Annotated in this window: 102 protein-coding genes, 4 tRNA genes, 1 pseudogene and 1 riboswitch (1 of these 108 only partly in view); of the genes and pseudogenes, 35 read left to right on the top strand and 72 right to left on the bottom strand. The window is 60.2% G+C overall.

Going from position 1 to position 115,343, the window contains the following annotated elements:
• The 5 genes in view from HMPREF3155_RS03095 to HMPREF3155_RS03075 are tightly spaced (at most 11 nt apart) and all read left to right on the top strand, a layout consistent with a single transcriptional unit that may run on beyond the window.
• Window positions 1-175, top strand: partial view of a hypothetical protein gene (locus HMPREF3155_RS03095; protein WP_235590995.1) — the 3' portion only. 164 nt of this gene lie to the left of the window's left edge; only the last 175 of its 339 coding nucleotides appear in the window; its start codon lies beyond the left edge, outside the window; its stop codon occupies window positions 173-175.
• An 11-nt stretch (window positions 176-186) separates the two neighbouring features.
• Window positions 187-381, top strand: a complete 195-nt coding sequence (locus HMPREF3155_RS03090; RefSeq protein WP_061920486.1) for a DUF2273 domain-containing protein — start codon at window positions 187-189, stop codon at window positions 379-381.
• Window positions 381-1,217: an Asp23/Gls24 family envelope stress response protein gene (locus tag HMPREF3155_RS03085; protein ID WP_061920483.1), complete on the top strand. Its 837-nt coding sequence runs from the start codon at window positions 381-383 to the stop codon at window positions 1,215-1,217. The genes HMPREF3155_RS03090 and HMPREF3155_RS03085 overlap by 1 nt, the downstream gene beginning before the upstream one ends.
• Entirely contained in the window at window positions 1,210-1,785 is a 576-nt protein-coding gene (locus HMPREF3155_RS03080; RefSeq protein ID WP_061920482.1) for a DUF6286 domain-containing protein, read from the top strand. Before HMPREF3155_RS03085 ends, HMPREF3155_RS03080 begins: the two co-directional genes overlap by 8 nt.
• A complete protein-coding gene (locus tag HMPREF3155_RS03075; RefSeq protein ID WP_070432547.1) occupies window positions 1,778-2,344 on the top strand; it encodes an Asp23/Gls24 family envelope stress response protein in 567 nt (188 codons plus the stop codon). The genes HMPREF3155_RS03080 and HMPREF3155_RS03075 overlap by 8 nt, the downstream gene beginning before the upstream one ends.
• Here the strand turns inward: HMPREF3155_RS03075 and HMPREF3155_RS03070 are convergent.
• From HMPREF3155_RS03070 to rpsL, 5 genes are all read right to left on the bottom strand, one after another.
• On the bottom strand, window positions 2,341-3,057 hold the full coding sequence (locus HMPREF3155_RS03070) for a hypothetical protein (RefSeq protein WP_070432546.1): 717 nt from the start codon (window positions 3,055-3,057) through the stop codon (window positions 2,341-2,343). The two genes, HMPREF3155_RS03075 and HMPREF3155_RS03070, sit on opposite strands and share 4 nt — an antisense overlap.
• Before the next feature lie 112 nt (window positions 3,058-3,169).
• Window positions 3,170-4,360 (bottom strand): elongation factor Tu, encoded by a 1,191-nt coding sequence (gene tuf / locus HMPREF3155_RS03065; RefSeq protein ID WP_061920476.1) that lies wholly within the window; start codon window positions 4,358-4,360, stop codon window positions 3,170-3,172.
• Between the two features lie 418 nt (window positions 4,361-4,778).
• Complete coding sequence (fusA, locus tag HMPREF3155_RS03060; protein WP_062042304.1) at window positions 4,779-6,908, bottom strand: elongation factor G; 2,130 nt, start codon at window positions 6,906-6,908, stop codon at window positions 4,779-4,781.
• Between the two features lie 348 nt (window positions 6,909-7,256).
• Window positions 7,257-7,724, bottom strand: a complete 468-nt coding sequence (gene rpsG, locus HMPREF3155_RS03055) for a 30S ribosomal protein S7 (RefSeq protein WP_042529270.1) — start codon at window positions 7,722-7,724, stop codon at window positions 7,257-7,259.
• A 6-nt stretch (window positions 7,725-7,730) separates the two neighbouring features.
• Entirely contained in the window at window positions 7,731-8,102 is a 372-nt protein-coding gene (gene rpsL / locus HMPREF3155_RS03050; RefSeq protein ID WP_046646811.1) for a 30S ribosomal protein S12, read from the bottom strand.
• A 672-nt stretch (window positions 8,103-8,774) separates the two neighbouring features.
• On the opposite strand from rpsL, the gene HMPREF3155_RS03045 reads away from it, so the two are divergent.
• Window positions 8,775-10,568, top strand: coding sequence for a ribonucleoside triphosphate reductase (locus HMPREF3155_RS03045; protein WP_070432545.1), 1,794 nt, complete (start codon window positions 8,775-8,777; stop codon window positions 10,566-10,568).
• Window positions 10,525-11,265, top strand: a complete 741-nt coding sequence (locus HMPREF3155_RS03040) for an anaerobic ribonucleoside-triphosphate reductase activating protein (protein WP_210385633.1) — start codon at window positions 10,525-10,527, stop codon at window positions 11,263-11,265. The genes HMPREF3155_RS03045 and HMPREF3155_RS03040 overlap by 44 nt, the downstream gene beginning before the upstream one ends.
• Here HMPREF3155_RS03040 and HMPREF3155_RS03035 read toward each other — a convergent pair.
• From HMPREF3155_RS03035 to HMPREF3155_RS02975, 13 genes are all read right to left on the bottom strand, one after another.
• Complete coding sequence (locus tag HMPREF3155_RS03035) at window positions 11,246-11,797, bottom strand: nucleoside/nucleotide kinase family protein (RefSeq protein ID WP_070432543.1); 552 nt, start codon at window positions 11,795-11,797, stop codon at window positions 11,246-11,248. The genes HMPREF3155_RS03040 and HMPREF3155_RS03035 overlap by 20 nt on opposite strands.
• A 19-nt stretch (window positions 11,798-11,816) precedes the next feature.
• On the bottom strand, window positions 11,817-12,587 hold the full coding sequence (locus HMPREF3155_RS03030) for an energy-coupling factor transporter transmembrane component T family protein (RefSeq protein ID WP_070432542.1): 771 nt from the start codon (window positions 12,585-12,587) through the stop codon (window positions 11,817-11,819).
• Window positions 12,580-13,992 carry an ABC transporter ATP-binding protein gene (locus HMPREF3155_RS03025; RefSeq protein ID WP_070432541.1) on the bottom strand — a complete coding sequence of 471 codons (1,413 nt, stop codon included), beginning with the start codon at window positions 13,990-13,992 and terminating at the stop codon, window positions 12,580-12,582. The genes HMPREF3155_RS03030 and HMPREF3155_RS03025 overlap by 8 nt, the downstream gene beginning before the upstream one ends.
• A 15-nt stretch (window positions 13,993-14,007) precedes the next feature.
• Window positions 14,008-14,631: an ECF transporter S component gene (locus tag HMPREF3155_RS03020; RefSeq protein ID WP_062042319.1), complete on the bottom strand. Its 624-nt coding sequence runs from the start codon at window positions 14,629-14,631 to the stop codon at window positions 14,008-14,010.
• Window positions 14,620-14,717, bottom strand: a riboswitch (TPP riboswitch). Its footprint overlaps the gene before it by 12 nt.
• A gap of 189 nt (window positions 14,718-14,906) precedes the next feature.
• A complete protein-coding gene (locus tag HMPREF3155_RS03015) occupies window positions 14,907-18,899 on the bottom strand; it encodes a DNA-directed RNA polymerase subunit beta' (RefSeq protein WP_070432540.1) in 3,993 nt (1,330 codons plus the stop codon).
• Between the two features lie 136 nt (window positions 18,900-19,035).
• Window positions 19,036-22,530: a DNA-directed RNA polymerase subunit beta gene (locus tag HMPREF3155_RS03010; protein ID WP_061920458.1), complete on the bottom strand. Its 3,495-nt coding sequence runs from the start codon at window positions 22,528-22,530 to the stop codon at window positions 19,036-19,038.
• Window positions 22,531-22,758: 228 nt separating this feature from the next.
• A complete protein-coding gene (locus HMPREF3155_RS03005; RefSeq protein WP_070432539.1) occupies window positions 22,759-23,715 on the bottom strand; it encodes a cell envelope lipid trafficking protein PgfA in 957 nt (318 codons plus the stop codon).
• Window positions 23,716-23,843: 128 nt separating this feature from the next.
• Window positions 23,844-24,230, bottom strand: a complete 387-nt coding sequence (gene rplL / locus HMPREF3155_RS03000) for a 50S ribosomal protein L7/L12 (protein ID WP_070432568.1) — start codon at window positions 24,228-24,230, stop codon at window positions 23,844-23,846.
• A 79-nt stretch (window positions 24,231-24,309) separates the two neighbouring features.
• Window positions 24,310-24,831 (bottom strand): 50S ribosomal protein L10, encoded by a 522-nt coding sequence (gene rplJ / locus HMPREF3155_RS02995; RefSeq protein ID WP_070432538.1) that lies wholly within the window; start codon window positions 24,829-24,831, stop codon window positions 24,310-24,312.
• Between the two features lie 318 nt (window positions 24,832-25,149).
• Complete coding sequence (locus tag HMPREF3155_RS02990) at window positions 25,150-25,944, bottom strand: ABC transporter ATP-binding protein (protein ID WP_061920452.1); 795 nt, start codon at window positions 25,942-25,944, stop codon at window positions 25,150-25,152.
• 6 nt (window positions 25,945-25,950) lie between these two features.
• Window positions 25,951-27,003: a FecCD family ABC transporter permease gene (locus HMPREF3155_RS02985; protein WP_062035923.1), complete on the bottom strand. Its 1,053-nt coding sequence runs from the start codon at window positions 27,001-27,003 to the stop codon at window positions 25,951-25,953.
• Window positions 27,000-28,067: a FecCD family ABC transporter permease gene (locus HMPREF3155_RS02980; protein WP_083281229.1), complete on the bottom strand. Its 1,068-nt coding sequence runs from the start codon at window positions 28,065-28,067 to the stop codon at window positions 27,000-27,002. Before HMPREF3155_RS02980 ends, HMPREF3155_RS02985 begins: the two co-directional genes overlap by 4 nt.
• Window positions 28,068-29,012, bottom strand: coding sequence for an ABC transporter substrate-binding protein (locus HMPREF3155_RS02975; protein ID WP_070432537.1), 945 nt, complete (start codon window positions 29,010-29,012; stop codon window positions 28,068-28,070). It lies immediately after the preceding gene.
• A gap of 121 nt (window positions 29,013-29,133) precedes the next feature.
• On the opposite strand from HMPREF3155_RS02975, the gene HMPREF3155_RS02970 reads away from it, so the two are divergent.
• Both HMPREF3155_RS02970 and HMPREF3155_RS02965 read left to right on the top strand, forming a co-directional pair.
• Complete coding sequence (locus HMPREF3155_RS02970) at window positions 29,134-29,928, top strand: siderophore-interacting protein (RefSeq protein WP_062042334.1); 795 nt, start codon at window positions 29,134-29,136, stop codon at window positions 29,926-29,928.
• A 72-nt stretch (window positions 29,929-30,000) separates the two neighbouring features.
• Window positions 30,001-31,044, top strand: coding sequence for a cryptochrome/photolyase family protein (locus tag HMPREF3155_RS02965; protein WP_083281228.1), 1,044 nt, complete (start codon window positions 30,001-30,003; stop codon window positions 31,042-31,044).
• A gap of 377 nt (window positions 31,045-31,421) precedes the next feature.
• Here HMPREF3155_RS02965 and rplA read toward each other — a convergent pair whose 3' ends face one another.
• The 9 genes from rplA to HMPREF3155_RS02920 form a co-directional block, all read right to left on the bottom strand.
• Window positions 31,422-32,126 (bottom strand): 50S ribosomal protein L1, encoded by a 705-nt coding sequence (gene rplA / locus HMPREF3155_RS02960; protein ID WP_061920443.1) that lies wholly within the window; start codon window positions 32,124-32,126, stop codon window positions 31,422-31,424.
• 103 nt (window positions 32,127-32,229) lie between these two features.
• The gene (gene rplK / locus HMPREF3155_RS02955) at window positions 32,230-32,673 is read right to left on the bottom strand and encodes a 50S ribosomal protein L11 (protein WP_061920442.1); all 444 of its coding nucleotides are present in this window, start codon (window positions 32,671-32,673) and stop codon (window positions 32,230-32,232) included.
• 210 nt (window positions 32,674-32,883) lie between these two features.
• On the bottom strand, window positions 32,884-33,735 hold the full coding sequence (nusG, locus tag HMPREF3155_RS02950; RefSeq protein ID WP_061920441.1) for a transcription termination/antitermination protein NusG: 852 nt from the start codon (window positions 33,733-33,735) through the stop codon (window positions 32,884-32,886).
• Between the two features lie 195 nt (window positions 33,736-33,930).
• On the bottom strand, window positions 33,931-34,263 hold the full coding sequence (gene secE, locus HMPREF3155_RS02945) for a preprotein translocase subunit SecE (RefSeq protein ID WP_062035935.1): 333 nt from the start codon (window positions 34,261-34,263) through the stop codon (window positions 33,931-33,933).
• Window positions 34,264-34,288: 25 nt separating this feature from the next.
• Window positions 34,289-34,364: transfer RNA gene (locus HMPREF3155_RS02940), tRNA-Trp, on the bottom strand.
• A gap of 129 nt (window positions 34,365-34,493) precedes the next feature.
• Window positions 34,494-34,565: transfer RNA gene (locus HMPREF3155_RS02935), tRNA-Met, on the bottom strand.
• A 30-nt stretch (window positions 34,566-34,595) separates the two neighbouring features.
• Window positions 34,596-34,671, bottom strand: a tRNA-Thr gene (locus HMPREF3155_RS02930).
• Window positions 34,672-34,922: 251 nt separating this feature from the next.
• Window positions 34,923-35,004, bottom strand: a tRNA-Tyr gene (locus tag HMPREF3155_RS02925).
• Between the two features lie 86 nt (window positions 35,005-35,090).
• Window positions 35,091-36,095 (bottom strand): polyprenyl synthetase family protein, encoded by a 1,005-nt coding sequence (locus HMPREF3155_RS02920; protein ID WP_070432535.1) that lies wholly within the window; start codon window positions 36,093-36,095, stop codon window positions 35,091-35,093.
• A gap of 99 nt (window positions 36,096-36,194) precedes the next feature.
• Between HMPREF3155_RS02920 and HMPREF3155_RS02915 the strand changes: the two genes are divergently transcribed.
• Window positions 36,195-37,454 carry a geranylgeranyl reductase family protein gene (locus HMPREF3155_RS02915; protein ID WP_070432534.1) on the top strand — a complete coding sequence of 420 codons (1,260 nt, stop codon included), beginning with the start codon at window positions 36,195-36,197 and terminating at the stop codon, window positions 37,452-37,454.
• Window positions 37,455-37,557: 103 nt separating this feature from the next.
• On the opposite strand, the gene HMPREF3155_RS02910 is transcribed toward HMPREF3155_RS02915, so the two are convergent.
• From HMPREF3155_RS02910 to HMPREF3155_RS02880, 7 genes are all read right to left on the bottom strand, one after another.
• On the bottom strand, window positions 37,558-38,250 hold the full coding sequence (locus tag HMPREF3155_RS02910; protein WP_061920436.1) for a demethylmenaquinone methyltransferase: 693 nt from the start codon (window positions 38,248-38,250) through the stop codon (window positions 37,558-37,560).
• A gap of 11 nt (window positions 38,251-38,261) precedes the next feature.
• Window positions 38,262-39,458 (bottom strand): glycosyltransferase family 4 protein, encoded by a 1,197-nt coding sequence (locus HMPREF3155_RS02905; RefSeq protein WP_061920433.1) that lies wholly within the window; start codon window positions 39,456-39,458, stop codon window positions 38,262-38,264.
• A gap of 23 nt (window positions 39,459-39,481) precedes the next feature.
• Window positions 39,482-39,976 (bottom strand): DUF3592 domain-containing protein, encoded by a 495-nt coding sequence (locus HMPREF3155_RS02900; protein ID WP_371326265.1) that lies wholly within the window; start codon window positions 39,974-39,976, stop codon window positions 39,482-39,484.
• Between the two features lie 45 nt (window positions 39,977-40,021).
• Window positions 40,022-41,647, bottom strand: coding sequence for a 2-succinyl-5-enolpyruvyl-6-hydroxy-3-cyclohexene-1-carboxylic-acid synthase (menD, locus tag HMPREF3155_RS02895; protein ID WP_070432533.1), 1,626 nt, complete (start codon window positions 41,645-41,647; stop codon window positions 40,022-40,024).
• A 33-nt stretch (window positions 41,648-41,680) separates the two neighbouring features.
• On the bottom strand, window positions 41,681-42,358 hold the full coding sequence (locus HMPREF3155_RS02890) for a hypothetical protein (RefSeq protein ID WP_062035946.1): 678 nt from the start codon (window positions 42,356-42,358) through the stop codon (window positions 41,681-41,683).
• Between the two features lie 60 nt (window positions 42,359-42,418).
• Entirely contained in the window at window positions 42,419-44,839 is a 2,421-nt protein-coding gene (locus HMPREF3155_RS02885) for an excinuclease ABC subunit UvrA (protein ID WP_371326200.1), read from the bottom strand.
• Between the two features lie 155 nt (window positions 44,840-44,994).
• A complete protein-coding gene (locus tag HMPREF3155_RS02880) occupies window positions 44,995-46,014 on the bottom strand; it encodes an o-succinylbenzoate synthase (RefSeq protein ID WP_061920425.1) in 1,020 nt (339 codons plus the stop codon).
• Window positions 46,015-46,090: 76 nt separating this feature from the next.
• Here HMPREF3155_RS02880 and HMPREF3155_RS02875 point away from each other — a divergent pair, with 76 nt between their 5' ends.
• The 8 genes from HMPREF3155_RS02875 to menE all read left to right on the top strand — a co-directional run bounded on the left by HMPREF3155_RS02875 (window position 46,091) and on the right by menE (window position 53,072).
• Window positions 46,091-46,552, top strand: coding sequence for a DIP1984 family protein (locus tag HMPREF3155_RS02875; RefSeq protein ID WP_061920423.1), 462 nt, complete (start codon window positions 46,091-46,093; stop codon window positions 46,550-46,552).
• Window positions 46,553-46,850: 298 nt separating this feature from the next.
• Window positions 46,851-47,819 (top strand): 1,4-dihydroxy-2-naphthoyl-CoA synthase, encoded by a 969-nt coding sequence (locus tag HMPREF3155_RS02870; protein WP_070432566.1) that lies wholly within the window; start codon window positions 46,851-46,853, stop codon window positions 47,817-47,819.
• Between the two features lie 34 nt (window positions 47,820-47,853).
• Complete coding sequence (locus HMPREF3155_RS12995) at window positions 47,854-48,003, top strand: hypothetical protein (RefSeq protein ID WP_168162301.1); 150 nt, start codon at window positions 47,854-47,856, stop codon at window positions 48,001-48,003.
• 362 nt (window positions 48,004-48,365) lie between these two features.
• Window positions 48,366-49,532, top strand: coding sequence for a metal ABC transporter substrate-binding protein (locus HMPREF3155_RS02865; RefSeq protein WP_061920421.1), 1,167 nt, complete (start codon window positions 48,366-48,368; stop codon window positions 49,530-49,532).
• 6 nt (window positions 49,533-49,538) lie between these two features.
• The gene (locus tag HMPREF3155_RS02860; RefSeq protein WP_023020501.1) at window positions 49,539-50,225 is read left to right on the top strand and encodes a metal ABC transporter ATP-binding protein; all 687 of its coding nucleotides are present in this window, start codon (window positions 49,539-49,541) and stop codon (window positions 50,223-50,225) included.
• On the top strand, window positions 50,222-51,055 hold the full coding sequence (locus HMPREF3155_RS02855; RefSeq protein ID WP_235590994.1) for a metal ABC transporter permease: 834 nt from the start codon (window positions 50,222-50,224) through the stop codon (window positions 51,053-51,055). The genes HMPREF3155_RS02860 and HMPREF3155_RS02855 overlap by 4 nt, the downstream gene beginning before the upstream one ends.
• The gene (locus HMPREF3155_RS02850; RefSeq protein WP_049062513.1) at window positions 51,055-51,882 is read left to right on the top strand and encodes a metal ABC transporter permease; all 828 of its coding nucleotides are present in this window, start codon (window positions 51,055-51,057) and stop codon (window positions 51,880-51,882) included. The genes HMPREF3155_RS02855 and HMPREF3155_RS02850 overlap by 1 nt, the downstream gene beginning before the upstream one ends.
• Window positions 51,883-51,938: 56 nt before the next feature.
• On the top strand, window positions 51,939-53,072 hold the full coding sequence (menE, locus tag HMPREF3155_RS02845; protein WP_070432531.1) for an o-succinylbenzoate--CoA ligase: 1,134 nt from the start codon (window positions 51,939-51,941) through the stop codon (window positions 53,070-53,072).
• On the opposite strand, the gene HMPREF3155_RS02840 is transcribed toward menE, so the two are convergent.
• Window positions 53,073-53,744, bottom strand: coding sequence for a metal-dependent transcriptional regulator (locus HMPREF3155_RS02840; RefSeq protein ID WP_070432565.1), 672 nt, complete (start codon window positions 53,742-53,744; stop codon window positions 53,073-53,075). It abuts the gene before it with no gap.
• Window positions 53,745-53,960: 216 nt separating this feature from the next.
• Between HMPREF3155_RS02840 and HMPREF3155_RS02835 the strand changes: the two genes are divergently transcribed.
• Both HMPREF3155_RS02835 and HMPREF3155_RS02825 read left to right on the top strand, forming a co-directional pair.
• Window positions 53,961-54,851 (top strand): 1,4-dihydroxy-2-naphthoate polyprenyltransferase, encoded by an 891-nt coding sequence (locus tag HMPREF3155_RS02835; protein WP_070432530.1) that lies wholly within the window; start codon window positions 53,961-53,963, stop codon window positions 54,849-54,851.
• A gap of 576 nt (window positions 54,852-55,427) precedes the next feature.
• The gene (locus HMPREF3155_RS02825) at window positions 55,428-56,657 is read left to right on the top strand and encodes an MFS transporter (RefSeq protein WP_049146071.1); all 1,230 of its coding nucleotides are present in this window, start codon (window positions 55,428-55,430) and stop codon (window positions 56,655-56,657) included.
• Between the two features lie 17 nt (window positions 56,658-56,674).
• Here HMPREF3155_RS02825 and HMPREF3155_RS02820 read toward each other — a convergent pair whose 3' ends face one another.
• Window positions 56,675-57,004, bottom strand: coding sequence for a DUF4229 domain-containing protein (locus tag HMPREF3155_RS02820; RefSeq protein ID WP_061920409.1), 330 nt, complete (start codon window positions 57,002-57,004; stop codon window positions 56,675-56,677).
• A 41-nt stretch (window positions 57,005-57,045) separates the two neighbouring features.
• Here HMPREF3155_RS02820 and HMPREF3155_RS02815 point away from each other — a divergent pair, with 41 nt between their 5' ends.
• The gene (locus HMPREF3155_RS02815; RefSeq protein ID WP_070432528.1) at window positions 57,046-57,330 is read left to right on the top strand and encodes a hypothetical protein; all 285 of its coding nucleotides are present in this window, start codon (window positions 57,046-57,048) and stop codon (window positions 57,328-57,330) included.
• Between the two features lie 161 nt (window positions 57,331-57,491).
• On the opposite strand, the gene HMPREF3155_RS02810 is transcribed toward HMPREF3155_RS02815, so the two are convergent.
• The 8 genes from HMPREF3155_RS02810 to HMPREF3155_RS13220 form a co-directional block, all read right to left on the bottom strand.
• Window positions 57,492-57,749: a helix-turn-helix domain-containing protein gene (locus HMPREF3155_RS02810; protein WP_061920405.1), complete on the bottom strand. Its 258-nt coding sequence runs from the start codon at window positions 57,747-57,749 to the stop codon at window positions 57,492-57,494.
• Complete coding sequence (ccsB, locus tag HMPREF3155_RS02805) at window positions 57,749-58,780, bottom strand: c-type cytochrome biogenesis protein CcsB (RefSeq protein ID WP_070432527.1); 1,032 nt, start codon at window positions 58,778-58,780, stop codon at window positions 57,749-57,751. The genes HMPREF3155_RS02810 and ccsB overlap by 1 nt, the downstream gene beginning before the upstream one ends.
• An 82-nt stretch (window positions 58,781-58,862) precedes the next feature.
• Window positions 58,863-60,506, bottom strand: coding sequence for a cytochrome c biogenesis protein ResB (locus tag HMPREF3155_RS02800; RefSeq protein ID WP_070432526.1), 1,644 nt, complete (start codon window positions 60,504-60,506; stop codon window positions 58,863-58,865).
• A 16-nt stretch (window positions 60,507-60,522) separates the two neighbouring features.
• Window positions 60,523-61,323, bottom strand: coding sequence for a cytochrome c biogenesis CcdA family protein (locus HMPREF3155_RS02795; RefSeq protein WP_070432525.1), 801 nt, complete (start codon window positions 61,321-61,323; stop codon window positions 60,523-60,525).
• A gap of 42 nt (window positions 61,324-61,365) precedes the next feature.
• Window positions 61,366-61,932 carry a TlpA disulfide reductase family protein gene (locus HMPREF3155_RS02790; protein WP_070432564.1) on the bottom strand — a complete coding sequence of 189 codons (567 nt, stop codon included), beginning with the start codon at window positions 61,930-61,932 and terminating at the stop codon, window positions 61,366-61,368.
• Between the two features lie 46 nt (window positions 61,933-61,978).
• Window positions 61,979-62,587, bottom strand: coding sequence for a histidine phosphatase family protein (locus HMPREF3155_RS02785; protein ID WP_061920396.1), 609 nt, complete (start codon window positions 62,585-62,587; stop codon window positions 61,979-61,981).
• A 32-nt stretch (window positions 62,588-62,619) separates the two neighbouring features.
• Complete coding sequence (hemL, locus tag HMPREF3155_RS02780) at window positions 62,620-63,942, bottom strand: glutamate-1-semialdehyde 2,1-aminomutase (RefSeq protein ID WP_070432524.1); 1,323 nt, start codon at window positions 63,940-63,942, stop codon at window positions 62,620-62,622.
• 585 nt (window positions 63,943-64,527) lie between these two features.
• Window positions 64,528-64,659: a hypothetical protein gene (locus tag HMPREF3155_RS13220; protein WP_268751111.1), complete on the bottom strand. Its 132-nt coding sequence runs from the start codon at window positions 64,657-64,659 to the stop codon at window positions 64,528-64,530.
• 248 nt (window positions 64,660-64,907) lie between these two features.
• Here HMPREF3155_RS13220 and HMPREF3155_RS02775 point away from each other — a divergent pair, with 248 nt between their 5' ends.
• Window positions 64,908-65,747: an NAD(P)-dependent oxidoreductase gene (locus HMPREF3155_RS02775; RefSeq protein WP_070432523.1), complete on the top strand. Its 840-nt coding sequence runs from the start codon at window positions 64,908-64,910 to the stop codon at window positions 65,745-65,747.
• 6 nt (window positions 65,748-65,753) lie between these two features.
• Here the strand turns inward: HMPREF3155_RS02775 and HMPREF3155_RS02770 are convergent, their stop codons facing one another.
• Entirely contained in the window at window positions 65,754-66,371 is a 618-nt protein-coding gene (locus HMPREF3155_RS02770; protein ID WP_049063784.1) for a Fic/DOC family protein, read from the bottom strand.
• 10 nt (window positions 66,372-66,381) lie between these two features.
• A complete protein-coding gene (locus HMPREF3155_RS02765; RefSeq protein ID WP_049063782.1) occupies window positions 66,382-66,591 on the bottom strand; it encodes a hypothetical protein in 210 nt (69 codons plus the stop codon).
• A 107-nt stretch (window positions 66,592-66,698) separates the two neighbouring features.
• On the opposite strand from HMPREF3155_RS02765, the gene HMPREF3155_RS02760 reads away from it, so the two are divergent.
• From HMPREF3155_RS02760 to HMPREF3155_RS02740, 5 genes are all read left to right on the top strand, one after another.
• Window positions 66,699-67,274: an ABC transporter ATP-binding protein gene (locus tag HMPREF3155_RS02760; RefSeq protein ID WP_061920381.1), complete on the top strand. Its 576-nt coding sequence runs from the start codon at window positions 66,699-66,701 to the stop codon at window positions 67,272-67,274.
• Window positions 67,274-68,320 carry an ABC transporter permease gene (locus tag HMPREF3155_RS02755; RefSeq protein ID WP_246815642.1) on the top strand — a complete coding sequence of 349 codons (1,047 nt, stop codon included), beginning with the start codon at window positions 67,274-67,276 and terminating at the stop codon, window positions 68,318-68,320. Before HMPREF3155_RS02760 ends, HMPREF3155_RS02755 begins: the two co-directional genes overlap by 1 nt.
• Window positions 68,321-68,440: 120 nt before the next feature.
• Window positions 68,441-69,946: an ABC-F family ATP-binding cassette domain-containing protein gene (locus HMPREF3155_RS02750; protein WP_061920378.1), complete on the top strand. Its 1,506-nt coding sequence runs from the start codon at window positions 68,441-68,443 to the stop codon at window positions 69,944-69,946.
• A 90-nt stretch (window positions 69,947-70,036) separates the two neighbouring features.
• Window positions 70,037-70,405 (top strand): GntR family transcriptional regulator, encoded by a 369-nt coding sequence (locus tag HMPREF3155_RS02745; RefSeq protein WP_061920376.1) that lies wholly within the window; start codon window positions 70,037-70,039, stop codon window positions 70,403-70,405.
• On the top strand, window positions 70,402-71,520 hold the full coding sequence (locus HMPREF3155_RS02740; RefSeq protein WP_061920374.1) for a DUF5808 domain-containing protein: 1,119 nt from the start codon (window positions 70,402-70,404) through the stop codon (window positions 71,518-71,520). The genes HMPREF3155_RS02745 and HMPREF3155_RS02740 overlap by 4 nt, the downstream gene beginning before the upstream one ends.
• Before the next feature lie 17 nt (window positions 71,521-71,537).
• Here the strand turns inward: HMPREF3155_RS02740 and HMPREF3155_RS02735 are convergent.
• The 10 genes and pseudogenes from HMPREF3155_RS02735 to HMPREF3155_RS02690 all read right to left on the bottom strand — a co-directional run bounded on the left by HMPREF3155_RS02735 (window position 71,538) and on the right by HMPREF3155_RS02690 (window position 81,615).
• Window positions 71,538-72,030: pseudogene (locus HMPREF3155_RS02735) on the bottom strand (type 1 glutamine amidotransferase domain-containing protein).
• A 48-nt stretch (window positions 72,031-72,078) separates the two neighbouring features.
• Entirely contained in the window at window positions 72,079-73,470 is a 1,392-nt protein-coding gene (locus tag HMPREF3155_RS02730; protein WP_061920370.1) for a protoporphyrinogen oxidase, read from the bottom strand.
• Complete coding sequence (hemE, locus tag HMPREF3155_RS02725) at window positions 73,470-74,510, bottom strand: uroporphyrinogen decarboxylase (RefSeq protein WP_070432522.1); 1,041 nt, start codon at window positions 74,508-74,510, stop codon at window positions 73,470-73,472. Before hemE ends, HMPREF3155_RS02730 begins: the two co-directional genes overlap by 1 nt.
• Before the next feature lie 66 nt (window positions 74,511-74,576).
• Window positions 74,577-75,128, bottom strand: a complete 552-nt coding sequence (locus HMPREF3155_RS02720) for a hypothetical protein (RefSeq protein WP_061920366.1) — start codon at window positions 75,126-75,128, stop codon at window positions 74,577-74,579.
• Entirely contained in the window at window positions 75,125-75,940 is an 816-nt protein-coding gene (locus HMPREF3155_RS02715; protein ID WP_235590992.1) for an MFS transporter, read from the bottom strand. Before HMPREF3155_RS02715 ends, HMPREF3155_RS02720 begins: the two co-directional genes overlap by 4 nt.
• A gap of 64 nt (window positions 75,941-76,004) precedes the next feature.
• Window positions 76,005-76,982 carry a porphobilinogen synthase gene (gene hemB, locus HMPREF3155_RS02710; RefSeq protein WP_061920364.1) on the bottom strand — a complete coding sequence of 326 codons (978 nt, stop codon included), beginning with the start codon at window positions 76,980-76,982 and terminating at the stop codon, window positions 76,005-76,007.
• Between the two features lie 99 nt (window positions 76,983-77,081).
• Window positions 77,082-78,761: a bifunctional uroporphyrinogen-III C-methyltransferase/uroporphyrinogen-III synthase gene (locus tag HMPREF3155_RS02705; protein WP_061920362.1), complete on the bottom strand. Its 1,680-nt coding sequence runs from the start codon at window positions 78,759-78,761 to the stop codon at window positions 77,082-77,084.
• A gap of 215 nt (window positions 78,762-78,976) precedes the next feature.
• Entirely contained in the window at window positions 78,977-79,864 is an 888-nt protein-coding gene (hemC, locus tag HMPREF3155_RS02700) for a hydroxymethylbilane synthase (protein ID WP_061920360.1), read from the bottom strand.
• Window positions 79,865-79,881: 17 nt separating this feature from the next.
• Window positions 79,882-81,249, bottom strand: a complete 1,368-nt coding sequence (locus tag HMPREF3155_RS02695) for a glutamyl-tRNA reductase (RefSeq protein ID WP_061920358.1) — start codon at window positions 81,247-81,249, stop codon at window positions 79,882-79,884.
• 114 nt (window positions 81,250-81,363) lie between these two features.
• Window positions 81,364-81,615 (bottom strand): glutaredoxin family protein, encoded by a 252-nt coding sequence (locus HMPREF3155_RS02690; protein WP_061920356.1) that lies wholly within the window; start codon window positions 81,613-81,615, stop codon window positions 81,364-81,366.
• 138 nt (window positions 81,616-81,753) lie between these two features.
• Here HMPREF3155_RS02690 and HMPREF3155_RS02685 point away from each other — a divergent pair, with 138 nt between their 5' ends.
• Window positions 81,754-82,770 (top strand): HAD-IB family hydrolase, encoded by a 1,017-nt coding sequence (locus HMPREF3155_RS02685; protein ID WP_061920387.1) that lies wholly within the window; start codon window positions 81,754-81,756, stop codon window positions 82,768-82,770.
• A gap of 55 nt (window positions 82,771-82,825) precedes the next feature.
• Here the strand turns inward: HMPREF3155_RS02685 and HMPREF3155_RS12530 are convergent, their stop codons facing one another.
• The 5 genes from HMPREF3155_RS12530 to HMPREF3155_RS02665 form a co-directional block, all read right to left on the bottom strand.
• Window positions 82,826-82,927 carry a 30S ribosomal protein bS22 gene (locus HMPREF3155_RS12530; protein WP_003855542.1) on the bottom strand — a complete coding sequence of 34 codons (102 nt, stop codon included), beginning with the start codon at window positions 82,925-82,927 and terminating at the stop codon, window positions 82,826-82,828.
• Window positions 82,928-83,171: 244 nt separating this feature from the next.
• Entirely contained in the window at window positions 83,172-83,360 is a 189-nt protein-coding gene (locus HMPREF3155_RS02680; protein WP_005527601.1) for a helix-turn-helix domain-containing protein, read from the bottom strand.
• 236 nt (window positions 83,361-83,596) lie between these two features.
• On the bottom strand, window positions 83,597-84,388 hold the full coding sequence (gene proC, locus HMPREF3155_RS02675; protein ID WP_061920354.1) for a pyrroline-5-carboxylate reductase: 792 nt from the start codon (window positions 84,386-84,388) through the stop codon (window positions 83,597-83,599).
• A 153-nt stretch (window positions 84,389-84,541) separates the two neighbouring features.
• The gene (locus HMPREF3155_RS02670; RefSeq protein ID WP_061920352.1) at window positions 84,542-85,333 is read right to left on the bottom strand and encodes a Yip1 family protein; all 792 of its coding nucleotides are present in this window, start codon (window positions 85,331-85,333) and stop codon (window positions 84,542-84,544) included.
• A 9-nt stretch (window positions 85,334-85,342) separates the two neighbouring features.
• Window positions 85,343-86,272 carry a Ppx/GppA family phosphatase gene (locus tag HMPREF3155_RS02665; RefSeq protein ID WP_082778541.1) on the bottom strand — a complete coding sequence of 310 codons (930 nt, stop codon included), beginning with the start codon at window positions 86,270-86,272 and terminating at the stop codon, window positions 85,343-85,345.
• A 33-nt stretch (window positions 86,273-86,305) separates the two neighbouring features.
• Between HMPREF3155_RS02665 and HMPREF3155_RS02660 the strand changes: the two genes are divergently transcribed.
• Complete coding sequence (locus tag HMPREF3155_RS02660; protein ID WP_070432521.1) at window positions 86,306-87,229, top strand: DUF3109 family protein; 924 nt, start codon at window positions 86,306-86,308, stop codon at window positions 87,227-87,229.
• Between the two features lie 8 nt (window positions 87,230-87,237).
• On the opposite strand, the gene HMPREF3155_RS02655 is transcribed toward HMPREF3155_RS02660, so the two are convergent.
• The 3 genes from HMPREF3155_RS02655 to HMPREF3155_RS02645 all read right to left on the bottom strand — a co-directional run bounded on the left by HMPREF3155_RS02655 (window position 87,238) and on the right by HMPREF3155_RS02645 (window position 90,022).
• Window positions 87,238-87,936: a response regulator transcription factor gene (locus HMPREF3155_RS02655; protein WP_061920346.1), complete on the bottom strand. Its 699-nt coding sequence runs from the start codon at window positions 87,934-87,936 to the stop codon at window positions 87,238-87,240.
• A complete protein-coding gene (locus HMPREF3155_RS02650; protein ID WP_070432520.1) occupies window positions 87,933-89,195 on the bottom strand; it encodes a sensor histidine kinase in 1,263 nt (420 codons plus the stop codon). Before HMPREF3155_RS02650 ends, HMPREF3155_RS02655 begins: the two co-directional genes overlap by 4 nt.
• Window positions 89,196-89,275: 80 nt before the next feature.
• Window positions 89,276-90,022 carry a phosphoglyceromutase gene (locus tag HMPREF3155_RS02645; protein WP_061920385.1) on the bottom strand — a complete coding sequence of 249 codons (747 nt, stop codon included), beginning with the start codon at window positions 90,020-90,022 and terminating at the stop codon, window positions 89,276-89,278.
• A 146-nt stretch (window positions 90,023-90,168) separates the two neighbouring features.
• Between HMPREF3155_RS02645 and HMPREF3155_RS02640 the strand changes: the two genes are divergently transcribed.
• On the top strand, window positions 90,169-91,209 hold the full coding sequence (locus HMPREF3155_RS02640; protein ID WP_061920342.1) for a hypothetical protein: 1,041 nt from the start codon (window positions 90,169-90,171) through the stop codon (window positions 91,207-91,209).
• Here HMPREF3155_RS02640 and HMPREF3155_RS02635 read toward each other — a convergent pair.
• From HMPREF3155_RS02635 to mshA, 5 genes are all read right to left on the bottom strand, one after another.
• Entirely contained in the window at window positions 91,206-92,396 is a 1,191-nt protein-coding gene (locus HMPREF3155_RS02635; protein WP_141741015.1) for an ABC-2 family transporter permease, read from the bottom strand. The genes HMPREF3155_RS02640 and HMPREF3155_RS02635 overlap by 4 nt on opposite strands.
• 286 nt (window positions 92,397-92,682) lie before the next feature.
• Complete coding sequence (locus HMPREF3155_RS02630) at window positions 92,683-93,363, bottom strand: ATP-binding cassette domain-containing protein (RefSeq protein ID WP_061920338.1); 681 nt, start codon at window positions 93,361-93,363, stop codon at window positions 92,683-92,685.
• 69 nt (window positions 93,364-93,432) lie between these two features.
• Window positions 93,433-94,089 carry a response regulator gene (locus HMPREF3155_RS02625; RefSeq protein ID WP_061920336.1) on the bottom strand — a complete coding sequence of 219 codons (657 nt, stop codon included), beginning with the start codon at window positions 94,087-94,089 and terminating at the stop codon, window positions 93,433-93,435.
• Window positions 94,089-95,222 carry a sensor histidine kinase gene (locus HMPREF3155_RS02620; RefSeq protein WP_083281225.1) on the bottom strand — a complete coding sequence of 378 codons (1,134 nt, stop codon included), beginning with the start codon at window positions 95,220-95,222 and terminating at the stop codon, window positions 94,089-94,091. Before HMPREF3155_RS02620 ends, HMPREF3155_RS02625 begins: the two co-directional genes overlap by 1 nt.
• Before the next feature lie 20 nt (window positions 95,223-95,242).
• A complete protein-coding gene (gene mshA, locus HMPREF3155_RS02615) occupies window positions 95,243-96,508 on the bottom strand; it encodes a D-inositol-3-phosphate glycosyltransferase (protein ID WP_070432561.1) in 1,266 nt (421 codons plus the stop codon).
• Window positions 96,509-96,590: 82 nt separating this feature from the next.
• Here mshA and HMPREF3155_RS02610 point away from each other — a divergent pair, with 82 nt between their 5' ends.
• A complete protein-coding gene (locus HMPREF3155_RS02610) occupies window positions 96,591-98,309 on the top strand; it encodes a long-chain-fatty-acid--CoA ligase (RefSeq protein ID WP_070432518.1) in 1,719 nt (572 codons plus the stop codon).
• Between the two features lie 187 nt (window positions 98,310-98,496).
• Here HMPREF3155_RS02610 and HMPREF3155_RS02605 read toward each other — a convergent pair whose 3' ends face one another.
• Complete coding sequence (locus HMPREF3155_RS02605) at window positions 98,497-98,991, bottom strand: glycosyl-4,4'-diaponeurosporenoate acyltransferase CrtO family protein (protein WP_062036051.1); 495 nt, start codon at window positions 98,989-98,991, stop codon at window positions 98,497-98,499.
• Between the two features lie 200 nt (window positions 98,992-99,191).
• Between HMPREF3155_RS02605 and HMPREF3155_RS02600 the strand changes: the two genes are divergently transcribed.
• The 4 genes from HMPREF3155_RS02600 (at window position 99,192) to HMPREF3155_RS12990 (ending at window position 113,362) form a co-directional block, all read left to right on the top strand.
• Window positions 99,192-100,922, top strand: a complete 1,731-nt coding sequence (locus tag HMPREF3155_RS02600; protein WP_070432517.1) for a long-chain-fatty-acid--CoA ligase — start codon at window positions 99,192-99,194, stop codon at window positions 100,920-100,922.
• Between the two features lie 43 nt (window positions 100,923-100,965).
• Window positions 100,966-102,504 (top strand): AMP-binding protein, encoded by a 1,539-nt coding sequence (locus tag HMPREF3155_RS02595; protein ID WP_070432516.1) that lies wholly within the window; start codon window positions 100,966-100,968, stop codon window positions 102,502-102,504.
• Window positions 102,505-102,691: 187 nt separating this feature from the next.
• Window positions 102,692-111,793 carry a type I polyketide synthase gene (locus HMPREF3155_RS02590; protein ID WP_070432515.1) on the top strand — a complete coding sequence of 3,034 codons (9,102 nt, stop codon included), beginning with the start codon at window positions 102,692-102,694 and terminating at the stop codon, window positions 111,791-111,793.
• Between the two features lie 291 nt (window positions 111,794-112,084).
• On the top strand, window positions 112,085-113,362 hold the full coding sequence (locus HMPREF3155_RS12990) for a Fic family protein (RefSeq protein ID WP_062036059.1): 1,278 nt from the start codon (window positions 112,085-112,087) through the stop codon (window positions 113,360-113,362).
• A 136-nt stretch (window positions 113,363-113,498) separates the two neighbouring features.
• Here the strand turns inward: HMPREF3155_RS12990 and HMPREF3155_RS02580 are convergent, their stop codons facing one another.
• On the bottom strand, window positions 113,499-114,659 hold the full coding sequence (locus tag HMPREF3155_RS02580) for an RtcB family protein (protein WP_061920324.1): 1,161 nt from the start codon (window positions 114,657-114,659) through the stop codon (window positions 113,499-113,501).
• 475 nt (window positions 114,660-115,134) lie between these two features.
• Window positions 115,135-115,343, bottom strand: a 209-nt coding sequence (locus HMPREF3155_RS13115; protein ID WP_168166288.1) for a hypothetical protein, incomplete at its 5' end; no start/stop codon positions are given.

The following is a 115,343-nucleotide window of genomic DNA, read 5'->3' as shown; positions in this document are numbered from 1 at the left end:
GAGTCCGCGCGACGATAGCCATATCGAGGTACACCTTGTAATCGACGTCGCGAAGCGCATTCCGGTTGCCACAATCGCGGACGCCGCCCGCACCGCGGCGCTCGAGGCCTGCCCGGGACTGCAACGCGTTGATGTCGTCGTGGCTGATGCTTTAAGCAGCGCACTGGAAGATTAAGAAGGAAAATTATGAAGAACTACTCCACGCTGGGCATTGTTGCCGGTCTGGTTTTGGCCTTTTTCATCCACCTTGGCCTGTGGCCCACGGTGTTGGCCATCCTGCTTGCCGCCATCGGTGGTGTTGTAGGTGCGCACTTCGACGGCCGTATCGACCTCACCGCCGTGTGGTATGGAATTATCGGCAAGGATAAAGGGCAGGGATAATGCCATCTGCCACGCCACAACAGCGCACTGATGGCACCTTGCGGTTTACGCACAAGGCTCTCGAACACATTGTCACTAGCGCCATCGCTTCCGTCCCCGGGACCGAAGCCATCGACGCCAAGCTCGCCGGCTTAGCTGGGCGCGCATTTCCGCGCCTGCTTATCCAGAGCGATCCTGCTTCCGAGGTGCTAGCGGTGGATGCCTCGATCGCGGTGACCTGGCCGAGTCCTGTCACAGACGTAGCGAAGTCGACCCGCAAAGCCATCGAGGAATGGGTTGCGGCCTATACCGGCTACCGCACCACCCGCGTCAACGTCACCGTTGCCGCAGCAGTACCGGGCGAGCGCGTGTCAGGCCCTGCCGTCGACGCGCGACAAACGCCACGGGCAATCACTCCGCGGTCACTTCCGGAGCGCCAGCTTAAACCGATAACCACCAACCATACGGTGCCAATACGCAATATAGATGCGCCTGCCCCGCAACCGGTGCGCTCTATCGACGCTGACAGCGCTCCGCTTCAGGTCGCGTCCGTACGCGCCCCGGAGCCAACTAGGCTTTTGCAGGTAACGGCGCCCACGCCTAACCACGTCCGCCCTGTCACCGCTCCCAATCCCGTCGCCGTACGCAGCGTGGCCGCTCCTCGGCCGCTGCAGCCGCGTCCGGTAAGTGCTCCCCGCCCGGTTGCGCTGCGCACAGTCCGCGTACCCGAGCCAGCACCTGTCCGCCAGGCCTCACTGCAAGGTACCGCGCCGGTTCGGCATGTTGTAGCGCCCCGTCCACAGCCACTGCGCGAAATCACAATCAACCCTATGTACAGAGGGGGCCAGGATGTCTAAGAAAGATGCTCTCCCGCAGGGCTTTGGCCAAAGGCCGGCGGCATCCCCTGCAGCCCGTAAATGGGCCGTTGTCCTCGGAATCGTTTGCTTGGGCGCCGCAGCTTTTCTCGGAAGGGAAACGTGGGCTGTCAGCACTAAAGCCAATTCCTGGCTGCAGCCTTTCATCGACGTGATGTCACAGGACGCGGTCGAAACCTGGATGCTGATAGGCGGCGGCATCGCTATTGCCATTGGCCTTATCTTGCTCATTGCGGTGTTCAAACCACGCAAAAAGACACATACCAGGCTCTCCTCCGACACCGCCTCGATGTGGCTGCGCTCGGTAGACATCGCGCGCGTAGCCTCAGCCGCTGCGCGCCGCGTGCCCGGCGTCAGTGCTGCCCGTAGCCGCGCAGTAATCAGCAAGAAGAAGATCGGCGTCGATATCACCGTCAACGGCGACACTGAGGACAATCTGTTGGTCAGCCGCGTGGAAGAGGCTGTATCGCAAGCCCTTTCCTCGTTGGAGCGCGCCCCACAGCTAAAAGTAAAGGCAGAAAATCTCCCGGAGGTCGATAATCATGTCTAAGGGCTTGGCAGCATTCGACCGTTTCTTGTTATTCCTCATCGCCGTAGTCCTCATTGCGCTAGGGCTTTGGCCGATCCTCATCCATTTTGAGGTTCCCTTCGCCACTTCCCTGGCACGCTGGGTTGATCACGACGCTTGGGCAGCACTGCCTAGCGCTAATTGGTGGCCGGTAGCGCTGGGTGCAGCCACCATGCTCCTAGCGGTAGCCGGCATCTGGCTCATCGTGGCGAACTTGCGCCACCGGCGCTTCAACAACGTCGCATCCGATTCTTCGAATGATGAAGGCGCCATTTCCACCAATATGCAAGCTATTGCTGGTGCCGTGGCCAAAAGCTTTGATGCTCTCGACGGAGTCGAGAAGGTTCACCGGTTGGTGGCCTATGACCGTGCGCGGCCGACCTTGCAATACAAGATAGAAGCCAGCGCGGATATGCCACTAGATGAGCTAACCAAGGCTGTCGAAACCAGCGAGAAGGACTTCCGCTCAGCTTTTCCCGACGCCAATCTAGATACCGTGTACAAGCTGCACTTTAGCCAGGTTAAGGCACTGAAGGACTAGTCAATGTAGCCATCGGCGGCATCAGGGGCGGATTCAGCGAGGAGTACCTCGGTGACCGCCCCAAATTCATGCGTAACCCCACGTGACAGCGATACTTGCAAAGGCTTCCCGGGGCTACACTGCAGAATCTGCTTCCAGGAATAGTCAGCACGTTGCAGGCAGCGCCGTGCAATTTTAAATGCATGTAAGCCGTGGTCCAAAAGGATGGTTTCCAGCTCGGTGCGGATAAGCCACGCCCGCTCCCCTACGTTGCGCCTTTTCAACCCGCTGAGCTGGCGTGAATCTTGCTTTAGGCGGGTAATTGACTCCACTACGCCATAGCGATGTTCGATGGACTCCGAGTCCTTGATAACAAGAGGTCGACCAGGCCCCACTGGCCGAACAGCCGAGTACTGCCACGCCACCGGCTGCCGCGGACCATCATCGCTGGTACGGCGAATGACCACATTTGCCTCGTCAATAGTCACGCGCTCACGCTGGGTGACGAGTAGCCACAATCCTTCCTCCACGCGGCCGTCGCCAAGCGGCAGTGTCGGTGGATGCAACCGCGCCATTTGCTCCAACGCACGAACCATATCCGCGTCGTCAGCACCCCATCCGAGGCCTTGGTTGGCCAGCATTGCAAACAGCGTGCCCAAGGGCAGCTCCGGCTGACCTTCCCACGCAGCTTTCAGAGCCTGCAGGGTGCGGTCGATGCGTGTGGGATCAAGCATGGCTCATAGCTTAACTGGCGCGGGAGCAAGACACGCAAAAAGCCACCGCCTTCCCGGAAAGGGAAAGCGGTGGCTTTAAAGGGCGTTACTTTAAACGCTCAAGCAAATGCTCTTACTTGATGATCTTGGTAACGCGGCCAGCGCCGACGGTGCGGGAGCCCTCGCGGATAGCGAAGCGCAGGCCCTCGTCCATAGCGACCGGCTGGATCAGCTCGACAGACATCTCGACGTTGTCGCCAGGCATAACCATCTCGGTGCCCTCAGGCAGCTTGATGACGCCGGTAACGTCGGTGGTGCGGAAGTAGAACTGCGGACGGTAGTTGTCCATGAACGGGGTGTGGCGGCCGCCCTCTTCCTTCTTCAGGACGTAGACGGAACCCTCGAACTGGGTGTGAGGGGTGTAAGCGCCCGGCTTGATAACAACCTGGCCACGCTCAACCTCTTCACGCTTGGTACCACGCAGAAGCAGGCCACAGTTGTCGCCAGCCTCGGTGTAGTCCATCATCTTGCGGAACATCTCGATACCGGTAACGGTGGTGGAGATGGACTTCTCCTGGATACCGATGATCTCAACGTCCTCGTTGACGTTCAGGGAGCCACGCTCAACACGGCCGGTAACAACGGTACCGCGGCCGGTGATGGTGAAGATGTCCTCGATAGGCATCAGGAACGGCTTGTCCAGCTCGCGCTCCGGATCCGGGATGGAGTCATCGCAAGCCTGCATGAGGTCGACAACAGCCTGTACCCACTTCTCGTCGCCCTCAAGAGCCTTCAGAGCGGAGATGTGAACGATCGGAGCTTCCTCGTCGTAGTCCTGCTCAGCGAGCAGCTCGCGGATCTCCATCTCGACGAGCTCGATGATTTCCTCGTCGTCAACCATGTCGCACTTGTTCAGTGCAACGAGGATGTAAGGAACGCCAACCTGGCGAGCCAGAAGAACGTGCTCGCGGGTCTGCGGCATCGGGCCATCGGTTGCAGCAACAACCAGGATAGCGCCGTCCATCTGAGCAGCACCGGTAATCATGTTCTTGATGTAGTCGGCGTGGCCCGGAGCGTCAACGTGTGCGTAGTGGCGCTTCGGGGTGGAGTACTCAACGTGGGAGATGTTGATGGTAATACCGCGCTCCTTCTCCTCAGGAGCCTTATCGATCATGTCGAATGCGAAAGCGGTGTTCTCCTCAGGGTACTGGTCAGCCAGAACCTTGGTGATCGCTGCGGTGGTGGTGGTCTTGCCGTGGTCGACGTGTCCGATGGTGCCGATGTTAACATGCGGCTTCGTACGCTCGAACTTCTCCTTTGCCACTGTTTGTCCTCCTGGACTCTATGGCGGCTGCATAGGCAGCCACGTGGTTGGTTAATGTCATTGGCACTTGGAACGAAAACTCCGAAGCGCTAATGACGCTTTCTTTACGTGCCAGTTACACGATCCTAGATTTATGCCGCAGTTTTTTCAAACCGCCTAAATAGGAGGTAACCCCGCGCATGTTGTGCGGTCGTTGACCCTCGACAAGAATCTGATAACGGATCCTGGGAGGGTAACGGCCGGCTCAACCAACACTTTTTGCAAGTGCAAGTTCAGCCAACCGCTACCCAACCAGTTGCCTCACGCGGGAGAAAAGCTGCAAGCTCTTGCCCCGCCCCGCAACTGGAATCTACTGGCAAAGACTACCAGCCGTATGCGGGGCTGAAGCGTGAGGGGGTGGCGATTGCCTTAAGGCTAGTTAGGCCTTGTTGCCGGTGCGCTCTTCGATGATCTCGGTTGCAACGGAGGAAGGAACCTCAGCGTAGGAATCGAAGACCATGGTGAAGTTTGCGCGGCCAGCGGTGGAAGAACGCAGGTCGCCGATGTAACCGAACATCTCGGACAGCGGAACCTTTGCCTTGACAACCTTTGCGCCGGAGCGGTCTTCCATAGCGAAGACCTGGCCACGACGGGAGCTGATGTCACCGTTAACGGTGCCCATGTACTCCTCAGGGGTAACAACCTCAACGGCCATGACCGGCTCAAGAAGGACTGGCTTTGCCTTAGCAACAGCTTCCTTCAGAACCTGGGAGCCAGCGAGCTTGAAGGCCATCTCGGAGGAGTCGACGTCGTGGTAAGCGCCGTCCTCGAGGGTTGCCTTGATGTTAACCAGCGGGAAGCCAGCGAGGTAGCCGTACTGCATTGCGTCCTGGATACCAGCGTCGACGGAAGGGATGTACTCCTTCGGAACGCGGCCACCGGTGACGGCGTTCTCGAACTTGTAGGTTGCGGACTCGCCCTCCTCCAGCGTCTCTGGGTCCGGGTTGTAAGGCTCGATGGTGACGATGACCTTTGCGAACTGACCAGAACCACCGGTCTGCTTCTTGTGGGTGTAGTCCAGGGACTGAACCGTCTTGCGGATGGTCTCGCGGTAAGCAACCTGTGGGTTACCGATGTTTGCCTCGACCTTGAACTCGCGCTTCATACGGTCAACCAGAACGTCGAGGTGGAGCTCGCCCATGCCGCCGATAACGGTCTGGCCGGTCTCTTCGTCGAGCTCGACGGTGAAGGTTGGGTCCTCAGCAGCGAGCTTCTGGATAGCGGTACCCAGCTTCTCCTGGTCAGCCTTGGTCTTTGGCTCGATGGAAACCTTGATAACCGGCTCCGGGAAGTCCATGGACTCGAGGATGATTGGGTTGTCCTTGTCGCACAGGGTGTCGCCCGTGGTGGTTTCCTTCAGGCCGATAACTGCGTAGATGTTACCTGCGTCAGCCTGCTCAACAGGGTTTTCCTTGTTGGCGTGCATCTGGAACAGCTTACCGATGCGCTCCTTCTTACCCTTGGTGGAGTTGAGCACCTCGGTACCTGGGAAGACCTGGCCGGAGTAAACGCGAACGAAGTTCAGCTGGCCGAAGAACGGGTGTGCAGCAATCTTGAAGGACAGTGCGGAGAACGGGGAGGAAACAGCCGGCTTGCGGGTAACCTGCTCGTCCTCGTTACCAACAGCGTGGCCAATGACCTCACCGACGTCCAGCGGGCTCGGAAGGAAGTCAACGACCGCGTCGAGCAGCGGCTGAACGCCCTTGTTGCGGTAAGCGGTACCACACAGAACCGGGTAGATCTCGGAGTTGATGGTCATCTTGCGGATTGCTGCCTTGATCTCGTCAAGGGTCAGCTCCTCGCCGCCGAAGTACTTCTCCATGAGCTCTTCGTCAGACTCAGCAACAGCCTCGAGCAGCTTCTCGCGGTACTCTTCAGCCTTCTCCTGCAGGTCAGCAGGGATCTCCTCGATGGTCGGTTCAGCACCGGTCTCGACCTTGCCGCGCCAAGTGATGGCACGCATGTTCAGCAGGTCAACAACACCGTCGAAGTCGTCCTCAGCGCCGATTGGCAGCTGCAGAACCAGTGGCTTAGCGCCGAGGCGATCGATGATGGTCTGAACGGTGAAGTAGAAGTCAGCGCCCAGCTTGTCCATCTTGTTGACGAAGCAGATACGCGGAACGTCATACTTAGCAGCCTGACGCCACACCTGCTCGGACTGTGGCTCAACGCCTTCCTTGCCGTCGAAGACAGCAACAGCGCCATCCAGGACACGCAGGGAACGCTCGACCTCAACGGTGAAGTCAACGTGACCCGGGGTGTCGATGATGTTGATCTGGTTGTTGTCCCAGAAACAGGTAACAGCAGCGGAGGTAATGGTGATACCGCGCTCCTTCTCCTGCTCCATCCAGTCAGTGGTGGATGCGCCATCGTGCGTCTCGCCGACCTTACGGTTAATACCGGTGTAGAAGAGAATACGCTCGGTGGTGGTGGTCTTACCAGCATCGATGTGAGCCATGATGCCGATGTTGCGGACCTTGTGAAGGTCCTTAAGCACTTCTTGTGCCACGGTTTTACCCCAACTTATTTATCGTGGACGCTTCGCGCCGGTTCCCCGCTTTCAAAGCGAGGTTCCAGCACCAATCCGTCCGCATGGATAGGTCTTTATTAATTTTGCCACGTCTCGGCCGTCTTAGCAGCCGCAGGGCTACTAAAACTTCCAGCGGTGCACCTTAATACACCTTTATGTAGCCCGCCTCCCCAAGCTAGCCGTCTGCCCACAAGGAGAAGACACCAGCTTAGAAAAATGGCCCGAGCAACGATATGAAGTTATGTTTGCAGTTTCAACCGCAGAAAGCGGGTGGAACTGTTCAGCAAAACTATTACGTTGCTCGGACCATAGGCATACGCTGGAAAATTACCAGCGGTAGTGTGCGAAGGCGCGGTTTGCCTCAGCCATCTTGTGGGTATCTTCACGACGCTTCACGGAAGCACCAAGACCGTTGGATGCATCCAGGATCTCGTTAGCGAGACGCTCGATCATGGTGTTCTCACGACGCTGGCGGGTGAAAGTCACCAACCAACGCAGAGCGAGGGTGTTAGCGCGAGCCGGCTTAACCTCAACTGGCACCTGGTAGGTAGCACCACCGACACGGCGGGAGCGAACCTCGAGGTCCGGGCGGATGTTGCCCAGAGCCTTCTCCAGGGTGCCGACTGGGTCGGTACCGGTCTTCTCACGGCAAGCCTCGAGTGCACCGTAGACGATGCGCTCTGCGGTGGACTTCTTGCCATCGAGGAGGATCTTGTTCACGAGCATGGTGACCTGCTCGGAGTTGTATACCGGGTCCTTAACTACAGGACGCTTCGGAGCAGCATTCTTACGCATTGTTGATTACTGTCCCTTCTTTGCACCGTAGCGGGAACGAGCCTGCTTGCGGTCCTTAACGCCCTGGGTATCCAGTGCGCCACGGATAATCTTGTAACGAACACCCGGGAGGTCCTTAACACGACCGCCGCGGACGAGCACCATGGAGTGCTCCTGCAGGTTGTGGCCCTCGCCTGGGATGTACGCGGAAACCTCGATACCGGAGGTCAGGCGAACACGAGCGACCTTACGCAGTGCAGAGTTCGGCTTCTTCGGGGTGGTGGTGTAAACGCGGGTGCAAACGCCACGACGCTGAGGGGAGCCCTTCAGCGCTGCGGTTGCGACCTTGGAGCGCTTATCATGGCGGCCCTTACGGACCAGCTGCTGAATAGTTGGCATAAATCTAGTCTTTCTGTATGACTTCGGCTGAACTGACCGATGCTGCCCAAACACGCAAAAATAGGGGCTCTTTTCCGGGGCCCTTCCGCATGTCCAGAACATCAATCAGCCATTCAAGCCGATTAATCGATCAGACTTTTCGCCCCACATGAAGGCGAAACCTCTTCGAACAATAGCAGCGACACGCAAAACATCCAAATTCCACCTACCTGGCGATTTATCCAATCGTCGCAGGCAGGAATAACGCAAGGCTTTACAACGCCACACCCCACCCGAGCCCGCCTGTGACAAATTCCCCGGAACTTTGATCCCCACCCAAAATCGGGCATTAGGCGAGGCCTATAGGGACAACAATCACATCCACTAAATAGGCACACGCCCCGTCGGCGTTTCAACATTCGAACCACTATATATAGAAACGATAAACCCATTAGTGCGAATATCTTGTGTTTTAGTTGCTCGCCCCGGCAGAAATTACAGCTATGTTATTTCGTGTCGCCCGGCGCTGCGTGGTGGCTTTTTGGCATCCCGGCTTGCCGCAAGTCCTCCCACATGACTGCAGTTGCCACCTAATTCCCCCACATGCACGCCTGGGCGTGCCATCAGAGCTGGAAAGGCAGCGAGCTTTTCGCTGTACCAGCGCTCCATTTTCATAACGAAGGGAAGAACTACATGGGTTCACGGACCATTAACGTCGCAGATTCCATCGAAGAGTACTTGGGCCGGCGCGATTGGCGCATCAACGCCAATGCCAATCAGGATTTCTCGCTAGGAGGGTTGATTCTTAACAACGCTGGCAAAGTAACCGCTAATTACTGGCTAGATGAGGTCTTTACGCCAGCCGCGGGAAGTGCACACCGAGCCGGTGATATTCACATCCATGATCTAGACATGCTCAGCGGCTATTGCGCTGGCTGGTCACTGCGCCGAGTTCTAGAAGAGGGATTCGGTGGCGTTCCAGGCACTATCTCTTCAGCACCACCGAAGCACTTTTCCTCCGCGTGCGGACAGATCGTCAACTTCCTGGGCACTCTGCAAAACGAGTGGGCAGGCGCGCAGGCCTTCTCCAGCTTCGATACCTACATGGCGCCTTTCGTGCGGCTGGATAGCCTCAGCTACGGCCAGGTGCTCCAGCACATGCAGGAGTTCATCTTCAACTTGAACGTGCCTTCCCGCTGGGGCACGCAGACGCCATTTACAAACCTCACTTTCGATTGGCACTGCCCTGCCGACTTACGCGACCAGGTACCGCTCATCGGCGGCGAGCCCGTCGACTTCTGTTACGGCGACTTGGAGGCGGAGATGGTCATCATCAACCGTGCCTTCATCGAGGTGATGTCCGCCGGCGACGCGGACGGTAGGCCTTTCACCTTTCCTATCCCCACCTACAACATCACCCCGGACTTCGATTGGGACAGCGAGAACGCCGAGGCGTTGTTTAGTATGACCGCGAAGTACGGGCTGCCCTACTTCCAGAACTTCCTCAACTCTGATCTAGACCCAGGCATGATTCGTTCCATGTGCTGCCGGCTGCAGCTGGACCTGCGCGAGCTATTAAAGCGCGGCAATGGCTTGTTCGGCTCGGCCGAGTTGACCGGCTCCATCGGCGTGGTCACGCTCAACTGCGCACGCCTGGGCTACCTCTACCGCGGCGACGAGGAGGCGCTATTGGCGCGCGTCGCAGAGCTGGTAGATCTCGGCGTCGACACGCTCGAGCGCCGCCGCGCCTTTGTTAACGAGTGCTTGGACAAAGGTCTTTTCCCCTATACCAAGCGTTGGCTACCCAGCTTGGATAACCACTTCTCCACCATCGGGGTCAACGGCTGCAACGAGATGATCCGCAACTTCACTTCCAATGCCTACGATCTCACCGATACGCGCGGCCACGCACAGGTTCTGCGTCTGCTCGAGCGGGTTCGCGCACTGCTTGTCGACGCCCAGGAGAAGACCGGGCACCTTTATAACCTCGAGGCTTCACCCGCCGAGGGCGCTACGTACCGCTTCGCCCGCGAAGATCTGAAGCGTTATCCAGACATACTGCATGCCGGCACCGCAGAAGAACCGTATTACACCAATTCCTCGCAACTGCCCGTCGCGCACACTCCCGATCCTTTCACCGCACTTGCAGCCCAAGAGGACCTGCAGACCCAATACACCGGCGGAACGGTGCTGCATCTCTACATGGGTTCGGCGATGTCGACCGGCAAGGCTTGTGCGACCCTGGTGCGCCGCTCGCTGGAAAAATTCCGCCTGCCCTATGTCACCATAACGCCGACTTTCTCCATTTGTAGCTCCCACGGATACATATCCGGCGAGCATCCGCACTGCCCCGACTGCGGCTCCACCACCGAGATGTGGACGCGCGTGATGGGCTATTTCCGGCCAGTCTCTAGCTTCAACACGGGCAAGAAGGGAGAGTTCCATGAGCGCCAGTACTTCGACGAGAGGCTTGCGGCCAGCGTCTAAGACTGCACCTTCGTTGCAAGAGCCGAAGCTAAATTCCAGAACGCAGCTGCCGATTGGCGGGCTTATCCCCTTCTCGGCTTCGGATTGGCCGGACCACCTGACCATGACGTTATTCCTCAACGGCTGCCCGCTGCGCTGCAGCTACTGCCATAACCCGCAGCTGCAGGCCTTTGGGCCGGGAAACTATAGCTGGCAGGACGCGTTTTCCTTGCTATCCAAGCGCCGTGGGCTTCTCGACGGCGTAGTCTTTTCCGGCGGCGAGCCACTTTCCGCGCCCGGGCTGCCGCAAGCGATAGCCGAAGCCCACGCGGCTGGCTTTAAGGTTGGTCTCCACACGAGCGGATACCTGCCGAGCAGGTTGGAAAAGCTCGTGGATAACCCCCTGACGCGGCCAGAATGGATAGGCATCGATGTCAAGGCCTTGCCAGATGATCTGCCACAGGTCACCGGCTGCAGCCGCGCCCAAGCGCAGCGGATGTGGGAGTCCTTTTATCTGTTGGCAGAAAACGCCCGGGCAGGGCGGCTAAAACTACAGGCCCGCACCACTTTGTGGCCCGGCTCCTGCATAGAGGCACGGCTTCCCGAGCTGGAAGAACGCGTTGCACAACAAGGACTTAAGCTCGTGCGCCAGTGGGCACACGACGTCGACAAGCACGGCGTCTACCGCGGGGCGGAAGCTACTGCCAAACCCACGTAAATTCGGCGTCGGTGGCGTGCTCGGAGAAGTAAACCTTCTCCTGTGCCTCCCAGGTCTCGAACCACTCTGCGTAGTCCGGATCTCGCTCGATGGCTCGCTCATAGCGCTTTTCGCGCGGGCCGTCGAGGCCCACCGTAATCACGGTGCCGCGCTCCTGAGCGGCGGCGATATTTTCTGGGGTAACCGCACCGACTCCCTCCACGATAAGGTCATCGCGCGCGTCCAAACTCGCCCACTCACCGGGCGCATTGGCTTCCCAATCCCAGCGCCAGTAGCCAGGATTGGCCCCGCGCAGCACCTGTTCGGCAACCATCTGGGAGCCCTGCTCAAGGCCGTGCCAACCGGGATAGAACTCGTCCAGGTGCACCACACGCCAGCCTGCTCTATCGGCGAGGGCGGCGCAGGCCCACGTCTTGCCAGCACCCGATGGCCCATCGATGAGCACCGTCACCGGCTTGAAGGGTTTCTTGCGCGTCGCGGCAGCCTTGATGACATCCTCGATGAGGCGGTCGAGCTGACTGTCGAAGTCCATGCTTCGTGGCCCTTTCGTCTTATAGACCGAAGAATCTCCAGGAATCTGTAACTACCGACGCTACCACCGGCACTGCTGCCAAAAGTGAACCGGCTAACATGATGAGCCAATCTTTCCTGCTCACACGCGACTCGCGCGCCCACGTGCGTGACGGCGAGTACAGCGGAGTACGTCCAAAGCCGCGGGCCTCCATCGCCGTGGCCAGCTTGCCGCCGCGACGTAGCGCCACTACCAAAAGGCCGAAGGACATCGTAAGCAAATGCTTAACCTTGCCGCGATCCCCCAATCCCCGCGCCCTCCGGGCACGAGCCATGGAATCCCAGTCGTCTCGAAACAGCGTCGCCATACGCACACCGGCGACCGCGCCAATAACAAAACGCGAAGGCAGGCGAAGGTTCTGCGCCAGGGCGTCGCCTAAGCGTGTGGGATCAATGTCGCGCGCGAGAACAATCATTGGCAGCGCTACCGCGAGCACACGCAGCATCATCGCCACCGAAAGGCGCACCGAGTTCTCCGAAACCACGATGAGCCAAAGCCGGAAGTAAACCTCCCCGCCCTCGGCGCCATACAGCAACATCGACACGCCAGACAGTGCGGCGAGGATAAACAGGAACCATCCGCTCCTTATGAGCTTTCCCCAGCTGACTCCACACAGCGGCGCAAATACGAAGGTGATGACCAAAGAAACCGCGGCGGAGACCCAATCCACCGAGAGAAACAACGGCAAGGTCAGCGCCAGCATAAGGTAAACCCGCGTCAATGGGTTTACGCCGGACAAGATATTAGGCACGTGGCACCTCCACGCGGTGGTCACCGAGAGCCGCGATGAAGAGGGGATCGTGGGTTACCGAGGCAATGGTCACTCCCTCATCGCTTAACTCGCGCAGCATCCACACCAGTTCCGCGAAGGTCTGCGGATCCTGGCCAAACGTCGGCTCATCAAGCAACAGCACCGCCGGCGCGCTGACCAATGCTGTGGCCACCGAAAGGCGCCGTTTCTCTCCGCCCGAAAGGGTGAAGGGATTGGCGCCAAGCAGCTGCCCCAAACGCAGGCGCTCTACTAGTTCCGCGATGCGCTTTTCTGGGATCTCCTCGCCCATCACTCGGGGTCCCACGCGCAGTTCATCGGCAACGCTGCGCGCAACGAATTGATGTTCTGGGTTCTGAAACACGTACCCAATGCGATGCGCGAGCTCCCGCGACTTCCACGTTGCCGGGTCTCCTTTAAGGCCGCGGCGCACGTGCTCGGCGACGCCCACCTCACCCGACGTATACGGCAACAGCCCGGCCATGGTTTCCAGCCAGGTGGTCTTGCCAGCACCATTAGGGCCAGTCACCACGGTCGAAGCTCCCGTAGGAAGCTCAAAGGTACGCGGCGGACCAAAACGAGTCAGCAGGTCCTTCGACCACATTGCTGGTTCAAGGCTGGATACGTCTTGTTGAACGCGAGCCTGTGGCAGCGTGGGCATCGCCTGGGCGCGTGCTTCCAGCACCTCGCCCATGGAAGCGTCAAGCGCAACCTGCCCGTCCTCGATGAGTAGTCCGCGTTGCAGCAGGTGACGCCATCTATCTGGCTGGTGCTCAACCACGATGAGCGTGGCGCCGGTGCGCTCTACTAGCTGGGTTACTGCGCGGACCACCGAATCGGCTCCCTCTGGGTCGAGGTTCGCCGTGGGCTCGTCCAACAAGATAAGTCCTGCGCCCATCGCCATCACGCCCGCCAAAGCCAAGCGTTGCTTCTGGCCACCGGAAAGCCGAGCGGTGGGATAGTCACGTGGAAGGTCAAGACCCACCAGCTCCAAGGCTTGGTCGACGCGGCGCCAAATCTCAGAGCGTTCGAGGCCAAGGTTCTCGCAGCCGAAAGCAACGTCGTCGCCCACTCGCGAGGAAATTACTTGGGAATCAGGATCCTGCAGGACCAGCCCCACTGGCATGCCTTCGCCAGGCCACTCACCATTGCCCGCGGTACCAGCTCCGAAGAGCTGGATCTCTCCTACCTGCTCGCCTTCCTCGTCGCCGCCGAGCACTCCGGCAAGAGCCGCCAAGAGCGTGGACTTGCCAGAACCGGAGTCACCGCACAGCAGAATTCGGTCGCCGGGCTCGACGTGGAAAGCAACATCCCGCAGCGCCGGCTCTGCGCGCCCGGCATGGGTCCAGCCGAAGCCTTCTACGCGGATGCCTGTTCCAGAAACCATTCTTGAAAGTGCTTCTTAAGACTCGCGGCCTGCAGCAAAGCGGTCGAGCGCACCAGTGGCCGCGAGCGCCTTGACCGTGAAGTAGCCCAGCACACCGGCGAGGATTGCGCCGGAAAGGCAGGTGCACACCAAGTAGATGATGTTGTATTCAACGGAACGGGCTAGGTGGCCGGCAGTGAAGAGCTCCAAAGTCCATGCACCGACGCCGGCGGCTAGGCCAGCGATGGTGGCAACAAGCAGGTTAAAAGAACGGTAGGCAAAGATGGCGAAGACAATCTCCACGCCGATGCCCTGGGCGATGCCAGAGAGCAAGGTTGCCGCGCCCCACTGGGAGCCAAGAGCGGCGGAGACGCAGGCAGCGAGCAGCTCCACGAAGAGCGCCGCACCCGGCTTGCGGATGATGAGCCCACCGAGCACGCCTCCCAGCAACCAGATGCCAGAGGCCAAACCGCCCAGGCCAGGGGTAAAGGCATCGAGAGCCTCGTAGCCGGCATAACCCGCGGTGTTCCAGAACAAGAAAATCAGGCCACACGCCACGGACAAAACCGCGGCCACGACGATGTCGACGACGCGCCAGCGGCGGTTAGGCTTTCCAGCCGTGTGTGCAGAGCGTGCCGAAGATGCAGGTGTAGTAGACATTTTCCTCCCTCGCGCCGGTATTACCCGGATCAGGTGCAACGGTTCCCCATATGTGGGGGTCTCAGCCTTCTCCCGCGCAAACTGCTGCGTTTGTTGTTCCTGAGTTTCGGTCTAAGGAGGGAGAAAGCACCCGTGTTCGCTGTGTAATTAGATGACTTCGTCAATTTGGACCCACTAATGCTAGCAAAAGTAAAAGGCCCCATGCCTAAAAGCATGGAGCCTCTCAAAGCCGCAGCGTTATACCCAGAAAGCTGGGACATCGCGCGGGGGTGGACTTAGAACGTGAAGTCCTCATCCAGCGGGACGGATGCGCCGGTGAACTCACCAAATCCATCGTCGCCGTAGATGGAATCGCCGTAAGTCGGGATCGAGTACGCAGCGTTGCGTGCGGCCTCGGTCGGCTTAACGGAGATGTTGCGGTAACGCGAGATACCGGTACCAGCAGGGATGAGCTTACCGATGATGACGTTCTCCTTCAGGCCAATGAGCTGATCGGAGCGCTTGTTAATAGCGGCGTCGGTAAGCACGCGCGTGGTCTCCTGGAAGGAGGCCGCGGACAGCCAGGACTCGGTAGCCAGCGATGCCTTGGTGATACCCATGATCTCGGAGCGCAGCTGAGCTGGCTCGCCGCCCTCGGCAACCTGTGCGGCGTTGACCTGCTTGGCCTCAGAGAGGTCAACCAGAACGCCCGGCAGGTAGTCGGTGGAGCCGGAGTCAATGACGGTACCGCGACGCAGCATCTGGCGGATGATGATCTCGATGTGCTTGTCGTGGATGGCAACACCCTGGGTACGGTAAACGGCCTGCACCTCGTCGATGAGGTGCTTCTCGACGCCGCGGCGACCGAGGACCTCGAGGACGTCGTGCGGATCAGCCGCACCACGCATCAGGCGCTCGCCGGTGGTGACGTGGTCACCGTCGCGCAGGGAACGCTCGATCATTGCGTCCGGGTTGGACTCCATCGGGCGGCGGACCTGTGCCAGGCCCTGGCGCTTCGACAGCTTCTCGTAGACGACGTTGTCGGAACCGTCATCCGGAGTGATGGTCAGGGTCCAGAAGTTGCCCTCATCGGACAGGGACACGGTGCCGTCAACGGATGCGATCGGCGCACGGTTCTTCGGATTACGTGCTTCGAACAGCTCCTGCACACGTGGCAGACCGCCGGTAATGTCGCCACCGACACCACCCTGGTGGAACGTACGCATGGTCAGCTGGGTACCCGGCTCACCAATGGACTGTGCAGCCACGATGCCGACTGCCTCGCCGATGTCGACAAGCTGGCCGGAGGCCATGGACTTGCCGTAGCACTTCGCACAAACGCCGGCTGGGGTCTGGCAGGTAAGGACGGAGCGAACCTTGACCTCGGCGATGCCGGCAGCCAGGATCTTCTCGGTCAGTTCCTCGGTCAGGTCAGAGCCTGCCTCTGCAACGACGGTGCCATCTTCAGCCTTCACATCGGACGCGACAACGCGGCCGGATGCGGAAGTCTCCCACAGCTCGTGTTGAACCAGCTTGTCGCCGGCCCACTCGCCCAGCGGAACGCGGACGCCCTGGCGGGTGCCACAGTCCTCTTCACGGACGATGACGTCCTGTGCCACGTCAACGAGACGACGGGTGAGGTAGCCGGAGTCCGCGGTACGCAGTGCGGTATCGGCTAGGCCCTTACGGGAACCGTGCGAGTTGTTGAAGTACTCCAAGACCGACAGACCCTCACGGAAGGAGGTCTTAATCGGACGGGTGATGTAGTCACCCTTGGAGTTCACGACCATGCCCTTCATGCCGGCCAGGGTCCAGATCTGACGCATGTTACCCGCTGCACCAGACTTAACGATCATCGGAATCGGGTTGTCATCCGGGTAGAGATCCTCGACTGCCTTACCAACGGTGTCGGTAGCGTCCTTCCAGAGCTCAACCAGGCGGTCGTAACGCTCACGCTCGGTCAGCGCACCCTGCTCCCAGTACTTGCGCTCGATGCGCTGTGCTTCCTTCTCGTAAGACTCGAGAACCTCGGTCTTGTTCGGAAGGACCAGAACGTCGTCCATGGTGATGGTCACGCCAGAGCGGGTTGCCCAGTAGAAACCGGCATCCTTCATCTTGTCCAGAACCTGGGCAACGGTGATCATCGGGTACTTAGCAGCGAGGTCGTTAATGACGTCACCGAGCAGTACGGAGTTCTTGGCGCCGCCCTTACGGACCATGACGCCCTCGAGGTACGGGTAGTTCCACGGCAGCAAGTCGTTGAACATGATGCGGCCAAGGGTGGTCTGCGCCATCCAAGCCTGGCCCTTCTGCCAACCATCAGGGAACTGCTCAGCCTCGATCTCAGCCGGCGGACGCAGGTGGGAGATGCGGACCTTGATTGGTGCCTGCAGGCCCAGAACGCCGCGGTCGCGAGCCATGATGGCCTCGGCGTAGGAGGAGTAAACACCGGTTGCGGGGCCGTTTTCGGTCGCCTCGGTGTAGCGGCCCTCGCCGCCGATCTCGCCCTCTGCCTTGTCCATGGTCAGGTAGTAAAGACCGGTGACCATATCCAGACGCGGCATAGCCAGCGGCTTACCGGATGCCGGGGAAAGAATGTTGTTGGAAGCGAGCATGAGGACACGAGCCTCAGCCTGTGCCTCTGCGGACAGCGGCAGGTGAACTGCCATCTGGTCACCGTCGAAGTCAGCGTTGAACGCCTCGCAAGCCAGCGGGTGCAGCTGAATTGCCTTACCCTCGACCAGCTTCGGCTCGAAGGCCTGGATACCCAGACGGTGCAGCGTAGGTGCACGGTTGAGCATAACCGGGTGCTCGGAAATAGCCTCTTCCAGAACGTCCCAAACCTCAGGGCGCTGGCGCTCAACCATGCGCTTTGCAGACTTGATGTTCTGTGCGTAGTCGTTTTCGACCAAGCGCTTCATGACGAAAGGCTTGAACAGCTCGAGAGCCATCAGCTTCGGCAAACCACACTCGTGGAGCTTCAGCTGCGGGCCGACGATAATAACGGAACGGCCGGAGTAGTCAACACGCTTACCCAGCAGGTTCTGACGGAAACGGCCCTGCTTGCCCTTGAGCAAGTCAGACAGAGACTTCAGCGGACGGTTGCCAGGTCCGGTGACCGGGCGGCCGCGACGGCCGTTGTCGAAGAGCGCGTCAACAGACTCCTGCAGCATGCGCTTCTCGTTGTTAACGATGATCTCAGGAGCGCCGAGATCGATCATGCGCTTCAGGCGGTTGTTGCGGTTGATAACGCGGCGGTACAGGTCGTTCAGGTCGGAGGTGGCAAAACGGCCACCGTCGAGCTGAACCATCGGGCGCAGCTCCGGCGGGATAACCGGGATCGCGTCCAGGACCATGCCTGCCGGGTCGTTACCGGAGCGCAGGAAGGCTGCTACGACCTTCAGACGCTTCAGCGCGCGCATCTTCTTCTGGCCCTTGCCATTGTTGATGACTTCGCGCAGCTCTTCGGCCTCAGCCTCGAGATCGAAGTTACGGATAAGGGTCTGGATAGCCTCAGCACCCATGCCGCCGGTGAAGTAATCCTCGTAGCGATCAACGAGCTCTTCGTAGATGGTCTCGTCGATGATCATCTGCTTCGGAGCCAGCTTCAGGAAGGTGTTCCAGATTTCATCCAGTCGTGCGACCTCGCGCTCGCCGCGCTCACGGATGTGCTGCATCTCCTTGTCAGCAGCGTTCTGGACCTTGCGGCGTGCGTCAGCCTTTGCGCCAGCAGCCTCCAGCTCAGCCAGATCCTGCTCGAGTTTGGCAGCGCGCTCTGCGATCTCAGACTCGGTGTCTTCCTCGACGTCCTTCTTCTCCAGAAGCATCTCTGCTTCAAGGGTGGACTGGTCGTTGTGGCGAGCCTCTTCATCAACAGAGGTGATGATGTTGGCTGCGAAGTAGATGATGCGCTCCAGGTCCTTCGGAGCAAGGTCCAGAAGGTAACCCAGGCGGGAAGGAACGCCCTTGAAGTACCAGATGTGGGTTACCGGAGCAGCCAGCTCGATGTGGCCCATGCGCTCACGGCGAACCTTGGACTTGGTGACCTCGACGCCGCAGCGCTCACAGATGATGCCCTTGTAGCGAACACGCTTGTACTTACCGCAAGCGCACTCCCAGTCACGGGTTGGGCCGAAGATGCGCTCGCAGAACAGGCCGTCCTTTTCCGGCTTCAGGGTGCGGTAGTTGATGGTCTCAGGCTTTTTAACCTCGCCCTTGGACCAACGGCGAATGTCATCGGCAGTGGCCAGACCGATGCGGAGCTCGTCGAAGAGATTTACGTCAAACACGTAATGTCTCCCTTTCATCCCCACGCGAGTGTGGGGAACGTTGATGGCTTTAAAAAATTCTCAAATAGTGTGCCCTGCTGGTAGCTCGGGGGCCACCAGCCAGGACCGTAAGCTCTCACGCTTGAGCTCAAGCGTGCTATGCGATGTCGGCGTCAGCGCGCTCGTCGCGCGAAAGGTTAATACCCAGCGACGGGCTATCCATGTCGTCATCGTCAGAGCCAGACAGCTCCATCGGCGTGCCGTCGGTGGAGAGAACCTCCACGTTCAGACACAGCGACTGCAGCTCCTTGAGGAGGACCTTGAAGGACTCCGGGATACCTGGATCCGGGATGTTGTCGCCCTTCACGATTGCCTCGTAGACCTTCACACGGCCGACGACGTCGTCAGACTTGATGGTCAGCAGCTCCTGCAGGGTGTAGGCAGCGCCATAAGCCTGCATTGCCCACACCTCCATCTCGCCGAAGCGCTGGCCACCGAACTGCGCCTTACCACCCAACGGCTGCTGGGTAATCATGGAGTAAGGGCCGGTGGAACGAGCGTGAATCTTTTCGTCGACCAGGTGGTGCAGCTTGAGCATGTACATGTAGCCGACGGAAACCGGGTACTTGTACGGCTCGCCAGAACGGCCGTCGAAAAGCTGTGCCTTGCCGTGCTCGTCAACCATGACGTCACCGTCGCGGTTCGGGCGGGAGGAAGCCAGCAGGCGGCCGATCTCCTCGTTGGAAGCACCGTCGAATACCGGGGTTGCGGTCAGGGAACCAGCCGGGACGTCGTAAAGCTCTTCCGGCAGGGTCTTGAGCAGCTCAGCGTTAGCTGGGTCATCAACGTCGACCTTCCAGCCGGCGTGTGCCAGCCAGCCAAGGTGGACCTCGAGGACCTGGCCGATGTTCATACGACGCGGAACACCGTGGGTGTTCAAGATGACGTCGACAGGCGTGCCGTCAGCCATGAATGGCATGTCCTCTGGCGGCAGGATCTTGCCCACGACACCCTTGTTGCCGTGACGGCCAGCGAGCTTATCGCCATCCTGGATCTTGCGCTTCTGAGCGACGTAAACGCGGATCATCTCGTTGACGCCCGGTGCCAGATCGTCGTCGTCTTCGCGAGAGAAGCGAGCAACGCCAATGACCTTGCCGTTCTCACCGTGAGGAACCTTCATGGAGGTATCGCGAACCTCACGTGCCTTCTCACCGAAGATGGCGCGCAGCAAGCGCTCCTCCGGGGTCAGCTCGGTCTCACCCTTCGGGGTGACCTTACCGACGAGAATGTCGCCTGCGCGAACATCAGCACCAATGCGAACGATGCCTCGCTCATCCAGGTCGCGCAGAACATCGTCAGAGACGTTCGGGATCTCGCGGGTGATTTCCTCGGCACCCAGCTTGGTATCGCGAGCATCGATCTCGTGCTCCTCGATGTGGATGGAGGTCAGAACATCGTCCTCGACGATGCGCTGGTTCAGGATGATTGCATCCTCGTAGTTGTGGCCTTCCCAAGGCATGAAGGCAACCAACAGGTTGCGGCCCAGGGACATCTCGCCGTTGTGGGTACCCGGGCCGTCAGCCAGAACCTGGCCGGCCTCTACGCGCTGGCCCAGCTCGACGAGCGGGGTTTGGTTGTAGTTGGTGCCCTGGTTGGTGCGCTCAAACTTACGCAACATGTAGGTGTCACGCTGGCCCTCGTCATCCATGATGGTGATGAGATCAGCGGTGACGTTTTCTACAACGCCAGCCTTCGGGGTGATGATGAGGTCGCCGGCGTCGTATGCAGCGCGCTGCTCCATACCGGTACCAACGAAAGGTGCCTCGGAGCGCACCAGCGGCACTGCCTGGCGCTGCATGTTAGCGCCCATCAGCGCACGGTTAGCATCGTCGTGCTCCAAGAACGGAATCATGGCGGTTGCCACGGAAACCATCTGGCGTGGGGAAACGTCAACGTAGTCGACGCCGGAAGCGTCGGTAACTCCGATGTCGCCGTCCTTCAGGCGGACCTCGATACGGGTGCCGACGATGGTGCCGTCAGCTTCCTTCTCGATTTCCGCCTGCGCAATTGCGAACTTATCTTCCTCATCAGCGGTGAGGTACTCGACCTCGTCGGTGACCTTGCCGTCAACAACCTTGCGGTACGGGGTCTCGATGAAGCCGAAAGCATTGACGCGAGCGTAGGAGGCCAGGGAGCCAATCAGACCAATGTTCGGGCCCTCCGGAGTCTCAATCGGGCACATACGGCCGTAGTGAGAAGCGTGTACGTCTCGGACCTCAATGCCGGCGCGCTCGCGGGACAGACCGCCTGGGCCCAGCGCAGACAGACGGCGCTTGTGGGTCAGACCAGACAGGGAGTTGTTGTGGTCCATGAACTGGGACAGCTGCGAGGTACCGAAGAACTCGCGGATAGCAGCAGAAACCGGACGCACGTTGATAAGGGAGGTCGGAGTGATGGACTCCGCATCCTGAGTAGTCATGCGCTCACGAACGACGCGCTCCATGCGGGACAGGCCAACGCGGACCTGGTTCTGGATGAGCTCGCCGACGGTACGCAGACGACGGTTACCAAAGTGGTCGATGTCGTCAGTGTGGATGGCGATGGTCTCGCCGTTCGGAGCGGTCATCTCACGCTCACCTACGTGCAGGCGTACCAGGTACTCGAGGGTGACAGCGATGTCTTCCTCGGTCAGGGTCATCAGACCATCGTGGTCACCGCCCAGACCCAGCTTGCGGTTGACCTTGTAACGGCCCACCTTTGCGAGGTCGTAGCGCTTTGCACGGAAGAAGGAGTTATCCAGCAGGGACTGCGCGAGCTCGCGGGTTGGCTGCTCGCCCGGACGCTGCTTGCGGTAGATCTCCAACAAAGCCTCGTCAGTGTTTGCCACACCATCGGACTCGAGGGTGGACATCATCAGCTCGGAGAAGCCGAAGCGCTCGCGGATCTGCTCCTCGGACCAACCAAGGGCCTTGAGCAGAACGGTTACTGGCTGGCGACGCTTACGGTCGATGCGGACGCCGACGGTATCGCGCTTGTCGACGTCGAATTCCAGCCATGCACCACGGGAAGGAATCACCTTCACGGAGTGCAGTGGACGCTCGGTGGACTTATCGATGGTCTGATCGAAGTAGACGCCCGGGGAGCGAACGAGCTGGGAAACGACGACACGCTCGGTACCGTTAACGATGAACGTACCCTTGTCCGTCATCATCGGGAAGTCGCCGATAAAGACGGTCTGAGACTTGATCTCCTGGGTGTCGTTGTTGATGAACTCTGCGGTCACGTACAGCGGCGCGGAGTAGTTGATGTCCTTTTCCTTGCACTCGTCGACGGTGTTTTTCACCGGCTCGAAGCGAGGCTCCGACAGGGACAGGGACATGTTGCCCGAGTAGTCCTGAATCGGAGACAGTTCCTCAAGGATGTCCTCGAGGCCGCTGGTGACGCGAGCCTCGGGACCGCGCTCAGCCTGCTCGCGCTCGCGCCACTCTGGCGAGCCGATCAGCCATGCGAAGGAATCGAGTTGTAGATCGAGGAGGCCCGGGACGGCGATAGGCTCGTTGATTTTCGCGAACGAGTATCGCTTCGGGGCTCCAGGGATATTGGCCACTGACTTGGTCTGGCGGGAGACTGCCAAGATGGGTCCTTCCAGCACCTCACGCGGATTGCCTCCCCGCCCTGGCCGACGAGGTGCAAAACCGCTGGTAAATTTAGCATTCGGTCTGCTGTGGATTATCTGGGTTCAGAATGCACAAAATCACCTTGTCAAGTCGGTTTTGCCATCACCTACTTGAAAGGCTAAATGTGCACCGAAGATCCAGATTCCAGCGCAACGATATAGCTTATAGGAAAACTCCCACCGTGTAAAGACGAAATCAGCATGTTACTTACGGCGGCGCTTTTGGAAGGCACCCAATGCCCCAGCCAAACCGATGAGAGTCAGCACCGCGCCTAGGCCCAAGACGGCCCAGCGAACCATGGTGGCAAAGGCGGGCTTTGGGAATTCCGCGGCTTGTGCGAGGAAGGCGGCACGGTCCTCGTCAGAGGTCTTGCCCTCGAACATGAATTGGGTTTCGCGGCCGGCACCACTGCGGTCGCCCCAATAGTCATCAATAGCCACGTCCATTCCTACCACCATGCCGGTTACCTGATCGACGTAGAAGTCGCGTGTCGCCTTGTGGAATAGGTACCCCTGCTCGGTCGAATCATCTTCATTGTGCAAGGTGGTAGTGGTCTGCCCTGGGTACAAGGTCGCAAGATTAGTCGGCTCAACTTCTTGATGGAAGCGATAGACGGTGCGCCCCTCGATTTCCATCTCCTCCTCGAAGACGGCATCGGCAGCCTTGCGCAGATAGGGGTCAAAGACTGGGTACGTAGTCTGCTCGGTTGCTGCCGGGAACTTTAACCACACACCATCGACGGTGACCTGCGCGGTAGGGCTGCCCAGGGTGTGGGTAAGGGAGGCGTCGCCAAGCGCGTCACCGCTCAGGCGGTCCATGGGGTAGCTCCACACGCGCGCCATGGAAAGATCCTCCACCTTGCCGCTATCGCCGCGCATGGCCGACTCACCGATGCGGAGCGTGGTCTGCTCTTTATCTGAAGGATCTTGAATGTCCATGTTGAGCTGATAAGTCATTGGCCCCTCGTAAGGACTCGTACCCTCCCCTGTCACTACCTGCGACTTGGCGGAATCGTCGTGCAGGGTCCAGGTGGTGTGCTGCAAATCCAAAGGCATGCGCGGTTCGAAGCTCAAGGACTTCGGCGCCGCGATACCTGCAGCCATTAGCGCAACGCCGAGGCCTAGAAGCAGGACAGAAAAGATTCGGGACTTGGGCAGCATGGTGGAATATTCTACAGGTCGCGGGCGCGGAGACTGGAATCTGCACGCGGGGCGGGACGGACAAACACCTCCAAAACGGGAACAACCCCGTCTCCCAGCGGGGAAACGGGGTTGTAAGCCAAGTAAAATTACTTGAGCTCGACAGAAGCGCCAGCCTCTTCCAGCTTAGCCTTAGCAGCCTCAGCATCGTCCTTGGAAGCACCCTCGAGGATAGCCTTCGGTGCGCCCTCAACGAGCTCCTTAGCTTCCTTCAGGCCCAGGCCGGAGACGATCTCGCGGACAGCCTTGATGACGCCGATCTTCTTTGCGCCAGCGTCGGTCAGAACGACGTCGAACTCGTCCTTCTCTTCCTCAGCAGCGGCACCAGCAGCCGGTGCGCCTGCAGCTGCAACTGCAACCGGAGCAGCAGCCTCAACGTCGAAGACCTCTTCGAATTCCTTAACGAACTCGGAGAGCTCAATGAGGGTCATTTCCTTGAAAGCTTCAATGAGCTCGTCCTTGGTGAGCTTAGCCATGATGGCCATCCTTTCTTTTGGGCTGCCATGCAACCCAGATTGTGTTTGTGTTGATTTTTATGCGCCTTGATTGGCGACTTTAAGCCTCGGCAGACTTCTTGTCCTGCAGGGCCGCAGCGGTGCGGACCATCTTGGTAGCAGGAGCGTTGAATGCAGCCGCAGCCTTTGCCATAGAACCCTTCATAGCGCCGGCAAGCTTTGCGAGAGTGGTCTCGCGGTTGTCCAGCTCGGCGATGGCAGCAACCTGCTCTGCGGACAGAGCGTTGCCATCCATGTAGCCGCCCTTGACGACGAATGCCTTGTTGTCTTCAGCGAACTTCTTGATGACCTTAGCGGCATCCACTGCCTCGCCCTTGATGAACGCAATTGCGGTCGGGCCAGTCAGCTTATCGTCAAGACCTTCGATGCCAGCCTCGTTAGCGGCGATCTTGAAGAGGGTGTTCTTGGCGACGGAGTACTCAACGTCAAAGCCCAGGTTGTTACGCAGCTCCTGGAGCTGAGAAACGGTCAGGCCGCGGTACTCGGTCAGCACGATAGACTCAGCGCCAGCGAGCTTCTCCTTGAGCTCCGCGAGATCTGCGGTGTTCTTCGGGTTTGCCATGTTCTACTTCGCCTCCTTTCGAAACATCTCTGTGATTTTCCGTCGAGACATCTTCAATAAAAAATGCCCCGTGCAAGAGCACAGGGCGCGCAGCATAAGAGAATGCCGCGATTAATCGCAAAGTGTCTCCTGCGTGGGCCGTCCCCTAGGATGAGGAACCTTCGATCCGGACTCCCGGATGACCGACGGTCTTCGGTGAACTTTGACTCGACCTTTCAGGCCGTTCAAACTTCGCTAGGAACTATACAAGCCACGCTAGCCAACTCCAAATCGCGGCTCTCGGGGCTTCCTTCTCCCTGTTTCACCCAACGAGAATTCTTAGTCCCTGAGCACCCCGCGCGGAACGATGACGGGGGCGTCGCTTCGCGGGTCATCCCAGATCTCGACGTCGATGCCATAGGCGGCTGCCAGCACTTCTTTCGTCAACGCCTGCTGGGGAGTTCCCTGCGCGATGACCTCGCCGTTGTTCATGACCACCATGGTGTCGGAGTACTGGCCGGCCAGCATGAGATCGTGCAGCACAACGACCACCGTTTTCCCGGCGTCGGCCTGTTTGCGCACGAGCTCCAAAACGCTCATGGCGTGGGCTGGGTCGAGGAAGGTTGTGGGTTCGTCGAGAAGCAGCACTGGCGTGTCCTGCGCCAGAGCAAGCGCCAGCCACACCCGTTGGCGTTGGCCACCCGAGAGCGCCGCGATATCACGGTCGATGAAGTCCGTAATGCCCGTCTCCACGCAGGCCTGCGCGATGATGTCGCGGTCCTTCGCAGACAGTCCCCGACCGCGGCCCAGGTGCGGGTAGCGCCCGCGCGCTACAAGCTCGCCCACCCGCAGCCCGTCCGGCGCCGTCGGCTGCTGTGGAAGAAGCGCCACGTGGGTAGCTGCTTCTTTCGGGCTCATGCCATGTACGTCTAGCTCGCCGATATGCACGCTCCCCTGCCGCGGGCGAAGAATTTTAGACAAGGTCTTCAGCAACGTGGACTTGCCGCAGCCATTAGGCCCAATGAGCGTGGTGATTTCACCCGGGTGGGCCACCAAGTCAACGCCGGACAGGATGTCGTCCCCGTCCTTATAGCCGGCATGGATACCGGTGGCCGTAATTTCTCTGTCTTTCACTAGCTTTTATCCTCTCCTCCGTGCGGCATTCCACACCAAGATGACCAGGGCACATCCTCCGATGATGGAGGAGACTGCACCCACTGGAGCGTCCATTGGCAACGCTCCAGCAATCACAGCGCACGCACTCAACAAGGCGGCGCCAGCAGCGCAAGAAACCAACGGCACAGGCGTGGGCGTCCGGGCAACAATGCGCCCCACATGCGGGGCGAGAAGCGCGATGAAACCAATGGGGCCGGCCACGGATACAGTCACCGCGCAGATTCCCGTAGCAGCGACCAGCAGGAACGCGCGTGTTCGCGTGATGTTAACTCCGAGGGAAAGGGCCGAGAGATCATCATGCGCAAGAAGTGGCAGCTCCCTGGCACACCACAGACCAAGCACCACGAAAGGAGTCAACCCCACGAGAAGAGGAGCAATGACCTCCATCCGCACGAAGCCCGTGGTTCCCGCCAGCCACAGCTGCGATTGCGCCGCGCGAAGGAGCTCGGCGGCGCGCAAAAGATACGCCACCAGCGCTTGAAACAGCAGCGAGAGCGCGATTCCGACGATAACGATGCGGTTGCTCGTGCCGATTCCCCCAAGCGCTACCAGCAGGATGGCTGCTAGCACGGCACCCAGCAACGCGAGCCCGGCCCGCCACCAGAACATGGAGAGCCCTTCGGCAAGCACAGGCCGGGAGAGCACCGTTCCGAGGACCACCATGACGGACGCACCACCAGTCACGCCAAGGATATCGGGAGAGGCCAGCGGATTGCGCGACATCGACTGCGTCCACGACCCCGCCAGTCCGAGCGCGGCACCCACGATGAGCGTCGCTAGCGCTACCGGCATGCGCAGGTCCCACACAACGCGAATTTCGCTGCGGCTTCCCCCGCCGTTGAGAATCTCCAGGACCTGCCCCGGGCTCAAGGCCACAGGGCCCTGCCCTAGCATGAGGACATAGGAGCTTGCGGCGACCACAACAAAGAAGCAGGTCGCTGCCCATATCCATGTCCGGCGCTGCCGCTCTTGGGAACGCAGATGCTTAACGACGTCCCCCTTCTGCAACCCCCTCATAGCTCGTGCTCCCCACGGTGTACGGCCCAGATGAGAAATGGTGCGCCCACAAAGGCCAAGACGATGGACATCTCCAGCTCGGAGGGACCCACGATGAGGCGGCCCAGAATATCCGCAACGAGTACGGAGCAGCCACCGAGTAAGGCGGCTGGCGCAACCATCGCGGTAACTTCTGGCCCCGTGAACCGGCGCAGCAGATGGGGGATGGCAAAACCAACGAAGGCAATGGGCCCCGTCGCCGCGGTAGCGCATCCTGCTAGCACAACGATGCTCAAGGCAGCACCGCGCCGCGTCAGCGTGGGCGAGCCGCCTAGTGCCACCGAGGATTCCTCCCCCATGGCTAAAAGGTCGAGCGGGCGCGCCACTCGTGCGGCGCTGATAAGCCCGATTAGCAACCCAACACCTGCAATGGCGACATCCTCTGGGCCGCGCCCAAACGTGGAGCCGATGGTCCACCGGCGCATGCTGTCGAGAACATCCGTGGAGTACAGGCCGATCAACATGGCGCTAGAGCTCAAGGCAGCAGCAACGCCTGCGCCGACCAAGACCAGCGTCAAAGGATCCTGAAACCTGCGGGACACACCCAGCACTAATGCCGTGGCCAAGCCAGCGCCGAGGAGGGCGAGCGCTGTCCGCATCCCGGTTGAGGTGGCGATCCCTAGTGTTGTCCCGAGGGCAACAAGGAACGAGGCTCCCGCAGTAATACCAATGAAGCCCGGATCGGCCAAGGGGTTCCTAGTCCAAGACTGAGCGATAACACCCGATACCGCGATGGCAGCTCCCGCGAAGTAGGCCACGAACGTGCGGGGGATGCGTAAATCCCACACGATATTCTCGATATCTGCCTCGCCCCCGTGGAGGAGGGCAGCGAACAGATCCGGAAACGGGATAGTCCTTGACCCCACTACCAGCGAGCACAGCAAAAGGAGGAGGGTCGACACAACTAGGGCCGTGGTGAGCAGTGCGCGGCTTCTTCCCCGCGAATCCAATGCGGCTGCTTCACCGCCGTGGCGCGCACCCGCAGCACCGTGGATAGCATCAGCCTTCCTCGGTAGTGCGAGCATTTAGAGCTTCTCTTCGAACTTGTCGACGGCCCACGGGATCGTCAGCGGGTTCGGAATGCTCATCGCATTGCCGGTGTCCGTGTCCAGGTAGCGAACGCGGCCATCCTTGACCACGTCGAGGCCTTGGAACGTGGAATCCTTCTTGATTTCATCGACCGCGCCGTTGTAGTCCAAGACGAACAGGTAGTCCACGTTGTTGAGCTGGGAGTAGTTTTCCGGGGCATAGTCCACGAAGAAGCTGGAACCATCACCCTGCAATTCCTGCGGAATCTCAAAACCGAGGTTCTCAATGAACTGGCCGCGGCCGTCCTCTGCTGTGTAGAGGCCCAGCTTCCCCTCATAGGGCATGACGATGGCTGCTCGCTTGCCCTGCAGCTCCGGGTGGGAGTCCTTGAACTGCTCGAAGGCGTCCTCCGCCTGGTCAATAAGCTTCTCCCCCTCCTCTTCCTTGTCCACGGCAGAGGCGATGGTCTTGACTTGTTCCTCCCAGGGAATCTGCCAGTCTTCGAAACCTTCGGGCTTCACGGTCAGCGGGGCGATATCCTCGAGGGATTTCTTCGCTTCCTGGTCCACAGCTTGGTTCACGGCGATGATCTGTGTGGGATCCGAGGCAGTGACCTGCTCAAGTACCTCTGCCGTGAAACCGGAAGCGGTGTTATAGATCACCTCGGGCTGGGCATCTCCCAGAAGCTCCTTCGCCCATGGGCCAACGCCGGAGCCATCACCGTCGCCTTGCGCACCCCATGGCGCTACGGCAACCGGAGTGATTCCGAGTGCCAGCACGGTATCGGCATCACCCAGCCCTAGGCTGGCAACGCGCACCTCCTCAGCGCTGTCCGCACCCGTACTGTCCTCGCCACTTCCGCGCGAGCACCCTGTCAGAGCAATCGCTGCCACTGAGACAATAGCGAGCACGCCTTTTGCGCGCCGGCTGATAGCAACCATGAAAACCTTTCCTTCAACGGGAACGAGCACGCAAGCATTCGCACCCCTAAATTATTTGAGGCTAGCCTAACCTGTACGTTATGATGGTTTCAAATTTGGCCTCTACCTAGGATCAATTCCCTTGACGAATCACCGCTTATTGCCCGTTACCCTCACCGGGAACACCCGCCTCAAGCCGCGGCTGCACCGTTTAACTTTTCACTCGCCGGCTTTTAGTGACTACCCCCTAGCCGGGCCTGACGAGTATTTTGGGCTCCTCATGCCCCAAGACGGGCAGAAGTTCTCCCCTCTCCCAGTCGAAGATGCCAATGTTCGTGCTGCCGTCAACGGATTGCCCGACGGCATACGCCCAGCATTGCGCTGGTACACAATTCGCAAGCTCAACCAAGAAGCGTGCACCATCGATGTCGACGTTGTGACCCATGGCGATAATGGCCCGGGCTCACGCTGGATCCTCAATGCCCACCCCGGGGATACCGCCGGAATATATACCGGGCAAGTGCGGTGGCAAGCGCCTAAGAAGTCACAACTATTGCTCGCAGATGCCTCTGCCCTTCCGGCGCTGTGGCACATCCTCGAGCACTACGAAGCCTTGTCACCGGAAACCTTGGGTGCAGTCGACGTCGTTGCCATGATCGCAGACGACGCTGAAGTTGAAGACGGCTTTGAGGAAACGTGGCGCGACAAGGTTCGCTCACTCGCCATGATCACCGCCCCGCACGAGGAACACAGCACGCGCGCTAGCCAGCTTCTTGGATCCCGATTCTCCGCGGATACAGCGCCGGATTCGGTGTGGGTGTCAGGCGAAGGAGACCTGGCCAAAGCAGTGCGCTCGATAGCCGTGCATGACTGGGGTGTACCGCGCGAAGACGTTATCTGGTCCGTGTACTGGATGAAAGGCAAGCCGCGGCCTTAATTCCTTCGCACGCATCTACGCTACATGGCAATCTCTCTGCCCGCTCACCGTGCATCCGTATGCTGGGATACCATGACCACCCTTGTTTGGTTTCGCGATGACCTGCACCTTTGCGATAACCCCGCACTCACCTGGGCTGCTTCCCGGGGCGAGGTTGTTGCCTGCGTCCTCGACGAGCCTGCCTATCCAGGCTCGCGCCCGCTCGGAAGTGCGGCGGCGTGGTGGCGCGAGCGCTCCCTGGCACAATTGCGCACCCGTCTCGCCGAGCATGACATTCCACTGTTGCGCCTAGACGCTGATGCCCGCACGGCCATTCCCCGCCTTGCCCACCAGATTGGCCCAGATGCGGTGCTCTGGAACCGCCGCTATCACGTGCGGGATGTCGACGCAGCAGTAAAAGAGTCCCTCACCTCGTCCGGCATCGCTACTCACTCCTTTGCCGGCCACCTCCTCGTTGAGCCCACCGCCATCAAGCCTTATAAAGGCTACACTCCCTTCGCCCGCGCAGCACGCCAGCACCTTGATGACCATCCTCTCGGAGATCCCGTGCCCACCCCTGCGCTTAGTGGCCCAGGCGCGCAGGCCTTTGCCGAGCTTTCCGAGCCCTTCCCCGATGAAGCCCCGCTCCCTTGGCAACAGCGTCTCGCGGACTACTGGGACCCCGGCGGAATCGACACCTCCGGAAAGGACCCGCGCCCGCATCCCCTGCCGGAACTAGAAGCCTGGCGCACGGGCGAGACCGGCATTCCGCTTGTCGACGCCGGAATGCGCGAGCTCTGGCACACCGGCTACATGCATAACCGCGTGCGCATGGTGGTGGGCTCCTTTTTGACGAAGAACCTCGGCATCCACTGGCGCCACGGCGAAGAGTGGTTCTGGGACACGCTTGTCGACGCCGATCCTGCTTCCAATCCCTTCAATTGGCAATGGGTCGCTGGCTGCGGCGATGACGCCTCGCCGTTCTTCCGCATCTTCAACCCGCAGCTGCAAGCCAGCAAGTTCGATCCCGACGGCACCTACGTGCGCCAGTGGGCACCACCGCTTAGCCCACCGCCCATCGTGGACCTCAAGCAGTCGCGGCAAGCCGCCTTGGACGCATACCAGGAAATCTGCTAGGCCCGCCGCGTGTTCTAACACGGTCATGCAAGACGGCCGGCGAGGCAACAGGAAAACATCGAGGGCCCCAGCCTTACGGCCGGGGCCCTCGATGTCTCTCTATACGCTTTGGATATCGCTGCGGGGTCTCAAGCCGCTGCGCCCTGCAAAGCTCAGGGTGTTCTCTCTATCTCTCATGCGCCTCTCTCAAACGCACAACATAAGTATGGGGCATGGAACTTGCGAGACAATGAATTCAACCTGCAAGTCCCCTGTGCGTTCCTGCCAATTTCCTGAAATTTAGAAAACGGCAAGAAGGCAAAAGAATGCCCCAACCGCGACGCGGTCGGGGCGAACCATCAGCGGCGCTTAAAGCGAACCACTAACAGAAGCAGAAATTACTCTGCGTAGTTCTTCTGAACAGAAGCGTCAACCGGGATGCCAGGACCGGAGGTCGTGGAGATGGTTACCTTCTTGACGTACTGGCCCTTAGCGGAGGATGGCTTCAGACGCAGGATCTCGTCGTAGAGAGCGCCGTAGTTCTCAGCCAGCTTCTCAGCGTCGAAGGAAGCCTTGCCCAGGATTGCGTGCAGGTTGGAAGCCTTGTCAACACGGAAGGAGATCTTGCCGCCCTTGACGTCGGAGATAGCCTTCGCAACGTCAGCGGTGACGGTGCCGGTCTTCGGGTTCGGCATCAGACCACGTGGGCCGAGGACACGTGCAACGCGGCCGACCTTAGCCATCTGGTCCGGGGTAGCGATTGCAACGTCGAAGTCGATGTTGCCCTCGTTGATAGCGGAGATCAGCTCGTCGGTGCCGACGATGTCAGCGCCTGCAGCCTTAGCTGCCTCAGCCTTCTCGCCCTCTGCGAAGACAGCTACGCGAACGTCCTTACCGGTGCCGTTAGGCAGGGAAACGGTGCCGCGAACCAGCTGGTCAGCCTTGCGTGGGTCAACGCCCAGGCGGAAGACGACGTCGACAGTAGCGTCGAAGTTCTTGGAGGAGGTCTCCTTAGCGAGCTTTGCAGCCTCGAGCGGAGAGTACTGACGGGACTTGTCGACGAGCTCAGCAGCCGCCTTGTAAGCCTTAGAGTTGGTGCTCATTTAAGCAATTCCTTTTCTTGGATTGGTGTGGTCTTGGCGGGCCGTAGCTGGCCCTACCACGAACGACCACACGAGATGGCCGCTCATTTTTTGATGAAGTTGTTTACTTGGCTGGGATGCCGTCGACGGTGATGCCCATGGAACGAGCAGTGCCGGCGATGATGCGAGCACCGTTCTCGATGTCGCGAGCGTTCAGATCCTCGAACTTGGTCTGTGCAATCTCCTTGCACTGATCCCAGGTCACGGAACCGACCTTGTCGGTGTGAGGAACGCCGGAGCCCTTCTTGATGCCAGCGGCCTTCAACAGCAGCTTCGCTGCCGGCGGGGTCTTCAGCTTGAAATCGAAGGAGCGATCCTCGTAGACGGTGATCTCAACAGGCACAACGTTGCCGCGCTGGGACTCAGTCGCAGCGTTGTAAGCCTTGCAGAACTCCATGATGTTGACGCCGTGGGCACCCAGTGCCGGACCAACCGGCGGAGCTGGGTTAGCAGCGCCAGCCTCAATCTGCAGCTTGATGAAACCAGAAACCTTCTTCTTCGGAGCCATCGAATTACCTCTTTCCTGTGTTACCGGTGCGCTGCCACGATGAATAACAACGCCCCGTCCGGATGCTCACCTCAAGTGGGCCACCGGGGGGAGAAACGTTTAGTTGTCTGTGCACGCAAAAAGGCGCACGGCGTTTCATCCTAGAACACCGTGCGCCCTGCTACCAAATCGCGTAGTCTGCCATTTTCCCAGGCTACGCGCCAAGTGGTTTTAGGAGACGCGCTCGATTTCGGTCGGGGAAAGCTCGACTGGAGTCTCGCGGCCGAAGATGGAAACCAGACCCTGCATCTTACCGGTCTCTGGGTCGATCTCGGAGATGGTTGCGGAAACGGATGCCAGCGGGCCGGAGAGGATTGTAACTGCCTCGCCGACCTCGAAGTCGTGCGCGTAAGCCTTCGCAGCAGCCTTCTCCGGCATTGCGACGACCTGCTCGCCGTCTTGGTCGCCAGCGTTTTGCTTGGACTCCGATGCAGCCTCGTTCGGCATGAGGAACTTGGCGACGTCGCGGATCTTAACCGGGGTCGCATTGCCCTCGTTGCCCACGAAGGAGGTCACGCCAGGGGTTTCGCGAACGACGGACCAGGCGGCGTCGTTAAGCTCCATGCGGACCAGGACGTAGCCCGGCAGCAGCTTGCGCTTGACGATCTTCTTCTTGCCGTCCTTGTTTTCCAGAATCTGCTCGACCGGAACGACAACCTCGAAGATGGAATCCTCGACCTCAAGGGTCTGGGCGCGCATGTCAAGGTTGGTCTTCACCTTGTTCTCGTAGCCGGAGTAGCACTGGATGATGTACCACTGGCCCGGCTGCTTCTTCAGCTCGCGGGTGAACTGACGCAGGCGACGGCGGTAGTCATCGTCCTCGGATCCCTCAGCTTCAGCGGCGCTTGCAGCCTCTGCGTCTGCAGCGTTAGATGTGCCTTCAGCGGCTTCTGCACCTTCTGCGGCAGGTGCGTCTGCAGACTCGGAATCAGCCACAGCTTCGGCTGCCTGGTCCTGTACGTTGCCGATGAGGGCCGCTTCGAGGGAGGTTTCTGGCGTTTCGACGTTGTTCTCGTCGCTCATGGTCTTTTACTCCATCCGTTCGCGCGCGAGCTTTAAAGAAGCAGGCGCTTCAAGAATTTTCTGCGCCCTAGCCTACCTGCGTTGCGGCCCCTAAACGAACGCCGCCCCGCCAAGCCACTAGGGCAAAAAGTATCCCGCCGTTTCCCTCGCCTCGCGAGTGAAATCAGCGGGATAAAAGCTTGTATTAAAAGACTACTAAGGAGTCAGAATCTTCTCAACTCCCAGACCGGACAGGGTGTCAACTCCCCAGACAAGGGCAGTCAGGACGATGAGGAAGGCGAAGGTAATAACGGTGTACTGAACCATTTCCTTTGCGGTTGGCCAGACGACCTTCTTCATTTCGGAAGCAACCTCGCTTGGGAAAGCGGCTACACCGCCGCCGACGGTTGCATCATCTTTTTTGTCCTCTACGCGTACAACTCGCTTGTCGGTGTACGCCTGCGATGAGGTGGTAGCTGCACCGGAGAGCTGGCGCTTACCGGTGGGGCGTGAAGCGCCTGACTTAATCGGCTGCTGTTCATCGCTCACAGCTGGTTCCTCCTTGGAAAAGTTTTGGCAGGGGCGACAGGACTCGAACCTGCAACCTACGGTTTTGGAGACCGTTGCGCTACCAATTGCGCCACGCCCCTATGCATGTAACTGTCAAAGACAGCATGCACAACCCTACCAGAACTGCGATTTACTTCTAAACCGCCAGCCCTTGGGCCGGAGTCGGTAGTAAAAAAGCGCCCGCGTTGTGGGGCACTTTCCTTTCCCGGTAGCGATGGCGAGAATTGAACTCGCGACACAGCGATTATGAGTCGCTTGCTCTACCACTGAGCTACACCGCCATAATCATGTGCACTAGATGCAGACATGATTGGAGCCCCCTGACAGAATCGAACTGTCGACCTTTTCCTTACCATGGAAACGCTCTGCCGACTGAGCTAAGGGGGCACAGCCTCGTTGAGTAACGAACTTTTTGTTCGCTGTGCTCTCGTTGAAGCCTTGAAAAGATTAACCCGATTTAGTCTAATTACACAAATCGCCAGTTCACTCTGCGTTTTTGAGCTCTTTCAAACGCACGTTTTCGCACACCTTTAGCCCAAGGGGCAGAGTGAGGCGAGCTTGAAGAACACGACCGCTAGATTTCACCCACGACGCGAAAACGAAGAAACCCCGTGGTCGAAACCACGGGGTTTAGATTGTGCCAGGTAGAAGATTCGAACTTCTGAAGGCAATGCCGGCGGATTTACAGTCCGCTCCCTTTGGCCGCTCGGGCAACCTGGCTTGCACTCGAGGTGCGATTAGGTACTTTACTACGAAGTGCCCACCGGCATGCAAATCGGCAGGACACAAGTCCTTTTAGTGCCTGCTTAGCCAACCCGACGAACCGTGTAATCCGCCAACTGGCGCAGCGCCTCGCTAGCTGCACACTCCGGAAGCACCGAAAGCTGCTCCTCCACAACACGCAGGTAGCCGTGCACATCGTTCATAGCCTTCTCGCGGCCGCCCGAGCGACGCAGAAGGTCGATGGCGTGGTCAACAGACGCGTCGTCGGCAAGCGGGCCTGTCAAAAGCGCACGCAGTTCGTCGCCCACTGGGCCTTCCTCCTCCAGGGCGTAGAGGACCGGCAGGGTAAACACACCCTCGCGGAGATCGGTGCCCGGGGTCTTACCGGATTCTTTCGGGTCGGAGAAAATGTCAATGATGTCGTCGACAATCTGGAAAATCATGCCGATTGCGCCGCCAATCTGACGCAACGCAGCGGCCTGTTCAGGGGTAGCGCCGGAATGATAAGCGCCCAGGTAACCAGCAGACGCGATGAGCACGGCCGTTTTCTCACGGATAACTGCCATGTAGTGATCCACCGCATTAGCCTCGCCCGCGCCGATGGTCTCACGCATCTGGCCGGTGACCAGCTCCTCGAAAGTCTCCGCGAAGTGGCCAACCGTGTGGGTATCAAGCTGGGACATCAGGCGGGAAGCATGCGCCAAGAGGGCGTCGCCAGCCAAAATTGCCACGGAGTTGGTCCAGCGGAAATTGGCGGACTCGACGCCGCGGCGACGCTCAGCCTCATCCATCACATCATCGTGATAGAGCGTTGCGACGTGCACCATTTCAACCACCGTGGCGGCTTTAATGACCTCAGCAGAAGCTGGGCGCTGGCCAAACTCGGAGGCGAGCAAAGCCATCATTGGACGAAAACGCTTTCCGCCTGCACTCGAAAGGTGGCTGACCTTCTCTTTTACGAAGTCCTGCCCACGATCAATTTCATGGTGCAGCAATTCCTCAACGGCAGCCATTCCAGCGCCAATGCGCTCGCTTAGCTGCGGGTCACCCAAGTCCACATGAGTGGCATGAGTCTGGCCGTGAGACATTAACAGCGTTCCTTTAACTCAAAAATGGCAGTGATAATCAGCTACTTACCGTAGTCCATACCACGGCCCTAAACACACTCAAGGTGGCCAACGCGTGCAATGATAGTGCCCATGTCGCAGCAGATCGGTAACCCAGAACTTGTAGACGTAGCCATCATCGGCGCAGGGCCGGCAGGTTCCGCCGCCGCCATTCACGCAGCTAAAGCGGGCTACGAAACGCTGCTTATCGACGCCGCTTCTTTCCCCCGGGACAAAACCTGCGGGGACGGGCTCACCCCGCGCGCGATGCATCAGCTGAATCTATTGGGGCTGGACGTTAATGCGCAATATCGCAATAAGGGCTTGAAGCTACACGGTTATGGCGGCTCGGTAACCGCGCCGTGGCCTTCCAGCTACCCTACTTCGGTGGGCACGGCTTTGCCGCGCCACGAGTTCGACAATCTCGTCTTTGCGGCCGCACAGGCTGCAGGTGCAAAGACGTGGACCGGCACGCCTGCGACCGCCCCAGTGGTGGAAAACGGGTCTCTCACCAGCTTCCGCGTTGGTGAGCGCGAAGTGCGTTCCAAGTGGGTGATCGTGGCCGACGGCGTGCGCTCGACTTTTGGCAAGCAGCTAGGACGCGCTTGGCACCAAGACGAGGTCTATGGCATCGCTGCGCGCAGTTATGCGACTTCCACGCACGCAGCGGAGCCGTGGATGCACTCGCATGTGGAGCTGAAGTCGGAGACCGGCGAGGTGCAACCGGGCTATGGCTGGATTTTTCCGCTGGGTGCGGAAATCGGTGAGGTCAACATCGGACTTGGCGCGCTTTCAACGGCGCAGCGTCCGGCCCGTATCAACACCAAGAAGCTGCTTTCTCACTACGCGCAGCAGCAGCGCGCGGACTGGGGCTTAGGCGAAATCACCCGCGTAGCCTCAGCTCTGCTGCCTATGGGCGGTGCGGTCTCAAACGTGGCCGGTGCCAACTGGATGCTCATTGGTGACGCCGCGGCTTGCGTGAACCCGCTCAATGGCGAGGGCATCGACTATGGTTTGGAGACCGCAAAGCTTGCAGTCGAGTTGTTGGGCACCAAGGACTTCACACTGGCCTGGCCAGATCTGTTGCAGACGCAGTACGGCGAGGCTTTCGTCTTGGCGCGCACGGCCGCGCGCTTACTGACTTACCCACAGTTCCTGCCTTTCGCGGGCCCAGTTGCGCTGCGCGGGCCGGTCGGCCGGATGCTGATGCCGGCGGCAGCCCGGCTCATGGGCAACTTGGTCACAGAAGAAGACCGCGACCTCATCGCTCGCGCGTGGCGCCTGGCTGGCCGCGGCGTAGCGGCGGCGCGGCGCAATACGCCGCTGTGGAACTCGCTCTAAGCCCGCGTGCCTTTCCAGATGGTCCCTTTTGCGGGGAGCCTGGCCAAAGCTCGGCAGAGGGCTCGGTGAGTGCTCAGCAGGGCCGGAGCCAGCGTTGCTGGGCCTAGCGCAACGGCTTCGTCGCCGAGTGCAGCGCCACGATGCCGAGCGTCATGTTCTTCCAGCCCGCGCCTTCCCACCCATTGCGGTTGATGGCTGCGGCAAGTTCCTCTTGGTCGGGCCAGGCGCGAATCGAGTCAGCGAGATAGACATAAGCCTCCGGGTTCGACGAAACTAGCTTCGCAATCGGCGGCAGCAGGCGGGTTAAGTATTCCTTGTAGACCGTGCCGAAGACCGGGATGATGGGCTTGGAAAACTCTGCCACTGCAATACGGCCGCCCGGTTTGGTTACGCGAGCCATCTCACGCAGCCCCAGCTCGAAATCGTGGATATTGCGCAGGCCATAAGAGATTGTTACGGCGTCGAAGGTCTCGTCTGCGAAGGGCAACTGCATGCCGTCGCCGGCAACCTTCGGCACATCGCGCTGTGCACCGGCGGCCAGCATGCCGCGGGAGAAGTCGCAGGCCACACACCACGCGCCGGACTTGGCGAGCTCCTCAGTCGACACAGCCGTGCCCGCCGCCAAGTCGAGGACTTTCTCCCCCGGCCGCAAGTCCAAGCGTTCACGGGTGCGCTTACGCCAGGTCTTATCCTGGCCAAAGGACAGCACCGTATTAGTGATGTCATACTTGGCACCGACGGCGTCGAACATGCGCGCAACGTCGAAGGGCTTCTTATCGAGATCTGCCTTTGACATAAGTAGCTAGTTTAGGCCACGCGTGCACCAAGGGCACGCGCCGCCCACCGCGGCAGCTCAGGGCGCTGACCCAGGATGGTCAACGGCACGCGGCGAGTATCTTCCAAGACCTCCTCGTAGTAGCCCAGAAGCTGCTCGCACAGCGCCTTCCACGTCTTGGAAGAAATCGACTCGCGGGCATTCGCACGCAACTCCTCGTGGATTTCTGGGTTCAGCAGCGCATCGACGGCGTTGGGGAGATCCTCGACGAAGGTCGCGACTTCGAGAAGCAGCCCGTTGTAGCCCTCCTGAATGAGATCCACTGGGCCTCCGGCGCGCGGCCCAATCGTGGGGACGCCGGAAGCCTGCGCCTCCTGAATGGCCTGGCAGAAGGTTTCGAATTCGCCCGCGTGAACGAAGACGTCGAGAGAGGCATAAGCTTGGGCCAATTCGTCGCCGCCGAGCGCGCCCGTGAAGTAAGCGTTGGGCAGCTGTGCCTCCAACAGTGGACGCTCTGGGCCGTCGCCAACGATGACCAGCTGAATATCGGAGCGATCATTCAGCGCAGCCAGACGGTGCACGCCCTTTTCTGCAGCAAGACGGCCAACGAAACCCACGACCTTCTTGCCGTCTGCACCCCACTGCTTGCGCAACTGCGCGGAGCGCTTAGACGGGTGGAAACGCTCCGCATCCACACCGCGGCCCCAGTGGCGCACATTTTTGATGTTGTGATCTTCCAAATCGCGGATGGTCAACGAGGAAGGCGCGAGCGTCATCTGGCAGGCGTTGTGGATGGTGCGCAGCCACTCCCAGGTGGCATAAGCCAGCGCGGAAGCGTGGTACTTGGTAGCGAAACCGGCGACGTCAGTTTGGTAGAGCGCCACCGACGGAATGCGTTGCTGACGGGCGGAGAAGGCCCCGGCCGCACCCAGAACAAAGGGGCTGGCCAGGTGGATGATGTCGGGCTTGAACTGCCGCAGTGCCTCGTCCACGGCGGTGGTTGGTACGCCGACAGGCAGCGAATCAATCAACGGGATGCGCACGGTGGGAACCCGCACGATGGGAAAGCCTAGGTAATCCGCGATTTCCTCCTGCCCCTCGCGCGCACCGGGGGCAATGACAAGGGCCTCGTGCCCGGTTTCTGCCAGGTGCTCAAGCACACGCAGCACGGAGTTGGTCACTCCATTGACGTTGGGAAGGAAGGACTCTGCCACAATCGCAACACGCATGGGTTCAATAATCCCCTATTTGCCTAGGATTCCGGTGAAGCCTGCGGAAAATTTTGGTTAACACTTTCATTTGCTTGGCGACGCCGCTCCGCCGCCCGCGTGCTCAATCCCACCGTCCACCATGCCGCCGCGGCAATCAGGCTGGCCACGACCATCGAGGAAAGCGCCGGGAGGATAGACAGCGTCCATTCGCGGCCCTCGACTTTTACTAGGTCAGGGTCACTTTGCGAGTAGAGCACCCAGACCTGCTGGCCCTCCCCCAGCCCGGTGGGATAAAGCAGGCCGGATTGCGGGGAATGGTAGATGCCTTCGGAGTCCTGGAAATCGACGTAGGTTCTTGTGATTCCTACGTCCGTGACCGTCGCCAACGCGCGGCCCGGATTGGACTCGATGGAGCGATCGTTTAAGAAAGCCCCCACCATCATCCCCAGCATCGCGACAATCGACGCCGCGTACAACGCAATGATGAGCTGATGCAGGCGCCGGCGATACACGACAGGCGTGTAGCGCGGGGCCACTGCCGCCTTCGGCGCCTTGGGCGGCCGCGCCGGAAATGCGCCCACCTACTGGCCGACCTTTGCAGTCAGCTCCGCCTGCAGCTGGCGGCGGGTTTCGCGGGTGGTGTGTGCTTCGACGATGGTGACTCCGGTGGAGTATTCCTTCAGCTCGGCGAGTGTATCGAGAAGCTTCTGTGGAGTATTCGCCGCGCGGTACTCGGCGCCGAAGGCTTCCGCCACCTGTTCCAGTTTCATTCCGTGCGGGGTGCCGAAGGCCTTCTCGAAGGAGGGACGGAACGGCTCTGCGCCCTGTTCCAGAAGCTCGAAGATGCCGCAGCCGTCATCATTGGCCACCACGATAGTGAGATTTTCCGGGCGGGCCTCGTCTTCTGGAACAAGAAGTGAGGTGGCGTCGTGGAGGAAGGTGACATCGCCAAGCAATGCGATAACGCGCGGGGCGCGCCATGCATCAGCTTCGCGGGATTGGGTGGCCAGCGCGATGCCCATGGCCTGTGCGATGGTGCCGTCGATGCCGGCGGCGCCGCGGGGTGAGAAGGTATCCACGCCGTCGAAAGGCAGGCCTACCAGCGAGGCATCGCGGACCGGGTTCGAGGCGCCTAGGACCAAGATGTCTTCGACGGAGAGGGTATCCCCCACCGCGGCGGCGACGTGCAGGCCGGTGAAACCAAGCTCCTTGTTCTCAAGGACCTCGCGCACCCCGGAGGAAGCCATCTCAGCGGCGCCCTCGCAGATCTTCAGCCACTCGCGGCTCGGCTCGCCGGTGGTCTTGACCGTGGTACCCAAAGTGGCTTGCTCGCCACGCGGATTGGTGAAATCGGCGCTGCGGGAAAGAACGATGAGCTCGATGTCTGGGTCGTTGATAAGCGCCATGACGCCGCGGTGCAGCGTAGGATGGCCCACCACGATGACCTGCTCGACCTTGGTGTTAACCACGTAATCGTTAGCCGAGACCTGCGCGCGGCGGAAGATATGAGCCGCCGCTGGGTGCACCGGGTGGAATGGTGCCGGCGCGGTGGGCTCGGCGATGGTCGGGACGTCCTCGAGGCCTTGGACCTCCCAAGCTTCGTCGCCGGCGATAACGAGCGTGTTCTTGCTCAAGTCAACCTCGACCTCGCCGTGGTTGACAGGTCGCGGCGTAGGTGCCTTGCGGGAGGTGTGATCAGAAGGCTTTTCCGGCAGTGACTCGTGGAGAAGTGGAACGTCAAAGGCAACGTTGATGTGCACCTGCAGGTCACTAGTAAAACGCTGCGCAACCTGCGGAATGTCTGCTTCCTCAGCCACCTGGGTGGTCGCAGCGTAGACGCCGAAAATGCCCTGCTGCTGAATGGTCTGAGAAGCGCCCGTGCCCACCAAGCGTGCGGGACGATCAGCGCTGATGACAGCCAGCGGGGTATGCGAGTGGGCTGCCTCCACCATCGCTGGTAATGCGTTAGCCACGGCGGTGCCAGACGTCATCACAACGCCAACGTGGCGGCGCTGCACGCGCGCCATGCCCAGGGCGGTAAAGGCCGCGGAGCGCTCATCCAAACGAGTGTGAACGCGGATATCCTCGCGAGCCAGCAGCGCCAAAGAAAGCGGCGCGTTGCGGGAGCCTGGGCAGATAATGACGTCAGACAGGTGGCGCGCCAATTGCGCAGCCACCGCCTCCGCCAGCTTCATGGAGTCAGTCATGGTGCTCCATAGTACTAGCTGGCGTTTAGGGGCTTAAGCTCCCTGGGAGTTGCCGTTACCGTTGCCATTCCCATTGCCGTTTCCGCCGCCCAGCAGGTCGTTCAGTAGACTCTCTAGGTCCTCGCCACCCTGATCCAGCTGATCCCGTACGTCTGGCGGAAGCTCGGTTGGCAGCTGGTCGATCGGGTTTTCACTCTGTGGTGCTTCCTCGGTGACCGTTTCAGTAACGGTGGTGGGCTTTTCCTCAGTAACCGTTGCGGTGGAAGTTACCGTCTCCGGCTGGGAATCCGCCTCGGAGCTGGCGTTGCGCCACATGAAAAACAGTGCGCCGGCCGCGATAACTGCCAGGGCCGCAATAGCAGCGAAGACGCTGGTCAACCCAGAACCGCCGCTCTTACGCTTGCGTTCCGGCTCCACCTCATAGCTGGAGGGCACCGGCTCGTAGCCGGATTCATAGCCAGAGTCATAGCCAGAGCCATAGCCGCTAGGCTGACCATATCCGCCGGGGCTTGCTTGAGGCGCCGGAGACTGTTGCGCGCCCTGCCCAGGAAATACCTGACGCGGCCGCTCCTCTGACGCGCCGAATTGACGGGTAGCGTCGTTGCTGCCGAAGCCCGAGTTGGAGCCCGGCCCATACCCAGTCACGCGACCAATCTGCCGGGTTTCATCGTCAGAGTAGCCGCCGGAATTATTTCCAAAGTTATTAGCCATGCTCCTAGAAATACCCTATTTTCCTGTAGAAACACAGGCAGAAACCCGCAAGCCGCCTTATTAACTTGCAGCTGCAGCCAGCGCGCCGCCAGTTGGACTGTCCTGCTTGGCAACCTCGCCTGGCGTGCCGGTAGCCACAATCTTTCCGCCCGCTGCACCGGCACCAGGGCCCAGCTCGATGACTGTATCTGCCTCCGCGATGACCGAGAGATTGTGCTCGACCACGACGACGGTCTGCCCGGCGTCGACAAGCTTGTGCAGCTCCGCATTCAGCAAGGCGATGTCCGCTGGGTGCAGACCAGTGGTTGGCTCATCGAGGAGGTAAACCGTGTGCCCGCGGTGGGAATTGCGCGAGCGCTGCAGCTCGGTGGCCAACTTGATGCGCTGGGCCTCACCGCCGGAAAGCTCGGGCGCGCCCTGGCCTAAGCGCAGGTAGCCCAGCCCCACGGCCTGGAGGGTCTCCAGCGCGCGCATGATTGCAGTGACCTGCGCGGAGCCTTCAGCGGCGGCGAATACCTCGTGGGCGTCGTCAACGCTTAACTCTAGGATCTGCGCAATCGTGCGCCCGCCCCACGTCACTTCGAGTGTTTCAGGGTTGTAGCGTTTGCCCTGGCAATCCGGGCATAGCGTGTAAGAACCGGGAAGGAAGACCAACTCAACCTCGATCTGCCCCGCACCGCCGCAGGTAGGGCACTGCCCTTGCTTGACGTTGTAGGAAAAGCGCGAGACCGTCCACTTGCGCTGCTTGGCTTCTAGTGTGTTGGCAAAAAGCTTGCGGACGTGGTCAAAGAGGCCGGTATAGGTCGCGAGCGTCGAGCGCGGCGTGCGGCCAATGGGCTTCTGAGTGATTTGCACCAGGCGGGTGACTTCACCGAGATTTTCTGTGTTTTCGACGCTCCACTGCCGAACCGCGCCGTCGGGTTGTTCCTCGGCGTCGGTCACGGCGGTCGCCTGCTCGCGCAACAGACCTGCAAGAACCGTCGAGACCAACGTGGACTTTCCCGAACCGGAGACACCCGTGACTGCAGTGAAGGCGCCTAATGCAAAGTCCACGTCGAGCCCGCGCAGGTTGCGCGCCTTAATGCCGCGTAAGTGCAGTTGTTTCTCGCTCTTTCGTGGGGTCTCATTCAATGCCAAACGACGCCGCGCCAGCGCCTTACTGGTCGGGGTATCGGCATCATAGTCGGCGACTGGGCCGGAGTACAGTACCTGGCCGCCGCCTTCGCCGGCGTGAGGGCCGACGTCGACAAGCCAGTCAGCTTGTGCGACCAAATCCATGTCGTGCTCAACCAGCAGGACGGTGTTGCCGGCGGCGACGAAGCGGCGGCAGATGTCCATAACGGCTGTGCGCTCCTCTGGGTGCAGGCCAGCGGAGGGCTCGTCCAACACGTAGGTGACGCCGAAGAGCCCCGAGCGCAGCTGCGCGGCGAGGCGGATTCTTTGTAATTCGCCAGCCGAAAGCGTCTCCGTGGGGCGGCCTAGGCTCAGGTGCGCCAGGCCGAGTTCCAGGGCGGAGGTCAAGGCAGGAATAACCTGTTTGAGTAAGAGATCCTCGGCGCTGTTTTCTTCCGGTTTCTGCTTGGCAAGCAACTCGTGGAGCGCATCCAAGGGCAGGTCGTTGAGGGTGTCGATTGGCAGGCCCGCGTAAGTGACCTGCAGCGCGCGCGGATTCAGCCGGCGGCCCTGGCAGGTAGGGCAGGTGTGTGACTCCATGTACTGGAGCGTGCGCTTGCGCAAGCTCTCAGACTGCGTTTCCGCGAGAGTCTTGTTGAGGTAGCTGGCCACCGAGCGCCACGTGCCTTCGTAGTTGCGCTGAATCTGGTCAGCGCCGCGCAGTGGCTTGACGGTGACCACGGGGCGTTCCTCGGTGAAGAGGATCCAGTCTCGGTCTGCGCGCGGGAGCTCGCGCCACGGGGAATCCATGTCATAGCCCAAAGTCATGAGGATGTCATGGAAGTTCTTGCCTGCCCATGCACCGGGCCAGGCGGCGATGGCGCCCTCCTCGATGCTCAAGGACTGGTCCGGAACCATCGACTCCTCGGTCGCCACATGCACCACGCCCGTGCCCTGACACTCCGGACACATCCCCTCGGGCGTATTCGGCGAAAAGGAATCGGAGTACAGGCCTTCTGGGTTATCCCCGGCGCGCGAATAGAGCAGACGCACGGAATTGGAGATGGCGGAAATCGTGCCGGCGGTCGAGCGCGCGCCGCCCGCTGAGGTGGACTGCTCGAGGGCCACTGTGGGTGGAAGGCCTTCAATCTGGCTGACCTGCGGATCCACGGCGGAGCCGATGAGGCGGCGTGCAAAAGGTGCGACGGATTCGAGGTAGCGGCGCTGGCCTTCTCCGTGGATGGTGCCGAAAGCAAGGGAAGACTTACCGGAGCCTGAAACGCCAGTCACGGCGACGACTTTGCCGCGCGGAATATCGACGTCGACGTTGCGCAGGTTATGAAGGTGGGCGTCACGGACGCTAATCATGCCAGTCATGGCCGCCAGCCTACCGCGCGCAAACTCAGACCAACGGTGTACATTTTGCCAATTAGTGGCGGAGATCCTGGCGTTTTCCGGGCGCTAATTGGCAAATTGTGCGGTTTTCCACGCCGCACAAACGCCGTTGCAGATAGAGATAAACCCTAAAGGAACTGCCAACACTCACGCACGCGCGCAAACCACCAATCCCGGCGCTCGGGCGCGGCCGCCAGGCCGGACAAGCGCGCCGGATCCGGTGGGAGCGGGGTGGCGGCAAGGTGCCCATCAATCAGTTGGCGCGGCTCCGTGACGTCTTCGAGGAACAGCGAGCCCGTGGCCAACCCGGCGGCGGCAGGAGTGACGTCGACGTCTTCGTCATCAAGAATCTTCGGCAGCGCCGCGACGGTGGCCAGCCCCATGCCGATTCCCACCGAGGTATCCAAGGCCGAAGCCACCGTAATATCCATGTGGCGGGAACGCAGATGCTTGGCGACGTCGAGCACCCTGCGTACTCCGCCCAAAGGCGCCGGCTTTACCACCGCGACGTCGGCTGCCTGCAGATCAGCCACGCGGTACGGGTCCTCGACCTTGCGGATAGACTCATCTGCCGCAACGCGCACGAAAAGCCCGTTGCGCATCAGCTGGCGACGCACCTCCGCGAGTTCTTCTGCGCTCGCGCAAGGCTGTTCCATATAGTCCAACGGCATCAAAGCCTTGGCTGCCTCGACTGCCTGCTCAACGCTCCAGCCGCCGTTGGCGTCGACGCGAAGGACGGGGACGCGTCCGCGCTCGGTGATGTAGTTGCGTACGGCGGTGACGCGCGCGATGTCGTCGGCAAGCGTCTGGCCCTTCTCTGCAACCTTGATCTTGAAGGTGCGGCAGCCTGGGTAGCACTCCATCACGGCAGGAACCTCGCTGGCAGGCACGGCGGGGATGGTGCCGTTGACCTCGATGAGATCGCGGACTGGTTCCGGGAAGCCTTCATAAGCCGCCTCCAAGCCGGCTGCCAACCAATGTGCCGACTCGGCTGGGCCGTATTCCAGGAAAGGTGAGAACTCGCCCCAGCCTGCAGGACCCTCGATAAGCAATGCTTCGCGGGTTGTTATCCCACGAAACTTCACGGCAAGCGGCAATGAGACAACATGGGCGCGGGATAGGACGTCATCGATATGCATGGCTTTCATGGTAGCGCCCTCAGACCATTGACCCCCTCCCCGCTCTGCGCTATTTTTGGGAACCTATACCAATAAAGGAGGAATTATGCTGCTAGCTGAGGCATTGGCGGAGCGCGCCCAGGCGCAAGAGCGTCTCAATAGCCTGCACGAGCGGCTACTCGCCGTGGTTCGCGTGCAGGAGGGCGATACCCCGGAGGAGGATCCGCAGGAGCTGCTGCGCGAGCTCGACGGCGTGACCGGGCGCATCGATGAGCTGGTGCAGGCCATTAATGCGACAAATATCGCCACCGCCTTCGATGAGAAGATGAACTTAATGGAGGCCCTCGCTCTGCGGGACGGCCTTGTGCGCAAGCGCCGCATCTACCACGACTTGGCGCAGCGGGCGGGCACACGCTCGGATCGTTATTCCCGCAACGAGATTAAGTTTGTCTCCACCATCCCGGTGGCGGATATGCGCAAGCATGTCGACGATCTATCTAAGCAGTACCGCGAATTAGATACCCGCATCCAGCAGCTGAACTGGAATACCGAACTGAAAAACGGATAGTCATGTCGCGCGCCGCATAAAGCGCGCGATGGTAGCCCACACGCCTGCAGCGAGCAGGCCCCCACCCTGGAGGGGAAAGTCGAGGGACACCAGGCCCTCTTTAGCGCTTTTAAAAGAGGCGGGGGAGTTCGAGTCTCCCCACAGCATGGAGTACCGCGCTGGCATGGCGTACACGGGTACATTGCGGGGCGAAGCCCTCGTAGTATCGCGCATTGATTATTACCGGCCTGCTGGGCAGCGCGTGTGGGTGAGGGTTGGGAATGGGGACTATTCTTCTTTTGCCACTAAGCTGGCCGTTATGAGCGAGCAGAAAAAATACAGCACCGATAATCCCTTTCGGCCGGAATTGTGGCATTCCGTAGAGGGGTTTGAAGACCTCACGGATATCACCTACCACCGGCTCATCGGAGACAAGCGCGAGGACGGCATCGTCCGCATCGCGTTTGACCGCCCGGAGGTGCGCAACGCGTTCCGCCCGCACACGGTGGATGAGCTCTACCGCGCCCTTGACCACGCCCGCCGCACGCCGGATGTGGGCACGATTTTGCTCACCGGCAATGGTCCGTCCGAAAAGGATGGCGGCTGGGCTTTTTGTTCGGGCGGCGACCAGCGCATTCGCGGCCGCTCCGGGTACCGCTACGCCACCGAGCACGCCCACGATGATGCCACCGCGGATGAATCCACCGTGGACACCGCCCGCGAGAAGGTCGAAGGCGGCCGCCTGCACATCTTGGAGGTCCAGCGCCTTATCCGCACCATGCCCAAGGTGGTCATCGCCGTGGTCAATGGGTGGGCGGCCGGCGGCGGGCATTCCCTGCACGTAGTCTGCGATATGACGGTCGCCTCCCGCCAGGAGGCGCGTTTCAAACAGACCGACGCCGACGTCGGATCCTTCGACGCCGGTTATGGCTCGGCCTACTTGGCAAAAATGGTGGGCCAAAAGTATGCCCGCGAAATCTTCTTCCTGGGTCGCACTTACGACGCCCAGCGCATGTACGAGATGGGCGCCGTCAACGAGGTCGTCGATCACGCCGACTTGGAAGATGCCGCTATCCAGATGGGCCACGAAATCAACGGCAAGTCCCCGACAGCCCAGCGCATGCTGAAGTTCGCCTTCAACCTGACCGATGACGGCCTCATGGGCCAGCAGGTTTTTGCCGGCGAGGCGACTCGCCTGGCATACATGACTGACGAGGCCGTCGAGGGCAAGGAGGCATTCCTCGAAAAGCGTGATCCACAGTGGGAGCAGTTCCCGTACTACTATTAGCGCTTCAGCTAATGGCTATAGCAAGGCAAGAAGCATGATTTATCTTTGCATCGGATTGGCTGTCCTGGCGTTTGCGGGCGTTCTTGGTTCGCGCGTGTGGATGCTGCGCCATATCAAAGACGCCGAAAGGCGTGGGGAGCGTCCCTTCGATCAGGAGGACACCCCGCGCAATCCATACATGTAGCGGAGTAAATGGCGTGGGACACCCACGCCTCCCGAGTGAGACACCTCAAGCAATTGTGGACATGTCCATAGTTCATACGTAAAGTGTTGAGCATGAAACTCAGCAACTCATTCGTCATGCTCGTCGCCGCCGGCCCCGGCATGCACTCCCTGGACCAGCTTCTCTTCAGCAAGAAGACAAAAGTAGCCAACTAAGGCCACCGCTTCCCAACCTCTCACCTCATCTATTGAAGTGAGAGGATTTTTAAGTTTTAGCAGCTAAAAGAGGAGATAGGACTGCCTAAGTTCATAATATTGAACAATCTAGTTCAAGGGTGCTAGTGTTTGTTGAGTTCACTTCTCCCAATGCAAAGGAAGTTCATGATGAGCTCAAATCACAGCACCCCACGCCGGCCCCTACAGCGCATTCTCGCAGGCACCTGCGCCCTAGCACTCGGCGCCAGCCTCGCCGCTTGCAGCGCCTCGAAAGAATCCACCGACGCCGCAAAACCGAAGGACGGCGACACCGTCAAGGCCGTGGCCACGACTACCCAGATCTGCGACTACCTCACCCAGATAGCCGCCGGCGGCGTCAAGCTCCACAAGGTCGACTCCCAAGGTGCAGAGACCACCTCCGGCGAGGGCCCAGTGACCCTCGACCTCACCTGTTTGCTCGCCCCCAACGCCAGCGCCCACGAGCACGAGATGACCCCACAGCAGATGCAGGCGCTCTCCCAGGCCGACTACATGTTCGTCAACGGAGTCGACCTCGAGCACTTCCTCGACCAAGCCGTGGACTCCTCCGGCTTCCACGGCGTCATGGCCGTGACCTCGGGCGTCAAGAGCGAAGGCATGAGCGATGGCAACGGCAAGTACACCATCGACGAGGGCATCGAACACGTGAGCCCGCGCCCGTGGCCTTTCCCGGGGGAGGACGGCGAGGCCCCAGAATTCAAGTACGACCCGCACGTGTGGACCTCCCCGAAGCAGGCCAAGATTCAGGTCGACAACATCGTCAACACGTTGTCCCAGGCCTCCCCGCAGGCCAAGGACGCCTTCACCGCCGCCGGCAAGAAGTACACCGACCAGCTGGAGGACCTCGACAAGTGGGCCAGCGATTCCATGTCCGCAGTTCCTGAGCAAGACCGCGTGCTCTTCTCTTCCCACGACGCCTTCGGCTACTTCTCTAACGAGTATGGCGTGAAATTCATCGGCTCCGCACTGTCTGACTTCAACCACCAGCAGGACGCCACCTCGAGCCACATCGATGAGCAGGTAAAGAAGGTCCGCGAGTCCGGCGCCAAGGCCATCTTTGCGGAGAATTCCAACAACTCGAAGTCCATCGAGGCCATCGCCCGCGCCGCAGGCGTCAAGGCGGTTACATCCGACGACGCTTTGTACGGCGACTCGCTAGGCGTGCCTGGCAGTGAGGGCGAGACCTACATCGGATCCATCATCCACAACATCAACACCTTGGTCAGCGCCTGGGGCTCCGAGCAGCAACCGTTGCCGGAATCGCTGCAGGAATTCGACTTCGCCAAGCGCAAGTAGCTCTTTATGTCTTCCCCATTAGTCACTCTGCACAATGCCACCTGCGGCTATGGCGCCCGGGATATCCTCACCGACGTTGACCTTGAGATCCGCGCGGGCGAGGCCGTGGCGCTCCTAGGTTCCAACGGCGCGGGCAAATCTACCCTGCTCAAGGCAATCACTGGCCTGGCTGCCTTGCGCGGCATGGCCACCATCGACGCCTCGCTCGGATACGTCCCGCAGTACCAAGACTCCGACCTGAGCTTTCCCGTCACGGCTTACAAGGTCGTGGAAATGGGCCTTTTGCCCTCAGTGAGCTGGTGGCACAGGTGCACGAGCATGCGTAGCTACCGCGACTGCGTACTCAATGCCCTGCGACAAGTGGGGATGGAGCACCTCGCCGAGACGCGGTTTGGCCAGCTCTCGGGTGGGCAACGCCAGCGCGTGCTCATCGCGCGCGCGTTGGTTTCGGCCCCGGAGCTGGTGCTTCTCGACGAACCCTTCAACGGGCTTGATCAAGAAAGTCGCCGAATCCTGATTCAGATCATTGCGGATCTCAAGGAAGCAGGAATCGCCCTGCTCGTCTCCACTCACGACCCCATCTTGGCGCAGCACACCTGCGACTGGGCGGCGTTTGTGATCGACGGCAAGGTCCGCACCATGGGAACCGAGGAAGCAGTGGAAACCTATATGGAGCAAGGCGCGCGACTGTGATAGAGCAGATTCTCTTCGCCCCGTACCTGCGCAATGCTTTCCTCTTCCTGCTGTGCCTATCGATTGCGGGAGCTGCCATTAGCGTCCTCGTTAATCTCCGCCGCATGGAATTTACGGTGGAAGCCCTCGTGCACTCGGTTTTTCCGGGCATCGTGGTAGGGCTCATCGTGGGCGGCATCCCGGGCATCGTGCCGGGTGCGGCCGCGGTGGCCACGGTGACGGTGCTGGTGCTGGCTTCTCTGGGTTCTGGGCGGCGCCAGTCAGCGCGGAAGCTGGATATGGAAGCCGGAACGGCCGTGGTGCTGACCTTCATGTACGGCATCGGCGTGGTCATCAGTTTGGCCTATGGCGACAAGTCCGGGCAGCTGGAGGCACTCATGTTTGGCCGGCTTCTCGACGTCACGCAGTCCAGGCTGGCAACCTCCGTCACGCTCTGCGTGATTGCGGCACTGCTCATCCTGACAACCTGGCGCATGCAAATTCTCGTCGCTTTCGATACAACAGCGGCCCGCGCCATGGGCGTCAACGTGGCGGCTTATGAGCTCATTGCGAATATCGCGGTTGGCCTAATCGTGGTGGCGGCTAGCTCGGCAGTGGGTGTGTTGCTGGTTATCGGTTTTATTGTCATTCCAGGCCTCTCGGCGCGCTTGATCGCAGGATCCCCGCGCAGCATGTGCTTCTGGGCTGCGGGTTTGTCCACACTGGCAGTGGTGGTGGGATTTGCCATCATGCTGTCCCAAACCACGCACCAGATTTCGCCGCAGGCAATCGTCAGCTTGATGCTGGTTGCCACCGTGCCGCTAGCGGGCTTGAAGGGGGTATTTAGCTAATGGGACTGTCTCATCTTGATCCAGAGATCCTGCGGTTGCCCCTCCTTGAGGCCATCGCTGTGGGATGTTTATCTGGCTTGGTTGGAACCTTGATGGTCATGGGCAAGCGCGTCTTTTTCGCTGAGAGCCTGTCACACGGAATCTTCCCCGGCGCGGTGCTCGGTGTAGTGGTGGCCAACCTTCTGAGCTTGGATCTCTCCACGGGTTTGATGGTGGGCGCGGCACTGTTCTGCCTGCCTTTGGCATGGCTTATGCGGTGGCTGAGTACCGTCGAGGGCATTTCTTCGACTGCTGCCGCCGGCGTGACGCTCACCCTGGGGTTTTCCCTGGGCATCTTGTTGCTGCGCTGGTTCCAACCGCTACCTATCCACGTGGATAGCTTTCTCGTGGGCTCGCTGACCACTGTCAATGCGCAGGATGTCTGGTTTGTCGGCGCCCTGGTGGTGGTCAGCCTTGGCGTGCTGGTGGCATTTCGCCGGACGTTGGTCTCCTTCTACTTCGACCAGACGTTCTTCCGCGCACAAGGCGGAAAGCCCGGCCGCTATGACTTGCTTACCCTCACGCTTATCAGCGTGACCATGGTGGTGGTGATTCCCGCGGTGGGCACTATCTTGTCCCTGGCGCTGCTGGTAGCCCCGGCGGCGGCGTTGCAGCCGTGGATCAAGCGCCCGACCCAGCTCATGCTCGGTGCCGGTATCGCGGGCATTGCGCTGGCATGCGGCGGGCTCTGGCTGGCGGCCGCCCTCAGTTTGTCGGCGGGCGGCTGCATCGCGGTGCTGGCGGGTGTGTTCTATTTGCTCAGCATGGGGCTACGCGCCTTGCTCTAAACGCCCGGCGCGCCGCCTCCCGGGACGAACGAAATGCCCGGGTAACCTGATTATTCGTGACTCATATCCTCGCCCCACTCCCAGTCGATCCCCGCAATCCCGCAGCTATTTTGGATGAGCTCGAAAAGGCCATCGCTGGGCAGACCACGCTCTTGCCCCTTCCCGCAGCGGACCGCACGCGGGCGGAATTGCTGCGCAACCACATGCGCGCGGGCGAATCGATTGCTGAGGGCATTGCTTTGGTGGTGGCCACCTCGGGTTCCACGGGCACACCGAAAGGTGCGCAGCTAAGCCCACTTAACTTGGTGGCGAGTGCGGATGCCACCCATTCTTTCCTGGGTGGACCCGGCCAATGGCTACTGGCCATGCCCGCCCACCACATCGCAGGCATCCAGGTGCTCGTGCGTTCGTTGGTGGCGGGTGTGGAGCCACTGTGCCTCGACCTGTCCCAAGGCTTTAACATCGCCGAGTTCGCCCGCGCAGCAGAAGAACTCGCCCACACCGAAGACCGCATGTACACCGCGCTCACGCCGATGCAGCTGCACAAAGCACTCGATTCGCTGGACGGCATCCAGGCACTGCGCCGCTTCAACTCCATCCTGGTGGGTGGAGCAGCGCCGCATCCCCAGCTGTTGGAATCTGCGCGCAAGCTCGACATCACCGTTGTAACCACCTATGGCTCCTCGGAGACTGCGGGCGGTTGCGTCTACAACGGCACTCCCCTGCCCGGCACCGAGGTGCGCATCGGGGAGGATAACCGCATTTTCCTGGGCGGGCCGACCATTGCGCAGGGCTACCGCAATGTGGAATCGCGCGACTTCGTCGATGGCTGGTTCGCCACTTCCGACGCCGGGGCGCTCGACGCCCACGGTCAACTCACCGTCACTGGGCGTCTGGACAACATCATCAACTCGGGCGGCCTGAAGTTGCACCCAGAACAGCTGGAACAGCTCTTGTTGCAGTTACCGGGCGTCGACAGTGCATGCGTGGTGGGCATCCCTGATCCACGTCTTGGCCAGATGATCGCCGCAGCTTACACCGGCTGGGCCTCGCGCACCGACATCCTCGAAGCGCTCGATGACCTGCCTCGGTGGCAGATTCCGCGCGAGATTATCCGCATTGCTGAGATGCCGCTGACCGGCCCCGGCAAGGTGGACCGTCGTGGTGTCGCAGGGCTCTTTAAGAACTGATTAGGCTTCGTTAGCGCGCACCGTCACATCGGCGGCCGCGACTTCCGCAAGGGAGAACTCCCTGTCCCCTGCGTGCAGGTTGAGCAGGCCCGCAACGCGGGAATCGACTTCGACCTCGACGCCCAAGCCAACGCCGTGGCTGTCGAGGTAGCGCAACAGCTCGGTGTCCCCGTCGCATACCCGCTCGATGGTGACAGGGGTGTGAAGGGGGACGTCGTCAAGCGTGAGCGTGCCAAGGTCCTCGATGCTGCCCTGCGCGTCCGGGATGGGATCGCCGTGGGGATCGCGCTGAGGATGGCCCAGGTGCTGATCGAGGCGATCGATGAAGCGATCGGAGCATGCATGCTCGAGGAGATCGGCGTCCTCGTGAACCTCGTCCCAGGTGTACCCCAGCTCTTTAACCAGGAAGGTCTCGAGGAGACGATGGCGGCGGACCATACCCATGGACAGTGCCTGACCCTCTGGGGTCAGCGAAACGCCAGAGTAGCGCTCGTGTTCCACCAGCCCTTGGGCAACGAGACGCTTTACGGCTTCCGACGCCGTGGGCACCTTTTGGTTCAATCGCCCCGCCAGCTCCTTGAGCGCGATGGGCGCGCCGCTGGAGTGTTCGGAGAGGTCCCACAGGACTTTGAGGTAGTCCTGGGTACGTTCAGGGAGATCGCTTAAGTGCATGACATTCATCGTAGTAAAGGCCTTGCCCCGCGAGCGATTCACATGATAACTTTTAAGAAAGTTCAACGCATTGAACTTTTGTCACGGGTGTGGCCCACAGCCGTCCTTTCTTGGGTATTGTACGACGCGCTTCCGCCATACCCGTGGCTTTTATATGTCCGCCGTGTGCGTCCCTTGTGCACAGCATGTCCGCGGTGGCGTGGCACAATAACTAACATGTCACTTTCTGCCTATCCCGCAACTGCCAAAGACTGGTTCCAAGGCGCTCGCCCGCACACATGGGCAAATGCTTTCGCCCCAGTCATCGCTGGTACGGGCGCCGCCGCGGCTGCCGACGGCGCGCACTGGGGCCGTGCCTTTCTCGCACTCATTGTGGCGTGGGCGCTCATCATCGGTGTCAATTACGCCAACGATTACTCGGATGGCATTCGCGGCACCGACGACGACCGCACCGGCCCGCAGCGCCTTACCGGCGGTGGGCTGGCGAAGCCGCAGCACGTGAAGTACGCAGCCTTTGCTTCGTTCGCAGTTGCTGCCGTGGCTGGCATTGCGTTGTCTTTGGTAGCGAACGCCGCGTGGTTCATCTTGGTAGGCGCGCTTTGCATTGCCGGCGCATGGTTTTATACCGGTGGCAAGAATCCGTACGGTTACCGTGGCCTCGGTGAGGTCGCTATCTTCATCTTCTTCGGTTTGGTGGCCGTACTGGGCACGCAGTTCACGCAGGCTGGCCGCATCAGCCTGACTGGACTGGCGCTGGCGATAGGCATTGGTGGAATGAGCTCCGCAGTCAACTTGGCCAACAACATTCGCGACATCCCCTCCGACACTGAGGCCGGCAAGATCACCTTGGCCGTGCGCTTGGGCGATAAAAAGTCGCGCAACCTATTCATGTGGCTGCTACTTCTTCCGGTCCTGCTAACCATCGTCATCGCCTTCGACTCCTGGCTGGCATTGGCTGCCTTGGCGTACTTCCCGTTCGCACTCCAAGCCGTCCGCACCGTCAACCGCGGCGCCCGCGGCCCCCAGCTCATCCCGGTGCTCGGGATCACTGGCCGCGCAATGCTGGTATGGGCGCTGGTCAGCGCGATTGCTCTTTTTCTCGTCTAAAAATTCTTACTGTCAGCCTTCCCCGTAGGGAAAACGTACGCCGAAGGGCAAGACCTCCAAGCGAAGTTAAAAGTTGCCGATTTAAAATTTTCTGAAATTTAAATCACAAACATTACTCAGAGTGATACACTTCACTCACTTCGTTTTATCTGTCCGCACAGAAAGGTCGAAAGTTGTTTATTTTCGATGAGATTCCAAAAATCGAATCTGTTGGGGGGTCTACCCCATCACGGGTAAGAGGGCGAGAGGCTGTGGCCGAGAGTAAGGTCACAATCCAACTGCCCAATGCCGTAAGTCTGGAAAAGTGTCTCCGACAGCTTGAAATTTCTGACCAAAGACTTGCAAAAATGGGCCCGAATAGACCAGGCGGCCCCTACGATTGGCAATTCGTTTTAAGCGAGTCATTCGACGACGGTAGCGCATGTGTTCACTTTGGCGTTTCTTGGTATGACTTGGAATTTTTCTTAGAAAAGAAAGACAGTTTCCGCGACAACCGGCATAACTCAATACTGCAAAATATAGGAATCGATCCTTCGAGAATGTCCGTAGACCACTGGGTGAGGACCAAATAGAGTGTTGAAAACTCCACTAGGTAATGATGGGTCGAAAGGCAAAGTCTTTAGTCTCGTCATTGCCTACTTTTTTATGTCTCTGTGCGGAGCGATGACTTCGATCGCAATCTCACTCAACTTCGCCACTCGGCCAAACGGTGAAGCACTTGTGGCCACTGTTCTAGTAACAGGGGCCTGCGCTCAGGTATTTGTGTCCCCTCTTTTGACACCATTCTTTGATCGAGCAAATCCTTTTACGGTGGCAAAGCTTGGAACAATATTTGAGTGCCTTACTCTCATTTTCTTGTGCGGCTTTCCATCAACGCTCACTCTCATCGCAGGAAATATCGTAATAGCTACGTTGAGTGGGATTACCATTCCAGCCTATTACGCAATTGCAGATTCAAGCCTAGATGCCTCGGACCAAGCCCGGGCTTTTTCCTACTTGGACACGGCTCGGCTATGTGGCAGCTTCGTAGGCCCTGTACTCGGCGGCGGATTCCTAGACATCGCCTCACTACGCACAGTATTTGCATTGGAGGCCCTAGCCGTCGGGAGCTCAATTATTGTGGTGCAGCGTTTGCAAAGACAAGATTGGCCCCTAGTTCCATCAACTTCCCCCCACACTCTCAAGGCCGAGGCCCCAAGTCCTCTGCACAGCATTGTTGAAGCTCCAAAAATACTTCTTAACAATCCACGTTCGCGTCAGGCGCTGACAAGCATCTGGGCCGCGATTATCTTCACATCGATTTTTAACGTGGCTCTCGTGTTCTTCGCCACTCAGTCCCTGAATACCAGCGGGTTTTTATATGCAATAGTCGCCCAGTGTTTTGTCGTGGGACGGATTTTAGGCGCAAGATTTTCAGCAAGACTTACGAAGGCAAACGCCCTAGCGACCTTGATCAAAAGTGGAATAGGAATGGGGATCTGCATCTCGATCCCAGGCTTTGTGCCCGCGTTATTTCTCTGTATTCCGCTTTTCGCATTGGCTGGAATGTTTAATGGACTCCAAGTGTCTGCTCTAAGAATAGTGGTCGTCAGCGCCGTCGATCCAAAGATTAAGCCCAAAGCGTTAGTAACGATGGGGACGATTAACAATTCGGCAATGCTGGTTGGATACATTGTGGGTGCACCGACGGTATCTGCCGCTGGACCGAACGCTGCATTAATCATCGCCGGCCTCGGCACAGCACTGTTTACTGCGCTTCCTTCGTTATGGAACAAGCTCACAAAGCCGTTCCTCCGAAGTAATTGAATGCCACGATGTGAAAGCTAGCGGCCTGCCAACTCCGCTTGGACCCAGGCCTTATGAGCCTTGCGCTGAGCGGAGTACTCAGCCAAGGTCTCGGTGGCTTCTACGCGCCACTTCTTAAACACGAGCATCGACAACGGCAACGCCACGAATAGGGCAAGCAGCGCTGCGAGCAGTACTGGAATGGGGAAACCTGCCAGGATGGCGATGAGCTCGATGACCACCGTGAGCAGGATGAAAAGCACCAGGCGGGCCAAGCCGTACTTCCAAAGCGCGGCGCGGGAGCGGCGGCGCAGCTCGGGATCGGGTGCCGGCGGCTCCGGATTATGTGCAGAAGAAGTATCAGTCATGGGGCTAAAGTCTACGCTTTCGATTCCGTAGGATATAACGCATGGGTCGTTTGATTTTGCTTGTCTTAGTTGTTCTTGCCGCCGTACTGGTCTGGAAGGCTTTTGGCCCTTCCAGCTGGAAGAAGCCGCAAACAACGCAGCAGCGCCCAGCCATCAAGGGCCCAGACGACGATGAAGAGTTCCTGTGGAACCTCGAGAAGGAGCGCTTCAAGGAGCGCCGCGCCCGCGAAATGCAGGCCGAGCGGGAAGCCGAGGAGCGCCGCCGTCAACAGCGCCGCGAGAGCCACCGCGACGAGCCTTCGCGCGACGAAACGGACGAGAAGTAGGGTGCATTCTCCGCCGGCACGGAATGGTTTCCCTCTAAAGGTCCCTCTCTACGGGTAGCTTTACGAGTAACGGCAACCCTGAAACGCGCTTCATGGTCCCATTGCCCCACAAAGGGACCCAAGCAATGGGACCATGAAGAAAGTGATGGAAAGCTACGCCGCTAAGCGCGCGGCTGGAAGCTCATCTCAAGGCCGAGGGCCTCCGCGACCGCGGTGACCTTCTCCCAGCGCACACCGCTGCCGCCGTGCTCGATGGTGTGCAAAGTGGAGCGAGATACGCCTGCGGCATCGGCCAGTTGCTGCTGCAGGATACCGAGCTCGCGACGGCGAGCAGCGAACTCCGCGCCGATGGCGAGCAGCTGCGGGTTATCGCCTGCTGGCTTTCCTTGCTTATTTCTTGGCTTATGCGTATCAGGCACTAGTTCAACCCCGCGTAAGAGTGCAGACCGGAAACAACCATGTTGATGAAGAACAGGTTGAAGACCATCAAGGAGGTCGCGGCAATGTTGATCCACGGCGAGAACTTACGCCAGGACGGCGTCGCACGCGCGTGGAGGTAAGCCGCATAAAGAATCCAGGTAGCGAAGGAGACGGTTTCCTTCGGGTCCCAGCCCCAGAAGCGGCCCCATGCGGATTCCGCCCAGATGGCGCCGAGGACGATACCCAGGCCCAAGGTCGGCAGTGCGATGATGCCGAGGCGGTAAGCAAGCTGATCCAGCTTCTTCGCCGAAGGCAGCGGTTTTGCCACAACTCCAGCGAAACTACGCTCAGCGCCCTTCGGCTGCCAGACACGCAACATAGTCAGCAAAGACGCGATACCGGAAACCACGCTGATGGAAGCACCGAGGGAAACCACAGTGACGTGGATTGGCAGCCAGTGCGACTGCAGCGCCGGGACAACCGGAGCGGATTCCGCATACAGCTTGGTGGAACCGTAGAACATCAGCGCCAGAATCGGAGTGAGGATCCACGGCCACATCGTGCGCCATTCCTTGCGCTGCATCGCGATGTTGGACACGATGAGCACGCCAGCGGTCACCATCAGCACGTACTCATACAGGTTGCCAAACGGGAAGCGGTGTGTGGCTAGGCCACGCAGCACGATTGCCACGACGTGGAGCACAATGCCCAGCCACAGCAGCATCTGCGTCATGCCGCCGAGCTTGTCAGCCTTTTCCTCGAGGACGCTGGGGTCTTTGACTGGAGTGGTGTCGGCGACGGCGGCGTCGGCAAGCGCAGCGTCATCCTCGCCTGGTGCGTAGGGGCTGCCGCCTGCCACTACCTTCTGCTTGGACTGCGCGCGATCTGCTGCAGCTGCGCGGCGGGCATCGATGACCGACTGCATGCGGCCGTAGTACGCGAGCGAGAGAAACAGCGCGATGGCGTAGATAACGAAGGCCGTTTGGACGGCGATGTCGGAAAAATTCGACAGATTCTGATCGATAAGCATTGAAAACCTTGCGCTTTGCTCCAAATAGTACCTGCATACGATACTCCCGCATGCAGGCGACATCAAACTTTAGTCGGATGGATTAATCATCCACCCAGATCTCATCCTCTTCTACTTCGTCCGGGTCAGGCAGTTCCAAAAGCTCGCGATAGAGCGCGTAGAACTCCTCGGACCAACCGGCGCGGTCGGTGCGGGCAAGACCCGCCATCTGGATGTCGGTTCCTCCATCCGCGGCCGGGCTAATGCGCACCCACACGCGGCGGCGCTTGATAACTAGCGAACCGACCAAGGAGACGAGCATCAAAAGGGCCGAGACCAAGACCCACTTCTGGAACGGGTCATAAGAAATCTGGTAATTCGCATACTGGGAGGCACCGTTGAAGGTGACCTTCGTGCCATCGTCCAGCGTCACGGATTCGTTCTGCGAGAGATTCACGCGGTCAATCTTCTGCAGCTGACCCGAGTGCACCAGGGAGGAATCCAGATCGAAGATGGACTGCGCAGTGCCGGTATCGAGGCCGGCATCGCCGCGGTAGATATCGATTGCCAAGGCAGGATCCGTAAGCCCTGGGTACGCGGAGGTCAGCAGCTGACCGTTCTCCCCGGACCACTGTGCGGTCGGCGCGAAAAGGCCCTGGATGGCGAGCTGATTCTGGCGACGCTCAAAGAGATCCGGGTACATGCCAGCCGGCGGGTCGAAGCGCATGACGCCAGAGGAAAGGAAGCGAACCATGTCATCGGGGCGGAACTGGATGGTCTGGGTACGCTTCTCGCCGTTTGGCCACTCCACCGTCACGGTCGGCGCGTAGCCGTGGCCCTGCAAGTAGACGCGGTTATGGGAAAGGCGCAGCGGGTGGTTGACGCTGAGCGCGTAATCCTGCCAGGTGGAAGGGTCGGAGTAAATGTCATCGCCTTCCGCATAAGAAACGTTCGATCTAAACATCTCCGCCTGGCCGTTATCCAGGTAATCCGCGGTGAAGTCGTGGGCTACGAAGCAGAACGGGTGCAGGCCCGTGCCGTCGAAAAGCGAGCCAGCGCGGAAGGAGTCATAGTTCGAGGTCGAGGTATTGCAGAACTCGGTGGACTGATCCAGTTTGGTCTCCCCGTCCTGGGAACCGGACTCGGTGACCACGATGACTTGGCCCTCGTAGTTAGACAGGCGGCCGGCGGCAACGGTGACCAAGATGGCCACCAAGGCAATATGGAAAATCAGGTTGCACAGCTCGCGGGCATAGCCGCGCTCAGCGGAGAAAGACTGCTGCCCCTGGCGGTCTTCTTCCGGGCCTGATTCAGCAACGCGCCACTTCTTCAGCAGCTTGGTTACTCGAGCTTTGATTTCCTCCGGCGAATGCTCCGAATGACCTTCGGCGTGAAGCGGCATCTTTTCCAGGTACTTCGGAGCACGGGTAGGCGGGGTCTTCCAGGCTTTGTAGTGCTCCCAAGAACGCGGGATGATGCAGCCCACGAGGGAGACCATCAGCAGCATGAAGATGGCCTGGAACCAGATGGAAGAAAAGACGTCGAAAAGCTGCAGTTTGTCGTAGATTTCTGCGACCTTGCCGTGCGAGCTGATGAAGTCCTTGACGTTAGCCTCGTTGAGATCGCGCTGCGGCAGCAGCGAGCCCGGGATGGCCGCCAGGGCGAGCAAGAACAGCAACGCCAGTGCGGTGCGCATGCTGGTCAGCCAATGCCATGCCTTGCGCAGATAGCGAACGATAAGTTTCATATGCCTTCTTATCCTCTTAAATTAGGGTCGCGCCGTATTCAAACGTCCACTGGCGGATGAAGCTGATGAAGTTGCCCCACAAGCCGGTAGCCAGTGCGAGGCCCACCAGAATCATGGCGATACCACCGATGATCTGGATGGTGCGAGAGTGTTGCCGCATCCAAGAGATAGTGCGCATGGCACGGGCTGAGCCCAGCGCAACGAGCAGGAAAGGCAGCCCCAGACCCAAGCAATAGCCGATGATAAGGAAGGTTCCGCGCACTGCGGTCATGCCTTCAGTGCCAACGGAGACAGAGATAATCGCCCCGAGCGTAGGCCCCAGACACGGCGTCCAACCAAGAGCAAAGACGCCACCAAGCAGCGGCGCACCCAACCACGTGGTCCAGCGCCGCGGCGCCATGCGGGTGTCCTTTTGCAGCACCGGCACCACGCCCATGAACACAACGCCCATGAGGATGGTGATGATGCCGCCTATCCGCATGAGCACATCAGCGTTGAGCGTCAGCGCGGAAATCGCACCGAAAACAGAGACCGTCGCCAGTACGAATACCACGGTAAAGCCCAGCACAAACAGCGCCGCGGCAAGTACTACGGCCCATTGCTTGCGCTTGCCGACGCCGATGCCATACTCCGCGTCATAACTAACCTCACCGCCAACCACACTGGCCAGGTAGGAGATATAGCCGGGAACGAGCGGGACCACGCACGGACTGGCAAAGCTGACCAAACCAGCGGCCATGGCGAGGAGAAAACCTAGGGCGAAAGGACCACTAGTGATGACCGATTCGACGTTGAGCGCCGCATCCGTAAAGTCCATGAAACCTCGCGCAATTCTAAATAAGTTGTCTAGCAGTGGAAACTACTCTTTTTCCAGCGAATCTACGACTTCGAGAACATCCTTGTCGGTGATCTCGCGCAGAAATACGGCGGCTGGTCGATGCTGCTTATCGAGCACGATGGTGGTTGGCACGACAGAGGTCGGTACGCCGCCAAGAGCCGCAGCCGTCTTGAAAGGCGGATCGTAGATGGACGGATACTCCAGCCCGTTATCTCCCAAAAAATCACGGGAAATTTCCGGGTTGAAGTCGCGGACATTAATTCCCAGAACTGTACCCGTACCGCGTTTGGTCAGCTCGGCATGGATGTTTTGTAAGTCATCCGATTCGGAGCGACAAGGAGCACACCATTGTCCCCAAGAGTTCAGTACGACGATCTGGTCAGAGAAATCATCCAGAGAAATGGTCTGGCCGTCGTGGCGCAGATTCTCTCCTGTGAAGGACTTCAACGGTTTGCGCTCTTCGGGCGCATATTTGATTACTTTTTCTCCGCCTGGAGCAAAGAATTCAAAGGTGCCGCCACTCGCCACTGCATTTTGTGCTTTATCTGCGTCTTGACTGCACGCAGTGGTAGCCGAAGCGACAACCATCAACGAGGCGACTACAGGCAAAAGTTTGTGTTTCACGGGCTCTGCCTTAAATATCCTGCGCCGGGGAGGAGTAGAAGATGTCGATGAGCTGGTCATCTTGGAAGACGAGCGAGGTCACCGAGGCAAGGTCGCACTCGCGGTCCCATGGTGCGTGGGCAAGGCGCTTGCCTAGTGCGGTGCGCTGGACCATGACGATGGGCAGCTGGTGGGAGACGATGATGGCCTCGTGGCCTTCTGCCTTATCGCGTGCGCGCTCGACTGCATTGACCATGCGGGCAGCGATCTCCTCAAAAGGCTCGCCCCAGGAAGGCTGCATCGGGTTGCGCAGCAGCGGCCAACGCTGTGGGTTCCATAGCTGGGAATTCCAGCCCTTGGTGCGCAGGCCCTCAAAACGGTTACCGGATTCGATGACGGACTTGTCGATCTCAACGTCAAGGCCGGTGACCTTGGAGATAGGCTGCGCGGTTTCCTGCGTGCGCTGCAGCGGCGAAGCCACAAGGTAGGTCACGTCGTGGCCGCGGAAGGACTCCGCAGTGCGCGCCGCCATGGAGTGGCCGCGGGAGGAAAGGTGATAGCCCGGGATGCGTCCGTAGAGGATCTTTTCCGGGTTGTACACCTCACCGTGGCGGACCAGGTGGACGATAGTCGTCGACATAGAAGTTCCTTTCGCTCTTCTTTAAATGAGCTTTAAGCGCGCTGGGCTGCTGCGGCAGCCTTTGCTGCGGGCGCGAGCGCCTTTTCGATTACCTCAAAATCATTGTCGGTCAGCGCATCGGAGACAAACCAGGTCTCAAAAGCTGATGGCGGAACGTAGACGCCGCCTTCCAGAAGAGCGTGGAAGAACGGAGCAAAGCGCCAGGTATCGGCAGCCTTCATATCGTCGAAGTTGCGGCCGCGGCCCTCAGCGAAGCGGATCGAGAACATCGAGGAAGCGCGCTGGATGTTGTGCGCGACGCCTTCCTTATCCAATGCTGCAGAGATAAGACCGGTTAGGCGGTCAGCGTTTGCGCTAAGGCGCGGGTACAGCTTTTCGTCGGCAAGCTCCAGGGACTTCAGACCAGAAGCCATCGCAACTGGGTTACCGGACAAAGTGCCTGCCTGGTAGACCGGACCAGCCGGTGCCAGGTAAGCCATAACATCCGCGCGGCCACCGAAAGCAGCAGCCGGCAGACCACCGGAGACAACCTTGCCGAAGGTGACCAAGTCACCAGCGACGCCGTCGACGCCGAACCAGCCCTTGTGTGAGGTACGGAAGCCAGTCATGACCTCATCCAGGATGAGCAGCGCGCCGTCGGCATGCGCGATTTCCTTCAGCGCCGCATTGAACCCCTCATCGGGAGCCACTGTGCCCATGTTGCCCGCGGCTGCCTCAGCAATGATGCAGGCGATCTCACCTGGGTGTGCGGCGAAAGCCTCACGGACAGCATCCAGATCGTTATAAGGCACAACGATGGTATCGGCAGCGGTTGCGCCGGTAACGCCCGGGGAATCCGGAAGGGCGAAGGTAGCAACGCCGGAGCCTGCCGACGCCAAGAGCGCATCAACGTGGCCGTGGTAGCAGCCATCAAACTTCAACACCTTTGCGCGACCGGTGAAGCCACGGGCCAGGCGCACGGCGGACATGGTTGCCTCAGTGCCGGAGTTGACCAGACGCACCTGCTCTACTGCGGTGCGCTCCACAATGCGCTCTGCCAGCAGGGTTTCTGCCTCAGTCGGCGCGCCGAAGGAAAGGCCATCGACCGCTGCCTTCTGCACAGCCTCCACGATTGCCGGGTGGGCGTTGCCGTGAATCATCGGGCCATAGGAGCTAACCAGGTCGACGTACTCGTTGCCGTCGACGTCCCACAGGCGGGAAGCCTCGCCGCGCGCGATAACGCGGGCCTGGCCGCCGACCGAACCGAAGGCACGGACCGGAGAGTTCACGCCACCTGGGGTGACCTTGGAGGCGCGCTCGAACCACTGGGTGGACTGGGAAACTGGCTGCTGACTCGTATTAGGCATAGCCAACATTGTAACTGCTTTGTCCCTATACAAAAGTTGGAGTGTCCGAAACGCGCCACCGCACCCAGAGCACTTCGCGCCCCACCGCAGCTACTCCGCATTCCGTTAATCCTGCACGCGCTTCAAAATGAGGTTAAGCTACTGCCGTCGCCACGTTCGCAGCGTCATGGGGGGAACAACAAAGCGCGCTGCACACCGGCTGCTCATGCAGCTAGCAGCTAAAGACCGTGGCGATGGATTTTGGGGAAAATTTTAAGGGGGAGGTTTTCATCGTGCGCTCACGCATCTTCATCTGCGCAATCGGCCTTAGCGCTGTATTTTGTGCATCCTGTGCAAGCAAAGAAGTCACCATGGTTCCAGCTCAAGATATGAAACCGCTGGAAACGCAAACATCAGAAAGCACCACGCCTTGGGCCCAGGGCTCCGCGCCACAACCGGCCACACGCTTAGCGCTAGATTCCGCGCAAGCGTCATCCAGCAAACACGAACCAAAGCCGAAAGAAACACCGAAGGCGCCCGCACCTGAGCAAGCTCCGCAAGAAAGCCAACTGGCCCCGCCACCAGAAGCACCGCCGCATTCACCCGATACGGTAACTATCCACGCACCTGCGCCGGCTCCGCCACCACGGCGTCCAGCACCCGCACCAGTTCCAGGCCTGCCAAAGCTGCCGGAATTTCATATGCCACCGCCACCGCCGCCACCAGCGCCGCCGCGGATTCCCACAAAGGTTCCGATTCCGCCGGAGGTACAACAGGGAATCGATCAAATCCCGAAGCCGCCACCACTTCCACGCCCGGAGGAAATCTACATCCCGCTGCCCTAGGCCACCGTTTTCAGGCCTACGATGCCGCCGATGATCATCGCCAGCCCACACGGTGTGGGCGGTACCGACGGGATACGAACCACGGCGCTCTTCCGGTGGCACACCGAAGTTGACTGCGCGCCCGCAAACAAAAATGGCACACTGGTTTCCATGAAAATCGCATTCCTTGGAACCGGCCGAATGGGCAGCGAGCTTGCCCGCCACCTGCTCAAATCTCACGAGGTTACGGTGTGGAACCGCACCGCTGAGCGCGCGCAGCCTCTCGTCGAAGAAGGCGCCAGCTTGGCAGATACCCCTGAAGAGGCGGTGAAAAACGCCGAGGTCATCATCACTTCCTTGTTTGGTCCTGATGACATTCGCGAGCGCATCATCGAGCCCGCGCTGATCCCCGCCGGCGTTACCTGGATTGACACCACCACCGTTTCCCCGGAGGCCGCACGCGAATTTGCCGCCGCGGTGGATTCCTATGTCCACGCACCAGTCGTGGGTTCCCTGGGCCCAGCCCGAAACGGCGAGTTGGGCGTCTATGTGGGCACGCCTGACGACGACCGTCGCGAGCTCGCCATGGACATCGTCGAGCCATGGGCCGGTGAGAACAAGCTGATCGGCGTCGAGTCCGCAGCTACCGCCGCCCTGGGCAAGCTGCTAGCCAACCTCGCATTGGCAGTAACCGCCGAGGGACTGCTGGAGGCACTGCAGCTCGGCGAATCCGAGGGCCTTGATTCCGAGGTCATCCTCGAGATGCTCGATATCACCGGCCTCGCGTTCATGAAGAACATGAAGGGCCCGTTCGTCACCGGCGAGCGCAATACCACTCCGGGCGACTTCACTGTCGATGCCCTCTGCAAAGACGCCAAGCTCATAGAGGCTACTTCTTCTAAGCCGCTGCCAGCAGTGCACGCCGCCATCGAACGCTTTGAGGAACAGCAGTCCATGGGCCACGGCGACCAGGACTTCTCTTCTATCTTTGTATTCCGCAACAAGGGCTAGCACGAGCTAGCGGTTGCCGACGATTTCGCGCAGCACCCGCGCCAGCTGCGCGTTATCGCCTGTGTCCTGGCTATGAAAACGTGCAGCGATGAACCGCTCACGCAGTTCACTATCAACGGCTAGGCGCTCCACGTCCAAGGCAAACCCAGCATTATCCACAAGGAACGCGAAAAAGACGGTCTGCGTGCGGGTGTTTCCCTCGCGGAAGCTGTGCACAACGTTGAGTTCACCCCACACTTCCGCCAGCTTCGGGACGAACTCCTCAAGAGTCATATCGCACAACAGGTTATCGCGGGCAAGACCAGCAAAAATCTTGTTCGCGGCCTTGGTCAGCTCTGGACCCGCTGGGTAATAAGCATGACCGGCCTTCACCATGAACTGGTCAGTAGGAGCCGTACGCTCCTGCCCCGCCCATTCATAAACATCCTGGAAAAGGTGGCGATGGATGGCTTTGAAATGCTGATAATCAAAATTCCCCTCTAGGGGCTCATGCTGTAATTCCGAGATTCGCAGGAATACCAGTTTTTCCTCGAGTAATCGGAGCTCCTCAGCATCAGTTGCCCCCAATAGATTCTTCAGAACCGTTGTTCCTGGAATGAAGTAATCTTTCCAACCCCCGCTCATTTTCCCCTGCTTACTTAAATGCCGTCCGGCGAACTTGGGCTATTGCGTCCTCAGCAGACACCGTGCCAGCGGCTACGCGGCGGGCCAAGTCACGAACTTTCGGGTCACTAACGTCATGGCCGGCCAAACGCATTGCTGCGTCTCCCAAGGCCAACTTGTTATCCCTCGGTTTATCAATTTCGGTGTCTATGAACTCATTAGCGGGCTGTGGAGTAACCATTCTTTTTCTCCCCCAAAATAGCTGTTTGACGCTAAATTTTAGCAGCTCAAGGTACCAAAACCAAGGTCTTGAAAGCCTGCAAGCAGCAGAATTGATAGCCTTGCCGCATGCTGAACATCGATGCCACTTACGGACATACCACAGCCCTCGGCCATCTTGCCCGCGAGTTTGCCCCGGGCCGCATGTACGGCCTCAAGGGAGCTAACGGCTCAGGCAAGTCGACGCTGCTCGCCACTCTCGGTGGCGAGCTCGCGGCTCTCGAGGGCACCGTCCGTGTTGATGGGAAGGAGGTGGGAACGAGGGCGTCGGCAAGCGCGGTGCTCACCGTGGCCGACCCAATCTTCCTACCGGACCTCACCGTGGGCGAGCACATCGATCTCATCGCCCGGACCACTGGCGTTGACTTCGCTGAAATCATCGAATTGTGGGCGCTTGAGGAGCTCCTACCTCACCCCGCCACGCGTTTGTCCGCGGGCCAGCGCCAGCGCGTTTTCCTGGCCATCCAGCTCTACCAGCCCGCGCAAGTGCTGCTTATCGACGAACCCGAGCGCCACCTCGACGCCGAGTGGACGCAATTCCTCAGCAGCGAACTGCGCCACCTGGCGAAAGAAGGTCGCTGCATCATCGTGGCGTCCCACTCGCCTACCGTCACCGATGCGTGCGATGAGTTGGTGGAGCTATGATGCCTGACACCAACTCTCGTACTGGCATGACACGGGCCCTGTCGAAGTTCGGTGACGTCGTTGGAGCGATCACCATGTTTGGATGTCTCCTAGGCGTACTTTTTGGCGTATGGCAATACGCCGCCGACTATTTGCCTTTCGTCGTAATTCGCACCGACGTTGCTCCTCTACAGACAACGGGCGGCATCCTGGGATTGCTGGCGCTGATTGCGCTTCTGGAGGCGCTGTTCCCGCTGCGTGGGATGTCAGGCCCTCGGTGGGTTTACCACCTCCGCCCACAAGGACGCCTGCGGGGCATGGATTCAATTTCAGTTCTGCAGCTGCTCGGGGCCACTGCACTCGCGTTGCTGCTTTGCGTGTCCCTCGGCGCATCTCCTCTATTCGCACTGGCAGCGCCAGCATTACGCATGGCCGTGGGCTGGCGTTCCTTCACCGTTGCGTCACTGCTCGCTGCTGGCCGTTCCCGCCAGGTGAGCAGTTCAGGTGTGAACCTGCTCGACTCTGAGGTCAGCTCCGACGCCCTAGCCAGCCAAAGCATGTGGTTGAAACCGCAGATCGGTTCGTCCGCTTCTTTAGCTGGTCTTTTCGCGCGCCGTCTAGGCAGGCGTTGGTACATCGGCGTCGGCGCACTGGCAGTTGCTGGTTTGAGCCTCGGGTTCGCACCGCACCTGGGTTCGCTGGGCATTCTTGCATTTGCCACCGCTTGGTCCATGGTGGGTGCGGCCGTAAGCCGCGCAGGTTCCTTTGGGCGAATCGTGGAAGGGCCTTGGGCAGAGTGGGGTCTTCCTATGAGCGCTGCGATAGGCACAGCGATTATAGGAACGGTCTTTGTTGCCATCGTGTGGCAGCTTTCACTTGCTGCACTTGCAGTCATCGCGGTAGGCCTGGCGTGGGCCGGCTACACCAGGTCCCGCCCTGCCCGCGTGACGCAAATGAGCATGGTCGATACGGGCGGTTTCGGTGCTTCCTTTTCCCCTGAAGTGGTGGGCTACTTAAGCCGCGGTTGGAAAGGCCTCGCAGTAGTGGCAGTGGCACTTTTCTTGTAATTCCATTTCCTCACAAACTATGGACACCACGCACGCACGCTGCTAACCTTCCTTGCCATGAAGATCCGCTCTTAATTCGAAGCTCACATCAACACCTCTGACTCGAAGGCGGATCGATCCATGCCTATTTCTTTCGCTGACCTCACCATGGTGTGGCCTGACGGCAAACCCTGTTTCGCGAATCTCAATGGGACTTTTAGCGCTCAGTTCACCGGACTCGTTGGCACCAACGGCTCGGGCAAATCAACGCTGGCCAAGGTGCTGGCCGGGATACTCGAACCAACCTCAGGTACCGTCAGTGCCCCTAGCGTCGGGTACCTCGACCAAGACTTAGGCCTGAAAGTCTCCGATACTGTTGCCGACGTATTCCACGCCCGTGAAGTATTGGAGGCCATCGAGCAAATCGAAGCGGGACACTACACCGACGAGCTCGTCGAGGTCGTGGGCGAGCGTTGGGACCTCAAGGAAAAAATCAGTGCTGCGCTCGCGGCGTCGGAATTGCCCATTTCCTTGGATCGCACAATCGGTAGCCTATCGGGCGGCGAGGCCGTTACTGTCGCGCTTACTGCGCTCTTTTTCTCCGAACCTGACGTGATCATTTTGGATGAGCCTACAAACAACCTTGATGCGCAGTCCAAGGAACTTCTCCTTAGTTTGATCGCTGACTCGCCGGCCCAGGTTTTGGTCATTTCACACGACCGCGATCTACTTAATCACGCAGATTGCATCGCCGAGCTCTACCACGGCTCATTACGCATGTTTACTGGGAACTACGCCTCCTATGAGGAGGCTATTGACCACGAACAGGACACCGCGCTTGCCGACGTCCACCAGGCCAAGGCCGCCTTACGCAAAGAAGTCCGCCAGCGGTCAGCAATGCAAACGCGGCTAGCCCGGGATGAGCGTCGCGGAAAGAAGTACGCGGCTTCCAAACGCAAGCCTCCTATCGCATTGGGCCTGGACAAGAATCGCTCTCAAAACACAGCTGCCAAGCGCTCGCACGAAGCAGCCCAATCAGTGGCAAGCGCACAGCAGGAGTACAACAAAGCTCAGCTGCGGCTACGCGACGATTCTGCCGTCCATATCGAGCTTCCGAACACTCAACTGCCTAACGCAACCCAAGTTCTCCGCAGTGAGCTACTCAGCATCGTAGGCCCTGAGCGCGTCCGACTCGCAGGTCCCAACGGTTCCGGAAAGACAACGTTCCTCAACCGCGTGGCAAACGGCGACGTCGACTACGCACTAGCCTGTGGCTACTTGCGTCAGCGCATCACGCTTCCAGAACACTTGAGTATGTGGGAATTGGTAACCGCAGCCAATCCAAACGAAGATCCGCAGTTCCTCCGCAATCAGCTAGCTAAGTTGTTGTTCCAAAACGATAGCGTTCATGCCCCGCTCGGGCAGCTTTCAGGAGGCGAGCGCTTTCGTGCCGAATGTGCGAGAGTCTTGCTTTCTTCTCCAGCACCTAAATTCCTCCTTCTAGACGAACCTACGAATAACCTCGACATCCCCACTGTTGACTGGCTGGTAGATGTGCTCTCTGCCTATCGAGGTGCATTCATCTTAGTGAGCCACGACGAAGATTTTTGTTCGCGTCTTTCGATTAACCGCACTGTAGAACTCTAATCGCTTTGTATCGCTACAAGTAACACAATCTGTGCTATAGTCACTAATACAACGTTGTATTAGTTGAACCAACACAGAAAGGGGGTCGGCATGTTCCTCACCCTCAATCCAGAATCAGGTGTCCCGCTTTTTACGCAGCTTCACGACGCCATCGTTTCTGCCATCGCACATGGCGAACTACGAGACGGCGACAAGCTCGATCCAGTACGACGCGTCGCCGCAGACTTCGGCATTAATCCCGCCACCGTCAAGAAGGCTTATGACAAGCTCGTCGCCGAAGGCCTAGCCGAAACCGCTGGGCGCTCCGGCACGGTGGTTCGCCCTGGAGCCCGCACCGACGCACAAAACCAACAACTCGTTGAGGGCCTTCAGCGCGCAGCCTTGCTAGCCCGCGCACAGGGCTTCAACGATTCCGAAATCCGTTCCCACCTCGACGCAATTTTGAAGGATTTGCCATGATTTTCGCCCTCCTCATGGCGGCCATGACCCTCGCCGTCACTTGGACCATCGCCACCATCCCCGCCATCGCTTCCCTGCCGCTTGGTGTGAGCGTGCCGCAGGACAAGCGCCAAGACCCACAAGTTCAAGCCGCACTGCGTTCCTACCGCACCAAGGTCTGGATCTGCGGCATCCTCACTACTCTGCTCACCCTTGCCGCATGGAAGTGGCCTATCGTCGCCGCTTTCTCCTCGCTCATCGTGGTAGTCGGCGCCATGTTTAGCTACGTCACGGCACGTCGCCGCATCATCGATGCAAAGGCCGCTGGCAAGTGGTACGACGAGGTAGAAACAGCGATTTCCGCACGCATCACTCGCACCAGCTTTACGGAATCGCAACTCGCAGGTCTCAAGACCACTGTGCGCTTTCCATGGATTAGCGTGCTCGGCTCCTTACTCGTCACCGCTGTCGGCGCAATCGTTGTTGCGATGCGCTGGGACAACATCCCAGAAACCATCCCAACGCACTGGGGTGCCGGCTTGCAGCCCGACGCCTGGAGCGACAAGTCCGTCCCGAGCGTCTTTATAGGAACTTTTGTATCCCTCGGATTAATCGCACTCTTTGCCGTAATTTTCTGGGCAATGGCCGCCTTCCCGTCGCACTCCCGCAACGACCGCTCCATCAAAGGTCAGCTGCGCAACGATGCAATCCTGGCAGCTTCTAACGAAGGCATCGGCCTGCTGTTGCTGGCTATGTGCGTCCCCCTCACTATTGACCAAATCGCCGGTCCGCTCCCCGAATTCAGTGACTGGCTGCCCGTAGGATTCTACGGCCTGCTCCTCTGCAGCATCCTCGGAGTCATCGCGCTCTTGGTCCTCATCGCTCTCCGGGCGAGCCAGCTTGACGACGCCCTGCGTGGTGTCAGCTTCCCTGACGAGGGCAAGGAATCGCCAGATAACGACGAGCACTACAAGTGGGGAATGTTCTACTACAACCCCGACGACCCAGCAGTCCTCGTGGACAAGCGCTTCGGCGTGGGCGTTACCTTCAACTTCGCCACTTGGCAGGCGAAGGCATTCATGGCCTTCATCCTGCTAGTGACAGTTGTCCTCTGCGCCCTACCGGCACTGGCCTAATTCGCGGGAACGATGGCCTAATCCGCGAGCGCGTCGACCAAGGTCTTCGCAAGCTTCTTGGAAGATTGCGGGTTCTGACCGGTGTAGAGATTGCCATCTACCACGACGTGCGAGGGAAATGGCAGCAGGCCCTTGTCGTAGTCCAAGCCTCGCGCCACCAGCTCATCCTCCATCGGGCCATGGCCGCCGGGATAGAACACGAGGTCATAATCTTCCTCGTTCTGGTCATGGAGGTCAGCCGGGTTCTCCAGGACATCGGAGAGCTCCGCAAGGCGAGACTTCAGCTTCTTGGCCGAAAGCGGATCGGTTCCGCCGGAGATGCTCAAAGAGATTTCATCAACTACTGGCTTGACCCCGCGCGGGGTCGCCACGGTGATGTCATATCCGGCCTCAGTAAAGATGTCATAAGGAGCGATGAACTCCTCTGCCCAGAAGCCGGTGGGGGTGCTCCGTGCCGTCTTTAAGAGTCCAGACACGGGCACCACTTAGAACCATAAGTACGTGAGTCATGCCGCCGCATCGTACCGATTGTGTGCGTGTGAGAGCTTGGCTGCTCTACTACGCGAGCAGCCGCTCAACGGCACCGCGTGCATCTGCCACAACGGCTGGCACGCCCACACCGCCGGACCAGGCGCCGGTGGCCTCGATGCCGGGGACGTCGGCAAGCGCGGCGTGCGCTGCAGCGACTGTGTCCAGGTGGGTCTCGTCGTAGCGCGGGATGCCGCCGAACCAGCGTTGGGTGAAGATCTCGGAAACGCCGGCGGCGCGGCCATCGAAGCCGGTGATGTGCTGAAGATCGTCCAAGGCGTAATCAACCAGATCGTCTTCCTCCGCGCGGACGAGGGCGTCGTCGCCGAAACGGCCGAAGGAAGCACGCACCAGCGCGCCGCCGCGTTCAGCCAGGTGCGGCCACTTGCGCGAAGACAGCGTAAACGCTTTAGCGTGTACGTCCTCTTGATCCGTGCCCACCAAAATGCCGGTGTTATCCGGCAGGCGGTTGCCGTTCGGATCGGTATCGGAATCGAACTTGAAGCCGACGACCACAGAACCGGCCAGTTTGACCTTCTTCAGCGCGGCAGAAGCCGCAGGAGAAAGAGCCGGCAGAAGACGCGCGGTAGTGGGCGCCGGGGTGGCAAAAAGCACGCGGTCATAAAGGCCGGCCTCGTTCGGTGCGCCCTTGACGCGGAAGCCCTCGGACTCACGGGTCACTCCGGAGATAAAGGAATCGAGGTGAATATCGGCGCCGGACTTTTCCGCGAGCGCCTCGTAAACCTCAGCGTAGCCGCCGCGGAAAGTCTGGAAAGGCGCCCCCTTGCCCGGGGTGCGTGGGCGTGCCTGCTCCATTGCGCGGACGGCGTCGGAAAGCTTGACCGGGCCATCAGCTGCGAGCTTATCCAAGCTAGCGGCCAGCGCCGGGATCGTGGCGCGCAGGCCCAAGTCATCCGCAGTGCAGGAATAGACGCCACCCAGAAGGGCGGAGACCACGTGGTCCACCACGTCGTCACCAAACTGCTGACGGACCAGCTTGCCCACCGAAACATCGCCACCGATTTTCCACTCGAAAGGCTCTTCGTTGTCGATACGGCGCGCGGTCTCCGCAGAGACCAGCGGAGCGATGGACTCAGACGAGGACGGGATGCCCATCATGCCGCCGGAAGGCAGGGACTGCAGCTTGGAATCGACGTAGACCAGCGGGGATAGACCCGAAGGAGAAACAAAGGAATCCGCCAAGCCCAGCTTGGTGAAAAATTCCACTACCTCTTCGTTGCGGGCTAAGAAAGCCTCAGCGCCCATGTCTGTTGGGCCGTCATTAAACGGAACCGTGTAAAGCTTGCCGCCGATGCGGCCCTCAGCCTCATACACGTCCACCTTGTGCCCAGAGTCATGGGAAGCAATCTCCCACGCTGCTGTAAGGCCTGCCAAGCCAGCACCAATAATCGCGATCTTCATTAGCCCTCCTCGTGAATGATAGAGACGGCGCGGGTAACAGCCTCCGCCTCTGTGGTTGGCAAAACTCCGTGGCCAAGATTCCAGATATGCGTATCGATGTCGCCGGCTGCTTGGGCTGCCGCGACCTCGCCCTTGATGGTGCGCACCGCGCTGCGAATGGCGTCGTCGCCAGCAAAAAGCAGCGCCGGATCCAGGTTGCCCTGCAACACGCTGGCGTTAACACGGCCTGCAGCGGCATCCATGGGCACGCGGTAATCCACGCCCATGACCTCACTGCCAGCCTCCGACATCGCGCCGAGCAGCTCGCCCGTTCCCACGCCGAAGTGGATGCGCGGGATGCGGCCTTCCGCGGCCTTCAAAATCTCCGTGGAATAAGGAAGCACGAACTCGCGGTAGTCGCGCTCATTGAGGTAGCCCGCCCAGGAATCAAAAAGCTGCATCGCATCGATGCCCGCTTCCATCTGCAGTTGCAGGAAGTTGATGATGGTCGGCGTCAGGCGCTCCATCAGTGCGTGCCAGGTCTGCGGCTCCGCATGCATAAGGGCCTTTGTCTTCTCGTGGTTCTTGGAAGGACCACCCTCCACCAGGTAGCTGGCCAAGGTAAATGGGGCGCCGACGAAACCGATAAGCGCCTGGGTCTCGGTCAGCTCATCCAAGATGATGGCGATGCCATCGCGAACCTGCGGAACATCAGTGTCCAGGATGGGCAGCTTGGCGACGTCCTCTTTGGTGCGCACTGGCTGTTCCATCACTGGCCCGCGGCCAGGCACGATGTCCACGCCGACGCCAGCGGCCTTGAGCGGCACGACGATATCGCTGAACAAAATCGCGGCATCAACGTCGTGGCGGCGCACCGGCTGCAGGGTGATCTCAGCGAGCAGCTCCGGCATGAAGCACGAGTCGAGCATGTCGATGCCCTCCCGAACCTTGCGGTATTCCGGCAGGGAACGCCCTGCTTGACGCATGAACCACACGGGCGGACGGGACGGCGTGCGGCCAGCGGCGGCATCGATGAGAGGGGCGTTTCTAGTTCGTGACATGGTCTTCATTATGAATCAAAAGTTGGATTTAAATCTAGTTAGCTCTGCCTTGGACAGGCCCGCGAGCTAGAAGCGCGGATTACGCTCGCGCATAAACTGGTTCGAATCCGGGCGATAGAGCAACAACAACGCCACGGCCAGCACAACCGGGATGGCCACTAGGCCGAGCCCGCCCACGCCCAAGGCCATGGCGGCAATGTTGACAAACAAGCTAAAGGCAATCGCGATGGTGATGATCCGACGCGACCACTTGGAGCCATGCGGCAGTTGCGGCGCGCACAGCGCCATCACGAGCGCACACACGATGTTAGAAATAGCCACGAAGTTGCGGTTGCGGGACAAATAATCAGCAACCTGCTTTGAGGCAGCGACTTCTTCCGCGCCAGAGTCACCGAACATGCCAATCATGCCGGAAACCAGCATGATGATCGCCGCAATCACGAGCACCCAGTAGGCAAAGCGCAGCGACTTCGGCGCGCCGCCGGCACCCGCGGTGTCTACTTCGGACTGCTTGCTTCCAGCCTGCTTGCGGCCAGCGCGGTTGTAGTCCACCGGACCTGGGCGCGATGGGTCGCCCTTAGGCTGGCCACTTCCCTGGCCAGGGAACATGCTTGTCATCGGCGCGGCTCCTGCTCATCCTTGCCAGCCTTCGCATCCTGCTTTTGCTGTTGCTGCTTTTCCATCAGCTCTTTGCGCTCCTGTTCGCGGCGCTCGCGTTCCTTCTCGCGGCGTTCCTGCGCCAGCTCTTGCTCCAGCTTGCGCATCTGCTCCAGCTCGCCGGTGTAATCCAGCGTCTCTTCCTTAAGCGAGAAGATAAGGCCCATTACTGCTCCGACACCAACCAGGATTTGGTTGATGCCATCGCCGGCAATCAGCCAGTCCGGCGCCTCATTGCCCGCGGGCGTGGCGAGGAAGACGAGGAGCGTGCGGAAGGCAAAGAAGAGGGAGAACGCGAACCACAGGCGGCGTCCGGTTGCCGCGGCTTTGCCGCCCTTATTGAGTAAGTGCAGCATCACTGCGAGAACGACGATGATAACCAGCGAGAGCACGGAGGAAAATGCCACCGAGCCATAGCCGATTACCTCAATCAAGGAATCAGAGACCTTCTGACCAGAGTCCTGCGCGGCTTCCTCCGCCGTCTGGCGTGCCTGGGCAAAAAGCACCGAGCGATTCAGCAACGTCATCACCAGGTTCAAAATCTGGTGAATGACCTCCAAAGCCAGCGTGCCCGCCCACAGCTTCAGCATGAGGTTTACGGCCTCCGTGCGCTCCTTCGGAGCCTGCGGCGGCTTGGCATTACCTGTCTGCGGCGCCCCACGGTGCTGCGGCGCATGCTGCGGGTTTTGAGTCTCCGTTCGCTCCTTCGGAGCCTGCTGCGGCTGTGGAGGCTGCTGATTCTGAGGGGGCTGAGGGGAAGCCGGAAGTGTCACAAAATTCCTTATGTACTGTATATTCGCGAAAAATTGGCCAGTGGCCGCGGAAAGAAAGAAGCGGCTACTTCAGCAAACGAGCGGCGTCGGTGGCGAAGTAAGTAAGGATCTGATCCGCACCGGCGCGCTTGAATGCGGTCAAGGACTCCAGCATAACGGCCTCTCCATCAATCCAGCCATTTTGCGCAGCGGCCTTAATCATCGCGTACTCACCAGAAACCTGGTAAACCGCAACCGGCACGCTAGAGCGCTCAGCCGCAGCGGCCAGCACATCGAGGTATGGCAGGCCCGGCTTGACCATGACGAAGTCAGCACCTTCCTCAATGTCCAAGTCGATCTCCAAAAGGGACTCGCGGAAGTTGCGCGGATCCTGCTGGTAGGTGCGGCGATCTCCTTCTAGGGAGGAGCCCACGGCATCGCGGAACGGGCCAAAGAAGGCAGACGCGTATTTTGCGGAATAAGCCATGATGGCGACGTCTTCATGGCCGGCTTCGTCAAGCGCCTCACGGATGGCGGCAATCTGGCCATCCATCATGCCGGAAGGGCTAACCATGTGAACACCCGCGCGAGCCTGCGAGCGAGCCATGTCTTGGTACAGGCTGACGGTCTTATCGTTAAGTACGCGTCCGGATTCATCGAGCATGCCGCAGTGGCCGTGCGAAGTGAACTCATCCAGGCAAGTATCTGCCATAACGATAAGGTCATCGCCGAACTCCTGGCGCAGCTCCGCAATACCGCGGTTCAAGATGCCCTCCGGATCCCAGGCAACGGAGCCGGTGGCATCCTTGTCTTCCTCCCGCGGAACGCCAAAGAGGTCAACGCACTTAACGCCCGCATCGAGTGCTTCATGGGCAGCGCGCTTGAGGGAATCGAGCGTGTGCTGATAGACGCCCGGCATGGAAGTAATTTCCTGCGGCTTATCGATGCCGTCCATGATGAACATCGGCAGGATCAGATCCGCAGGTTGCACGGAAGTCTCCGCGACCAATTCGCGGAAAGCAGCAGACTGGCGCAGGCGGCGGGGACGGCGAACAAGGCTCATGAATATTTCTCCCTAGAGGTCTTTTTCTTTGCCTCGCCAGTCTACTCATACTTTAGTTGCAGACTAACCTTGCCCCGCTGCCAGACGGATGCGGCAGACTTAAGCAGACTTGGTCGCCTTCTTACGCGAGCGGCGCTTCTTCCGCGGTGCCGGCAGGTTGCCCGCAGCGCGCAGGGCGGCAACGTGTTCAGCCAGGGCGTCGATAAGCGCTGGCACCTCAGCAACCTCCGGGACCACGTCGACGCGCAGGCCCAGCTCTTCGGCGGCGGCCTTCGTGGAAGGGCCGATGCAGGCGATGATGGTGCGCGCGTGCGGCTTGCCGGCGATGCCGACTAGGTTGCGCACGGTAGAGCCCGAGGTAAAGGCCACGGCGTCGAAGCCGCCGGACTTGATCATGTCGCGGATCTCCGCCGAAGGAGGGGCGGCGCGCACGGTGCGATAAGCCACGACGTCATCAACGTCCCAGCCCAGCTCCTCCAGGCCGGTAACCAGGGCATCGCCCGCAATGTCCGCCCGCGGCAAAAGCACACGGCCCACAGCGTCGATGTCTTCGACATAGTTCGGGAAGACCTCGACCAAGCCCTCAGCGTTTTGCTTGCGCTTATTCGGCAGCAGCTCCGGGACCATGCCCTTGGCGCGGATGGCATCGGCGGTCTTGGTGCCAACGGCGGCCAAGTGAACGCCGGCGAAGTCGCGGGCATCCAGGCCCAGCTCCGCAATCTTGTTCCACACTGCAGAAACCGCATTCACGGAGGTAAACACGATCCATTTGTAGCGGCCTTCCACGATGCCCTTGATAGCGCGATCCATCTGCGCCGGGTTGCGAGGCGGCTCCACCGAGATAGTCGGCACAGACTGCGGGATGGCGCCATAGCCGGCCAAGCGCGCGGACATGGCAGCTGCCTGCTCCTTGGTGCGTGGCACCAGCACCCGCCAGCCATAGAGCGGACGATTCTCCCACCAGGAGTACTTGGAACGATCGTCAAAGCTGCGCCCCAAGGTCACCACGAGGTCGCCGGGCAACTCGGCGTCGAGCTTGCCCAAAGTTCCCAAGGTGGTCTCATGCGTGCGCTGCAGACGGGTGGTGCCGTGAACAGTCACGTAAGCCTCAATGTCCGCAGACATGCCGCGCTCGATGAGCTCCCGGGAGATCACCGAAAGGTCGGCGGCGGTTGCCTGCAGTACCAGCGGCTGGGTAGCGCTTGCCAGCGCATCCCAATCAGCGCCTTCAGTAATATCCGCCTCGGTATAAGTAGCGCCCAAAGCCAGACCAGCGAAGGAAGGAACGGTAGAAGGCAGGGACATGCCGGGTACTACCTGGAACTCCAGGCCTTCGGCGGCCACGGCCGAGATTTCTTCCTTGATGGACTCGCGATTGAGCGGATTACCGCTGACTAGGCGGATGACGTCAAGTCCATCGGCTTCTACCAAGCCTTCGCGCAGTTGCGCCACGATGTCTTCAGATTGCGGCGCATAAAATACCGCTGCCGTTGGCGGAGCAGGACGCGGCGGCTTGCGGCGCGCGCCAGCCTCCTTGGCCTCCGCACAGATGCGCGCGTACTCTTCTTCCGCGGCGTCGAGAAGCTCCTGCGGTACGGGAACTGCGCGCGCGACGACGTCGCGGATTCCGGAGGAAACCTCTTCATCGACGATTGCGATTGCGTTCGCCTCGAGAACCTCGCGGGCGCGGACGGTCAACAGGTCAGGATTGCCTGGGCCGGCGCCTACAAAAACGACTTTTCCCAGTTCAGACTGAGTGTCCGGCACAGCGTTGCTCATAAGGTTCTTTTCTACGTTTGGGCCTCAGGCACCACGCACGGACATGATCGTGCGCGGCGAAAACCCTGCGACCAGCGGGCGGTGTTCTTCACAGCGTATTAACGGCCAAAATCCCAGGCCAGAAGTCCTGGGATCAAATTAAGGGGGGCCGAATCATTGGAGGCCAATGATTGTGTGCTAGATACACCTTAAATTATCAAGGCCTAAACAAAAAATTAGTTACCCAGCAGCTCGGCTGCGCCACGGGAGAAAAGCTCCTCAGATACAGCGCTGCCCAGTGCCGCAGCATCGTTCAGGGAACCGGAAGCGGTGGCCAGAAGTTGGCGAGAGCCGTCAAGCGCGAATACGCCGCCACGAACGGTGAGCTTATCGCCGTCCACCTCGGAGGTAGCTGCTACCGGAGCGGTGCAGCCGGCCTCTAAGCGGGAGAGCACGGTGCGCTCGCCCAGTGCGGCCGCAGTTGCTTCCTCATCAATGAGGGTTTCGATGGCACAGGCAGCCGCAGAATCCTTGACAGCCTCGATGGCCAGCGCGCCCTGCGCCGGGGCCGGCATGAAGTCTGCAGGCGAGAAAACCTCGGTGGCACGGTCCTGATAATCGGCGCGCACCAACCCGGCATAGGCCAGCACCACGGCATCAAGCTCGCCGGAGGTTACCTTGCCCATGCGGGTATCGATGTTGCCGCGCAACGGCTGGATGTCCAGGTCCGGGCGCACCGCCTTGAGCTGGCTGATGCGCCGCGGCGCCGAGGTACCCACGCGCGCGCCCTCCGGCAGCTGCGCCAAGGTAAGTCCATCGCGCGCCACGAGCGCCTCGCGCACGTCTTGCCGTTCCGGGACGACGAGGAGGAAGCGTTCGTCCGCTGCCGTGGGCAGATCCTTGAAGGAGTGCACCGCGATATCGCATTCGCCGGCATACAGCGCCTCGCGCAGCGCCTGGGTAAATACGCCCACACCGATGCGCTCGACCGGCGCCATGTTGACGTCACCGTGAGTGGTGACGATGTGGAGCTCAGACGCAAAGCCCTTGGCCGCCAGCCAATCGCGCACGTGGCCGGACTGCGTCGTAGCGAGCTTGGAACCGCGGGTACCGATCTTGAACATATTTTTAAAAGTTTCCTCTAATTAGTGCTTTGTTCTTGGCTCTTTTTGACTTCGCTCAAGGCTGGCAGATCCTCGACGTCTACGGAGACGCCGCTGCCTTCTAACTGCAGACCGAACAGCTCCTGCAGCGCCCTTTCATGGCTGACCGATCCGGAGTTAGCAGCCAACTGCTTAGCTCGCACCGTCGGCTCGTGCAGTAGCTTGTCCACCACGCGTTTGAGGGCACGGGAGACATCATCCATCTGCTTTTCATCCAGTTCCGGGTGCTTTTGGTTCAGGCGGGCGACTTCGCATTCGACGAGGTCGGCAGCGCGGCGTCGCAAAGCGGATACTGCGGGAACGACGTCGCGCACGCGCTGTGCGGAAGCATAGGATTCAAGCTCCTCGTTGACGATGCGGCGAGCCTGCGCGTGCGGGCTCGTTCCTGCAGCGATGTCGGTGTCAGCGGCGTTGAGCGAGCGGCTCAGGCGCTCGATGTTAACCAGATCAACGTTATCGATGTCCGCCGCGGCATCATCGATGTCACGCGGCAGGGAAAGGTCGACGAGCATCAGGGCCTTGCCTTGTGCGCCGTGCTTGGCGACGTCGCTTTCAGTAATGGTGAAGTTCTGCGCGCCGGTGGCAGAAATCGCCATGTCTACCTGTCCTAAAGCCTGGGCACGCTCGCCAAAGTCAATGACCTCAGCGCGCACGCCCGCCTCATGCGCATGGGAGGCAAGGCGCTCGGCGCGCTCGCGGGTGCGGTTAGCGATGACCAGCTGGGCGCCTAATCGTCCCGCGTGGGTGGCGGCCAAAGAAGCCATGGCGCCCGCGCCCAGGATAAGCACGCGCTGGCCCTGCAGGTTCTCCTGCCCCATGCGCTGTAGCGCCTGGTCAAAGGCAAAGGAAACCATCGAGGAACCGGCCTCGTCGATGTTGGTCTCAGTGTGCACGCGCTTACCGGTGTGCAGTGCGGACTGCGCCAAAGCGTGCAGTCGTGCGCCGACCGTGCCCTGGTCCGAGGCCGATTGATAAGCCGCACGCACCTGGCCGATGATTTGTTGCTCGCCCATGACCATGGAATCAAGACCGGAGGTCACCGTCATCAGGTGCTCGGCCGCGGCATCGGCGTAGCGCACGTACAGGTAGCGGCGCAGGTCCTCCTCCGGAACCCCGGAAACCTCAGCCAGCACGTGCACCACGTCCTGGACACCGGTGTGGAAGGAATTGGTGACCGTGTAGACCTCCATTCGGTTACACGTGGAGATGATCATGGCCTCGGAAAGAGATTGTGCAGAAACCAGCTCCCCGCAAGCGGTGTTTTGCACCGCGTCATCCATGCTTAGTTTCTCCAGCAGCGCTACTGGTGCCGACTGGTGGGACATGCCCACGACGAGCACACTCATGCACAATCCTCCACTTTCAGATCAACCCTTTGATTGACATAAATCAACCAAAAGCCTAATAGTTTATCCGGCTTTTGCCGAACTAAGGCTGTGCTAAATAGGGGCTAATTAGGACTAATTAGGGCTAGCCGCAAGCTCGGCTGCGAGCTCTTCGTTGTCTACTTCCCAGCAGGAGAACTCTTCTCCGTCAATGACTACAACGGGCACACGGTCGCCGTATTCCATTGCCAATTCTTGGTCTTCATCAACGTTGCGGATATAAAAATCCGCTCCGGCGGCTTCTACTACTGGGGCAATTTGCTCCCGTACCCTAGCGCAAGAACCGCAGGTAGTACGAACCATCAACTCTACGACACGGCGCGACATATCCCTATTTGCTCCTGACTTTGGCGCTTTATAAAAAGACGCCATTGGTCGAAAGGTTTACTATGGACACGATAGTCCGCCTCCCCGTCGAAAGCTGCATGCGTACCCGTGTCCTCTGCGTCCCCCACCCCACCCGGAATGCCCGATTCTCCCCGCGACTTCCTCGCGAATTGGACCGCCAGCCGGGGAAATCTACGCAATTTTCTTGAGAACCAAGCATTAGCGCCGCTTGACGACGACGCACAAAAGACCGCTGGTGAGGCTGCTGCACGCGCTGCGGTGGATAGCATTTTCGGCCTCGACCTAGAGTCCTATCACTCGGGCGTGGATTCCGTGCAGGGTTCTTTTGAGTCCGCCGGCGCGAAGAAGATCACCCAGCCGGATCCGGATGTCCCACAAGACGCCGGGGCCGCGGCCTTCTTCGACGTGGACAACACGCTGATTCAGGGCTCTTCCCTGGTTGCTTTCGCCTTTGGGCTCTACCGCAAGCGCTACTTCAAGCTCCGGGAAATCCTGCCCATTGCGTGGAAGCAGTTGAAGTACCGCGTCTCGGGCAGTGAAAATGCCGACGATGTCGCCGCTGGCCGCGTGCAGGCCTTGGACTTTGTCAAAGGCCGCTCGGTAGAAGACATGGTGGCACTGTGCGAGGAAATCGTCGATGCTTCCCTGGCCCGCCGTGCATATCCGGGAACCAATCAGCTGGCGCAGCTGCACGTGGCCGCGGGCCAGCAGGTCTGGCTAGTAACCGCGACCCCGGTACAGCTGGCCCAGGTGCTGGCAAAGCGTTTTGGCTTCACTGGTGCGCTCGGCACCGTGCCTGAGGTAAAAGACGGCAAGTTCACCGGCCGCCTGCTGGGTGATATCCTGCACGGCCCTGGCAAGACCCATGCCGTCGCGGCACTGGCCACCATTGAAGGCCTCGACCTAGAGCGCTGCACCGCCTACTCGGACTCCGTCAACGACGTACCAATGTTGTCGATGGTTGGCACCGCCGTAGCGATTAACCCCGACTCCAAGCTACGCGACGTCGCCGAAGACAACGGCTGGCTCATCCGCGACTACCGGTCTGTGCGCAAAGCCGTGCGCGCCTACGGCCTTCCTGCCCTGGCCACCGCAGCCTTCTCTTATGGCGGCTGGCGCTGGATAAGAAAGTAGCGCCTTTGCGACAAAAAGGCCCCGGCTCCCTTTCGGGAAACCGAGGCCTAAATGTTTACTTGCCAAGCTTACGACGCTGAACGCGGGTGCGGCGCAGCATCTTGCGGTGCTTCTTCTTGGACATGCGCTTACGGCGCTTCTTGATGACAGAACCCATAGTAGGTTTCCTCACTTTCGAGATCAGTACGTACTAAACCTGCCAGCCACAGCCTGGAAATGGCCGCTAAGGTGCACTTCTCAGCAACCCCACGCTTTGCGAACAAGGCGTGGAAGACGCAGGACCGCTGGCACGAATGGTGACTATCTTACCCAGTCGGGGCCTACGTACCAAAAAAGACAGTGCCCACCACCGCAGACCAAGCTGGTCAGCAGAGGTGGACACTGTCGAAGGCGCGAGTATTTTAAGCTCCGTAAACGGAAGCCTCGAGGTACTCGTTAACCGCAGACTCGTGAACGCGGAAAGAGCGTCCAACGCGAACTGCCGGCATTTCGCCTGCGTGAACCAAACGGTAGACAGTCATCTTGGAGACTCGCATGATTTCTGCGACCTCGGCGATGGTCAAAAAGGTTCCCTTATCTTCATTAGCCATAGTTTATCTAACCCTTCAGCCCGTGACGCGCTGTAGGCTTCCCCTCCCACAGGACATTCACGCACGTGCTCGTACCAGCCTATCGTGAAACCTGTGACTAATGCGACCCAAGAGCCAAATTTTTTCCCAGGTGTCCCCCAGCTCTCGCCAAACTCCCCGCGCAACTGGTGTCACACGAGGATCGGCCGCTCTGATTTTTGGTCCACATTGGGGACACCCGTGCTGCTAGGAAGCCTTTAGCCAAGCTCCTTGGCACGCTGTGCGCATGCTTCTGCCGCGCGGTAGAACGCGCCACGCAAGCCGGACTCCTCCAACTCGCGCACTGCTGCCGCAGTCGTGCCGCCTGGGGAGGTAACGCCAGCACGCAACGCGAGCGGCTCACGGCCGGACTCGACGAGCATGGCACCGGCACCAGAAGCCGTCTGGGTGGCCAGCTTCGTCGCAACGTCACGGGTAAGACCCAGCTGCACGCCGGCGTCGACAAGCGCCTCAACAACAAGGAAGAAATAAGCCGGCGCGGAACCCGCCAACGCTGCGGCTGCATCGATGTCCTTTTCAGCAACGACTGCTACTTCACCGACGGCACCCAGAAGCTCCACAACGCCGTCGAATTGCTCCTCACTGACGTGGGTGCCCGCGGTAGCCGTGCTCATGCCCTTGCCCACCAACATCGGCGTATTCGGCATAACGCGCACAACCGGCACTCCGTCACCGGCAGCGGCCTCCAGCTTTTCTAACTGGATGCCAGCAGCCAGGGACACTGCGACAGCGCTTGTAGGAATCTCTGCTTCTGCGAAGACCTCTTCAATGGCATAAGGCTTCACGCAGCCAAAGACGAAGTCTGCATCCTTCACAGCCGCCCTGTTATCGCTCAAGGTCTTAACGCCGTAGGTCTTTTCCATATGCGCGCGACGATCCTCGCTGCGGTTAGTCACGACGATGTCCGCACCGTCATAGCCAGCGTTCACGAGGCCCGAAACGAGGGCCTCACCGATTTGTCCTCCACCAAGTACTGCAATTTTTGCCATGCCAACCACAGTGCCAGAAAGCCTGCGGCCAGGCCACCTTGTTACCCGCTCCTTTACACCTTGGGCTTAGTCTCCTCGCTGTCGATATACAAAAGCGCACCGCCTGCTTTAAGAGCTAAGCGGTGCGCTTTATAAGGTGCGATGAATTTTCGCCTACATAACGATGAGCAGCGGGCCGAAGGTCAGTACGAGACCAACGAAGGCAGCCAGCGCCATCGAGGCGCCATCACGATTGGTACGCAGCACGTGCACCAGAGCAACCATGAGAGCGGTTACAGCAACGGCCAAGATGGCAACGATGGAGCGGGAGAAGCTATCCCAGAGAATCTCGAAGCCCTTGAAGACGATTGCGCCGAGCACGATTCCTACGAGAGCAAGCAGCAAAACAGAGAACGGATTGAGCTTCTCATCATCTTCCTCGTAATCCGCATCAGACTCAGTCTCAAGCAAGTCCTTCTCCTGCGCCTTTACCGGAACGCTGTTGCCCATTTCCGCGCCAGCGCCCGCCGCAGTGGTACCAGCAGCCGCAGTGGTTGCCGCAGCAGCCTTAGGAGCCTTGCTGTCGTCCTTGGAATCAGCCTGCGCAGGCTTAGCATCTTCAGCGTCCTGCTTTGCCTCAGGCTTGTCCGTTACGCGCTTGATAACGCGGGTGTCATCGGTAGAAGGCTGGGAAGCCTTGTCCGCGGCCTGCTTTTCATCCTGCTCCTGCTTTGGGGCAGGGATGACTGGAGCGGTTTCGTCGATGGAGACATTCGAGTGCTTCGACTCGGCCGGAGTTGCCTTTACTTTTTCCAGGTTGCCGGTGAGCTCGGCAACCGAGACGCCACCGTCTTCCAAACTACGGCGGCGGCGACGGCGTGAACCGCCCTCAGAATCAGCACCAGCGCGCTCCTTCGAGTTACGGGCGAGGAGCTCCGCTACTGTCAACTGTTTTTCGTCAGCCACGTTTATTTCCTATTCCAGTCCCTTATCGGTTCGTCGCAGAATTACGCCTTCGCGGAGTGCCCAAGGGCAGATCTCCAGCTTCTCAATACCCAAGGCACGCATGCTTGCCTCAGCCACCAATGCGCCAGCGACGATTTGATGCGATCGGTTAGAACTTACCCCTTCGAGGTCTGCTCTGTCTGCTGCGGTCATGCGGGAGATGAATGAGATGAGCTGACGAAGGCCCGGTGCGGTCAGCGTACGCTTTACATAAGGGCCCGCAGAAGACGGTGCGGCACCGGTAAGTCGCGCCAGCGTACGGAAGGTTTTTGAGGTACCCACAGCAAGCCCCGCGGTACCCATTGCACGCATCTGATCGGTCACTGGTACCAATTCCGCATCAATGTAGTCGCGGAGCATATTGACCTTGGCCTTCTCAGGCGGATCGGTGTCGAACCAATTGTGGGTCAAGCGGCCCGCGCCCAGGTCCAGAGAAAATGCCAAGTCGGGATGCTCATCAGTACCGGTGGAAAGCTCCAACGAGCCACCGCCGATGTCCAAGTTGGTGATGCGACCTGCAGACCAGCCGTACCAGCGGCGCACGGCCAGGAACGTCAGACGTGCTTCTTCCTCGCCAGAGAGGATCTCCAGACGTACACCCGTCTGCTTTTCCACCTGATCAAGCACGTACTCAGAGTTCGGGGCAGAACGCACTGCCGAGGTAGCAAAAGCAATGAACTCATGACAGCCCAACTTTTGCCCCAGCTCGTTTGCTTCAGCAACCGCCGAAATCAGCTTCTTCAAGCCTTTTTCGTGGATGTTGCCGTCCTTATCCAACTGCTCCACAAGACGCAGCGGAGTCTTCCAATCGCTCATCGGAGTCGGGCGTCCACCCGTAGCGGCGTCAACCGCAACGAGGTGAACAGTGTTGCTTCCGACGTCTAATACACCTAATCGCACACTCCTAGAGTAGTAGGTCTACCGTGGTTAGGTGTGAATCGCCCGAAATCTAGCTCAAAAAATAACCCAGATTCTCACACGGTTTATCTCGGTTTTCCCAGCTCTTCCCCCGCTGCCTCCTCGATCCTTGCAGGCCGCGAGGAGGCACCCGATTTCCCACGGGAATGGTTCGAATTCACCAATCCGGCGGACCCCCACCATGTCTTTTCAATCGATCTCACGTGGGTCGAATCGCACTACACGTGTCAGTTCGGCACCGCGGCTTGCCACGGCATCGATGCCAGCCAACCCGACGTCGGATGTTGCGTCCATGGCGCGTACATGGCTGATGAAACGGATCGGGAGCAGCTTTACGACGCCGTCGAGCGCATGCCAGACAAGTACTGGCAGCTACGCCCAGCTGGGGTAGATAAATACCTTTCCGCCGAAGACCCCACCGAGCTAGAACCCTGGCTCGTATGGGACGAGCTCGACGGGGACGACGGGGAACCAGAGCCAGCACTTAAAACGCCTATCGTCGATGGCGCCTGCATCTTTGCCAACCGCGCGGGTTGGGCCACCGGCGCGGGCTGCGCACTGCATCAGTGGGCAATGGCAGAAGGCGAAGAGCTGACCGTGGTCAAGCCGGAAGTGTGCTGGCAGCTGCCGCTGCGCCGCCATGAGGAATATGAAGAGCGCCCAGACGGCCAGGAAATTCTGCGCACCACCATCGGCGAATACGATCGCCGCGGTTGGGGCGACGGCGGAGAAGACTTCGATTGGTATTGCTCCGCTGATGCGTCCTGCCATACCTCGCCGGACCCCATGTGGCTCTCTCAGAAAACCGAGCTCATTGCCCTTATGGGCGAGGAATGCTACGAAATCCTGGCTGCTCACTGCTCCGCACGAGCCGAAGCAGCCAAGGCTGGCGTTAACCTCACGCGGCACCCGGCCAGCGTGAAGGCCAACGCTTACTAAGGCGCCTATTAAAGATCGAACTTGTAGCCCAGACCGCGCACCGTCACCAGGTGCTGCGGGCGGGAAGGCTCCGCCTCGATCTTCGAGCGCAGGCGCTTGACGTGCACGTCTAGTGTCTTGGTATCGCCCACATAGTCAGCGCCCCAAATACGATCAATCAGCTGGCCGCGGGTAAGAACGCGTCCTGCATTACGCAGCAGGTACTCCAGCAGGTCGAATTCCTTCAGCGGCATCGAGACTGCCTCGCCGTCGACAGTGACGGTGTGACGCTCAACGTCCATGCGTACGCGACCGCCCTCAAGAATCTGCTCGTCGAACTCCTCCTGCGGAGCCTCAGAAGCAGAGTCTTGGCCGCGGCGCAGAACCGCGCGAATACGCGCAATCAGCTCACGGGAAGAATAAGGCTTGGTCACATAATCGTCCGCACCCAGCTCGAGGCCGACGACCTTATCAATCTCCGAGTCACGCGCCGTGACCATGATGACTGGAACCGAGGACGTCGAACGCAGCTGCTTGCACACATCGGTGCCGGACATTCCCGGCAGCATGAGATCCAGAAGAACGATGTCGACGGAGTTCTTCGCAAACTCCTCGAGGGCGGTCGGACCATCCGGTGCGAGGATGACGTCAAAGCCCTCCTTGCGCAGAAGGAACGCTAGTGGATCGGCCAGCGACTCTTCATCTTCAACGATGAGGATGTTGGTCATTGTGCTTTGTCCTTTCGACGTGCGGCTACGCGAGCGACGGCACGAGGAAGCCCAGGCGCAGCTGAGCTGACGGCACCATCTACTTCATTATCCTGATTCTCTACGTTATCCGCTGCAGTTTCGTCTTTGTAAATAGGTAGCTCGATCGTGAAGGTCGAGCCCGTGCCCGGCCGCGACCACAGCTTGATGTTGCCACCGTGGTTGGCCACAACGTGCTTAACGATAGCCAGTCCCAGACCCGTGCCACCGGTCTGGCGCGAGCGAGCTTTATCCACGCGGAAGAAGCGCTCGAAGACTCGCTTTTGGTCCTCCGGGGCGATACCGATTCCGCGGTCAGTCACGCGCACGAGCACGATATCGGTACCGACGATCTTGAGGGTCACCGACACCGGCATCTCATCCGGCGAGTAATGGATTGCATTGGAGATGAGGTTGGAAATAGCGGTGATAAGCAGCGCCTTATCGCCCTTGACCTGCACTCCCACCGGCTTGCCGCGGGTAAGTTCATTCTGATGTGAATCGGCTGCCAGCTGATTGCGGGAGATTGCTTCATCCACCAATTCATCAAGATTTAGCGGCTCCATCTCCGGCAGCGCCTCCGCACCTTGAAGCTTGGAAAGCGCGATCAGCTCGTTGACCATATCCGCCATGCGGTTGGCTTCTTTTTGTAGTTTGCCACCGAAGTATTCCACGGTTTCAACGTCAGCCGGGTCATTGAGCAGAGCCTCCGCCAGCAATGCGATGCCGCCGACAGGGGTCTTAAGCTCGTGGGAGACATTCGCCACAAAGTCGCGGCGAGCGGCTTCCATGCGCACAGACTCCGATTCGTCGGTGCCGTAGACGATGACGAAGCGGTCGTCGTTAAGCGTCAGCGGCTTAACCACCGCCAGCACCTGAGTCACTCGGTTACCGGTACGGCGCTTCGGAATGGAAAGGTCAAGCGAGCGCGTTTCCTTGTCCGCGAAGACCTCCTCCGCGACCTTCCAGATATCCGGATTAACAGTGCGATCATGGACCAAAGACATCTCATGGGCTGAAGGATTAGAAAGGATGACCTCCTTCGAGCGCGAGAGAACCGTGATGCCTGTCGGCGCGCCTTGGATAGCCAAGTGCAAAACCTGGCTCACGGTAGTGACTCTGTTGGAATCAGCATCATTAGATTTGCGGAAACGCTCGATGCGCCCGCGCACCCAAGAGATCACCGGTAGAGCGAAGGCGCAAACCACCACGCCGGCTAGAAAAGCTAAAAGTAATTCCACGTATCTATTACCAGTTAAAACAAAACAATCCCCAGGGAGTATAGACCCCCGGGGAATTGTACGCAGTACTTCAAAAGCTCTTACTTGCCGCCCTGCGCCGCAACCGCTGCGGCGCCGGCAGCAGCAGCTTCCGGATCCAGGTAGGTGCCGCCTGGGTTCTGGACGCTGCCGTCTTCCGCAATCTCGTAGACCAGCGGAATGCCCGTAGGAATATTCAGGCCAGCGATGTCTTCGTCAGAGATGTTGTCCAGGTGCTTGACCAGCGCACGCAGGGAGTTGCCGTGTGCGGCGATGAGAACGACCTCGCCCTTCTTGGCGCGTGGGAGGATCTCCTCCTCGAAGTACGGAACGAGGCGCTCGACGACGTCCTTCAGGCATTCGGTGCGCGGGACCTGCTCCAGGTCCCCGTAGCGCGGGTCGGCGCTCTGGGAGTACTCGGAGGAATCTTCCAGCTCTGGCGGCGGGGTGCCGTAGGAACGGCGCCATGCCATGAACTGCTCTTCGCCGTACTTGTCCTTAGTCTCTGCCTTGTTCAGGCCCTGCAGAGCGCCGTAGTGGCGCTCGTTGAGGCGCCAATCGCGCACGACCGGGATCCAGTGACGGTCTGCCGCGTTAAGCGCAATGTTTGCGGTGCGGATAGCACGGCGCAGCAGTGAGGTGTAGAGAACCTCCGGCAGCAGGCCCTTTTCCTTCAGCAGCTCGCCGCCGCGCTTTGCTTCTGCCTCGCCCTTTGCGGTGAGGTCCACGTCGACCCAACCGGTGAACTGGTTGGATTCGTTCCACTGGGATTGTCCGTGTCGAAGAAGAATAAGCTTTCCTTGAGTCATGCCTTCAAGCATGCCAGTTTTTAATAGTCCGCGCTGCAACTTTTAGCCCTCAGAGGTAACCGAAAATTTCCTACAATGGGCTTTTACTGCTCAAGAAATCTAAATCACAATTAAATGGAAAACACTCGCCGAAAGCAGAAGCTGCCATGCACGTCATTCAGATAGCCCCACCCCACTTGGAAACCAACGATTCCCCTTCCCTAGCGCTGCGCGTATGCCACGAGGCGGACAGCGCATTGCTTAAATACCTCGCAGGCAACGATGATTTCTGCGAGTCCATGGACAGCTTGCTCAATAGTTTGCGTCCAAGTTCCCAGCGCCTTTCCTTCCTGCTCGCCGCCTGCGAGCAGGAAGGCCAGCTGCGCGCCCAGGAGGATGAGACCGACCTCGGTGCGCGCGGGTTCCTGCGAGTAAACATGCCGCTGACGGGTGAGACCACGCTGGCCTATTTGGCCCCCATCTTCGTCGATGACTACAGCGAAGAAGTTCTCGATGCGCTCTTGGATGCGGCCGCGGAGCTCATGGCACAGCACGGCCGCACCACCATTACATTGGATGTTGACTTTGCTATAGGCGGGCTTGACGACGACCCCCGCGCCGCCGCTTTCACAGGCCACGGCTTTGTACTCGGCATCGTGGAGCAGGCTTGCCAGCTTGAACTCGCCAAAGCCGAGCCAGCGCAGCTGCCTGCAGGCCTGCGCGCCGAGTACTTCGAGGGCCACCTCCTGCCCGAGCACCTCTCGGACCACACCGACTCTTTCCTTGAGATCCTCTCAATTGCTGACCTCGACGTCCCCACCGCCGAAGGCCCCATCGAGCGCGAGTGGACCGAAGAAATGCTGCAGGAAGCCGCAAAGCACCATGCTCGCTCCAAGACGGTCACGGCCAATGCGGTTCTCATCGATGAAGAAGGCATCGCCGCCCTCTCCGTGCTGCTCCTCGATCCCTCACACCCCGAAGTAGCCAAGCAAGAGCTGACCATCACCCACCGCCGCGCCCGTGGCCGTGGCTGGGGCATGCTGGTCAAGCAGGCGCTCTGGGGCGAAGCCGCTGCCCGCTACCCACGCTTAAAGCGTGTCACCACCTACAACGCGCTGAGCAACGAGCGCATGCTCGCCATCAACGCGAAGCTGGGCATTGAGCCGAAGTTCTGGTGGACTTCCTGGACGAAGTCACTCGCGAGTTAAGAATCCGAGCTCCCGACCATGGGAGCCTTCTTCTGCCAGCAGAAACAAAGGGATGCGAGCGCTACCACAATCACGGGTATCGCTACTGTCATTCGGCCGATATTCGTGACCGTCTCCGGCCAAGCGCTAAAGGCTACAGTCCACAATGGAGTATTCGCTAGGACATCTCCGCCCAACGTAAGCGAAATGATCGCAAACACGATGCTCAGAGCAAGCGTGAACGTGCTCCCGAATCGGGCATTTAATAGCAAGCTTGCCAAAGCGATAATGGTGCCCACTGCGATGCTGAGCACGAGGCGGCGAAGCTCATCGCCAAGCGCACCGCCAGCAATGAGCCCAGCAAGCAAGCTGCATGCTGACATTACAGCGACCACGCTGATTAACCAGTAGATCAAGGTGCTTCGGCACCCTCGATATTCGAGCAACATCAACGGCCAACTATCGCGCAGTGCAGCCCATCCCAGCACGGGTGCAAGCCCCGATCCGATGGGCAAAATGCCGAACACGAACAGGCCATGGACATAAGAGGCCGGGTACAGCAAAGCGGTAAATACCAGCAGCGTTGCGCTAAGGACCATGCAGGCCACTAGCGCTGGTGCCGTAGCCGCAAAGCAAAGCGCTAAAAATGGCCGTGGCCGTTGTGCACAATCCCTTGTAACCACAGCGGGCTTCCACCCCACCCCAGGTTCGTTTGCTGTCGCTTTCGAGCGTCGGACTAGCCGTGGGTGCCAGCTATCTGGTGCCCAGAGCGCTGCTGCAATTCCCACCAGAGCAAGAAGAACGCACAAAGCTAATGCGTTCCATGGTTTCTCAGCTGCCAAAGACGCACCCGGCTCAAGTGGAACGGAGTTTCGGTGAATGCCCATAATCGGCAATACAGCTCGCACCGGCCATGCTGGCGGGCACATCCACCAATTGTCGGCTTCCACGACGGGATTTAGAGCAAAGAATAGTTGCCAGATAACAAACACTACGAGTGTCACTACCAAGTTGGTCAGGCGTGCTACTGCTGCTGCCAATCCAGCAATACCAATCGAGCCGACAAAGCACAGCACACCGACAGCGAGAATGCGTGAGCTATTCTCGCGCGAATAGACGGCCAACCAACTTCCGCCGAAATTAATTACATGAAATACAGCGATGCTGAGGAGGACAACGAGGAGGCGGGCCAACCTTTCGGCATTCAAGAATCGCGTCCTTTGCACCTTCGGAAGCCCCGCCAAACGCATATGCGTCCCGCCAAACCGAGCACGCTTCTCCCGTGCCTCCGCAGCTGCAGCAAACATTGCAACAAGTGGAGCCGCCATCCCGGTGACATACATTGATTGCCACATGAGTACGCCCGTCGCATCGGTGGCAGGAGATGCAAGGCGAGAAAGGTTATATGTCAGAAGGACCAAAGGCACGGCTATCAAAGGCAACCACACCAACGAAGTACCGCGAGCGCGCAACAGCTCGGTATGAAGCTGACGCCTAAACATTGCGTCCCCCTGCGGTGAGGCGGAAGAACTCTTCTTCCAAGTTTCCTTCCGGAGCCAAATCACGCAGAGGCCCCGAATAAACGATTTCACCTTGTGCAAGCACAGAAATGTCATCTGCGAGATGAAGTACTTCCCCAAGTTGGTGAGAACTAACTAGAACCGTGCCGCCTCGCGCAGCCCAGTCACGCAGCAGCTCACGCAGCTCACTAATTCCTTGCGGGTCAAGGCCATTTTGCGGCTCATCAAGTACGAGCACTTCGGGGTCGCCGAGAATCGCTTGTCCTAGGGCCAACCTAGCTTTCATTCCGGTGGAAAAACTCTTGGCTTTCTTGCCACCGACGTCCACCAGCCCAACCACAGCAAGAGCCCGATCGGCCTCCTCCGCGGGCAGACCAAGCAATCTTGTGTGCACAAGGAGGTTATTCCGTGCGCTGAGGTGGCCGTAGAAAGCTGGCCCATTCAAGGACGCACCGACCGTGGGCAGCTTACCGATTGTTCCCGAATCTGCAGATGAAAGTCCCAACAAAATCGACATCAGGGTGGACTTTCCCGCGCCGTTTCGCCCAAGCAAAGCATGTACTCGTCCAGGAGTTACTGAAAGCGAGACGTCGTTGAGGACTCGCTGGTTCCCGAACGACTTGGTGACACGTGACAAGCTAAGTGATGAGGACATGAAAGAAGTATGTCGCCGTAGCTTCTTTCCTGTATCCCCCAGCAGAACCAACCTTGGCCGGAAGTTCTCCTACTGCAGTAGGACTTTTTGGCCTAGCAACACCAAAGCCACACGGTCCCTAGCTTGCAGCTTCGACATGAGCGAGGAAACGTGCGTCTTTACGGTGGTCTCAGCGAGGACGAGTTCTTGGGCAATTTCCCGGTTAGTCGCGCCACTAGTGATCAGCCGCAGCACTTCCAACTCGCGTCGAGTCACCAATGCAAGCCCTTGCCTTTGCGCTGCTGATAGTTCGGCTCGTCCAGCAATCGCTGCGCGATAGCCCTCCAAAACCGTTCCGGTCACTCCGCTTGCTAGGACGGCTTCTCCTGCATGAACCGCACGAACAGCGCCTAAAAGCACCTCCGGGTCTGAATCTTTGAGAAGAAAACCATGGACTCCCGCGAGCAACGCAGAACGAACCAGCTCCTCTTCATTAAACGTCGTTAGCATGATCACCCTAAGTGACGGGTTCCTTGCCAAGAGGGCACTTGCAGCAGCTATTCCATCCATCCCTGGCATCCGAATATCAAGAATCGCAATATCGAGCGAATGCGCAGCTGCAGCCTCGACGGCTGCTTGCCCATCACCGACCGCGGCAACGACCTTAATGTCCCCTGCGGCATTAAGAATGGTTTCCAACGCACTGCGCAGCAGCGGCTGGTCATCAGCAAGAAGTACTCGAATCATTATGTTGTCCTCTGCGGAAATTGTGCTTCCACTAGGAAGTGCCGAGCGTCTCCGGAGGTACGCACCCAGCCACCCAATGCTGTAGCCCTTTCGGCGATTCCCACCAAACCTACACCGGCTCCTGATGTCTCTCCTTGTGGTCTACCCCATGACTCAACACTCAGCGCAGCAGAATCAGAAAGTTTCAGGCGAACTGTCGCCCCTGTCCCTTGGTGGCGAAGCACATTAGTCAGTGCCTCCGTGATAATCCGGACCAAAGCCAATTGGGTTAGCGCAGGAAGAGTCACCGGGGTATTCGGTAAATCTGCGCTGATATCAAGGCCTGCAGCGCGAAAACCGTCCACGACCTTGGGAATATCGGATAGTTGGCGAGATGGCTCGCGCGTTGTCGGCGCCCGTAGCGAGGACACAATTGAACGCACCTCCGCGAGCGCTCCGTCCGCTTCAGTTCGGATAGTTCGCAATGCTTCCTCCGATGTCCCCGAAGCAACAAGACCAGCATTTGCTTGAACTTTGATGAGGGTCAACGAATGAGCTAGTACGTCATGTAGTTCACGCGCGATAAGAAGCCGCTCTTCTTCCTGAGCTTCACGCTGTCGCGCCTGCCGTTCCACCTCCTTGTCACGCAAACGCACCGCAACTACATAAACGAGTAACAAAAGTAGCCAGTGGAAAAGGAAAGTAAATAGAAAATCCGTTCCGCTTCGGTATCGCTCGGTCAGGTCTGGTTGCAGCTTCCACATGAACGGCGAAGCGAAAGTGCCAGCGAACGTTGCGCCGAGAATAGCCTTTGGAATCCACCGTTCTTCACATAAACGCGCAGAAGAATAAACAGCTAAAGGAGCAGCAACCAACCACGGAGAGAATCCAGAATTCGTCGGGAGCGCCAGCATCCAGGTAATTGCCCATGCCCCTAGACAGAAAATCATCCCTACCGGAGCAATGACAGGCCGCGACCGCCAAATGAGAAAGAACGGGACAAAGGCCCACGAAACCACAGCTTGCACGATGTGGATCTCCATAGGCAGCGGCCCCAGTACCAGGGTGTACAAGAGCGCCAATAACACGGCCAAGCCCGCAAGCAGCACATCGCCTAAGCGGAGAGTGCGCAGAAAAGTCATGCCCTTAGACATCAAGTCTTTTGTCCCGCTACTTAGTAACCAATTGCCCGGCGCGCGTGACAATCCGGGACCTCGATGTGCAGGGCTTCCTCGTAGATCTGGGCAAGAACGCTGGCGGATTCAGCCCAGCTGAACTTCGCGGCGTGGCTGACGGCGGCTTCGCCCATGCTGATGCGCAGCGGGTCGTCGTCAAGCAAGTGCTCCAAGGCATCCGCCCAAGCCTCGGGGGAGTGGCCGTCGACGAGCTCGCCGGTCTTTCCATCTGCCACAGCGATGGACAGGCCACCCACGCGCGCAGCGATGACGGGGGTACCGGAGGCCTGTGCCTCCAAAGCCACCAACCCGAAGGACTCGTTGTAGCTGGGCACCGCCACCAGATCGGCCGCGCGGTAAATGGAGACCAGCTCCTCCGGCGGACGCGGGCTTAGAAAGCGCACGTGCTTGGAAAGCCCCAGCTTGTGCACCAGGTTCTGGTAGTATTCCGGCGTCGAGTTCACCCCCGATGGGCCACCGCAGAACAGCACGCGGATATTGCGATAAGGATCGCGCTCAATAAGCTCAGCGGTTGCACGAATGAGAACCTCCGGGCCCTTGAACTTCTGCAGGCGGCCCACGAAGGCCACGACCTTGGTGTGAATCGGAATGCCCAGCTCGCGGCGCGAACGCTCTGTATTGCGGTTGGTGCCCGGAGTAAACAGCTCAACGTCAGCGCCGGGCGAGACCACCTTGATGTGGGAAGGGTCGGCGTCGTAATGCTCGACCAAATCCTGCGCCTCCTGCTTCGTGTTCACAACGAGCAGATCAGCGTTATCGACCAACTGCTGCTCGCAGATGCGGCGCGCTTCCGATTCACGCGTATCGTCCGCGGTGCGGTGGGCATTCTTTACCGCCGCCAAAGTGTGCGCAGTGTGTACCAGCGACACGCCCCACAGATCGCGCAGCAGCCAGCCCACCTGGCCGGAGAGCCAGTAATGCGTATGAATAAGGTCATATTCCAGCTCAAAGCATTTCACGAACTGCACCAAGCCACCGGCAAAGGCGATCATCTGCGTGGGAAGGTCTTCCTTATCAAGGCCTTCGTACGGGCCGGCCACGATGTTGATAACCCGGAGGCGCTCTTCAACCTCGACGACTTCCCCCTGGCTAGGCCGGGTAGCACGGGTAAAGACATCGACCTCTACTCCCTGCTTAGCCAGCTGCCGCGCGATATTAAGAACGTAGACATTCATGCCGCCGGCATCGCCGGAACCGGGCTGCTCGATAGGGGAAGTATGCAGAGAAATCATCGCGATGCGCATAGCCACACAGTCTAGCGTTCCCTATTCGTGGCTATACTGGCCCGTGCTAAAACTTACGTAACCGAAAGGTGCTGAATTCCCCATGTCGGCAATCGACAACAAGGAGTGGCTCCAGTTCTACCCAGAGTGGACACCACACCACCTTGACTACGGAGACACCACTCTCCTCGACATTTACGACAACAATCTGGTAATCAACCCGGATAAGCCCGCGACGTACTTCTTTGGCAAGACCCAGACTTTTGCTGAGCTCGACCGCCAAGTTCGCCGCGCGGCCGCCGGCCTCCGGGCATTTGGAGTGCGCCCAGGTGACAAAGTGGCCATCGTCGCCCCGAACTGCCCGCAGTACGTTGCGGCCTTCTACGCCATCCTGAAGCTCGGCGCCATCGCCGTGCTGCACAACCCGCTCTACACTGCGCACGAGCTAGAGGGTTTGTTCAAAGATCACGGCGCCCGCATCGCAATTGCCTGGGACAAGACGGCTTCTACCCTGGAGAAGCTGCGTGGCACCACGAACCTTGAGACGGTCATCTCCATCAACATGATCGATGCGATGCCAACGACACAGAAGCTGGCACTGAAGTACCTGCCATTTCTAAAGTCCAAGCGCGAGCAGCTTTCTGCCCACGCAAAGAACACCGTGACCTGGGATAGCCTCATCGGCAACGCGATTGGCGGCGACGGCCGCGACGTCAAGACACCGGAGGACGTCACCAAGGACACCGTGGCGGTCATCATGTACACCTCCGGCACCACGGGGCAGCCAAAGGGCGCGCAGCTTTCCCACGGCAACTTCTTTGCCGTGATTCTGCAGGGCAAGCACTGGGTCCCTGGCCTGGGCGATAAGCCAGAGCGCATGCTGTGTGCGCTGCCTTTCTTCCATGCTTATGGCCTGGTCATGAACGTCATCCTGCAGCCGCTCATCGGTGGCGAGCTGGTTATCATCCCGAAGCCGGACATCTCCCTCATCATGGACTTGATGAAGAAGCACACCCCGACGTGGATTCCGGGCGTGCCGACCCTCTACGAGCGCATCGTGAAGGCAGCTGAGGAAGACAACATTGATATCAAGGGCGTGCGCGCGGCTTTCTCCGGCGCCTCCACCCTGCCTGTCGATACCGTGGAAAAGTGGGAAGAATATACCGGCGGCCTGCTGGTTGAAGGCTATGGCCTAACCGAGTGCTCCCCCATCATCGTGGGCAACCCGATGAGCACCGATCGCCGCCCAGGTTACGTGGGCATCCCGTTCCCGGATACCGAGATCCGCATCGCAAACCCGGACAACCTGGACGAAACCCAGCCCGACGGCGTCGAGGGTGAGGTCCTCGCCCGCGGCCACCAGATATTCAAGGGCTACCTCAACAACCCTGAGGCCACCGAGGCTGCCTTCCACGACGACTGGTTCCGCACCGGCGACATGGGCATCATGGAAGAAGACGGCTTCATCCGCCTGGTTTCGCGTATCAAGGAAATCATCATCACCGGCGGCTTCAACGTCTATCCAGGTGAGGTCGAAGAGGTACTGCGTACACACCCGGCGATTGACGACGTCGCGGTTGTCGGCCGCCCGCGCTCCGACGGCTCTGAGGACGTCGTGGCCTGCATCGACTTGGCCAACGGCGTGGCGCTCGACCCTGAAGGTTTGAAGGAATTCTGCCGCGAGCGGCTCACCCGCTACAAGGTGCCGCGTACCTTCTACCACTTCGAGGAACTGGCCAAGGACCAGATGGGCAAGATTCGCCGCCGCGAGGTCCAGGCCGATCTGCTCGAGCGCCTGGAAAAAGAGAAGGCTGGGCAGTAGCCGCTGCTTCCGGCTCGACTTCCCGGTCCCTTCCAAAAGCTCCCCTTCAAAAGCTCTTTTTGCTCAGCTCCCATCGCCGGGCAAAAAGAGCTTTTGGCCGTTTTCTGACGAGCTTCTACTCGACATACAACCCTTTGAAAGGGAACTTTTGCACGGGACCAAAAAGAGCAGCAACAGCCTGAAACGACTAATCCCTCAACCGCGTCATAACGCGGATCTGCAATAGGACCGGGTAAACATGGCCAATTATCCCGATCATTAGGAGGACTACCGCTGCCAGCCAGCCGTCGGCGGTAACCGCCCAAATCGCACTGGCTACATGAAGCAGCACCGACCACGAATGCCCAACCGCAGAGGCGCGGACGTGCCGCAGGATCGGACCTTTCTCATTGCCATCCGATTCGCGCTTTCGCATTGCGACTATGTGCTTGTTCCAACCGATTCGCCAGAGAAAGGCGTTGAAGCAATCCACGCCCCAACGTCGGCTGGCAGCACGTGAAAGAGAGAATCGGCGCCACAACGAGGCCGGAAGATAGCGCTCCAGTGAGCCACCGACGAACAGCGCAAAGCCAAACCCCATGAGCGTTACCGTGACAACAAACCCCACGGAATCAGCACCAACCGCGCCCGCCACTACAACGAGGCCGTAGATTCCCGCAGCCGTGAAAAGTAAAGCAACCACGAAACACTCACCGCTTCCCCGTCTCGGTTCCTGCAAGAACTATGAGTACAAATGTGAATTCTAGCGGACCACAAACACGGCGAGCTAAGGAGAAACGGCAACTACCCCATCGCAAAAGTTTGGCAGGCAGAAGTATTTAGTTCACAAAATGGTTATAATGTCCGAAACAAAACTGTTTGCCACCCCAAAGGAGTGACGTCATGTCGGATACCCAGCCATCTGCATACGAGTCCAAAGCCTGGCTTGCCAGCTACGCCGAGTGGACCAACCACCACCTCGACTACGGCGAACAGACCCTGCTTGATATCTACAACGAGAACCTTGCCAAGCACGGAACTTGGCCGGCTACCTGGTTCTTTGGACGCCAACAAAGCTACCACGAGCTAGATGTCCAGGTTCGCGCCGCAGCGGCCGGGCTTAAGGCCTTTGGTATCCGCCCCGGCGATCGCGTGGCCATGGCGCTTCCTAACTGCCCACAGCACATCGCGGCCTTTTATGCGGTGCTCAAGTTAGGCGCGATCGTCGTCGAGCACAATCCGCTCTACACCGCCCACGAGCTCGAGGGCCTTTTCCAGGATCACGCCGCCCGCGTGGCCATTGTCTGGGACAAGATGACCGCCACCTTCGAGCAGCTGCGCGAAACCACCCCGCTTGAGACGATCATCTCCGTCAACATGACCGAGGCCATGCCGCGCAGCAAGCAGCTGCTCCTGCGCATTCCTATCCCACCCATCACGGAGCAGCGCGAGCAGCTCACCGCCCCAGCGCCCAACACCGTGCCGTGGAGCACCCTGACCGGCACCGCAATCGGCGGCGATGGCACCAAGCTTGCCGACGACGAAATTCACCCCGAAGACACCGCCATCATCCTGTACACCTCCGGCACCACGGGTACACCGAAGGGCGCGGAAATCACCCACGCGAATGTCTGCGCCAACGTGAAACAAGGTGTGGCCTGGGTGCCCGAGTTTGGCAGTAAGCCTGAACGCATGCTGGCCGCTCTGCCAATGTTCCACATCTACGGCCTCACACTCATCGCAGCACTCGGCGTCTACGTCGGCGGCGAGCTCATACTCACCCCGGCACCAAAGATCCCGCTCATCATGGACATCATGAAAAAGCACCGGCCTACCTGGCTGCCTGGCGTGCCCACCTTGTATTCCAAGATCATCGAGGCAGCCGAGGAACAGGGCGCAGACATCACCGGCATCCACAACTCCCTGTCAGGTGCTGCGGCGCTTCCCCCAGAAACCGTGGAGGAGTGGGAGTCGCTCACTGACGGCCTGCTGGTTGAGGGCTATGGCCTCACCGAGACTTCCCCGGTCCTCACCGGCAATCCGATGAACAACAACCGACGCCCCGGCTACATCGGCATCCCCTTCCCCGATACCGAAATCCGTATCGCTAACCCGGACAACCTAGACGAGACCATGGCAGACGGCGAGCCCGGCGAGCTGCTCGCGCGCGGCCCGCAGGTGTTCAAGGGCTACTTCAAGAACCCAGAAGCCACTGAAAAGGCCTTCCACGATGGCTGGTTCTGCACCGGCGATATGGCGGTCATGGAGTCCGATGGCTTCATCAAGATCGTCTCCCGCATCAAGGAGATGATCATCACCGGCGGCTTCAATGTCTACCCCGGCGAAGTCGAAAAGGTCATCGGCATGCACCCCGACGTCGTCGATGTCGCCGTGGTGGGTCGCCCGCGTGCAGACGGCTCCGAGGACGTCGTCGCCTGTGTCATCCTGCGTGACGGCGCCGCCCTCGACCCAGAAGGCATGAAGGACTTCGCGCGCCAGAACCTGACCCGCTACAAGGTGCCGCGCACCTTCTACCACTTCGAGCACCTTGCCGCAGACCAGCTAGGCAAGATTCGCCGCCGCGAAGTGCAGGCGGATCTGCTGCAGCGCCTAAAGTCCGGAAACCACAGCTAGCGGTTTAGGCCCGCCATAGCAGCCAGGGCTAAGCTTAAAAGCGATGCAGTTTTCTTCTTCTCAGCCCTGGCACCGCTTCTACGGCGAATGGACGCCCACCTCGTTGGACTACGGCAACGCCACGCTCCTTAGCCAACTGGCTGAGACCATCGCCGCGCACCCCGAGCGGGTGGCGCTGCGTTATATGGGCGAAGAACTTTCTTATGCGCAGCTCGACGCCGAGATCAACCGGGCCGCCAGCGCGCTAAGCGCCCGCGGCGTGCAGCGCGGCGACTTCGTGGCCTTGGCGCTTGCTAACCGCCCCGCCCACGTCATTGCCTTTTATGCGGCACTGCGCTTGGGCGCTGCCGTGGTGGAGCACAATCCCCAGTTCACCACGCACGAGCTGACCCCGATGGTGGCCCACCATGGCGCCCGCGTAGCCATCGCACAGGGGCCGGCGGTAGGCATCTTCCGCGAGTTGCCGCAGCTTGAGCACGTCATCGACGCCGACGCAGACTGGGAAGATTTCCTCGCCGAGGGTAAGAAGCAAACGCCACGGGCTGAAGTAAACAAAGACGATCTCGCACTCATCCTCTACACCTCCGGCACCACGGGCACCCCCAAGGGCGCCATGCTCTCTCATGGCAACCTCGCCGCCAACGCACTGCAAATGGCCCACTGGCGCCTACCGGAGGAGCACCCACAAGCGATGGCGGTTTTGCCGCTGTTCCACTCCTATGGCCTGACCATGTCGCTGACGGTAGGTGTGGTCACGGGGGCGTCGATTAGCCTCGTGCCCGCCCCGCGCTTGGAGCTTATCCTTGCGGCAATTGCGGCAGCCCCTCCCACCTGGCTGCCCGCGGTCCCTACGGTTTATCAGCGCATTGTGGACGCCGCACCGGAGCTTCCGAAGATCGCCCAAGCCATCTCCGGCGCCGCGACGCTGCCCTCCGCAACCATCGGCCAGTGGGAGACTCAGGCCCACGGCTTCCTCGTGGAAGGCTATGGGCTTACCGAGGCCGCACCCGTGGTGACCTGCAATCCTTTGAACGAACACCGCCGAGCCGGCTGCATTGGCATCCCCATGCCGGATACGCAGGTACGCATCGACCCCGCCACCGGGGAGCTACTCGTGCGCGGACCGCAGGTCTTTTCCGGCTACCTCCACAATCCGGAGGCCACCCGCACCGCTTTCCAGGACGGATGGCTGCGCACGGGCGACCTCGCCACTCAGGACGCCGATGGCTTTATCACCCTGCGCGCCCGCCTCAAAGAGACCATCATCACCGGCGGTTTCAACGTCTACCCCGGCGAGGTCGAAGAGGTGCTGCTTTCTCACCCTGCGCTTGCCGACGCCGCCGTTATCGGCCGCCCTCGCCCCGACGGCTCCGAAGACGTCGTAGCCTGCATCGTGCTCGCCAGCGCCCAACCCGGCGCGCCCGCGGATGCCGCGCAGCCCACGCAGGAAGAACTCCGCGAGTGGTGCCGTGGCCAGCTCGCCCGCTATAAGGTCCCGCGCGAGTTCATCGTGGTTCCAGACCTAGGCCGCGATGGCCTGGGCAAACTCCGCCGCCGCGCTGTGGCCGAGCGTTTTCTGTAATTCTTCCAGCCACCCCCAAAGTTGAGTAAAACCTCACATTTTGGGCGAATAAGGCTGCAAACTTACGCCTATGTAAGCTACCGTGTCGTCATCGCGTTTATTTTGTTATAGCTAACTATTCTTTAACGCGGTTTTACTTCCTCTCCTCTTTTTTCTTCCAACCAAAAAACTCCGAGGTAATAACCCGATGCATTTGTCATCCCTGACACCACTTCACCGCCTAACTGGCGCCACCATCCTCTTCGCCGGCCAGGGTTCTGCCTGGCAGAAGGCACTCGCACAGGCCGCCGCGCAGCCACAGGTTCGCACCCGCCTGGTCGAGCTCCTCGAATCCGCCCGCACCACCACCGCCCCAGTCGCGCGCCAAATCGCGTCAACCTGCCCCGGCGTCTTCGGCCGCCTGCAGGAACTTATAGACGGCGAGGACAACGTCCAGGACGCAGACGTCTTCCCCGCCTATTCCATCCCGGGAATCGTGCTCGGGCAGATCGCCGCAGTGGAGCATCTCGCGCAGCTGGGCCTGCGTCCGGAAAGAGCACTCGGCCACTCCCAAGGCTCCCTCGGAGTGCTGGCGCTGCACGACCCGCAGGAGGCGCTGAGCTTGGCACTAGTGATGGGAACGGCGGCGTCGGCAAGCCACGGCAGCGTCGACGCCCGCTCGCACATGCTGGCGCTGCGCGGACTCACGCGCGAGTTCGTGGAGGAACGCCTCCAAGGCGATGCCGTCATAGCCGTGGTCAACGGCCGCCGGGCCTTCGCGTTATCCGGTTCCCCAGACTACCTCGCAGCCACGCGCACCGCCTTGGAAGGCGCAGTGGATGAATACAACGCCACTCTCACAGAGCGGACCGTAGGCGGCGACGAGCTCGAGCTCCACGCCACCGAGCTTCCAGTGGCCCTTCCCTTCCACCATCCCAGCCTTCACGCCGCCGCCGAGCTCACCGAAGAATGGGCAGCTGCCTGCGGAATCACAGACCACGGCCTGGCGCGCGAAATTCTCGTCGAAGAACACGATTGGCCGAGCCTTATCCAGGCAAACATCGCTGAAAAGCAAGCACAAGGCTCGGAGTTTTTGCTCAGCCTCGACGCTTCCCTAACGCGCCTGAGTGAGCCGCTGGTCACCGGCAGCGGCAGCGTCATCGTAGAGATTGCTACGCCCGAGCAACGCGACGCCCTTGCCACACCGGGCACGGAGCTGCCCGAGCCGCTTGATTACCGCGACTTCGCGCCCCGCCTGGTGGAGCTTCCCGATGGCCGTTTCTATACCCAAACCCGATTCTCCGATCTCACGGGTCTCTCGCCCATCATGCTGGGCGGCATGACGCCAACGACCGCCGACGGCGAGATCGTGGCCGCCGCCGCAAACGCCGGCCACTGGACCGAGATGGCCGGCGGCGGAATGTACTCCGACGAGGTCTTCCGCACCCATCTTAAAGTGATGGAAGAACACTTGAACCCAGGCCGCACGGCACAGTTCAACACCATGTTCTTCGACCGTTACCTGTGGAACCTGCAATTCGGTCAAACCCGCATCGTGCCCAAGGCGCGTGCGGCTGGCGCCTCATTCAACGGCGTGTGCATTTCTGCCGGCATCCCAGAAGTCGAGGAAGCAGGCTCGCTACTGAACCAGCTCCACAGCGATGGCTTCCCCTATATCTCCTTCAAGCCCGGCACCGCCCAGCAGACTCGCGACGTCCTGCGCATCGCCGCCGCCTACCCGGAACACCAGGTAATCATGCAGGTCGAGGACGGCCACGCCGGCGGCCACCACTCCTGGGTCAACCTCGATGACATGCTGCTCGAGACCTACGCCGCAATCCGTGAGCACAACAACGTAGTGCTCGCAGTGGGCGGTGGCATCTCTACTCCACAGCGCGCCGCCGACTATCTCACTGGCAAGTGGGCACTGCGCTACGGTCAGCTGCGCCTGCCTGTCGACGCCGTCTTCATCGGCACCGTCGCCATGGCCACCAAAGAGGCCAAGGCCACCGATTCGGTCAAGGAGCTGCTGGTAGACACCACCGGCATTTCGCCAGAAGACAACGGCGGCTGGGTCGGCCGCGGCACCGGCACCAATGGCGTGGCCTCCTCCCAATCCCACCTGTTGGCCGATATCCACGACCTCGACAACTCCTTCGCCGCGGCCTCGCGCCTTATCACTTCCCTGTCCACCGAGGACTACGCGGCCCACCGCGCAGAAATCATCGCCGCCCTTAACAAAACCTCGAAGCCTTACTTCGGCGACGTCGAGAAGATGACCTACGCCCAGTGGCTGGAGCGCTTCGTCGAGCTGGCCCACCCCTTCGTCGATCCCACCTGGGATGACCGCTTTTTCGACCTTCTCCACCGCGTGGAGGCGCGCCTCAACCCGGCGGATCACGGCGAGATCGACACCCTTTTCCCAAGCATCGATGACGTCCACGATGCCCCTGCCGCTTTAAAGCTTTTGCTGGAAACCTACCCGGAGGCGGCGTCGACAAGCGTGTCCCCACGGGACGCCGCCTGGTGGATCTCGCTGCACTACAAACATGTAAAACCCATGCCGTGGGTGCCTGCCATCGACGGCGATCTCAAGACGTGGTTTGGCAAAGACACGCTGTGGCAGGCGCAGGACCCGCGCTACACCGCCGACCAAGTGCGCATCATCCCGGGCCCCGTGTCGGTTGCCGGAATCACGCGCAAGGATGAGCCCGTGGCGGAGCTGCTCGCGCGCTTCGAGGCCGCCACCACCCAACAGTTGTGCGATACAGGCGAAGAGCCACAACGCCTCTTCTCCCGCTTGCACGCGGTTGCTGACGCCGCGGAATTCATCAAGGCTTCCCCCACCCTGGTCTGGCATGGCCACTTGATGGATAACCCGGCCTTCCACATGGATGCCTCCGCTTTTGAGCTACGCCAGGATGAGACCGGCCAATGGGAAATTGTTATTCACGCCGACTCCTACTGGGATAACCTGCCGGATAACCAGCGCCCCTTCTACGTCCGTGAGGTCACCGTGCCTGTGGACTTGCCGGCCGATGTGTCCACGGGCGGCTCGCCGGTGGTCTCCCACGAGCGCCTGCCCGATGCCGTCTACGCGCTCCTGCGCGGCCTCGCCGGCGTGGGCTCGGTGGCCGAGCAAGGCGACGTCATCGACGAGATGCCACGCATCGAAGAAGACAGCATCGACGCGGAGGCGCCTTTCGGCCGCGCGCACTACTCCTTCCACCTGCCTGCCTCTCTTTTGGAGGCGCACACCGCTGTCACCGGCGCGGGCCTGCCCGTGGCTGAGACGGCCCTGCCGGTGGGCACCCCCGATGTGCTAGTCGGCCCCTGCTGGCCGGCCATCTACACCGCGCTGGGCTCTGGCCTGCTGCCCGATGGCTACCCAGTCATCGAGGGCCTGCTCAACGCCGTGCACCTAGATCACCTCGTGGACCTGCGTGTTCCTCTCGCCCAGCTGGCCGACGGCCGCCGCATCGACGTCACCTCCCAGTGCACCTCCATCGAGGAATCCGCCTCCGGGCGAATCGTGACCGTGGAGCTCGAACTGCGCAACGGCCCCGACGTCCCGGAAAATGCGGGCGAAATCGTCGCTACGCAAGTCCAGCGCTTTGCCATCCGTGGGCGCGCGAGCGGCACCGCGGCACCTACGCCGGCTCCGGAGTGGGGCGGCGGCAAATCCTCGACCAAGATCACCTCCACCCCGCGCTCCTTTATCGACCGCGCGGTAGTCACTGCCCCGCAGGATATGACCCCATTCGCGCTGGTCTCGGGCGATTACAACCCCATCCACACTTCTTATAACGCCGCCCAGCTCGTGGCTCTCGAGGCTCCGCTGGTTCATGGCATGTGGCTTTCTGCCACCGCGCAGCACCTCGCGGCCCGCCACGGGCAGGTGGTGGGCTGGACCTATTCCATGTACGGAATGGTTCAGTTGCACGACGTCATTGACATCGTCGTCGAGCGCGTCGGCCGCAAGGGAATCCACGCCGCGCTCGAAGTCACCTGCCGCATCGACGGCGAAGTAGTCTCCCGCGGGCAGGCGCTGCTTGCACAGCCGCGCACCGCCTACATCTATCCGGGTCAGGGCATCCAAGCCGAGGGTATGGGCAGCACGGACCGCGCCGCTTCCCCGGCCGCGCGGGAGATTTGGCGCCGCGCCGACCAGCACACCCGTGCGGCGCTGGGCTTTAGTATCCGACACGTCATCGATGACAACCCCACTTCCCTGCGCGTCAACGATGAAACCTTCGTCCACCCGCAGGGCGTGCTGCATCTCACCCAATTCACGCAGGTAGCACTGGCCGTGGTGGCTTATGCGCAGACTGCGCGCCTGCGCGAAAACGACGCCGTTGCCTCAAATGCGATGTACGCTGGCCACTCCCTCGGCGAGTACACAGCGCTGGCCTCGCTGGCCAATATCTTTGATCTCGAAGCGGTCATCGACATTGTCTACTCGCGCGGCTCCGCGATGGGAAGCCTCGTTCCACGCGACGCGGAGGGGAATTCCGAGTACGCCATGGCCGCGCTGCGTCCGAACATGATCGGCGTGAGCGGTGATGAGGTGGACGCCTACGTCGCCTCCATTGCGGAAGAAACCGGCGAGTTCCTAGAAATCGTCAACTACAACATCCGCGGTCAGCAGTACTCCGTGGCTGGAACCAAGGCCGGCCTGCGCGAGCTGGTCCGCCGCGCCAACGCTGTCAAGGAACGCGCAGCCGTGATGGTTCCGGGCATCGACGTTCCTTTCCACTCACGGGTGCTGCGCGATGGCGTGGCAGCCTTCGCAGAAAAGCTCGACGAGCTGCTGCCCGCACAGCTAGATCTTTCTGCCCTTGTAGGCCGCTATGTGCCGAACCTCGTCGCAGTGCCTTTCGAGCTGACCCAAGAGTTCGTCGACGCCGTGGCAAAAAAGGCTCCTTCCGGCAAGCTCGATGGCCTAGACGCTGCCTCGCTTGAGCCGCAGGCACTCGCCCGCCTGCTCCTCATCGAGCTGCTGTCCTGGCAATTCGCCTCCCCAGTGCGCTGGATTGAGACCCAGGAACTGCTCTTCGACGAGGTCGATCAATTAATCGAGGTCGGCCTTGCCGCCTCCCCAACCCTGACCAACTTGGCCAAGCGCTCCCTGGCCGTGGCAGGCCGCGACCTGCCCGTATTCAACGTCGAGCGCGACCAAGACCAGGTCATACTCCAGGACGTCCAGGCAGCACCAGAGCCCGAGACCGCCCCAGAGACAGAGGAACCGACTGTCGAGGCCGCATCGGCCCCAGCCGCCCCAGCCACCCCAGCCACTGAATCCGCGCCAGCCCCGGCCGAGTTCGCTCCCGCAGGTCCTGCCCCGGCTGCGCCTTCCGCAGGTGCCGCCCCCGAGCTCACCTTCCGCGCGGCCGAGGCCATCATGGTGCTCTTTGCGTTCCAGAACAAGATCCGCATAGACCAGATCAACGACTCCGACACCATCGAGGAGCTCACCAACGGCGTTTCCTCGCGCCGCAACCAGCTCCTGATGGACATGTCCGCTGAGATCGGCGTGCCTGCAATCGACGGCGCGGCAGACGCGGACGTCGCCTCGCTGCGCGAAAAGGTCAACGCCGCCGCCCCTGGCTACGCGCCTTTCGGCAGCGTCCTTGGCGAAGCCGTCACCGCACGCCTGCGCCAGCTGCTCGGCGCTGCGGGCCTCAAGCCCGCCGCGGTGGCCGAGTACGTCACCGGCACTTGGGGCCTGCCTGAGTCTTGGGTCGCCCACGTCGAGGCCGAAATCCTGCTCGGCTCCCGCGACGAGGATTCCGTCCGCGGCGGCAGCCTGAACACGGTTCCGTCCAGCGCCACCAGCAAGTCCGCGGCGCACGAGCTTATCGACGCCGCCGTCCAGGGCGTCGCCAATGCGCACGGCGCCAGTGTCTCCAAGGGCGCTGCCGCAGGTGGAGCCTCCGGCGGGGTCGTGGATTCCGCCGCTCTCGAGGCCTACGCCGAGACCGTGACCGGTGAGAACGGCGTGCTCGCCACCGTGGCCCGCCAGGTCCTCACCCAGCTCGGCCACGTCGCCGAGCCTGCCGAGGCCACCGCCCCAGACACCGAGGTCATCGAGGCCGTCGAGGCCGAGCTCGGTTCCGGCTGGCTCAAGTCCGTCACCCCTTCTTTCGACGCGGCACACGCCGTGCTTTTCGACGACGCCTGGGCCACCGCCCGCGAGCGCCTCGCCCGCGTAGCACTCGGTGAGATCGTAGCCGACGACGAGCTCGCGCAGCCTGCCGTCTTCCAGGGCGCCGGCGCCACCGTGGCTGAACAGGCCCGTTGGTGGGCACGCTCGGGGAACACCGCTGTCGACTCTGCCCACTTCGAGCAGATAGCCGCAGCCGCCGAGTCCACCGAACGCGGCGCTTACGCCGACGACGTCGCCCTCGTCACCGGCGCCGCACCGGGCTCCATTGCCACCGCCGTGGTCGAGCGCCTCCTCACAGGCGGCGCAACCGTCATCATGACGGCATCGCGAGTGACCCAATCCCGTAAGGAATTCGCCCGCCGCCTCTACGCCGAGCACGGCCGCCAGGGATCTGCCCTGTGGTTGGTTCCGGCCAACCTCACCAGCTTCCGCGACGTGGACTCCCTGGTGGAGTGGATCGGTTCCGAGCAGCGCGAATCCGTGGGCAACGAGGTGAAGATTCTCAAGCCAGCGCTCACCCCAACCTTGGCATTCCCATTCGCGGCACCGTCTGTTTCCGGCTCGCTTGCAGACGCCGGCTCCTCCACGGAGTCCCAGGCTCGCCTGCTGCTGTGGTCGGTCGAGCGCCTCATCGGCGGCCTCTCTGACCTCGCGGTCAAGGCCCCGAGCCCCACCCGGTGCCACGTAGTCCTGCCGGGCTCGCCCAACCGCGGCACCTTCGGCGGCGACGGCGCTTATGGCGAAGTCAAGGCCGCGCTCGACGCCATCCTGGCCAAGTGGAACGTCGAGGCTGGTTGGCCTGCCAGCGTCACCCTTGCGCAAGCCAAGATCGGCTGGGTTGCAGGCACTCACCTCATGGGCGGCAACGACGTCCTCGTTCCAGCCGCGCAGAAGGCCGGCATCCACGTCTGGTCGCCGGAGGAAATCTCCTCTGAGCTGCTAGACCTAGCTTCCGCCGAGTCCCGCGCCCGCGCCACCGAACGCCCGATCGAGGCAGACCTCACCGGCGGTCTCGAAGGCTTCTCGCTGACCTCCCTAGAGGTCGAGAAGCCTGCTGCGCAGTCCGCTGCAGAGAGTGCCGTCAAGAACACCACCGCCCGCATCAAGGCACTGCCTTCCCCGGCACGCCCGGTGCAGCCGCAGCTGGCTGAGGAACTTGGCGACATCACCACCGACCTCGACGACATGGTGGTCATCGCCGGTATCGGCGAGGTGAGCTCCTGGGGTTCCGGCCGCACCCGCTTCGAGGCCGAGTATGGCCTGCAGCGCGACGGCTCCTGCGAGCTGACCGCCGCCGGTGTCATCGAACTCGCGTGGATGACCGGCCTCATCGCATGGCGCGAGGAGCCCACGCCGGGCTGGTTCGTCGGCGAGACTGACGAACAGATTGCGGAAGAGGACATCTACGAGCGCTTCCGCGACGAGGTCGTGGCCCGCGCCGGCGTCCGCGAGCTCACCGATAAGTACCACCTGGTTGACCGCGGCTCCATCGACCTGACCACGGTGTTCTTGGACCGCGACATCACCTTCAGCGTCAGCTCGGAAGCACTCGCCCGCGACATCGCCGAAGCCGACCCAGAGTTCACCAGCATCCGCGAGGCTGACGGCGAGTGGGAGGTCACCCGCCACAAGGGCGCCACCGCAAAGGTGCCGCGCAAGGCCACGCTGACCCGCACCGTGGCCGCGCAGATGCCGGACAACTTCGACGCCGCCCGCTGGGGCATCCCGGACCACATGCTGGACTCCCTCGACCGCATGGCCGTGTGGAACCTGGTCACCGCCGTCGATGCTTTTACCCAGGCAGGCTTTAGCCCCGCCGAGCTCCTGCAGGCCGTCCACCCAGGCCAGGTCGCCACCACGCAGGGAACCGGCATCGGCGGCATGGAGTCCCTGCACAAGGTCTTCGTCTCCCGCTTCTTGGGCGAGGACCGCCCCTCCGACATCCTGCAGGAAGCCCTACCCAACGTCATTGCAGCGCACACCATGCAGTCCTTGATCGGCGGATACGGCTCGATGATCCACCCCATCGGCGCCTGCGCCACGGCCGCGGTGTCCATCGAGGAGGGCGTCGACAAGATTACGCTGGGTAAAGCCGACGTCGTGGTCGCCGGCGGCATCGACGACGTTCAGGTCGAGTCACTGCAGGGCTTTGGCGATATGAACGCCACGGCGCAGACCTCCGCCATGACCGCGCAGGGCATCGACGAGCGCTTCATCTCCCGCGCCAACGACCGCCGCCGCGGCGGCTTTCTCGAAGGCGAAGGCGGCGGCACGGTTCTGCTCGTGCGCGGTTCGCTGGCGGCCGAGCTCGGCCTGCCGGTGCTCGCCGTGGTCGCCCACGCCGCTTCCTACGGCGACGGCGCCCACACCTCCATTCCGGCTCCGGGCCTCGGCGCTCTGGGCGCCGGTCGTGGTCGAGAGAACTCTCGTCTCGCACGCTCGCTGCGCGGGCTGGGCCTTAGCCCGAACGACGTCACGGTGCTGTCCAAGCACGACACCTCCACCAACGCCAACGACCCGAACGAGTCCGAGCTGCACTCCATCTTGTGGCCAGCTATCGGGCGCGACGCGGATCAGCCGATGTTCGTCATCTCGCAAAAGACGCTCACCGGCCACTCCAAAGCCGGCGCCGCGCTCTTCCAGACCGGCGGGCTCATCGATGTCTTCCGTACCGGGCGCATCCCCGCCAACGTCTCGCTGGACTGTGTCGATCCCCTCATCGCACCGAAGGCGAAGAACCTGGTGTGGCTGCGTTCGCCGCTGGATCTGGCAGCCGCGGGCCGCAGCGTGAAGGCCGCGGCGCTGACCTCGCTGGGCTTCGGACACGTCGGCGCGCTCATCGTGTACGCGCACCCGGGCGTGTTTGAGAAGGCCGTCGCCAAGCAGCGCGGCACTGACGCTGCAGCTGCTTGGCGCGAGCGTGCCGAGCAGCGCCTAGCCGCCGGTCACGCCCGCTTCGAGGCCGGCATGTTGGGCCGCGCGCCGCTCTTCGAGGTCATCGACGGCCGCCGCCTGCCGCACGCCGACGCCAAGGTGATGATTGACGGCTACGGCCTCGTCGACGCCGACAAGGCCGCGGAAATCTCCATGCTCCTCGACGCCGATGCGCGCCTGGGCAGCAACGGTGAATTCCCGAGTGTGTAGTCGTTAGCTAACTGGCTGGCCAGACCAGCCAGTAGTAGATAGAGCTCAGGCCCGCTTCCGGAAAAGGGAAGCGGCGCGACGAACCACTCATGTGGATTGTAGGTGCGCCCGTCGATCCCAACCTGAGACACCTTCAACCGCACGTCTGCAAAGCAGTGGCTCACGATAAGAGTTATCTGGCGCATTGCGCTCGCAGTCCACCGGGATAACAGCTATCCCGGTAAACTAGGATATCGATCTACCGGGATAAGTCTTATCTCCAATGCCCCAAGCGCATGACAGGAGTCAGCTGTGGCAAAGACAGGCGAATTGGAATGGATCCCCGCTGATGGCAGTGGTCTTTCTCGACGCGCCAAACAAGGAGGTAAGTATCACGCTTTCGTTCCCGATCCCCTCGCAAGCATGTCGTTGAAGCTTCCGTCCGAGCTCTCGCGACGTATCGTTCGCATCGAGCGGGAGATTCACAATCTTGGGATGAGAGACAATACCCACTCCCTTGAAGGAGTTGTGCGACTCCTGCTCCGTTCTGAGGCCGTCGCTTCCTCCCGGATCGAGGGAATCGCTCCCAACTCCGACAAAGTGGCCATGGCGATCCTCGCGCGTGAATCAGATTCCGAAATTCGGGGTTTCAAAGAATCCGCAACAGCTGTCGCCCGCAATGTCGCCATCCTCGACACCATCAATGCAGACTTAGCTTACAAAGACGAGCTGGTCCTGGATGACATTGTTGCAATGCAGACAGCGCTCGTTGCAGAAAAGCCTTTGCAAGGAGTACGAACTACTCAAAACTGGATTGGCGGGTCTGACTATCACCCCATCGATGCGGCTTTTGTCCCCCCGCCTCCTGTACAAGTCCCAGGACTCCTCGACGATCTCATTGAATACTTCAACGGGGCAGACCACGCCGCGCTCGTTCAGGCAGCGCTGGTTCATGCACAGTTCGAGACCATCCACCCATTCCCGGATGGGAATGGACGCGTGGGGCGAGCCATGATTCACGCGCTTTTGCAGCGCAGAGGGCTCACCGATGCTGCGGTTCTCCCCGTCAGTATGGTTCTGGCAACGCTCGGTGACCGTTACGTCGACGGACTCACGAAATTCCGCGAGGGTGACGTGCTGGCATGGATCTCTTTCTTCGTCAAGGCTGCACAAGTCGCCACCACCAAAGCAGCTGAACTTGCGGATAGCGTCGCCGCCCTAGAAGCAGAATGGATGGACAAGGTCAATCACCACCGCACTGCGCAAGGAAGCAAGCGCGCATTGAAATCGAATTCGACGGAGTTCCAACTGCTCAAGAAGCTACCTGCCATGCCTTTGGTCACGGTGCCCATCGTGAAGTCCGAGCTGGGGATTTCATCGACAAGCACGGCCCGAGATGCTCTCGATTCACTCACCGACGCTGGCATTCTGCGTAAGAAAGTCATCGGTGTGGGCGGGCTTCTCGGTTACTTCGCTGACGATGTTTTCATGTTGGTCAACGATGCTGAACGCCAACTCGCCTCGACGCAGTTTAATACTCGGCTTTCACCTCCGACCGGCCGAGCGGTTCCAGCCCTTCGCGATAAATAAGCAGTAATCATTAGTAGTCACGCGCTTCGTTTCCTTACATAAGGCAAAGCGTCGTGCTGGTGCGACGCTGCAGGAAAGGCATCGGAAAGCGCAAAAGGGACAGTCACTCAAAGTGACGGTCCCTTAATGGCGCAGATTAGGTGCCCTTAACGTTGAGGATCTGGCGCAGGGTGTGCTTGACCTCAACGAGCTGGGTGGCATCGGCCATCACGCGGTCGATGTCCTTGTAGGCGTCCGGAATCTCATCGACGAACTCGGCGCCGGGACGATAGACGATGCCTTCCATGCGTGCGGCAAGGTCCTCCTCGGTGAAGCGGGCCTTGGCCTGGGTGCGCGACATGACGCGGCCGGCGCCGTGCGGCGCAGACTTAAGGCCCGGCGCGTAGCCCTTGCCTTCCACGACGTAGCTGGCGGTGCCCATCGAGCCGGGGATGAGACCGCGGTCGCCCTCATCCGCCTTGATGGCGCCCTTGCGCGTGAGCCACACGTTCTTACCGTAGTGGTTCTCGCGCTGGGTGTAGTTGTGGTGGCAGTTGATGCGCTCGAGCTCGAGGTTCTCGCGATCCGCGCCGGACCAGGTGGCGACGCAGTCGAGGAAGCGGTCCATCATCTCATCGCGATTGAGCAGCGCAAAGTGCTGTGCCCAGTGGAGATCCGCAATGTAGGAGTCGAACTCTTCCGTGCCCTCGACGAGGTAGGCCAGGTCCTTGTCCGCGAGCTGGATCCAGTGCTTCTCGCAGTGGCGCTGCGCAGCTTTGATGTGCTTCTGTGCAATCTTGTTACCCACGCCGCGCGAGCCGGAGTGCAGGAACAGCCAGACGCGATCTTCTTCGTCGAGACACAGCTCGATGAAGTGGTTGCCGCCGCCCAAACTGCCCAGCTGCTGGCGCCAGTGCTTCGAATGACTAAGGTCCACGCCGGTGTCCTGGGCCAGCTGCGCGAGCTCGCGCGTGCGGGCCTCGGTGCGCGGGTCCATGATCCAACCGTTGTAGTTTCCGGGCGAGAGTGGAATGGAGTCTTCGACCGCGGTGCGCAGGTCCTCGAGAGCGAAGTCCTGGATATCCGCGTGCGTAAGGTGGGTCCGCACGGCAATCATGCCGCAGCCGATGTCCACGCCGACGGCCGCCGGGATGACGGCACGCAGCGTGCCGAAAACGGTGCCGACCGAGGAGCCCTTGCCGAAGTGGGCATCAGGCATGAGCGCCACGTGTGGGTAGACGAAGGGCAGGTCAGCGACGAGTTGTGCCTGCGCCACCGTCTTGTCTTCAACAATGGAGGCGAAGTTGTGCAGGCGCATAAAAGAGCCTTTCTCTGCGTTTGCGTAACGCAGTTCGTGAGAAAGGGCCTGCTTGGGCGGCTGACTTATAAGTTTGCGCGCGGGTCGCGCGGCTGGCACCAACGTCCGGGATAAGCAGGGCCGCTTTCCCGGGAAATGGTCAAGTCAGCCTGTTAGAAGAGTTGCTTAAAGAAGCGTCCTAGCGGCTGATTGTTATAGGTCATCATCGCGGTTCGCCTCCTTTATGCTTTCTCGTTCTTCTTTCGGGCTGTTAGTGCTGCGTGTGAGCCTACACGATGTACGCGATTTCTGCATGCGATTGATGATGCGAAGAAATTCACCCAGCCACGAAAAACTTGACACCGTCCATTCAACCGCATTCGCTGCCTGCTCATTTGTTCGTCCGTCTGGCGGGGTGTCGTGCGCCGTGATGAGCTTCGTTTAATCGTTCAGCCCACCTCGACCTAGTCGAGAGTGGGCTGGATCTTTATCTGGGTTATGCAGCAAGATTGCTCTGGGTAAAGCCGACGTCGTGGTCGCCGGCCGCATCGACGACGTGCAGGGCGAGTCCCTCCAAGGCGGGTGCCGCGCTCTTCCAGACCGGCGGTATCATCGACGTCTTCCGCACCGGCCGCATCCCGGCCAACGTGTCGCTGGACTGCGTTGATCCGCTCATCGCACCGAAGGCGAAGAACCTGGTGTGGC

Source organism: Corynebacterium sp. HMSC06D04 (assembly GCF_001807315.1).
Lineage (GTDB): Bacteria > Actinomycetota > Actinomycetes > Mycobacteriales > Mycobacteriaceae > Corynebacterium > Corynebacterium simulans.
Note: the sequence above shows the minus strand (reverse complement) of the source record. Positions and strands in the feature narration are given on the sequence as shown.

Coding starts and splice junctions, on each gene's coding strand:
- HMPREF3155_RS03090 (WP_061920486.1), top strand. CDS start 187: ATGAAGAACTACTCCACGCTGGGCATTGTTGCCGGTCTGGTTTTGGCC.
- HMPREF3155_RS03085 (WP_061920483.1), top strand. CDS start 381: ATGCCATCTGCCACGCCACAACAGCGCACTGATGGCACCTTGCGGTTT.
- HMPREF3155_RS03080 (WP_061920482.1), top strand. CDS start 1,210: ATGTCTAAGAAAGATGCTCTCCCGCAGGGCTTTGGCCAAAGGCCGGCG.
- HMPREF3155_RS03075 (WP_070432547.1), top strand. CDS start 1,778: ATGTCTAAGGGCTTGGCAGCATTCGACCGTTTCTTGTTATTCCTCATC.
- HMPREF3155_RS03070 (WP_070432546.1), bottom strand. CDS start 3,057: ATGCTTGATCCCACACGCATCGACCGCACCCTGCAGGCTCTGAAAGCT.
- rpsG (WP_042529270.1), bottom strand. CDS start 7,724: ATGCGTAAGAATGCTGCTCCGAAGCGTCCTGTAGTTAAGGACCCGGTA.
- rpsL (WP_046646811.1), bottom strand. CDS start 8,102: ATGCCAACTATTCAGCAGCTGGTCCGTAAGGGCCGCCATGATAAGCGC.
- HMPREF3155_RS03045 (WP_070432545.1), top strand. CDS start 8,775: ATGGGTTCACGGACCATTAACGTCGCAGATTCCATCGAAGAGTACTTG.
- HMPREF3155_RS03040 (WP_210385633.1), top strand. CDS start 10,525: ATGAGCGCCAGTACTTCGACGAGAGGCTTGCGGCCAGCGTCTAAGACT.
- HMPREF3155_RS03035 (WP_070432543.1), bottom strand. CDS start 11,797: ATGGACTTCGACAGTCAGCTCGACCGCCTCATCGAGGATGTCATCAAG.
- HMPREF3155_RS03025 (WP_070432541.1), bottom strand. CDS start 13,992: ATGGTTTCTGGAACAGGCATCCGCGTAGAAGGCTTCGGCTGGACCCAT.
- HMPREF3155_RS03020 (WP_062042319.1), bottom strand. CDS start 14,631: ATGTCTACTACACCTGCATCTTCGGCACGCTCTGCACACACGGCTGGA.
- HMPREF3155_RS03005 (WP_070432539.1), bottom strand. CDS start 23,715: ATGCTGCCCAAGTCCCGAATCTTTTCTGTCCTGCTTCTAGGCCTCGGC.
- rplL (WP_070432568.1), bottom strand. CDS start 24,230: ATGGCTAAGCTCACCAAGGACGAGCTCATTGAAGCTTTCAAGGAAATG.
- rplJ (WP_070432538.1), bottom strand. CDS start 24,831: ATGGCAAACCCGAAGAACACCGCAGATCTCGCGGAGCTCAAGGAGAAG.
- HMPREF3155_RS02985 (WP_062035923.1), bottom strand. CDS start 27,003: ATGAGGGGGTTGCAGAAGGGGGACGTCGTTAAGCATCTGCGTTCCCAA.
- HMPREF3155_RS02980 (WP_083281229.1), bottom strand. CDS start 28,067: ATGCTCGCACTACCGAGGAAGGCTGATGCTATCCACGGTGCTGCGGGT.
- HMPREF3155_RS02975 (WP_070432537.1), bottom strand. CDS start 29,012: ATGGTTGCTATCAGCCGGCGCGCAAAAGGCGTGCTCGCTATTGTCTCA.
- HMPREF3155_RS02965 (WP_083281228.1), top strand. CDS start 30,001: ATGACCACCCTTGTTTGGTTTCGCGATGACCTGCACCTTTGCGATAAC.
- rplA (WP_061920443.1), bottom strand. CDS start 32,126: ATGAGCACCAACTCTAAGGCTTACAAGGCGGCTGCTGAGCTCGTCGAC.
- rplK (WP_061920442.1), bottom strand. CDS start 32,673: ATGGCTCCGAAGAAGAAGGTTTCTGGTTTCATCAAGCTGCAGATTGAG.
- nusG (WP_061920441.1), bottom strand. CDS start 33,735: ATGAGCGACGAGAACAACGTCGAAACGCCAGAAACCTCCCTCGAAGCG.
- HMPREF3155_RS02920 (WP_070432535.1), bottom strand. CDS start 36,095: ATGTCTCACGGCCAGACTCATGCCACTCATGTGGACTTGGGTGACCCG.
- HMPREF3155_RS02915 (WP_070432534.1), top strand. CDS start 36,195: ATGATAGTGCCCATGTCGCAGCAGATCGGTAACCCAGAACTTGTAGAC.
- HMPREF3155_RS02910 (WP_061920436.1), bottom strand. CDS start 38,250: ATGTCAAAGGCAGATCTCGATAAGAAGCCCTTCGACGTTGCGCGCATG.
- HMPREF3155_RS02905 (WP_061920433.1), bottom strand. CDS start 39,458: ATGCGTGTTGCGATTGTGGCAGAGTCCTTCCTTCCCAACGTCAATGGA.
- menD (WP_070432533.1), bottom strand. CDS start 41,647: ATGACTGACTCCATGAAGCTGGCGGAGGCGGTGGCTGCGCAATTGGCG.
- HMPREF3155_RS02890 (WP_062035946.1), bottom strand. CDS start 42,358: ATGGCTAATAACTTTGGAAATAATTCCGGCGGCTACTCTGACGATGAA.
- HMPREF3155_RS02885 (WP_371326200.1), bottom strand. CDS start 44,839: ATGATTAGCGTCCGTGACGCCCACCTTCATAACCTGCGCAACGTCGAC.
- HMPREF3155_RS02880 (WP_061920425.1), bottom strand. CDS start 46,014: ATGAAAGCCATGCATATCGATGACGTCCTATCCCGCGCCCATGTTGTC.
- HMPREF3155_RS02875 (WP_061920423.1), top strand. CDS start 46,091: ATGCTGCTAGCTGAGGCATTGGCGGAGCGCGCCCAGGCGCAAGAGCGT.
- HMPREF3155_RS02870 (WP_070432566.1), top strand. CDS start 46,851: ATGAGCGAGCAGAAAAAATACAGCACCGATAATCCCTTTCGGCCGGAA.
- HMPREF3155_RS12995 (WP_168162301.1), top strand. CDS start 47,854: ATGATTTATCTTTGCATCGGATTGGCTGTCCTGGCGTTTGCGGGCGTT.
- HMPREF3155_RS02865 (WP_061920421.1), top strand. CDS start 48,366: ATGAGCTCAAATCACAGCACCCCACGCCGGCCCCTACAGCGCATTCTC.
- HMPREF3155_RS02860 (WP_023020501.1), top strand. CDS start 49,539: ATGTCTTCCCCATTAGTCACTCTGCACAATGCCACCTGCGGCTATGGC.
- HMPREF3155_RS02850 (WP_049062513.1), top strand. CDS start 51,055: ATGGGACTGTCTCATCTTGATCCAGAGATCCTGCGGTTGCCCCTCCTT.
- HMPREF3155_RS02840 (WP_070432565.1), bottom strand. CDS start 53,744: ATGCACTTAAGCGATCTCCCTGAACGTACCCAGGACTACCTCAAAGTC.
- HMPREF3155_RS02835 (WP_070432530.1), top strand. CDS start 53,961: ATGTCACTTTCTGCCTATCCCGCAACTGCCAAAGACTGGTTCCAAGGC.
- HMPREF3155_RS02820 (WP_061920409.1), bottom strand. CDS start 57,004: ATGACTGATACTTCTTCTGCACATAATCCGGAGCCGCCGGCACCCGAT.
- HMPREF3155_RS02815 (WP_070432528.1), top strand. CDS start 57,046: ATGGGTCGTTTGATTTTGCTTGTCTTAGTTGTTCTTGCCGCCGTACTG.
- ccsB (WP_070432527.1), bottom strand. CDS start 58,780: ATGCTTATCGATCAGAATCTGTCGAATTTTTCCGACATCGCCGTCCAA.
- HMPREF3155_RS02800 (WP_070432526.1), bottom strand. CDS start 60,506: ATGAAACTTATCGTTCGCTATCTGCGCAAGGCATGGCATTGGCTGACC.
- HMPREF3155_RS02795 (WP_070432525.1), bottom strand. CDS start 61,323: ATGGACTTTACGGATGCGGCGCTCAACGTCGAATCGGTCATCACTAGT.
- HMPREF3155_RS02790 (WP_070432564.1), bottom strand. CDS start 61,932: ATGGTTGTCGCTTCGGCTACCACTGCGTGCAGTCAAGACGCAGATAAA.
- HMPREF3155_RS02785 (WP_061920396.1), bottom strand. CDS start 62,587: ATGTCGACGACTATCGTCCACCTGGTCCGCCACGGTGAGGTGTACAAC.
- hemL (WP_070432524.1), bottom strand. CDS start 63,942: ATGTTGGCTATGCCTAATACGAGTCAGCAGCCAGTTTCCCAGTCCACC.
- HMPREF3155_RS02775 (WP_070432523.1), top strand. CDS start 64,908: ATGAAAATCGCATTCCTTGGAACCGGCCGAATGGGCAGCGAGCTTGCC.
- HMPREF3155_RS02770 (WP_049063784.1), bottom strand. CDS start 66,371: ATGAGCGGGGGTTGGAAAGATTACTTCATTCCAGGAACAACGGTTCTG.
- HMPREF3155_RS02765 (WP_049063782.1), bottom strand. CDS start 66,591: ATGGTTACTCCACAGCCCGCTAATGAGTTCATAGACACCGAAATTGAT.
- HMPREF3155_RS02760 (WP_061920381.1), top strand. CDS start 66,699: ATGCTGAACATCGATGCCACTTACGGACATACCACAGCCCTCGGCCAT.
- HMPREF3155_RS02755 (WP_246815642.1), top strand. CDS start 67,274: ATGCCTGACACCAACTCTCGTACTGGCATGACACGGGCCCTGTCGAAG.
- HMPREF3155_RS02750 (WP_061920378.1), top strand. CDS start 68,441: ATGCCTATTTCTTTCGCTGACCTCACCATGGTGTGGCCTGACGGCAAA.
- HMPREF3155_RS02745 (WP_061920376.1), top strand. CDS start 70,037: ATGTTCCTCACCCTCAATCCAGAATCAGGTGTCCCGCTTTTTACGCAG.
- HMPREF3155_RS02740 (WP_061920374.1), top strand. CDS start 70,402: ATGATTTTCGCCCTCCTCATGGCGGCCATGACCCTCGCCGTCACTTGG.
- HMPREF3155_RS02730 (WP_061920370.1), bottom strand. CDS start 73,470: ATGAAGATCGCGATTATTGGTGCTGGCTTGGCAGGCCTTACAGCAGCG.
- hemE (WP_070432522.1), bottom strand. CDS start 74,510: ATGTCACGAACTAGAAACGCCCCTCTCATCGATGCCGCCGCTGGCCGC.
- HMPREF3155_RS02720 (WP_061920366.1), bottom strand. CDS start 75,128: ATGACAAGCATGTTCCCTGGCCAGGGAAGTGGCCAGCCTAAGGGCGAC.
- hemB (WP_061920364.1), bottom strand. CDS start 76,982: ATGAGCCTTGTTCGCCGTCCCCGCCGCCTGCGCCAGTCTGCTGCTTTC.
- HMPREF3155_RS02705 (WP_061920362.1), bottom strand. CDS start 78,761: ATGAGCAACGCTGTGCCGGACACTCAGTCTGAACTGGGAAAAGTCGTT.
- hemC (WP_061920360.1), bottom strand. CDS start 79,864: ATGTTCAAGATCGGTACCCGCGGTTCCAAGCTCGCTACGACGCAGTCC.
- HMPREF3155_RS02695 (WP_061920358.1), bottom strand. CDS start 81,249: ATGAGTGTGCTCGTCGTGGGCATGTCCCACCAGTCGGCACCAGTAGCG.
- HMPREF3155_RS02690 (WP_061920356.1), bottom strand. CDS start 81,615: ATGTCGCGCCGTGTCGTAGAGTTGATGGTTCGTACTACCTGCGGTTCT.
- HMPREF3155_RS02685 (WP_061920387.1), top strand. CDS start 81,754: ATGCCCGATTCTCCCCGCGACTTCCTCGCGAATTGGACCGCCAGCCGG.
- HMPREF3155_RS12530 (WP_003855542.1), bottom strand. CDS start 82,927: ATGGGTTCTGTCATCAAGAAGCGCCGTAAGCGCATGTCCAAGAAGAAG.
- HMPREF3155_RS02680 (WP_005527601.1), bottom strand. CDS start 83,360: ATGGCTAATGAAGATAAGGGAACCTTTTTGACCATCGCCGAGGTCGCA.
- proC (WP_061920354.1), bottom strand. CDS start 84,388: ATGGCAAAAATTGCAGTACTTGGTGGAGGACAAATCGGTGAGGCCCTC.
- HMPREF3155_RS02655 (WP_061920346.1), bottom strand. CDS start 87,936: ATGACCAACATCCTCATCGTTGAAGATGAAGAGTCGCTGGCCGATCCA.
- HMPREF3155_RS02645 (WP_061920385.1), bottom strand. CDS start 90,022: ATGACTCAAGGAAAGCTTATTCTTCTTCGACACGGACAATCCCAGTGG.
- HMPREF3155_RS02640 (WP_061920342.1), top strand. CDS start 90,169: ATGCACGTCATTCAGATAGCCCCACCCCACTTGGAAACCAACGATTCC.
- HMPREF3155_RS02630 (WP_061920338.1), bottom strand. CDS start 93,363: ATGTCCTCATCACTTAGCTTGTCACGTGTCACCAAGTCGTTCGGGAAC.
- HMPREF3155_RS02625 (WP_061920336.1), bottom strand. CDS start 94,089: ATGATTCGAGTACTTCTTGCTGATGACCAGCCGCTGCTGCGCAGTGCG.
- HMPREF3155_RS02620 (WP_083281225.1), bottom strand. CDS start 95,222: ATGTCTAAGGGCATGACTTTTCTGCGCACTCTCCGCTTAGGCGATGTG.
- mshA (WP_070432561.1), bottom strand. CDS start 96,508: ATGCGCATCGCGATGATTTCTCTGCATACTTCCCCTATCGAGCAGCCC.
- HMPREF3155_RS02610 (WP_070432518.1), top strand. CDS start 96,591: ATGTCGGCAATCGACAACAAGGAGTGGCTCCAGTTCTACCCAGAGTGG.
- HMPREF3155_RS02600 (WP_070432517.1), top strand. CDS start 99,192: ATGTCGGATACCCAGCCATCTGCATACGAGTCCAAAGCCTGGCTTGCC.
- HMPREF3155_RS02595 (WP_070432516.1), top strand. CDS start 100,966: ATGCAGTTTTCTTCTTCTCAGCCCTGGCACCGCTTCTACGGCGAATGG.
- HMPREF3155_RS02590 (WP_070432515.1), top strand. CDS start 102,692: ATGCATTTGTCATCCCTGACACCACTTCACCGCCTAACTGGCGCCACC.
- HMPREF3155_RS02580 (WP_061920324.1), bottom strand. CDS start 114,659: ATGCGCCTGCACAACTTCGCCTCCATTGTTGAAGACAAGACGGTGGCG.